Consider the following 115,343-nt stretch of genomic DNA (forward strand, 5'->3'; position numbering starts at 1 on the left):
CATCGAGGTCAGCTCGGCATCACCAGGCAGCCGCGTGCCTTCGGCATAGCGACCGGCGATGATGTCGACGCCGATCGAGCGGGATACCTCCGCATGGTTGGAGTGGGCCCGCCGCGTCGGGATGACGACGATGCGCGAGGTCATGACGTGGCTCCCGCGGGTCTCACGGCAGGCCGGCGCGCGAGCGCGATCATGACCTGCTGCAGAGCGATGAAGGCGAACAGCAGAACACCGGTCGCGATCTTGGTCCACCAGCTCGACAGTGTCCCGTCGAAATTGATGTAGGTCTGGATCAGGCCCTGAATGAGGACGCCGAGGAACGTTCCGACCACCGAGCCCTGCCCGCCCGTGAGCAGCGTGCCGCCGATCACCACCGCCGCGATGGTGTCGAGCTCGACGCCGACGGCCGAGAGCGAATAGCCGGCGCCGGTGTAGAAGGAGAAGACGATGCCGGCGATGCCTGCGAGCAGGCTCGACAGCATGTAGATGCGGATCGTCATTTTGCCGACGGCGACGCCCATCAGGCTCGCCGTGACCCGGCTGCCGCCGAGCGCGTAGACATTGGCGCCGAAGCGGGTGAGCTGCAGCAGCAGCGCACCGCCGATCACGATGACCAGCATGATAATCGCAACCGCCGTCAGTCGCCCGCCACCCGGTAGTCGCAGCGCAAAGTCCGAGACCGTCGAATAGATCGGCGCGGTGATCGGTACCGATTCAGTCGAGAGCAGGAAGCTCGCGCCGCGCGCGAGGAACATGCCGGCCAGCGTGACGATGAACGGCGGCAAGTCGAACAGATGGATGACGGCGCCCATCGCCGCGCCGAAGGCCGCGGACAGCGCCAGGATCGCCACGAAGGCGACCAGCGGCGGCATGCCCCAGCGCTCGATCGCGAGCGCGACGAACACGGTGGTGAAGCCGATCACCGAGCCGACCGACAGGTCGATGCCGCCCGAGATGATCACGAAGGTCATGCCGGTCGCGACGATGCCGAGAAAGGCGTTGTCGGTCAGGAGATTGCAGACCACGCGGGTCGAGGCGATGTTGGGAAATTGCAGCGCGCAAAGCACAAAGCCCGCGACGAGCACGATGGCCGTGATGAGGACGGGCGGCAGGCCTTTCATGCTTTCGTCCCCCGGATACGCGCCACGATGCCGGCCATACCGGTCAGCTTCGGCGATTGCAACAGTAGCACCGCCAGCACCACCACGGCCTTGACCAGGAGGTTGAATTCCGGGGGATAGCCCGACAAGAGAATGCCCGTGTTCATCGTCTGGATGATGAGCGCGCCGAGCACGGCGAGCAAGAGGCTGAAGCGGCCGCCGAACAGCGAGGTTCCGCCGATCACGACGGCCAGGATCGCATCGAGCTCCAGCCAAAGGCCGGCATTGTTGGCATCAGCCCCCATGATGTCGGCCGCGGCGATCACGCCCGCAAGCGCCGCGCAGACGCCGCACCAGACATAGACGGCCAAAATCATGGCGCGGGTGCCGACGCCGGCGAGCTCGCTTGCCCGCGCATTGCCGCCGGTGGCCTCGATCAAGAGCCCGAGCGCCGAGCCGCGCACCACGGCGCCAGTGAGGATCAGCATCCCCAGGGCAATCGCGACCGGCACGGGAACGCCGAGGATGGCGCCGTTGCCGAGCCAGACCAGATCGGGCGAGGTGAAGGTGACGATGCGCCCTTCGGTGATGAGCTGGGCGATGCCGCGGCCGGCGACCATCAGGATCAGCGTCGCGACGATCGGCTGCATGCCGAGGATGCTGACCAGGAAACCGTTCCAGAGGCCGCAGACGAGGCCCGCACCGAGCGCGGCCGCGAGCACCACCGGCAAGCCGTGACTGTCGGCGAGGCTCGCGGCGATCGCGCCCGAGATCGCCATCACGGCGCCAACCGAGAGGTCGATGCCGCGCGTCGCGATCACCAGCACCATGCCGAGCGAGAGCAGCGCCACCGGCGTGCCGCGGTTGAGCACGTCGATCATGCTGCCGAACAGCCGCCCATCCTGCAAGCGCAGGTCAAAGAATTGCGGCGAGACGGCACGATCGACCATCAGGATGACGATCAGCGCGAAGATCTGGGCAAGGCCACGGCGCGGCAGAAGAGCGGTCATGGCCTGCCCTCCTGCGCCATGGCACTGTTGTCGGCGGCGATCGCCGCCAAGATATTGGAGACGTCGATCGCCTCGCCCTGCAATTCCTCGACATGGGCGCGATCGCGCAGCACGACGACGCGATCCGAATAGGTGACGATCTCGTCGAGCTCGGAGGAGATCACGAGCAGCGCCAGCCCATCGTCACAGAGCTCGCGGATCAGGCGGATGATCTCCGCATGCGCCCCAACGTCGATGCCGCGGGTCGGCTCGTCCAGCACGAGGAGCCGCGGCGAGGTCGCAAGCCAGCGCGCCAGCAGCACCTTTTGCTGATTGCCGCCCGACAACAGGCCGACCGGACGTTCCGGATCAGGCGGGCGGATGTCGAGCAGCTTGACGAAACGTGCAGCAATCTCGTCCTGCTCGCGGCGCGACAGCGGCAGATAAAGGCCGCGCTTGGCCTGGAGCGCGAGTACGATGTTCTCGCGCACCGTGAGCTCGGCGACGATGCCTTCCGTCTTGCGCTCCTCCGGGCAATAGCCAAAACCGTGTCGGACTCCGTCACGCGGCGTCTGGAGCCGCACTGGCGCGCCCTCCACTTTCGCCTGGCCCTGATCGGAACGCTCGGCGCCGAAAACCAGCCGCGCGGTTTCGGTTCGTCCCGAGCCCAGAAGGCCGGCGAGACCCACGACCTCGCCATGGCGCAATTCGAGATTGAAGGGCGCGACGTAGCCAGACTTGCCGTAGCCCTCGAAGCTCGCGCAGATCTCGCGCACCTGCTGCTCGCTTGCAGGCGCGCGTGCGCTGGTGGTTTCGGCAAGCTCGCGGCCGAGCATCATCCGGATCAGTTCGAGCCGCGGCAGCGATGCGGTCTCGCGTTCGCCGACCAGGCGGCCGTTGCGCAAGACGGTAATGCGGTCGGAGATTTCGTAGACCTGGTCGAGGAAGTGGCTGACGAAGACGATTCCGATGCCGCGGCCAGCTAGCTGACGCATGATCTTGAAGAGAATCTCGACCTCATGACGGTCGAGGCTCGCGGTCGGCTCGTCGAGAATGAGAACGCGCGCCGACAGGTCGACGGCGCGAGCGATCGCGGTGACGTGCTGGATTGCGACGGAGTAGCTGCCGAGCGGCGCCGCCACGTCGATGTCGAGGCCGAACTCGGCAAGCAACGCCTTTGCCCGCCGGCGCATCTCGCCTTCGCGGACGATGCCGAAGCGCATCGGCTGCCGGTCGAGAAAAAGATTCTGCGCCACCGACAGGTTCGGCAGCAAATTTACTTCCTGGTAGACGGTGGCAATGCCAGCTTCCAGCGCCGCCTTCGACGATCGCGGCGCGACCTGGGCGCCGCCCAGCCGAACGATTCCCGCATCGCGCGGGAATACGCCGGTGACCACCTTGATCAGTGTGGACTTGCCGGCGCCGTTCTCGCCGAGCAGGGCATGGATCTCGCCCGCACGAAGCGTGAAATCGACGTCCTGTAACGCACGCACAGCGCCAAAACTCTTGCTGATCCCACGCACCTCGAGCAGACAAGGGGCAGAATCCGGGCTGGTCTCCATTGCGACGTCACTCCCGCCGGCGTCCGCTTGTGGGGTTGCGGACGTCCGGCCAATTCACCACGCTTAGCAGTTTCGAAGGGGGGTGCGCCACCGGAGCGCATCAGCCGCGGTGGCGCACGGGAGGGCTCAGTAACCAAGACCCTTCTTGCTGTCGTAGACCTTCTGCGGATCGTCGGAGGCGGTGTAGAGCTTCGATTCCGTCTGGATCCACTTCGGCGGAACGGTGCCCTTGTCCTTGAAGGCGGCAATGACGTCGAGCGCGGGCCCTGCCATGTTCGGCGTCAGCTCCACCGTGGCATTGGCTTCGCCTGCGGACATCGCCTTGAAGATGTCGGGAACCGCGTCGATCGAGACGGTCAGGACGTCCTTGCCGGGCTTGAGGCCGGCTTCCTTCATGGCCTGGATCGCGCCGACCATCATGTCGTCATTATGCGCATAGACCGCGCAGATCGACTTGCCGCCGCCTTCCGCCTTGATGAAGCTCTCCATCACTTCCTTGCCCTTGGCGCGGGTGAAGTCGCCGGTCTGGCTCCGCACCACTTTCAGGTTCGGATGCTTGGCGACGACGGAGTCAAAGCCCTTCTTGCGGTTGGTGGCGACGCTGGCGCCGACCGTGCCCTGCAATTCGACGACATTGCAGGCCTTCTCGCCGACCGTCTTGGCGAGCCACTCGCCGGCGACGGCACCTTCGTGCACGCTGTCCGAGGTGACCGCGGTCAGATAGAGGTCCTTGCCGGAGGGATCGATGTCGCGGTCGAGCAGCACGACCGGGATCTTGGCTTCCTTGGCCTCCTTCAGGACCGCGTCCCATCCGGTCGAGACGACCGGCGCAAGGAAGATCGCGTCGACGTTCTGAGCGATGAAGGACCGGATCGCCTTGATCTGGTTCTCCTGCTTCTGCTGGGCGTCGGCGATCTTCAGGTTGACCTGCCGCTTGGCTGCTTCCTGCTTGGAGACCGAGGTCTCAGCGGCGCGCCATCCGGATTCCGATCCGATCTGCGAAAAACCGATCGTGAGCTGGCCGGCATTGGCCGGCAGCGAAAGCAGCAGCGCGGCCGTGGCGCTGGCCGCAAAGAGGGCTTTGAGGGTCATCAGGCGTGTCTCCCAAAAAATGTTTATCTCGGGTGCCAATTGGTATCATGGCACCTGCTAGACCGCCCCTCTGGGCGGCGGGAGGCACCATTTCACGGAAGTTCGGCGCTGTATAGTAATATTATTTGACTATATGACTGATCCCCGGATTTGTCGTCGACACGCGCCACGCACCCCGCGGCCCTACTTTGCATGGGGTTGTTTTCGATAGTTTTGCGGAGGCAAGGCCAGCACCGGCTTTGAACGCGGTCTACGCCGATGCTGGCACCCCAGCGTTACAGCAGCTTCCGTTGCGCCAGGTTCTTCATCAGCGCGCCGATGCCGAAGCTCCAGGGCTCGCACTCGTCGCTCGTGCGCATGCGATTGGTGAGCTTGCCGAGCTCGGGCGCAGCGATCGTGACGATGTCGTCGTGCTTGTGGGTGAAGCCCTGCCCCGGCGCATCGCGATCGTCGACCGGCGCGAACATCGTGCCGAGGAACAGCACGAAGCCGTCCGGATATTGATGCACGCTGCCAATCGTCTGCGCGACGAGATCAGTGGGATCGCGGCTGATCTTGCTGATCGAGGAATGGCCGTTGAGCACAAAACCGTCCTGCCCCTTCACATTGAGGCTGATGTCCAGCTTGCGTGCGTCATCGAGAGAGAACGTGTCGTCGAACAGCCGCAGCAGCGGGCCGATGGCGCAGGAGGCGTTGTTGTCCTTGGCCTTCGACAACAGCAGCGCCGAGCGGCCCTCGAAGTCGCGCAGGTTCACGTCATTGCCGAGCGCTCCGCCGACGATCTTGCCGCGGCTCGAGACGAACAGCACCAGTTCCGGCTCCGGATTGTTCCAGGTCGATTTCGGATGCAGTCCGGCATCCATGCCGGCGCCGACCGACGACAGCACCGGCGCCTTGGTGAAGACCTCCGCATCGGGGCCGATGCCGACTTCGAGATATTGGCTCCATGCGTTCTGCTCGATCAGCACCTGCTTCAGCCGCATAGCCCCCTCCGAGCCGGGCTTGAGCTTCGACAGATCGTCGCCAATCAGCCGCGTCACCTCTTTCCGGATCGCTTCGGCCGAGGCCGGGTTGCCCTTCGCCCGCTCCTCGATCACGCGCTCCAGCATGGAGACGGCAAAGGTCACGCCGGCGGCCTTCAGGGTTTGAAGATCGACCGGCGCGAGCAGCCAGGGTTTTTGCCGGTCGCGCTGGTCGGGCGGCGTGTTCGCCGCAATCGCCTCGAGATCGCCGATCCGCTCACCCTTGGTCTCGCTCACCGCCTTTGCCGGATCGGCCTCCTCGCACAGCGAGCTGATGGTCGGAAACCGCGCGGTGACGTCGAACACGCCATCGCTGCGCACCGCGACCACGGCAGGACCATTGACCTGCGGCAGCCAGACGCGTCCGACCAGCGTGCCGCGCGTCCCGTCCTCCGGCAAAACGTCCTTCGCCGTCAGTGTCATCCTGGCCGTTTCCGACTTCATTGTATCGGTCCTTTTCTCATTCGTTGTCACCCGCGCGTGGCACGACAGACGCGCCGCTCGCCAGCACCAAAAACACCATTTGCGGGCGCTCCGCTACTGGGCAGCGCGCGATTCAATCTCACCGCGCGCCCTCGCCTATTGCACCGCGGAACCATTTGCGACGCAACAATCAAAATGAGACTGCCCGTTAAGCCACGCATGGCTCCGACGCGTGCGCTGCATCCGAGTTCGGTTAGCCTTCATTCAAGAACCGTGAGCCTCGTGCCAACGAGCTACCGGCAAATAATGACGACAAGAATGACGACTAAAGGGAGGAGAGCAATGTTGAAAGGCAGTGTGGGACTCATCGCGCTGAGCAGCCTGTTGCTTTCGGGCGCAGCCATGGCTCAGGAGAAGATCAAGGTCGGCGTCACCGCAACCCTCGAAGGCACCTACACCGTGCTCGGCGAGGACGGCATCCGCGGCCATCAGACCGCGCTCAACGTGCTCGGCAAGAAGGTCGGCGACAAGGAACTCGAATTCATCATCGCCTCGACCGATGCAACGCCCGACTCCGCCGTGCGCGCCGTGCGCAAGCTCATCGAGCAAGACAAGGTGCAGATCCTGCTCTCGCCGCTGTCCGGCGACGAAGGCATCGCCGTGAAGAACTTCGCCAAAACCCATCCCGAGCTGACCTTCATCAACGCGGCCTCGGGCGCCCAGGAAACCACCTTTGTCGATCCCGCGCCGAACTTCTTCCGCTACAACATGGACGGCGCGCAGTGGCAGGTCGGCCTCGGCAAATACGCCTATGAGAACAAGGGCTATCGCAAGATCGCGACGGTCGGCGAGGACTACTCCTTCATCTACACGCAGGTGTTCGGGCTGGTGCTCGAATTCTGCGGCATGGGCGGACAGGTCACCAATCGGCAATGGGTACCGCTCGGCACCAAGGACTTTGCCTCGGTCATTGCCGCACTGCCCGACGATGTCGATGCGATCTATCTGGGCTTGGGCGGCGCCGACGCCGTCAACTTCCTCAACCAGTACCAGCAGGCCGGCGGCAAGGCGCATCTGATGGGCGGCTCGATCATGATCGACCAGACCATCCTGTCCTCCAAGGGCAACGCCAAGAACGCACTGATCGGCACGCTGGCGGCGAGCGGACAGGCTGACACCTGGGAGGATCCCGGCTGGCAGAAGTTCGTGAAGGATTATCAGGACGCCTTCCCGCCGAACAAGCGCTTCCCGAGCCCGTCGCTGCTCGCGACCAACTATTACGGCTCGACCATGGCGCTGATCCTTGGCCTGCGCGCCGTCAACGGCGACCTCTCCAACAACCAGGAGAAGTTCAAGGCAGCGCTCGCCAAGCTCGAGATCGACGCGCCGAACGGCAAGATCAAGCTCGACTCCAACCGCCAGGCAATCGGCACCAACTTCGTGACCGAGGTCGTCGATGACGGCAAGGGCGCGCTGTTCTCGAAGGTCGTGAAAGTGATCCCGAATGTGAACCAGACCCTCGGCTACGATCCGGCGGTGTTCGCCAAGATCGGACTGCCGAGCCGTACAGTACCGGAATGTAAGAAGTACTGACGCAATCACGTTCGCAACTGCGGCGACCGGGGAGCGATTTGCGAGGCGCGGATCTCACCGCCCTTGCAATCTCTCCCCGGTTGTTGAACGCTAACGGCAAAACAACAGAACATCGGGAGGGGATGGCATGAGCCGGGCGCTCGCCGTCTTCCACGGCCGGTTCGGTCGGGCGACGGTCTATCAGTTGAACCGCCCTTTCAACATCCACGCGCATCGCGAGGGTCATCTGATCTTCCATGTCGGCGGCATGCCGGCGTGCATCGACGTTTGCGACGGCCGCTTCCAGCTCAATGAAACTTCCGTTGTCGCCGTCAACCCCTGGGAACCGCACAATTTCCTGCCCTCCGATCTCGACGCCGGCGCGATCTTCTTCGTGCTCTACGTCAACGCCGAGTGGTTCGCGCCCGATGCGCCCGGCGCCGACCGGCTGCGTTTCGGCCGCACCCAATTCAAGCGCACGCCGGCGCTCGATAAGCACATCCGCAGGACCGCGGCGCTGGTGTGCGGCGCGCCCTCGCTCTCGAGCCTCGACTCCGAGCTCAGGCGACTGATCGACATCTGCTACGACGAAAGCTGGCAGCAGGCCGAGATCGCCCGCGATACCCGCGCGGCCGGCGCCGTTACCGATTTTCGCGTGCGCAAATGCATCAAGCTGATGTCCGAAAGTCCGGGCGCCGAGATGGAGCTCGACACCATCGCTCGTGAATCCGGCCTGTCGCGGCCGCATTTCTACCGCCTGTTCCGCACCCAGACCGGCGTGACCCCGCATCTCTATCTCAACACGCTGATCATGGAGCAGGCGCTGGAGGCGCTGGTCGCGAGCGAAGCGCCGATCGCCGATATTGGCTTCGATCTCGGCTTCTCTTCGCAGAGCGGGTTCACCCGCTTCTTCGCTGCCAATGTCGGCATGGCCCCGACCGATTATCGCCGCGCAGCCAAGGTTTTGCGCGCATAAAGCCGCGCGCGAAAAGATACTCTCGATCAAACACCCTCCTCGCCTCCTCGCTAGGATACACGGAACGCGATCCCGAAAGAGGATCGCGAACCCAGGGAGATGCACGTCCATGGCAGGGCTAGCAGCCGGTGACGGTCTGCCTGCCCCCTCTCCCCGCCTGCGGGGAGAGGGTTGGGGCGAGGGGGAGCCTCCGCGAGGTCGGTGGCGGTTGGACCCGTGGTCCCCTCCCCTCACCCCGAATTTGCGCGTTGCGCAAATTCCGACCTCTCCCCGCGAGCGGGGCGAGGTGAAGAGCGAGCGGCCATCATGACCCGCTTTGTCGAACGCCATCCCGCCTGGGCGCTGATCGTCATCATCGCGATTGCGCTCGCGCTATGGCTGATCTTCGCGGTCTGGCCGCCGGGGCTGGAAGAGGCGATCGGCCGCAAGCGGGTGTTCCTCAACGCCGTCTTCAACGGCATCACGCTCGGCGGGCTGTACTTCCTGGTCGCGAGCGGCTTCACGCTGATCTTCGGCCTGATGCGCAACGTCAATCTCGCGCACGGCTCGCTCTATCTGTTCGGCGGCTATGTCGGCTACGCCATCAGCGCCTCGACCGGCTCGTGGATTCTGAGCTTCATCATCGCCTTCATCCTGACAGCGCTGGTCGGCATCCTGCTCCAGGTCATCGTCTTCCGCCGCATGGAGGGCCAGGACCTGCGCCAGACCATGGTGACGATCGGGCTCTCGATCGTGTTTGCCGACCTGATGCTGTGGGCCGCCGGCGGCGACTTCTACCAGATCCCGACCCCGAGCTGGCTGATCGGCCCCATCGAGCTGCCGCTGATCACGGCGCTCAAATCCTCAGGTGAGCCGGTCTATCTGCGCTATCCGCTGGTGCGGCTCGTGATCTTCGCGGCGTCCGTGGTGATCGGGATCGCGATGTGGCTGGCGCTCAACCGCACGCGGATCGGCATGATCATCCGCGCCGGGGTCGATGACCGCGACATCCTCGCCGCGACCGGCGTACGCATCCAGGTCGTGTTCGTACTGGTGTTTGCGCTGGGCGCCGGACTCGCCGGCATTGCCGGCGTCGTCGGCGGCACGTTTCAATCGCTCTCGCCGGGCGAGGACATCCGCTTCCTGCTCGCCTCGCTCGTGGTCGTGATCGTCGGCGGCATGGGCTCAATCCCGGGCGCCGCCCTCGGCGCCCTGATCATCGGCCTCGCCGAGCAGCTCGGCTCGGTCTACATCCCGACCTATGCGATCGTCGTGACCTTCCTGATCATGGTGCTGGTGCTGGCACTCCGGCCGCAAGGCCTGCTCGCGAGGCGCTGACATGTCGCTCACCCACGACGCACGCGTTCCCGTTCGCACCGCCTCCGGCGTGCAGCGGCCCGCGTTGCGTGGCTGGCCGGAGATCGACAATCCCGCCGCCTGGATCGTCGCGATCGTCCTTTTGATCATGCCGCTGATCGCCAACGGCTTCTTCCTGATCGAGATCTTTGCGACCACGCTGATCCTCGGCACCATCGCGCTGAGCCTGATGTTCCTCGCTGGCTATGGCGGCATGGTCAGCCTGATGCAGCTCACCGTGGCGGGCTTTGCCGCCTACATGGTCGCGGTGTTCGGCACCAGCGACAACGCCAATATCAGCCTGGGCTGGCCGTGGTGGCTTGCGGTCCCCATGGCGCTCGCGCTCGCCACCGCGTTCGGCTCGCTCGGCGGCGCGCTCGCGGTGCGGACCGAGGGCATCTACACCATCATGATCACGCTCGCGATCGGCGCGGCGTTCTACTACTTCACCAACCAGAACTGGGCGATCTTCAACGGCCACACCGGCATCAACAACGTCGGCACGCCGCGCTTCTGGGGCGTCAACTGGCGCGCCGATATTCCCTTCTATTACATCGTGCTCGGCGTCGCCGCGCTCTGCTACTTCGCGGTCGAATACATCTCGCGGGCGCCGTTCGGTCTGGCCCTGCAAGGCGTGCGCGACAATCCGCGCCGCATGGCGACGCTCGGCTTCAACGTCAATGCCCATCGCGTCGCGGCTTACGCCTTCGCATCCTTCGTCGCGGCGCTGGCCGGCGTGTTGCAGGTCTGGAACTACCGGCAGATATCTCCCGGCTCGGTCAGCGTCGGCGCCTGCATCGACATTCTCATCATTGCGATCGTCGGCGGCATCACGCGGCCGATCGGCCCTTACATCGGTGCGCTGATCTTCGTGCTGCTGCGCACCTTCGCGCTCGACTTCCTGGTCAAGATCGGGCTCGACGGCAACCGTTTCCGGCTGCTGATCGGGCTGGGCTTCCTCGCCATCGTGTTCTGGTCGTCGGATGGCGTCATCGGCCTGTGGCAGCGCTGGCGCCAGCGACTGAGCTCGCCTCGCTCAAGCGGAGGTCGAGGTCGTGGATAGCGTCGCCCATCGCCTCTCCGCCGTCGGCGCCGGCGCAGCGCTCGAGCTGCGCGGCGTGACGCGGCTGTTCGGCGCGCTCGCCGCGCTGACCGACGTCACCATCACCGTGCGGCCCGGCGAGCGGCGCGCGGTGCTCGGCTCCAATGGCGCCGGCAAGACCACGCTGTTCAACTGCATCACCGGCGACTTCCCGCCCTCCTCCGGCACCATCCGTTTCTTCGGCGAGGACATCACGCACTTCCCACCCTATGAGCGTATCCGCCGCGGCCTGCGCCGGACCTACCAGATCTCCGCCCTGTTCCCCGGCCTCACCGTTCAGGACAACGTCTACCTTGCCTGCCGCGGCGTCTCACGCGGGCGTTTCTCGTTGCTGCGACCGAGCCAGAATGATGCGCTGACGCATGCGGCCGACAATCTCGTGCAGGCCGTGCATCTGACGAATGTCAGGGATCAGCGTGTCGCCGAGCTCGCACATGGCCAGCAGCGCCAGCTCGAGATCGCGCTGGCGCTCGCCGGCGCCCCGCGCTTCGTGCTGTTCGACGAGCCGGCCGCAGGTCTTTCGCCCGCCGAGCGGCAGGAGCTGATCGAGATCCTGACCTCGCTGCCATCGCATATCGGCTACATCATCATCGAGCACGACATGGATGTCGCGCTGCGCGTCGTGGAGAGCGTCACGATGATGCACAACGGGCGCATCTTCAAGGAAGGCCTGCCGCAGGAGATCCAGTCAGACCCCGAGGTCCAGGAGCTTTATCTCGGAGGCGGCCATGAATGAGGTCCGCCGCACCGGCCCCGCGCTCGAGGTCAAAGGCCTCGACGTCTACTACGGCCATTCGCACGCGCTGCAAGGCGTCGACCTGGCACTCGATGCGGGCGTGTTCTCCGTTGTGGGACGCAACGGCATGGGCAAGACCACGCTGTGCAAGGCGATCATGGGGCTTGTGCCCGTGAGCAGCGGCTCGATCCGCATTCGGGGCGAAGACATCACGAGGCGGCCACCGGCGCATATCGCGCGGCTTGGCGTCGGCTATGTGCCGCAGGGACGCCGCCTCTGGAGGTCACTCAGCGTCGACGAGCATTTGCAGCTTGCTGGCGGCATCCGCACTGGTGCCTGGACCGTCGAACGGATCTACGACACGTTTCCGCGGCTCGCCGAGCGCAAGGATCATGGCGGCGGCCAGCTCTCCGGCGGCGAGCAGCAGATGCTCGCGATCTCTCGCGCGCTGCTGACCAATCCACAGCTCCTGATCATGGACGAACCGACCGAAGGCCTTGCGCCCGTCATCGTCGGCCAGGTGGAGGACATGCTGCTGCGGCTCGGCGAGGACGGCGACATGTCCGTGCTCGTGATCGAGCAGAACATCGGCGTTGCCACCGCGATCTCGCGCAACGTCGCGATCATGGTCAACGGCCGGATCAATCGCATCATCGATTCGGTTCGCCTTGCCGCCGACCGCGATTTGCAACAGCGTCTGCTTGGCGTTGGGATTCATGCCGAGCTTACGCCGGACATCGATGTTCCAGCGACCGGTTCTGATGGAAAAGCTGCACCGCAGCCCACGCGTCCGAGCGGTCCGATCCGCATCTACATCTCCAACCCGACCCTGCCGACGCGCTGGTCGCAGCCGGTGCCGATCGCCCGCATCGAGGCCGCAGCGCGCACACTCTCCACTCAGATCGCGCGGCTCGACGAAACCGCGCGGCGCAAGCGCGAGCCGGTCGCGGCGCAAACCTCCGGCCCGCCCGTCGTGCTGGTCGTCGGCACGCTCGACACCAAGGGCACGGAACTGCGCTTCATCCGAGACATCATCGCGGAAAGCGGCCTGCGCACGCGCCTCGTCGACGTCTCCACCAGCGGCAGGCACACGAGCTGCGACGTCTCCGCGCAGGAGATCGCGCTGAACCACGGCCGCGGCGGATTGGCCGTGTTTGGCCCCGACCGCGGTGTCGCCGTGACAGCGATGGCCGATGCATTCGCCAACTGGCTGCGCCGCCAGGGCAACGTCGCCGGCGTCATCTCGGCCGGCGGCTCGGGTGCGGCCTCGCTCGTTGCACCGGGCATGCGGGCCCTCCCCGTCGGCGTGCCGAAGCTGATCATCTCCTCGGTCGCCTCCGGCGACGTCGGCCCCTATGTCGGGCCGGTTGACATCACCATGATGTATTCGGTCACCGACGTGCAGGGCCTCAACTCGATCTCGCGCGCCGTGCTGGCCAACGGCGCCAACGCGCTTGCCGGCATGGTCAAGGCACGTCTCGACCAGCGCGAGGCGAAGGAGCGCGCCGCGAGCGCAAGCCAGCCCGCGATCGGCATCACCATGTTCGGCGTCACCACGCCGGCGGTGCAGAAGATCGCGGCCGACCTGCGCGATGATTTCGAATGCCTTGTCTTCCACGCCACCGGCGTCGGCGGACGCTCGATGGAGAAGCTGGTCGAGTCAGGCCAGCTCGCCGGCGTCATCGATCTCACGACGACGGAAGTCTGCGATCTCCTGATGGGCGGCGTATTTCCGGCGACCGAGGATCGCTTCGGCGCGATCATCCGCAGCCGCGTCCCCTATCTCGGCTCCGTGGGTGCACTCGACATGGTCAATTTCGGCGCGCCCGACACCATCCCGGAGCGCTATCGCGGTCGCAAATTCCACGTCCACAATCCGCAGGTCACATTGATGCGGACCACCGTGGAGGAGAACGAGCGCATGGGGCGGTGGGTCGGCGAGCGGCTCAACCAGATGGACGGGCCGGTGCGCTTCTTCCTCCCTGAGGGGGGCGTCTCCGCGCTCGATGCGCAGGGACGACCGTTCTGGGATCCCGAGGCCGATGCCGCGCTGTTCCGTGCACTCGAGCGCACGGTGCGGCAGACGAGCAATCGCCAGCTCTTCCGCGTCAAGAACAACATCAACGATCCCGAGTTCGCCTCCACGATTGTCAGTGCGTTCAAGACCCTGTTCGGACGCACCGGGGCGCGCCGGAGAATGGCGAGGTGACCGATGGCCAGGTTTGAACGGGCTGCACTGCTGAAGCGATTTCGCGAGATGGCAAAGCGCGGCGAGCCGATCGTCGGCGGCGGGGCCGGCACGGGTCTCTCCGCCAAGTGCGAAGAGGCCGGCGGTGTCGACCTCATCGTCATTTACAATTCCGGCCGCTATCGCATGGCCGGTCGCGGGTCGCTTGCGGGCCTGATGGCCTACGGCGATGCCAACGCCATCGTGCTGGAAATGGCGAGCGAAGTCCTGCCCGTGGTCAGCAAGACACCGGTGCTCGCCGGCGTCAACGGCACCGATCCGTTCCGCGACATGGACGTCTTCCTCGACCAGTTGAAGGCTCTCGGCTTCGCCGGCGTACAGAACTTTCCGACGGTCGGGCTGATCGACGGGATCTTCCGCGCCAATCTGGAGGAGACCGGCATGTCCTACGCGCTGGAAATAGACATGATTGCGAAGGCGCGCGAGAAGGACATGCTGACGACGCCTTACGTCTTCAGCGAGAAGGAAGCCGCCGCGATGGCGATCGCCGGCGCCGACATCATCGTCTGTCACCTCGGGCTCACGACCGGCGGCACGATTGGCGCGCAGACCGCGCCGAAGCTTGCCGATTGCCCGGCGCATATCGACACCTGGGCCTCAGCCGCGCTCAGCGTCAACCCCGACATTCTGGTGCTCGCCCATGGCGGTCCGATCGCGGATCCCGCGGACGCCGATTTCATCATGAGGAACACCCGCTATTGCCACGGCTTCTACGGAGCCTCCTCGATGGAGCGCCTGCCCGTGGAGCGGGCAATGACGGACCAGGTACGCAAATTCAAGGCGATCGGCGCGCGCTAACGCCGAAACGTTCGAGGGAGGGAAAGATGTCGGGGATTCTAGTCGGTGAATTGATCCTCTGGCTGATCGTCGCGATCGTCGTGATCGTGGTTGGCGTCTACATCGTGAACTGGCTGTACCATCGCTCGTCAAAGGAGGTCTCGTTCGTCCGGACCGGCTTCCTCGGCGAACGCGTGGTGATCAACGGCGGCGCTTTCGTGCTGCCTTTCATCCACGACTACACGCCGGTCAACATGAACGTGCTGCCGATGGGCATCATACGTTCCAGGCAGGACGCCGTGATCACCCGTGACCGCATGCGCGTCGACATCGAGGCGGACTTTTACGTCCGCGTGCAGCCGACCCGCGAAGCCGTCTCGATTGCGGCCGCTACCCTCGGCCGCCGCACCATGGAGCCGGAGCAGCTCCACGCCCTGCTGGCCGGCAAGTTCATCTCCGCGATCCGTTCGGTTGCTTCCGAGATGACCATGGAGGAGATGCACGAGCGGCGCGGCGACTACGTCGCACGCGTCAAGACCAATGCAGCCGAAGCCCTCGCCCAGAACGGCCTCGAACTCGAGTCGGTCGCGATCACCGATCTCGACCAGACTGACCTCGAATTCTTCAATCCCTCGAACCGCTTCGACGCCGAAGGCTTGACGAGGCTGATGGAGGACATCGAGGCCAAGCGCAAGCTGCGCAACGACATCGAGCAGGACTCGATGATCAAGATCCGCTCCCGCAACCTGGAGGCCGAGCGGCAGGCGCTCGAGATCGAGCGCGAAAGCGAGACCGCGCGCCTCGAGCAGGAACGCGACATCGAGATGCGCCGCGCGCTTCAGCGCACCGAGGTCGCCCGCGAGCGCGCACTGCGCGAGACCGAGGCCGAGCAGGCGCAGATTTCTGCGCGCGAAGCCATCGAGAAGGCCCGCATTGCCAACGATCAGGCCATTGCCGAGGCCCGTATCGCCTCCGAGCGCGAGACCCGCCAGAAGGAGATCGAGCGGACCCGGACCATCGAAGAGAAGGAGCTGCTCGCCCGCGAGGAGGTCGAGAAGACCCGGATCGCCAACCAGCGCTCGATCGATACGACGCGTATCGCATCCGAACGCGAGGTCCGCCAGCGCGAGATCGAACGGATGCGCACCGTCGAGGAAGCCGAGCTCGCCGCACGCGAAGCGATCGAGAAGGCCCGCATCCAGCAGGATCGGGTGGTGACCGACGCCCGCATCGCCAACGAGGAAGAGACAAGGCGCCGCGAGATCGAGCGTACCCGCGCCGTCGATGAGGCCGAAATCGCGGCACGCGAGGCCACTGAAAAGGCCCGCATCGCCCAGACCATGATCGTCAATGTCGAGCGCATTTCCTCCGACGAACGCACCCGCGCGTTGGAAATCCAGCAGGTGCGTACCATCCAGGAGGCCGAGATCGAGGCTCAGCGCGCGGTCGAAGCCGCCCGCATTGCCCGCGAACGGACGCTCGCGGCAGAGCGTATCGCCGCCGAGCAGAACACGCGGCAATTGGAAATCGATCGCAACCAGACCTTGGATATCGCCGGCGTCACGGCACGCGAAGCGACGGAGGCGGCGCGCATCGCCCAGGAGGAGCGCGTCCGCTCGCTGGAGATCGCCCGCAACCGCGCTGTCGAGGAAGCCGACATCGCCTCCCGCGAGGCGATCGAGGCCGCGCGTATCGCGCAGGAGAAAACGGTTGCCGCCGAGCGCATCCAGGCCGAGCGTGAGACCCGCGCGCTCGAAATCGAGCGGACCGGCATCTTGGAGGCGGCCGAGCTGAAGCGGCGCGACGCCATCGAGCGCCAGCGCATCGGCGTCGACCTTGCACTCGAAGCCGAGCGGATCAACTCCTCCAAGAAGCGCGAGGTGCTCAATATCGAGCAGAAGAAGGCGGTCGAGATCGCGGACGAGGACCGCGTCATCGCGCTATCGACCAAGAAGTCCGAGCGCATCGATGCCGACCGCCAGGTCAGGCAGGCCGAGATCGTCGCGCGCAAGGAGGTCGAAACCACGGACGTCTCGCGCGAACAGGCGCTGGAAGCCGCGCGTATCGAGCGGCGTCGCGCGATCGAGCAGCTCGAGGTCGCGCGCGTGCAATCTTTGCAGGAAGCCGAGATCGCCTCCCGCGAGGAAGTCGAGCGTGCTCGCATCGCCTCCGACCGTGGTCTGGACGAAGCCCGCATCGGCCGCGAGCGCGAGCTGCGCAAGCTCGAAGTCAATCGCGAGAAAGAAGTCGAGACCGTCCTGATGGAGAAGGCAATCGCCATCCATCAGAAGTCTCTGGAAGAGTCCGCCGCGCGCGCCGCCGCCGAGGAAGCGCGCATGCGCGCGACCGAAGCCGCCGAGCGTGTTGTCACAGCCCGCGAGAGCGAGATCGCCAAGCGCCGTAAGACGGTCGAGGTGCTGCTCGCCGAGAAGCAGGCCGAGGAGACGCGCATTGCCGCCGAAGCCGAGCGTGTTCGCGCGGCCGTCGAAGCCGAGGCGCAGCGGATGCTGAACGAGGCCGAGAATGTGCTGACCGATCAGGCGCGCTACTCGTTGTTCCGCAGAAAGCTGCTCGACCGCATCGAGGGCATCGTGCGCGAGAGCGTCAAGCCGATGGAGAAGATCGAGGGCATCCGCATTCTCCAGGTCGACGGCCTCAACGGCGCCGGCCATGGCGGTGGCAATGGTGGCCGCAGCGCCACCGACGAGGTGATCGACTCGGCGCTGCGCTACCGCGTCCAGGCACCGCTGATCGACTCCATCCTGTCCGACATCGGCGTCGAAGGCGGCAGCCTCGCCAAGATGCCGGGCCTGATCCGCGAGGCCCGCGACATGCAGGGCATCAAGGATTCGACACGCAAAGGCGGCGGCGACAAGCCGGCCGCCTCGCCTACGCCTTCCGCCGAGGGCGAACCGCCGGTCGGGCGCGGCCCGCGCAAGAAGAGTTGAGGTCTAGATCATGGCCCGCGTCTACGTCTCAACCGTCGTCAATGCACGCAACGACCGCGTTTGGGCGCGGGTGCGCGACTTCAATGGCATGCCAAACTGGCATCCGGCAATCGCCGAGAGCCGCATCGAGGGCGGCGAGCCCTCCGACAAGATCGGCTGCGTCAGGGATTTCCGCCTGCGCAACGGCGACCGCATCCGCGAGAAGCTACTCGGCCTCTCCGACTACGACATGTTCTGCACTTATTCGATCCTGGAATCCCCCATGGGCGTCGAGAACTATGTCGCGACGCTGCGGCTCACGCCGGTCACCGACGGCGACCAGACCTTCATGGAGTGGACCGCCGAATTCGACTGCGCTCCGGAGCGGGAAAGCGAGCTCGTCAACAATATCGGCGGTGGCGTGTTCCAGGGCGGGTTCGATGCCCTGAAGCGCGTGTTTGGAGGTTGAGCCGTGCCCCACATCGTCAAGAGCACGATCCTGGACGCGCCGACCGACGCGGCATGGGCCGTGCTGCGGGATTTCAATGGCCATGACCACTGGCACCCGGCGGTCGCGACCTCCTCGATCGAGCGCGCGCACCCCTCCGACAAGATCGGCTGCATCAGGCGATTCAAGCTGCAGGACGGCTCGGAGCTGCGCGAGCAGTTGCTGGCGCTCTCAGATCTCGAACAGACTTTTAGTTACTGCCTGCTCGATACTCCCATTCCCATGTTCAACTACGTAGCCCATGTACGCCTGCTGCCGGTCACCGATGGCGACCGCACGTTCTGGCACTGGGAATCGCGCTTCACGACGAAGCCCGAGGACGCAGCCCGCATCACCCACATGGTCGCCGAAGACATTTACCAGGCCGGCTTCGAGGCCATCCGCCGGCATCTGAAGGAGGCCGCGTAATCATGTCTGTGACGGTGAAGACCTTTACGAGCTCCAGCGAAGCGGCCGCGGCCCTGTCGTCGGACCGTAGCGCGCGCTACCTTGGCGGCGGCACGCTCGTGATGCGCGCATTGAACGAAGGCGATATCTCGATCTCGACCGTCGTCCGCGCCAATGATCAGGCATTGTCCCGGATCGACGCATCCGGCCCGCGCATCACGCTCGGCGCGGGCGTGACCTTTGCGAGGATCCTGGCGGAGCGCGATCTCGCCTTCCTGCACGCCCCTGCCCGCTCGATCGGCGGGCCTGCGGTTCGCAACATGGGGACGGTCGGCGGCAATCTGTTCGCACCCAGTCCATACGGCGACTTCACGGTCGCCCTGCTTGCGCTCGATGCCACTGTCGCCGTGCAAGGCGGTTTTGGCGCACGCGATATCCCGATCGAAGAATTCCTGCAATCGCGCGAACGGCAGGCTGGCACGCTGGTGCTGTCCGTGTCATGCACCCGGCCGGCGAGCGCTGACGCATTCCGCTATCGCAAGGTCGCCCGTATCAAGCCCAAGGGCGGTTCCGTCATCACGCTCGCGGCGCATCTGCCGATCAGCGGTGGCCGAATTGCCGGCGCCAGAATCGCGCTCGGCTCGATGGCACCGACGCAGATCCGCGCGCGCGCCGCCGAACGCGCACTGGAGGGCCGTTCGCTCGACGCCCCCTCGATCGCAGCTGCAGCGTCCGCCGCGAGCGAGGGGACATCGCCATCCGACAATGCACTCGGCAGCGCCTGGTATCGCCGCGAGATCGTCGGCGTGCATCTGCGTCGCCTTCTCTCGGGTCAGGAATAGACGTCATGTCCAAGACCCCGCTGCAATTTCGTCACAACGGCCGCGACGTCGCTATCTTCGTCGATGGCGGCACCAATCTGCTGGTCGCGCTGCGCGAGCTGATCGGCGACATGACACCGAAATTCGGTTGCGGCCAGGGCGGTTGCGGCACCTGCAGCGTGCTGGTTGACGGCGAGCTTCATCTCTCCTGCCTGACGCTGGCGGAGACCGTCGCCGGCCGTTCCGTCGAGACGCTCGACAGCTTGAAGCAAGGTCCAAACCTGCATCCGCTGCAACGCGCTTTCGCCGACAATTTCGCGGCCCAGTGCGGCTATTGCACGCCGGGCATGCTGATGGCCGCAAAGGCCCTGCTCGACCGTAATCCGCAGCCGAGCCGCGCCGAGATCGTGGAAGCCATCTCCGGCAACATCTGCCGCTGCACCGGCTACGAGCCGATCATCAACGCGATCCTCGCCGCCTCGGGTGGCCGGGCCAGCGCCTGAGGACATTTGCCATGCTGGAATTGCGCAAGGACATCTTCGCCGACGAGCGCGACGACAATCTCAAGGAGATCGGCAAGGGCACGCAGCGCCAGGACATGCTCGGCCACGTCACGGGCACCTCGACCTATTTCGGCGATCACAAATTGCAGGGCATGCTGCATCTGAAGGTCGTCCGCTCGAGCCATGCCCACGCGCGGCTGCGCCGCATCGATACGAGCGACGCGGAGCGTTCGCAGGGCGTACGCCGGGTCATCCGCGGCGCCGACGTGCCGCGCAATCTCAATACGCTGCTCAGCCTGATCAATTTCGGCAAGGACGACGAGCCGTCGCTTGCGGTCGACAAGGTCCGTTACAACGGCGAGCCAATCGTCGCCATCGTCGCGGATAGCGAGCGCGAGGCCTTCGAGGCCATCGCAAAAGTGCGCATCGACTACGAGCCGCTACCGACCGTGTTCGACGTCGAGGACGCGCTGAAGCCCGGTGCGCCCGTGGTCAACGAGACCTATCCGAAGAACACTTTCACCTATCACGACGTCTATGATCATCAGAAGCTCCGCTTCGGCGATGCGGACGCGGCGCTCGCGACAGCCGATCACGTGCTGGAGCAGCGCTACCAGATGTCGCCGATCGAGCATGCGCCGACCGAGACCAACGGCGCGATCGCGGCGCCCGACACCAACGGCCGCTACGTCGTCTATACCTCGACCCAAGCGCTGTTCTTTTCGGTCGATACCTGCGCGAAGATTTTGGACGTGCCCTCCAACACCTTCCACTTCATCGGCGGCACCGTCGGCGGCGGCTTTGGCGGCAAGGTGGATACGTTGACCGAACCGCTCGCCATCCTCGGCGCGATGCTGACCGGGCGTCCCGTGCGCTACGTGTTCGGGCGCGAGGAGGAGATGCAATATGGCCCGCCGCGCGGCGCCGAGCGCATTTACATCAAGGATGGCGTGATGCGCGACGGCCGTATCGTCGCGCGAAAAATCCGCGCCTATTTCGACAGCGGCGCCTATACGCGGCTCTCCAGCTACGCCGCCGTGAAATGCGCCGCGCACCTTCCGGGCCCATACACTATCCCGAACGTATATGGCGACGTCTACTGCATCTTCACCAACCGCACGCCGGCGACAGCGATGCGCGGCTTCGGCGTCACCGCGATGGACTTTGCCATCGAATGCCAGATGGACAAGCTGGCGCATCTCGTCGGCATGGACCCTATGGAGTTCCGCATCCTCAACGCCTATCGCGACGGCGATATGAAGGCGCATCGACGCGAGGCGAAGAATACGGCGCTGATCGAATGTGTGCAGGTCGCAGCCGAAAAGGCCAAATGGCCGATCCGCGAGGAGTTCAGGCGAGCGTCCTCGCGCAAGGACGGCGGCGGCAGCCGCGCAGCCATTCCGCCGACGCCGACAGAATCACGCGCGCGGCCGGCCGCACCGACGCAGCAGCGCACGACCTATGACCGGCTTCCGCCCACGGTGACCCGCGAGCCGCCGCCGACACCGCCGCCGCCCTCGCCGCGGCCCGCAGCACCCTCGCACGGAGCAACCCGTTTCTCCTCCGTCTTCGGCACCAGGAGGCGCTAGATGACCAGGCATCGCGGACGCGGCATGGCGTCGATCAACTATCCCATCGGGATGAATCTCGGCGGCGATCCGAGCCAGGCCCTGGTTCATTCCAATCCCAGCGGCAAGTTCACGGTCGCGCTGTCCTCGATCGATCTCGGCCAGGGCATGAAATCCGTGACCCGCCAGATTTGTGCGGAGACGCTCGGCGTCCCGGTCGAGGACGTCTATGTCGACACGGCGGACTCCGACACCGGCCCGCATTGCATGGGCTCGTTCGCCTCGCGCGGCACTCATCGCGTCGGCAACGCCGTGATGGCCGCGGCGCGCGAGGCCCGCGGGGTAATGATGGAGGCCGCCGCCGAGGAGCTCGAGGTCAACGCCGCCGATCTCGAGACCGACGGGCGCGGCAATATCCACGTCAAGGGCGCGCCACACCGCTCGATCTCGACCAAGGACGTCGCCATCGCCGCGCAGTTCAAGCAGGGCAAGACCATCTCCGGCCGCGGCATTTTCCTGGTGCCGCTTTCCGACGTGGACCCTGAAACTGGCGAGATGTCGCCGGCAACCTGCTATGCGCATGCCTGCCTCGTCGCCGAGGTCGAGGTCGACGACGAGACCGGCGAGGTCGCCATGGTGCGCATGGATTCGGCCTATGAACTCGGCCGCGCGCTCAACCCGCGGCTTGTCGAGCAGCAGCTTGTCGGCGGCGCCTGGATGGGTGTCAGCCACGCGCTCTACGAGACGCCGGAACCTTATTATCCGGACCCGGTGCACGGGCCGCGGGATTTCGTCGAATATCTGATGCCCGGGCCAGGTGATATTTGCCCACACGACATCGCCGTACTGGAGCGCCCGGCTCCCGACGGCCCGTTCGGCGCCAAGGGTCCCGGCGAGATGTGCGCCAATCCGGTGCTGCCGGCCGTTGCGAACGCGATCTTCAATGCCGTCGGGGTGCGCATCGACGATCTGCCGATCACGCCCGAAAAAGTGCTGCGCGCGATCAAGGCCCAGGGCGGCGCGCGGCCGCAGGCGCGGCGCTGAGGTTTGTCGTGGCGGTTCGCAGCAACATCGTCGGCATCGACAGCCCCGAAGCGCTGGAGAAGGCGCTGCGCGCGGCCTATTACCTCGCCGACGAGGGGCTTGCGACCGCGGCCTATCTCGGGCTCGCGCTCGGCAAGCCGCTGCTGCTCGAGGGCGCGCCGGGTGTCGGCAAGACCGAGGCCGCCAAAGCGATTGCCGCCGTGTTGGGCCGCCGGCTGATCCGCCTGCAATGTTACGAAGGCATCGACGCGTCCGCCGCGCTCTACGAATGGAACTATCCGCGCCAGATGCTGGCGATCCGCCAGGCCGGCGACGAGAGCATCGACATCTATGGCGAGACGTTCTTGATCGAGCGTCCCATGCTCGCCGCGCTGCGCGCACCTGATTCCACCGTGCTGCTGATCGACGAAATCGATCGCGCCGACCAGGAGTTCGAAGCGTTCCTGCTCGAATTCTTGTCCGACTTCCAGATCTCCATTCCCGAGCGCGGCACTGTTCGCGCAGCGGAACGGCCGGTGGTCGCGCTGACCTCCAACCGCACACGCGACTTGCACGAAGCCTTGCGCCGACGCTGCGTCTATCACTGGATCGACTATCCCACCCCGGAACGCGAAGCGCGCATCGTGATGATGCGGGCTTCCAGCGTCGCCGAGGCGACCGCTCGCGCGGTCGTTGCGGCAGTCGGCAAGCTCCGGCGGGAGCCGCTGAGCAAGGCGCCAGGGATCGCCGAGGCCGTGGACTGGGCCGAGGCCGCGACGTTGCTGCAGAAGGGCGGCGCGCGCTGGCCGGACGCCTTCAAGCGCTCGATCGGCGTTGCGCTCAAGGACGAAGAGGACCTGCACTTCATCTCGCCGCGGCTCGACGCTTTGCTGGCGGAGGCTTCGGCATGAGTACGGAACCGCAATTGCCACGCGCCGCGCGCGTCTTCATCTCCTTCGTCGCGCTTCTGCGCGCCAACGGTTTTGCCGTTGCGCCGGAACAGACCACGTCCTTCCTCGCCGCGATCGAACTGCTTGGCCCGCGCAGCCTCGACGACATCCGGCAGGCGGCATTGGCAACCCTGGCCCCGCCGCCCGAGCGGCGCGCCACCTTCGACCGGCTGTTCGATCTGCACTTCCGCGGCAGCGAGGCGATCGAGCGGACCGATGACGGTGAAGATGACGAGACCGTGCGGCTGCAAGAGGAAGGCCGCGGCGACGAGGAGCCGCTGCGGTCTGATGACACCAGCGAGTCGGGCCTGACTGCTACCCGTGCCGAGGCGCTGGTCGAGCGGCGGTTCGCGGTCACCGCAAGCAGCGATGTACTGCGCCGCCTCGCACGCGAGGCGCCAAGGCGCCTGCCGAAGCGGCGCGGCCATCGCCGCATGCGCGCGCGCCGCGGGCCATTTGCCGATTTGCGCCGAACGTTGCGCGACACCGTCCGCAGCGATGGCGAGATCCTGCGGCTTGGACACCTGAAGCGACGGCAGCGCCCTCGCAAATTCCTGCTCCTGATCGACGTCTCGGGCTCAATGAAAGCCCGTACCGAGCAGAACATGAAGCTTGCGCATGCGCTGGTGCAGGCCGCGCCCACTATCGAGGTCTTCACCTTCGGCACGCGCCTCACCCGCGTTACCCGCGCATTGCGCATCAAGCGCCGGGAGCAGGCGCTCAATGCCGCCGCGCATCTCGTCAGCGACTGGGACGGTGGCACGCGAATCGGCGACGCGCTGCAAGCCTTCCTCGCCGTGCCACGCTTCGGCGGCTATGCGCGCGGTGCCGCGGTCGTCATCGTCTCCGACGGCCTGGAGCGCGGCGAGCCCGATGGCTTGCGCGACGCAGTCGCAAAATTGTCGCGGCGCGCCTGGCGGCTGAGCTGGCTGACGCCACTCGCAACGGCTGCCGGTTTCCGTCCGCAAACCGAAGCGTTGGTCGCCATCGAACGCTTCGTCGACGATCTCGTCGACGGCAGTTCGAGCGCGTCGATCGTTGCGCATGTGCTGGCGCTGGGACGAAGGAGAGTGGCGTGACCGGTATTGTCGACGGCCATCACCACATCTGGCGCCAGGCTGATCTGCCATGGCTGACGGGCCCGATGCAGCCGCGCATCTTCGGCCCGTACGAGGCGATCCGGCGCGACTATCCGATCGAAGAATATCTCGACGATCTCAAGGGCACCGGCGTCACCCGCTCCGTCTACGTCCAGACCAACTGGGCCAACGACCGTTTCGAGGATGAGGCCGCCTGGGTGCAGCGGACTGCCGATGAGCACGGCTGGCCGCATGCCATCGTCGCCTATGCCAATTTCGCCGCCGCGGACGTCCGTCCGCAGCTCGACCGCCTGGAGCGCTATCCACTGATGCGCGGCGTGCGCATGCAGCTCCACTGGCACGAAAACCCGCTCTATCGCTTTGCGGCGCGGCCAGATCTCTGCTGCAATCTCATGATCCGCCGCAACATCGCGAGGCTCGCCGATTATGGCTGGAGCTTTGATCTGCAGGTCTTCACACCGCAGATGCCGGATGCAGCGGATCTCGCCGACGCCTGCCCCGACGTCACTTTTATCCTGCAACATGCCGGCATGCCCGAGGATTTGTCTCCCGCGGGCCGCGCCGCCTGGCGCGTCGGCATGGGCCGTCTTGCTGCGTCCCCGAACGTCTACGTCAAGCTTTCAGGGCTCGGCACGTTTATCCACCGCAACGATGCCGCGCATATTGCCACCATTGTCGCCGACACCGTCATGATGTTCGGCGCCGAACGCTGTCTGTTCGGCTCGAACTTCCCGATTGAGAAATTGTGGACCAGCTATCGCGAGCTGGTAGACGCGTTCAGCGCTGCCGCTGCGCCACTGAACGACGCGCAGCGCCAGGCCATTTTCAGGACAACCGCGACGAGCGTCTACCGGCTTGGACCGTAGAGGCAGCAAAGAGAGACAGGGAGGGGAAAGAATGCCGCTGGAGATCAAGATCCTGGACTATGGCGATATCGAGCTGGAATCGAGCTTTCTGGTTCTCGGCCGCGACTGCGGCCGCACCCGGCGCGTCCTCACCCTCGGCTTCCTGATCCTTGGCGGCCCCTATCCGGTCGTCGTCGACACGGGCTACCGCTCCAACCAGATCATGGAAACGCTGGGCATGCGTGGCTTGCAGTATCACGAGCACATGATCGAGAACCAGCTTGCGCGCCACGGCGTGCGCATGGGCGACGTCCGCTTTGTCTGTCACACCCATCTGCACATCGACCACGCCGGCAAGGACGATCTGTTCCCGATGAACACGACGGTCGTCGTCAACCGCCGCGAGCTCGAATATTCGGTCTCCGGCCTGATGCACCCGCAATATCCGGCGCCCGACATCAAGCATCTGATCGACCGTCTGCACACCAAGAGCGCGCTGCGCTTCCTCGACCTCGAGATCACCGGTCCCATCGAGCTGATGCCCGGTGTCTATTGCGACGCTGCGAACGCGCACACCGAAGGCTCGATGAACATCATCGTCCACACTGCTGATGGCATCGCGACCATCTGCGGCGACGTGATCTACGATTTCAACGACCAGATCGTCACGCCCTTCCACGAGATCCACGACTGGGAGCCGCGCACGACCGGCAATCACGGCACGACCAAGCGCGCCGAGAAGGCGGCGATCAAGAAGCTGCTCAGCAATTCGCGGTACCTGCTGCCGGTGCACGACCGGCCCGCCAAGATCGAAGGCGGCAATGTCGTGGGACGGCTGCATGACCAGGTCCCCGGACCGATCGTGCAGTCGTTGCCGCAGCGTAACTGGTTCCCCGCCTGATATTCCCAAGGGAGCGACCGATGACCCACGTCACCTTGCGTTCCGAATTCGAGACCCTGATCGACCCCTATGCGCCGGTCGGCCAGGTCGGCACGGGTTTTGACTTCACGGAAGGGCCGATCTGGCATCCGGTCGATCACTACCTGCTGTTCTCGGACATGCCGGGCGACGTGCGCCGGCGCTGGGATGCGCGGCGCGGTGTCGTCGAGGTCAAGCGCCCCGCGAACAAGTGCAACGGCATGACCTATGATGCCGAGCTGAACCTGATCGTCTGCGAGCACGCGACGTCGTCGCTGATCCGCGAACGGCCCGATGGCCGGCGCGAGGTGCTGGCCTCGCACTTCCAGGGTCAGGAGCTCAACAGCCCCAACGATGTCTGCGTGCATTCCTCGGGCGCGATCTATTTCTCGGATCCCTGGTATGGCCGCATGCCGGTCTACGGCGTCGAACGGCCGCGGCAGCTCGGCTTCCAGGGCGTCTATCGCGTCATGCCCGGCGGCGAGCCGCAGCTCGTGGTCGAGCGCACCCTGTTTGACCAGCCGAACGGGCTTTGCTTCTCGTCGGACGAGAAGCTGCTCTATGTCAACGATACCGTGCAGGCGCTGATCCGGGTGTTCGATGTCAGCACCGACGGATCGCTCGGCAACGCGCGCGTGTTCGCAAGCGGCATCAAGTCGGAGCTCGAACCCGGCGTGCCCGACGGCATGAAGTGCGATCAGCACGGCAATGTCTGGGTCACTGCGCCGGGCGGTGTCTGGGTCTATTCGCCGAGGGGCGAGTTGCTCGGCAAGGTGCGGGTACCGGAGCTCGTCGCCAACCTCGCTTGGGGCGGGCCAGATTTCCGCACGCTCTATCTCACCGCGACGCATTCGGTCTACGCGATCCCGACCAGAACGGGGCCGCGGCACGAACCCTATATGAGCGGCAAGCGCGGCGGTGCGGGCGCGAGCGCCTCCGCAGCCGCGCCGATCCTGACCGACGGCGAATTGCGGCTCGATCCGCAGCGCTGCGCCATGATCATCCAGGACCTGCAGAACGACGTCGTCATGGAAGGCGGCGCCTTTGCCGAGTCCGGCGCCCCCGTGCATGCGCGCCAGCAGAACGTGATCGAAAACGTGCGTAGGCTTGCGGAAGCCGCGCGCTCCCGCGGTGTTGCCATCATCCATGTCTGGTTCGTGGTCGAGCCCGGCGCGCCCGGCGTCACATTGAACGCGCCGTTGTTCGAGGGGCTGGTCGACAGCAAGGCGATGGTGCGCGGGAGCTGGGGCGCTGCGCCCGTGTCCGGCCTCGAGCCGCGGCCCGGCGATTTCGTGGTCGAGAAGATGCGCATGAGCGCGTGGGAAGGCACGAAGCTCGAGACGGTCCTTAAGGCGACGGGGCGCGACATGATCATCAACACCGGCGCTTGGACCAACATGTCCGTCGAGCACACCGCGCGAACCGGTGCGGACAAGGGCTATTTCATGATCGTGCCGGAGGATTGCTGCTCGACCATGAATGCCGACTGGCACAACGCGTCAGTGAACTTCGCCATGCAGAACGTCGCCGTCGTCACCAAGGCCGAGACCGTCATCAGAGCGCTGGGATGAGCGGTGGCAAAGCTCCTGCACCTGTCCTGCTCGCCGCGCGCCGACTCCGAGTCGAGTGCCGGCGCGCGCGTCTTTCTTGACGGGTTTTGTCAGGTGCACCCGGACTGGGACGTCGACGTGATGGACCTCTGGCGAGAGCGCATGCCGGAGTTCGTCGGCCCGATCGTCGAGGCGAAGTATGCGCGCATGAAGGCGCAGGCCTTTAACGACGCACAGCGGGACAGCTTTGCCGAAGCCGAGCGGATGGCGTTACGCTTTTCGCTCGCCGACCGCGTGCTGATCTCGACGCCGATGTGGAATTTCGGCATCCCCTACAAGCTGAAGCAGTGGTTCGACGTGATCATCCAGCCCGGCCTGACCTTTCGCCTCGATCCATCGCAGGGCTATTTTCCGCTGCTCAAGGACCGCCCCACGCTGGTGATCCTGGCTAGCGGCAGCGATTATTCGACCGGGATGAATCGCGGCCGCCTTGACATGGCCACGCCCTATTTGCGCGAGGCGCTGCGCTTCATCGGCGTGAGCGACGTGCGCTTCGTGCCGATCGGCCCCACGGCGGGACCGGCCGAACCGATCCGCGCCGCGCGCGACAGCGCCCACCGCCGCCTCGCTGAGATGGCGAGGCGGTTCTGACGCTTACGAGCCAGCCCGCGCCTTCCGCGCAGCGATCTGCTGGAGCGCCCAGCGCGCGTTCTTGCGCACGTCGGGATCGGGGTCGTTGGCGACAACGGCGAGATACGCCTCGCCCTCGGGATCGGCGATCTCGCCGAGCGCAGCGGCCGCTTCCTTGCGGAGGTTGGCCTGCTCGTGGTTGATGCCATTGCCGATCGGACGCACCGCGCGCTCGATCTTCATCTTGCCGAGGCTGCGGATGGCCTTGAGCCGGACCTGCCAGAACTGGTCTGCAAGCGTCGCAATGAGCTGGTCGGCGGCGAGCGAACCGTTGACGTTGAGCCCCAGCGTTTCGGCAGCCATCTCCCGGACCATCCAGTCGTCGTCCTTTAGCGCGCGGGTGATCGTCTCCGCGGCCGGCTTCATCTGCGAGAAGGCGAGCGCACTCACCGCGGCGCGGCGTACATGGGCGTCGGGATCGTGGATCAGCGCGGTCAGCGCCGGAATCGACTCTTCGAGCTTCAGGAAGCCGATGACGCCGATCGCCTGCACGCGCACGGCCGCGTCGGTATCCTGGAGCGCTTCCAGCGCCGGCTTCAGCGTGTCCTTGCGGCGCAACTCCTTGAGCGCGCGCAGCGCGCCCATGCGGACGAAGGCGTGGGCATGCCTCACCAGCGGCAGGATGACGTCGGCGCAGGCCGGATCCTTGAACTCGGCCATGCCGTCGGCGGCGGCCGACGCCACGATCCGCTCGGGGTCGACGAGCAGCTTGACGAGCGCGCTCGCCGCCTCCGGCCCGTCGAACTCGCCGAGCGCCATCGCGACCTGCTGGCGCACGCCGGCGTCGGGATCGGACACCATGTTGGCGAGATGACCGACCGCGGCGGGATCGCCGGAATGGCCGAGCGCGATGATGGCCACCCGACGTTCCGCGGGGTCCGCGGCCTGAAGCCGTTCGTCGGCGTCGTCGAGGTCGTCGTAGGATTCGAACGGGCTCGACATGCTCACCTCAAGAGATAGGGAATGTTGACGGTCACCGCGCCAGTCGGGCAATCCGCCTCGCAGGGCATGCAGTACCAGCACTCGTCATAAGCCATATAGGCCTTGCCGGTCATATCGCTGATACGGAGCACATCGAGTGGGCAGACATCGACGCAGACCGTGCAGCCCTTGTCGGCGATGCATTTGGCGTCGTCGACCACCACCGGGACTGAGGTCTCATAGGAAGCGAGAGGCATCGTCAAATCTCCTGTTGTGTTGCTCTTCGGCGGCTCAGGCGCTCGCCCGGATGCGCTGCTTGTCGTAGAGGTCCTTCTCGTCGTCGGCGATCGGCACGACATAGGGTTCGACCGCGCGCTTCTCGCTGCTCATCCTGCCGTCCCGCTTGGAAAGCAGCGTGTGGCAGAACCAGTTTTCGTTGTCCTTCTCCGGGAAATCCGTGCGCCAGTGGTAGAGGCCCCAGCGGCTCTCCTCGCGGTACAGCGAGGCGTGAGCCGCCATATCCGCGCAATCCATGATCGACTGCACCTCGAGCGCGCGGAGCAGCTCATGCGCGTTGCGGGCGATCATGCGGTCCTGCATGTCCTGGCGCACCTCGGCGAGGCGGCGCATGCCGAGCTCGTATTTGCGGGTAACCTTTGGCGGCTGGAGATAGTCGTTCACAAGGCGACGCGTCTTGTATTCGATCTGGTTCGGCGGAATGCCGTCCTCGCGCGTGGTCGGCGCCATCACACGCTCGCGCTCCATCGCCACCTCGCTCGCATCGAACTCCGCAAAGTCGTGACTGTCGGCAAACTCCATCGCGTCGATGCCGGCGACCGAGCCGTTGGTGAAGGCACCCAGCATGTAGTTGTGCGGCACGCTCGCCATGTCGCCCGCGGCATAGAGGCCTGGCACGGTGGTGCGCGCATTGTCGTCGACGAACACGCCGGAGGCGCTGTGGCCGGAGCAGAAGCCGATCTCCGAAATGTGCATCTCGATCGACTCGCTGCGGTAGTCGACGCCGCGTCTCTGCTGGAACAGGCCGCGCGTCGGCCGCTCGACCTTGTGCAGCGTCGACTCGATCTCCGAAATGGTGTCGGGATGGAGATGCTTGAGCTGGAGGAACACCGGCCCCTTGCCGGACAAGAGCTCGTTGTAGAACTCCAGCATCATCTGTCCGGACCAGTAGTCGCACTCGATGAAGCGCGAACCTTCGTTGTTGGCGGTGTAGGCGCCGAAAGGACCGGCGACATAGGCGCAGGCCGGGCCGTTATAGTCCTTGATCAGCGGATTGATCTGGAAGCATTCGAGGTTCGCGAGCGCCGCACCGGCGTGATAGGCCATGGCATAGCCGTCGCCGGAATTGGCGGCGTTCTCGTAGGTGCCGAACATATAGCCGGAGGTTGGCAGCCCGAGCCGACCGGCGGCGCCCATGCACAGGATCACCGCCTTGGCCTTGATCACGAGCATCTCGGCGGTGCGCGTGTTGACGCTGATCGCGCCGGCAATGCGGCCGTCGGCGGACTTCAGCAACCGCGTCGCCATGTAGCGGTTGGAGATCAGGATGCGGGCCCGGCGGAGCTGACGGTACAGCGCCTTCTTCACGGTCTCGCCGTTCGGCATCGGCAGCACGTAGGTGCCGATATGATGCACCTTCTTGACGGCATAGTCGCCGTTCTCGTTCTTCAGGAAGCGGATGCCGAAACTGTCGAGCTCCTCGATGATCTTGTAACAATTCTGCGCGTATTTATAGACCGCCTTCTGATCGACGATGCCGTCGTTCGCGATGGTGATCTCCTTGGTGTACTGCTCGGGCGTCGCGTAGCCGGGAATGACGGCGTTGTTCAGCCCGTCCATGCCCATCGAGATTGCGCCGGAGCGCTTGACGTTGGCTTTTTCGAGCAGGACGACGTTGGCCTTCGGATTCCTGAGTTTCGCCTTCAGTGCTGCCATCGGACCGGCCGTGCCGCCGCCGATGACCAGCACATCGCAGGAAACCTCCGAAAGTCCGTCGACGATCTGATCTAGTGCCATCGCTTGCTCCTGGTTCGCCGGCATGTCCGGCGCCTTTGCATCAGAGTTGTTCAGGTGGGGTCCCGGCGATAGCAATTAGTTGTCGCCGGAGAGAGATTTACCCTCACCGCTCCACGAACGCTTTCTCGATCACGAAGTGGCCGGGCTGGCTGTGATTGCCTTCGGCAAAACCGCGATCCCTGAACATCACGTGGAGCTCTTCGAGCATCGCGGGGCTGCCACAGAGCATGATGCGATCGGTCTCGCGGTTGAGGCCGGGCTGGCCGATGTCCTCGAAGAGCTGGTTCGACGCGATGAGGTCGGTGATGCGGCCGCGATTGCGGAAAGGCTCGCGCGTGACGGTCGGGTAATAGATCAGTTTGTCCCTGATCAGGGGACCAAGGAATTCATGGCTACGCAGGCTGTCGACCAGGTGCTCGCCATAGGCGAGTTCGGAAACCTGGCGGCAGCCATGGGCGAGCACGATGGTCTCATAGTTCTCATAGACGTCGGGGTCCTTGATCAGGCTTGCGAACGGTGCGAGGCCCGTGCCGGTGGACAGCAGGAGCAGCCGCTTTCCCGGAATGAGATTACCGGTGATCAGCGTGCCCGTGGGCTTGCGGCCGACCAGGATGATGTCACCCTCCCTGATCTTCTGGAGCCGCGAAGTGAGCGGACCATCTGGCACCTTGATCGAGAAGAACTCGAGATTCTCCTCGTGATTGGCGCTCGCCATGCTGTAGGCGCGCATCAGCGGCCGGCCGTCGACCTCGAGCCCGATCATGGCGAACTGGCCGTTCTGGAAGCGGAAGCCGGGATCGCGTGTCGCGGTGAAGCTGAACAGGGATTCGGTCCAGTGCTTGACCGAGAGGACCGTCTCCTTCTGAAAAGCACTCATCGTTCGTCTCTCCTTGCTTGCCCGATGCCGGGGAAAGTTTCGGAGAGGAGCAGTTCCCGCAACGGCGAACTGCCGTTCCCGGTCGATTAGTTTCACATTTCGCGGGCAATGATCGAGGAGGAGGCAGCCGCGCTGTGCTCGTGATTGTCGCGTCCGCTCAAGTCCGGCAATTAGTTGCTATCGGGACGCTTTCTTTGCCGGCTAGGAGGAGACTGGAGGCTTGCCATGACCATGACTGCACTGGTCGCACCAACGGTGACCGACTACGCAACAAGCGCCGATCTCGCGACACTCGTCGTGCGCACCGCGCACGATGGCGAGATCATGCTCGGCGCCGAGCAGCTCCGCCTCTCCTGCAAATGCGCCCACTGCACCCGCGCCCGCTTCGACGGCCGCTTCCCCCAGGCGTTTCCGGGCATCGCCATCACGGAGATCGGCGACCTCGGCTACGGGTTGAACATCTCGTTCTCGGACGGTCACAACCGCGGGATCTACCCGAAGCCGTATCTGCTGAATTTGGCGGGGCGGTAGACCGAAGCAGACTCGGCATTGGTGCGAGCGCGGGCCCCAAGCTCCTCTGTCATTCCCCGCGAAAGCGGGGAATCCAGTACGCCGCGGCCTCTCCGTAACTCATTGCTGTCTCTGGAATACTGGATCGCCCGCCTTCTGTTTAGTCCGGGGACATGGCTGACACCTGTTCGGACACATCACTGACAGGTTGGCCATTGGTCAAGTCGATTGCTGCGACCTGCCAGCTGGCAAAGAAGATTCCGTAGTGGCCATCGCGATCGAGGGGGCGGATGGCCAGGCGCTCGCGAGCGAAGGCCTGGGGGACTTTCCAGAACCGTCCCTTGAAGGAGATGTAGGGTCTCGTCGATGAGACCCTGCGCACGGTCTCGCTGCTGTCATACTCGACCTGCGGAACGCGCGCGGGCATGGCACGAGAGCTCGGTCGGAAGCGGTCGGCGGGCACATTCATGGCGAGCCCCTCGTGAGGTCGCTCCAGGTTGTAGACCATGCGCCAGGCGTCGAGGGCGCGCTGAACTTCCGGCAGGGTGCGGAAGCGACGCATGGCAAACACCTCGGCATTGAGCGTGCGATGGAAGCGTTCGTTCTTGCCACGGCCCTGCGGGTGGCACGGTCTGGCGTGGACCACCCTGATGCCGAGCTTGAGCAGCCATACCTTCAGCCCGGTCCAGCGAACACCCGACGTGTCGCCCCAGGGGGAACCGTTATCGGTGTAGAAGGCCTCCGGCAGACCATAACGACGGAAGGTGGCTGTCAGATGCTTCTGCACGGTGGGGCGCTGCTCGTTCGCGCATGCCTTCAGGCACATGACATAGCGCGAATGATCGTCAACAATGGTCAGCGGATGACATCGCGTCCCATCGCCGAGCGGCAGGTGACCCTTGAAGTCCATCTGCCACAACTGATTGGGCGCCTCCTTCTCGAAGCGATGTCCGGGGTTGGGTGGCGCATTCTCGCTCGGCTTGATCCGGTCGTTCCGACACAGGATCTGATGCACGGTTGACGGCACCGGCACAGCCTGCCCATCGCGCTTCAGGCAATGGGCGATCTTGCGTGCTCCCCAAGCTGGATGCTTATCGCGCACAGCCACGACCTGCGCCTCCATTGCAGCGTCGCTGCGCTTGGGCATCGCCTTCGGACGACGGGACTGATCCGCCAGTTCCCGATCGCCGGCCTGCCATCGTCTCAGCCACTTGTACCCGACATCAGGACTGATGCCGAACCGCCGGCACAACTCCCGGCGGTTCGCCCCCTCCTGCAAGGCAAGTCGCACGAACTCGCGTCGCTGATCCACTACTGACACCTCGTTCCACGGCATGGACGGACCCCGAATCGACCAATCCAGCCAATGTTGATGTGTCAGCTATGTCTCCGAACACCCGTCAGTGATCTGTCCGGCCTAAACACTTCTCGGGCGATGACAGAGGAGTGGACGGCGCCGGCCTGCCACAAGCGTTCCCCTAAGAGGCCTGTCCCGCGCCCCCGTCTGGCACGGACATTGCTCCTCTTTAGAACGGTTTGAACATCCGGAGGCAATGATGTTGCAGGCGGCGAATGCGGTTCGCGGGACTGTTCCCGCAATGGTCCGGCCTGCCGGAAGCTCCTCGCTGCTGCTCACCGAGAACCAGCAGTGGATCGGTGGACCTCCGCCGCTGATGGACAAGCTGAACCCGCGCGAGCGCGAATTGGTGCTGAAGCAGGGGCGCCGCAAGGTGCTCAACCGCGGCCAGACGCTGTTCAGCCAGGGCGGCAAGCATGACGGCATCTGGCTGATCGAGAGCGGCCGCGTCCGCGTCTTCTACACCTCGCCGCTGGGCCGCGAGATCACGCTCGCCTACTGGCATGTCGGCAATTTCGTCGGCGGCCCCGAAGTGTTCGAAGGCACCGTGCACCAATGGTCAGGTGTTGCATCCAGCAATTGCTGCGTCGTGCACCTTCCCGGAAAGGAGCTGCGAACACTCGCGGCCGAGATCCCCAACCTCGCGATTGGCCTGATCGAAGGGCTGACCTTCAAGGGCAAATGCTATTCGGCGCTAGCGCAGATGCTGGGAACGCGCTCGATTACCCAGCGCCTTGCGCATCTGATGCTCCACCTCGTCGAGCTCTACGGCGTGAAAGACGCTGACGGCACGGTGATCGCCGCAGCGTTCACCCATGCCGACATCGCCCACATGGTCGGCGCGACCCGGCAATGGGTCACGATCAGCCTGAAGCGCATGCAGGAGAAGGGAATCGTTCAGACAAAACGCTCCCAAATCGTGGTCTGCCGTCCCGACATCCTGGAGGAGATGCGCGGCCAGGCGTCCGATTAAGAGCGGTGCACATGCAATTGGCTTTCAACTGCAAAACTGCCCAAGGAGTATGCAACCGGTCTTTCGCGGCAACTAATCGACTGCGGCGGTAGATCCGGATTTGCCCTGCCCGCCCCCTCAACCAATCATGGCAACCACAGCACATCCAACCGAATGAGGATGAGAATGGTCCGCCATCTTCCCACGCTCTCGATCGCGATGTCGGTGACGTCGCTGGCGCTCTTGCTGGCGCAGCCCGCGACGGCGGAGACAGTCACCTTCGGTATCGGCACGCAGGACACCACGACCAACACGGTCACCGCCGGCGTCGTGATCCGGCAGCTTCACCTCCTCGAAAAATATCTGCCAACCGACGGCAAATACGCCAACATCAAGTTCGAGCTGGAATGGCAGAATTTTACGTCCGGTCCGCCCGTCACCAATGCGATGATGGCGAACAAGCTCCAGATCGGCATGATGGGCGACTATCCGCTGATCGTGAACGGCTTCACCTTCGAGAGCAATCCCGAGAGCAAGAGCCGGCTGATCGGCGTTGCCGCCTACAGCCTCTCCGGCTCCGGCAACGGCATCGTCGTCCACAAGGATTCGCCCTACTACGATCTCGCCGATCTCAAGGGCAAGCTTGTCAGCGTGCCCTTCGGCTCAGCCGCGCACGGCATGGTGCTGAAGGCGATGCAGGACCGCGGCTATGCGTCCGACTTCTTCCAGCTCGTGAGCCAAAGCCCCGAGGTCGGCTCGACCAATCTCCAGGAGAAGAAGATCGACGCCCATGCCGACTTCGTTCCGTTCGCCGAGCTGCTGCCGTTCCGCGGCTTCGCGCGCAAGATTTTTGACGGCGTCGAGACCAACCTTCCGACCTTTCACGGCATCGTCGTGCGCACCGACTTCGCCGAAAAATATCCGGAGGTCGTCGTCGCCTACATGAAGGCGATCATCGCAGCCAATCAGTGGCTGCGCGACGATCCCAAGCTGGCGGCCGAGAAGATCCAGGAATGGACCGGCATCAGCAAGGAGGTCGTCTACATCTTCCTAGGTCCCAGCGGCAACATGACCACCGATCCCACGATCAAGCCGGCACTGATCGACGCGGCCACCACCGACGTCAAGGTGCTGCAGAATCTCGGCCGCATGAAGGAGTTCGATCCGAAGAAATGGGTCGACGACAGCTACATCCGCAAGGCCTATGCCGAGATGAAGCTCGATTATGACGCGCAGCTCGCGAGCACCAAGAACTACGAGATCTCCGGCGAGGACAGCTTCTGCAGGAAGCCGATCGTCGATCCGCGCAAGGCCGGCGAGGTCTGGGTCGACGATGCCGGCATCCTGCCCTTCGCCAGCGCGGCCTGCACGCTCGGCGCCTATGCCGACCTCAAGGCCAAGGGCAAGAAGATCAACGTCGCCTACGTCTTCGACACCACCCGCGGCATCAAGCTGTTCGCCGACCAGGCCTTCTATGCGGTCGGCGCCGGCGACGTCGCACCGTTCCTCCTGAAGAAGGACGCGGAAACCTATGCGACCAAGATCAACGGCAAGGTTCTCGGCTTCGATGATGCCGTGAAATCGGCGGTCACCGGGGGCAAGACGTGAGCAGCAGTCCCGCCATCCTGCGCCATCAGGAGGACGCCGTGCCGGCAGCCGCAGCCGTCACAGAGCCCTCGCCTGCGCCTGTCGCAACGCCGACCCCCGCGTCGCCCTCATTCGGCGCCCTGGCAGGTCGCTGGTATCGGCTCAACCAGGACAGGTTGCGTGCGACCGCCATCGGCGTGATCTCGCTCGCCGCCTTCCTGCTCGTCTGGCATTTGCTCACGACCTACCGCGTCGTGTTCTTCGTGCGTTTCACCAACGTGCCCTCACCACTGGCGGTCTATGCGAGCTTCACCAAGGCGATCCACGATCCCAAATTCCTGATGCACATCGTGTTCAGCTGCCGGCGCATATTCTTCGGCTTCTCGCTGGCTGCGATCGTCGGCGTGCCGCTCGGGCTGATCATGGGCCGCTTCAAGCTGGTCCATGAGGTGGTGTTCCCGGTTGCGGAAGTGCTGCGGCCGATCCCGGCGATCGCCTGGGTGCCGATGGCGATCATGCTGTGGCCGACCAACGAGCAGAGCATCGTCTTCATCACCTTCCTTGGATCGTTCTTCCCGATCCTGGTCAACACGCTGCACGGCATGTCGCTGGTCGATCCAGTGCTGGTACGCGCGGCGCAATGCCTGGGGGCGCGCGAGCGCTCGATCTTCCGCGAGGTGTATTTTCCGGCCTCGCTACCGCACATCTTCACCGGCCTCACCATCGGAATGGGGGTTGCCTGGGTGTCGCTGATCGCGGCCGAGATGATCTCCGGGCAATACGGCATCGGTTACTTCACCTGGGAGGCCTATTCGCTGGTCCAATATGCCGACATCGCGCTCGGCATGATCGCCATCGGCGTGCTCGGCCTCGGATCGAGCCTGCTGATCCGCGGCGCCGGACAATTGGTGATGCCATGGAGGGCGAAATGAGCGAGATCGCGACCGCCACCCCGCAGGGACATATCGAGGTCAGGAATTTTTCGCTGAGCTACGAGACCATCGACGGATCGGTCGAGGCCGTCACCAACACGCATATCCATGTCAAACCGGGGGAATTCGTCTCGATCGTCGGGCCATCGGGTTGCGGCAAGTCGACCTTCCTGAATGCGGTGGCTGGGTTTCTCAAACCCACCACCGGCACCATCACGGTCGACGGCGAACGCGTCAGTAGGCCGAGCGCCGAGCGAGGCATGGTGTTCCAGCAATATTCGCTGTTTCCCTGGAAGACGGTGCGGGAGAACGTCGAGTTCGGCCTGAAGATGCGTGGCATGCCCCGCTCGCAGCGCGAGCGCGCGGCGCGCACGCTGCTCGGGCTCGCGGGGCTCGAGGCCTTCGAGAAGCATTATCCGGAAAAGCTCTCCGGCGGCATGAAGCAGCGCGTCGGCATCGTGCGTGCGCTCGCGACGGGGCCGAAGGTGCTGCTGCTGGATGAACCCTTCGGCGCGCTGGACGCGCAGACCCGGGTGATCATGCAGCAGATCCTCACCAACATGTGGCAGCGGCTGAAGATCTCGGTCTTGTTCGTCACCCACGACATCGACGAAGCAATCTTCCTCTCCGATCGGGTCTACTGCATGACCGCGCGGCCCGGCTCGATCAAGGCGGAGATCCCGATTCCGCTGGAGCGGCCGCGACAACAATCCATGATGATGTCCTCGGAGTTCCTGGCGCTGCGCCGCGGGTTGATGTCCCTGATCCGCGAGGAAAGCCTGAAGGCGATGGGCGGCGAGATCAACGACCTCGGTATGCAAGGGCTCAACATCGAGCTGCACGGCCACTCTCTGGCGGACGTGTTGTAAGCGGCGTTCTCGTGAACTGATTTCCCTTCTCACGTTGTCGGGGAAGGTGGCGCGCACAGCATGCCGGATGAGGGGTTGCGTCCGCGAATATCATGAGCGTGTCTCTCGCGGAGAGAGACCCCTCACCCGGCTTCGCTCACGCGAAGCCACCCTCTCCCAGAAGGGAAGAGGTTCAGTGTGCGTTCCTCACTTGAACCAGTGCACCAGTCCGATGCTGATCCCGAGCAGCAGCATCAGCGACAGCGTCACTGCCGCCGTCACGCGTCCCCCGACGTTGGCGAGCACGCGCACGTCGACGCCGAGACCGAGCGCGGCCATGGAGACGACGGTGAGGAAGCTTGTGATCTTCGTCACCGGACCGACTACGGTTGACGGAACGATCTCGAGCGAACGGAGCGTGGCGAGCGCGAGAAAGCCGAGGATGAACCAGGGCACGAGCCGGAAGAAGCCGACGCTGGTCTTCTTCGCTCCGCCCTGCCGGCGCGAAGCAACGAGCGAGAGGCCGACGACGACCGGCCCCAGCATCAACACGCGCATCAGCTTCACGAGCGTTCCGATCTGCGTGCTGACGAGGCCAGCCGGCACGGTCGCCGCGAGCACCTGCGGCACGGCGTAGACGGTCAACCCTGCGAGGATGCCGTATTGCGTCGCCGTCAGTTGCAAAAGCGGGATGAGCAGCGGCAGGCCCAGCACCATCATCACGCCGAGGATCGCGGTGAAGGAGATCGAGGATGCGATCTCGTCATTGTTGGCCCCGATGATCGGCGCCACGGCGGCGATCGCCGAGTTGCCGCAGATGGAATTGCCGCAGGCGATCAGGATCGACAGCCGTGTGGACAGGCCGAGCATGCGGCTTAAGCCAAACGAGACGCAGAGCGCGACCACGACCACGGCGGCGATCGAAGCGAGCAGCGTCACGCCCGAGGCGGCGATCGCGGCAAAGCTGATGGAGGCCCCGAGCAGCATCACCGCGACTTCGAGGAGTTGCTTGGCGCTGAAGGCGACGCCGGCCTGCCAGCGCTCGGACGGCTTCCAGAAGCTGCGTACGGCCATGCCGAGCAGGATCGCCATCACCAGCGCCTCTACATAGGGATGCGCGAAGGCGTGCCGTTCGGTGGCTTCAAGGGCGGCTGAGATGCCGGCAATGCCGATGCAAAGGAGAACGCCCGGAATCAGCGCCACAATGCGGCCGGCAGTGGTCGCCGGTCTTGTGCCGGCTGAAGAGGATGCTTCGTTCTGGGCCACTCAAATCTCCCGAAGGAGAAGATTTTATGCGCGAGAGGGCGCAAGAGGGCAATATATTTTCGATTCCGGCCGGCGGAAGCAAGTAATGTCCTTAAAGGCTATTCTCCTGTGCGCGCAGGCGAGTGCGGCCCAAAGGATGGCCTTCGAGCACATTGCAGACAGAAGGGAGCGGCTGCTCGGATGGCCTAGAAGATCAGGCCCTTGGCCAGGGATGCGACGCGGCTAAAACCGTCGAAAACGCCAGGCTCGAAGAAGGCGGCGCGGGCGAGCACGATGGCCCCGACCAGCGACCAGAACAAACCGGTGCCCGTCCACAGCAGATATTTGGAGGCGCGAGACTGCGGCCGGTCGTCCCTTGCCGGGGCCAGTCGCTCGCCAAAAGGCTCGAAATTTGCGCGTTCCATCGCGAGGCCAATCCACTGAATTCTGAACGGAATGTCGTCGTTTGCGCTTCTCTCGGCAATGGAACTGATTGGCTTTTTTCGCCCCCGCGCGGGAATTTCCTTCCGCGGGAGCAGGCTACAACGATAGCTTTCTTCTTTGGCGGCGTCTGGGCCCAAGCCCCCTGCCCGGTTCGGCAGTAAAGTGCGACGATCGCATTGGTCGCCTTCGCCGGACTTGGGATCATTCATGAACATCGAACTGCCGCGCCAGCACCTCGACCTCGCCTCCGCAATCGCCGAGGGCGACATCCGCTGCCTCCTGATGGTGCTCGTTCACATGACCGGCGACGAGCGCTGGCTCGCCCAGCCCTATTTGCCGAAGCGCGACATCCGTCTCATCCCGGATCCCGAGGCCGGCGTGCCGAGGGACGTGCAGGACGAAATCCGCGCCGCTGTGGTCGGACTCTTTGCCGACGGCCATCCAACACCAGTCATCACCGATCCTGGCGAAGAGCTGCTTCTGAAGATGATGCGTGCCTGCCTTGGCGAGAATGTCGCGCCGGAATATGCGCCGCTGATGCGCGAGGAGATGGGTTTCGCGCCGCGCGAGGCGCGCTGGAGCAGCCGTCCGTCCGACGCGCAATTGGCGGAGCAGCACGTGCTGATCGTCGGCGCCGGCGTCTGCGCCATCGCGCTTGGCGTGGCGCTCGGCCATCTCGGCATTCCCTACACCATCGTCGAAAAGAATGCCGAGCTCGGCGGCACCTGGTGGATCAACCGCTATCCCGGTTGCGGCGTCGACACGCCGAACCACTCCTATTCCTACTCCTTCGGCCCGCGCAACGCGTGGACCCGTTATTTCTGCCAGCGCGAGGAGTTGCTCGATTACCTCAGGAAGGTCGCCGACGAGTTCGGCCTGCGCAAGCATCTGCGGCTGAACACGCAACTGACCTCGTCGCGATGGGACGAGAGCAGGCGCCGCTGGATCTCGACGCTGAGAACGAGCAGCGGCGAAGAGACGTTCGAGTCCACGGCACTCGTCAGCGCGATAGGCCAGCTCAACGATCCCTCCCGCGCCCGGTTCAAAGGCGAGGAGGATTTCAAGGGCCGGATCCTCCATTCGGCGCTGTGGTCGAACGACATCAAGGTCGACGGCAAGCATGTCGCGATCATCGGCACCGGCGCGACCGCGATGCAGCTCGTGCCGGCGATCGCACCCCGCGCTGCTTCCGTCACCGTCTACCAGCGCTCCGCGCAATGGGCGCGACCGGTGAAGGGCTATTCCGATCCAATTACACAGGGCGCGCGCTGGCTGCTCGCGCACCTGCCGTTCTATGTGCAGTGGTACCGCTTCAACATGTTCTGGCGCTATGGCGACGGCCTGTTGCCGTTCCTGCGCAAGGATCCAGCCTGGCCGCATCCGGAGCGTGCGGTCAACAAGGGCAATGACCGGCACCGCCAGGAGTTGACGGACTTCATCCTTTCCGAGCTGAAGGACCGCCCTGACCTGATCGCCAAATGCGTGCCGACCTACCCGCCTTACGGCAAGCGCATCCTGCTCGACAACGACTGGTTCAAGACGCTCACGCGCGGCAATGTCGAGCTGGTCACCGACTCGATCGATCATGTCGATCGCGATGGCATCGTGACATCCGACGGCGAGAACCGCCGGGCCGACATCATCGTGGTCGCGACCGGATTCAAGGTCACCGAGATGGCGGCCCGCCTCGACATCACCGGCCGCGACGGCAGGAATCTCCGCGACGCCTGGGCGGGCGACAATCCGACCGCGTTTCTCGGCCTCACCGTCCCGGGCTTCCCGAACTTCTTCTGCATGCTGGGCCCGAACTCCGGCCCTGCGCATGGCGGCAGCGTGATCTTCCAGTCGGAATGCCAGAGCCGCTACATTTCGGCCTGTCTCGTCGAGATGATGGAAAACAGTGTCGCCGCCATCGACGTCCGCCAGGATGTGCACGACGATTACATCCGGAAGGTCGATGCCGAGCACGAGGCGATGATCTGGACCCATCCGGGCATGACCACCTACTACCGCAATACAAGCGGCCGGGTGTTCTCAGCGATGCCATGGCGCTTCGTGGACTACTGGCGGATGACGCACGATCCGGATCTCGGCGACTACCGCCTGACGAAGGCGTGAACCTGGCGACGCTTGGCTTCGGCCGGCGACTGCGAAGCAGGCGCGGGCCCTGCGCCATCGACCGCGCCGATCCGCGGTGCCTGAGCCTTCGATGTTTGAGGGTTCGGTGCTTGAGTCCTTGGCGTCTGGACGAGAAACGCCGGCGGCTGCGCCGGTCGTTCAGACGCTCGCACGTACGGCTCCCACTTCAGATATTTGGCGCGGCGCTTTTGCGAGATACGATCACGCGTGACATATCCCGCCGCAAACGAGATCGCGGCGACCAGAATGAGGATGAGAACGCCAAGCATTCGGACCGTTCCGTACGAAGATTTCGGATCGTGCCTATCAATGCCAGCAACCTAACCCCGATGTGACCATTTCGAGGAAATTAAGCGACGACGTGAACTGATCCGTGATCCCTGCTTTTCTCGCGTGTAGGAACTTTTGCGCGAGATGTGAAAAGAGCACATTATGAGGCTTACGCCTCTGGAGCGATCGCGCGGAAACGCGCATTGCCTAATGCGCTATCAGCAAGCCCGACGTGACGGCTTCGTCACGCCGCCAGGCTGCTCTCGACCGGCGAGAACGGCAGACCTAGACTCTCCGCTACGGCCTTGTTGGTGATGCGGCCGCGATAGACGTTGAGGCCGTTGCGCAAATGCGCATTCTCGAGCACGGCTGCAAAGCCCTTGCCCGCGAGCATCAGCCCGAACGGCAGCGTGGCATTGTTCAGCGCCTGGCTCGACGTCACCGGAACCGCGCCCGGCATGTTCGCGACACAGTAATGCACGACGCCGTCGACGTCGTAGGTCGGCTCGGCATGGGTCGTCGGACGCGAGGTCTCGAAACAGCCGCCCTGATCGATCGCAACGTCGACCAGCACGGCGCCTGGCCGCATCGGCTTGAGCATCGCGCGCGTAACCAATTTCGGAGCGCTCGCACCGGGTACCAGCACCGCGCCGATCACGACATCAGCGGAAAACACCTCGTCCTCGACGGACTCGATCGTGGAGAAGCGCGTGCGCACGCGCCCAAGGAAGATATCATCCAACTCACGCAGGCGCGGGATGGAACGATCGATCACGGTAACCTCTGCACCAAGACCCGCCGCCATGCGTGCCGCCTGGGTTCCGACGACCCCGCCGCCGAGCACGACGACCCGCGCCGGCTGCACACCGGGCACGCCGCCGAGCAGCACGCCGCGTCCGCCTGCCGAACGCTTGAGCGCGGCGCCGGCCGCCTCGATCGCGAGGCGGCCGGCGACTTCGCTCATCGGCGCGAGCAGAGGGAGCTGGCCGCGCGCGTCAGTGACGGTCTCATAGGCAATGGCAGTGCAGCCGGAGGTGAGCAGCCCCTTGGTCTGCGCGGGGTCGGGCGCGAGATGAAGATAGGTGAAGAGGATCTGGTTCTCGCGAAGCTGCGTCCACTCGCTCTGCTGTGGCTCCTTCACCTTCACGATCATCTCGGACTTGGCAAAGATCTCGCGCGCGCTGCCCGCAATCGAGGCGCCCGCCTTGCGGTAGACTTCGTCGGAGGCGCCGATGCCCTCGCCCGCACCGGTCTCGACCCAGACCTCATGCCCGGCCGCGACATATTCGCGAACGGCGCCCGGGGTCAGCCCGACGCGATATTCCTGCACCTTGATCTCCTTTGGAACACCAACGCGCATAGCGAACTCCTTGCCCTAAAGTCTTGATTCTCCTCTTCATGTTAGCGGCCGCGCCGGTTTGGTTTCGTGCAAATATCGGCTAGTTTCTCCTCGCGGACGCCGGTTTCCGGCGTCGATTGCCCCTTCCACGCGGGAAACGAAACCTTGGCCCTCGACCGAAAAGATCTCGCCATCCTCGCGGAACTCACCACTAATGCGCGAGCCAGTCACACCGAGCTCGCCAACAAGGTCGGCCTGTCGAGTACGGCGCTGGCGCGACGGCAGAAGGCGCTGGAGGATGACGGCTATATCCACGGCTACCAGGCCGCGCTCGATCTCGGGCAATTCGGCCTCACCACGACAGTGCTGGTGCGGATCGCGCTGGAGAGCCAGAGCGACGAGGCGCTGAAGGCCTTCGAGGCCGAGGTGGTGAAATGCCCCTCCGTCGTGCGCTGCTTCCTGATGTCGGGCACCGACGACTACATTTTGATCGTGCTCGCGCGCGACATCCAGGATTTCGAGCGCATCCACCGCACCGAGCTGTCGCGCCTGCCTCGTGTCGCCCGGGTCCAATCGAGCTTCGCCCTACGCGAAGTCGTCAACCGCGCCGTGCCGACCGTGGTCTTCGGCGAGATAAAGCGCTGATTGCGCCATTGCTCCAGTCGCGTCGTCGTACCGCGTCGCGCTCAGCGACTTCCTTCGTGTTCACCACGGATGTCACGATTGGGCTACGGGTACTCTCGTTAGAGATAAACATCTTACGTGAACTGGTTCACAGATGGACGGGTCAGACCGCGATACGCTAACTCAGGTTCTCGGCCGACGTGCGCCAGTGCGGTCAGCATGTTCGAGAATGCGTCTGACATCGACACGCACCGCTCTGTCACACGCATCGTGTTTCACAATGCCGGATCTATGAGCCTGTCTGAATGGGGTTCGATGGCATGCTGTAAGGCCGTGAGCCTGCGGGTGCTTTCCAATAATCCAAGAACGACCAAGCGCTTCACTTTACGCAATTCAGAAGATTGATCGGAGAACAAACTACACGACAAACTAATTGGAGGAACCAATGGTGAAGAGAGCGATAACGCTAGGCGGCGGCGGTCCAGCAGCGGGGCTGCACATCGGGGTTCTGGAAGCTCTTGCCAACGCAGATATCAAGTTTGACGTGTGGGCTTTGTCCTGCATCGGCGCTTGGGTCGGGATCGTCTATAATCAGTTTGATGGAGTTAAGAATACAGATAGGGCGGAAAAGACCTATCAGTTCTTCAAGAACGGCGTGTTCCGAGACGACGAAGGCTACAAGCACTTTCCCATAAACACGGTGTTCGGTCCGGATTGGGAAAGTATCGGCAGGGCAATGACCAGCTTCGTCACAGATCCCAAAACCTATAAGGATTTATGGGACCCACGAGCGATGGCGAGTGCCGTCGGGGAGTCCATGTCGTTCTGGTGCGCTCAACACCCTGAAGCAGACGGCCGGAATAAGTTCGCGATGCCGGACGAAGGCGACATAAACAGATGGATCCTCAATCAGGTGCTGGCACCCAATCCTTTCGTTCGCTACGCCACCTCCATGATGTATCTGTCCCATGTCACCGGCCTCTCCAGGATCAACTATCCAAAAAGCCAGTTCATGAAGAGCATAAATTTCGAGGAGCTGAACAAGCCCGAAAAGCCCCTGATATTTCATAACGCTTGGAATCTTGACGATCACAGGCTCGCGTTGTTTTCCAACCGTCCGATGACCCAGCAGGACAAGGACAAGGAGTACAGGGTTCCGATCAGCGCGTCGAGCTTGTGTGCATGTTCAGCCCTTCCCTTCATCGAGGAAACGGTGAAGATCGATGGCGCTACTTACTGCGAGGGAGCGCTGGTCGACACGGTCAACTTTGAGAGTTTGATCCAGGAGCACCGCAAGCAAGGCGAGGAGCTGGACGAAATATGGGTGAGCCGAATCGTCGATTCGAAGCAAGTCCGCAAACCGAAAGACCTTCACGATGCCCTGGCAAATCTCTGCCAATTGTTCGCGGCGACCGTTGGCGAAGATGACGTCAGGCTCTTCAAATACCACGTGCGGTTCGACGGAAAAAAGGAGGATCGGTGGCAAGGCACCATCGTGGAGATTCACGTACCGGGGCACATCAGTTTCAAATGGAATCACAGCAACCTGGACGCTGGGCGCAAGTTGGGGAAAGCCGCTGCGGAACAAGCGATCGACGCATACAAGGTACATCAAAACGGTACGCCGCCTCCCGGACCGCACTTCATAAACGAGAATCCGGCGAAGGACCACAAGGATGGGTGGCAAGGGGTGCAAAATACCTATCGAGAATGTCAACAGCAATTGGATGCATGACGCCAGATAGAGCGGCTTTGCGACCGACGTGCTGAGCAAGGCCACCACACCCGTAGTCCAAGCAGAATTACCGCAGCCGGTCGAGCAACATCTTTGCTTGCCTTAGATCCTGCGTTTCAAGTCCCTCGCTGAACCCGGCGTAGATGGGGGCGAGCAGGTCAAGCGCCTCCTCGCGCCTGCCCTGATCGATCCACAAGGCGGCAAGGTCTACTGCAACTCGAATTTCGAGGGCCTTGGCGTGTTGGCTTCTTGCAATCGTCAAACCATGATCGAGGATCGATTGCGCCTCGGCGCCGGCCTGCGGAACGCCATGGAGGAGCAACGCGCGCGCCTTCAGTCGGTAGAGCTCGGCCTCAAATATCCGTTCGCTGTTGCGGCTGGTTGTAGCGAGGCCCTGTTCGATCAGCTCCAGCGTAGCTTCGTATTGATGGCTCGACAACAGGGCCGGACTCAGGAGCACGTATAGTGCAGTGATGCCGAGCTGATAGCCCGCGCTGCGATATTCGTTCATCGCAGTCCGGATTTCCGCGAGCGCAGCGGACGACGGATCAAGAAAGCTGGCACTTATCCCCCGGACGGCGCGCGCCAATCCTCGCCATTGCCGGAATCCGTGCTCCTCTGACAAGGCGAGACAGCGTTCGGCATAGCGGTGCGTGGCGAGGAACTCGCCCCGCAGAGCGTGGAGAATGGACGCATAGTAACATGCATAGGCCTGCGAATGCGGATGACTGGTGTCGTCGGCACGCTGAATGGCGGCATTTATACGTGCAACTGCAGTATCGGCGCGGCCCAGCAGCCAGAGCACCCATGACATCAGGGCAAGGTCGGCCACGCCCGCGTCCTGGCCGGCGGCACGCGCCGCCAATCTGTCCTGCTCGCTGCTCGCCTCGAATGCTTCGTAGGCCCGTTCGATCACGTCGTGGGCGCCCGTGAGATGTCCCATGAAAAGGCGAATCATCCCCTGCCCGCGCATCGCGTTGAGCAACGTTGGTCGATCGCCGCGGGCCTCCGCGAGATCGAGCAGTGCCGAGATCATTTCCTCGGCGACCGGCAACTCACCACGAATGACGCTCGCAGTGGTCAACCAAAACATGATTTGTAGTTGCTCGGGGGGATCTCCGAGGCGCTGGCACAGTTCGCGCGCGCGAGCGAAGGTCGCCACCGCATGTGGCGAGGCCGGCCCCTCGGTAGCGATCAGGCACGGTCCCAGCGCGAATTGGAAATCGAGCTCCCGTCTGTCCCTCTGTGCGCTGTCGGCCAAATGGGTCGAGACCTCGATGCCTTTCCGCAAGTGTGCGATGGCTTCGAGGTTGGCGGAGCGCATGGCCGCCTTCTTGCCCGCCTGAAGCCAATATCCTCCTGCCTTTTCGAACAGTCCCGCCTCCGTAAGGTGGAGTGCGAGAGTCTCGGGTTGTGTCTCCACAATTTCCGGGAACCGTTCTTCGAAGACGTCTGCTATGGTGGCATGCAGCGCTGCGCGTCGGCTCTTCAGAAGCCCCGCTTCGGCCGCGTCCCGCACGAGCGCATGCTTGAAGGTATAGACCGCACGAGGTATCTCGCCCCGGCAGAATATCAATTCCGCCCGAACCAACGTGGCAAGCGCCTCCTCAAGCCTTTGTCTTGGCAGCCCGGCAACAGCGCTCAGCAGTTCGTAAGAGAACTCGCGTCCTACGACTGCGCCGATCTGAGCCACGTCCTTCACTGGGGCCAATCGGTCAAGTCTGGCCATCAGCGATGCGTTCAATGTCGTTGGAATCGCCATCGAGGGTAGCGGACGGCTGAGCATGTAGTGGTCGTCCCGCTCCTGCAACAGCCCCGTTTCGAGCACGGCCTTCGTCAGTTCCTCGACGAACAGTGGCACACCGTCGGTACGGGCGAGGATCTGGTCCATGACCTCCTCCGGGAGCGTCTTGCCGGCAGTGATGCGCTCGACCAATGCCGCCCCGTTGCGCCGATTCAGTCGTGTGAGCGAAACCGTCGTCACGTGCGCATGACCAGGCCATGGCGGCGTAAACTCTGGTCTCGCGGTGATGAGCAGCAGCACTCGAAGTCGCGGCACTCTCTCCAGTGTAACCGTAAGCAGCTCCAGCGAGGTCGGGTCCGCCCAATGGGCATCCTCGAAGATGAGGAACACTGGCTGCCGCGCCGCCAATGCCTCGAGCTGAGCCAAGAACGCCGCCAGCGTCATTTCCTTGCGTTTCTGCGGACTCAGTTCGGGCAGGCGATAGCGGTCACTGATCGGCAGCGACAGAAGGTTGGCCAGAGCCGGCACCACGCGGTCTACGTCAGCGCCAGACCGCAAGAGCAGAGCTTCAAGCTTGGCGAACTTTTCCGTCGGAGTCTCGCCTCGCTCGAATCGGGTGGCACGCTCGAGGTTGGCGATTAGTGGATACAGCGCACTGTTGGTGTGGTGCGCCGAGCAGAAATGGCGCACCGTGATGTGTGGTTCCGCCCGGAGTCGCTCTTGAAGCGCCAGCGCGATGTGCGACTTACCAATACCTGGCTCTCCAGTTAGAACCACCACACAGCCTTCGCCTGACGCGGCATGCTGCCAGCGCCGCAACAGCATCTCGATCTCCTCGTTACGCCCAATGAGCGGTGTCAATCGAGTCTTGCGTTGCGCCTCGAAACGGCTTTCCACACCGCTTATCCCGAGCACCTGCCAGGCCGGTATCGGCTCCGCCCAACCCTTGAGCGCGATAGAGCCGAGATCGCCGTATTCGAAGTATCCGGCGGTGAGCTGGTGCGTACTCTCGGAAATCAGCACCATACCGGGCTCGGCGAACTGCTGCAGGCGAGCAGCCAGGTTCGGTGTTTCACCAATGACCGCCTGCTCCTTGGCGGAGCCTTCGCCGGTCAGATCGCCCACGACTACCATGCCGGTGGCGATCCCAACGCGGACCTGTAGCTTGGCGCCGAAATCTATCCGGAGGTTGGCTACGGCATCGACCAGCGCCAACCCCGCGCGTGTCGCCTGCTCGGCATCGTCCTCGTGCGCCTGGGGGTAGCCGAAATAGGCAAGCACGCCATCCCCCATGTACCGCGCGATGATGCCCTCATTCCGCGCGACGATCTCCGCGATGCAGTCGTGATAGGCGCCGATTACCGAGCGTAAGTCCTCTGGATCCAGTCGGGCAGCAAGCGCCGACGAATCCACCAGATCGCAAAACATGACCGTGAGTTGGCGCCGCTCGGCGCTGTCCCGCGGCGCTGGTTTGGCGCTCCTTTGGGCCGATACAAGGACTTCACCCTTAAGTTCTGCAATCGCGCGCAGAATCTTTCGCCGGTGACCAAGCAGGACGCCGAGGTCCTTGAGGTCCTGCTCTGTGAGATCGCTGACGACCGAGAGGTCGATCGCGTGCTCGGCGAAACGCTGGGCGTACTCTCCCAAACCAATCGATGCTAGCCACTCTGCAATACCGGTCATGGCATACCTACGGCCTGTGCGATACGATGCTAATGCGCCAGCAGGACAGGCAAATCCGCGTGCTCCATGACATGGCTGGTGGCACCGCCGAATATCATTTGCCGCAACCTGTTGCGGGTGAAGGCTCCCTTTATCAGGAGATCGCAGCCCTGAGCTCTGGCCGCATCGAGGACCGCCTCGCCGGTGTTGCGATCTCCCAGTTCAACGCTCACCAGTTTGGCGGGAATGTCATTGTACTGCAATTGGCGAACTATCTGGTCCGCGGATGGGCCTGCCACGTCCTGTCCGCCAATCACCCTCAGCAACGTAACCCTTTCGGCCAAACGAAGCAGCGGCATCGCAAATGCGTTTGCACGAGCCTGTTCGGTACTCCCGTTCCAGTGGATCACGATGTTTGTCGCAATGCTTCTCGGCACGTCTGGTGGTGCCAGCAGGACAGGCCTGCCACTCTCGAACAGCGCAGACTCAATGACGCGGCGGTGAGGGCCGGCGGCATCCACGTCGGACCGCGGCATTACGATGATGTCGAAAGCACGTCCATAACTTCCGACAAAATCCTCACCTTCAGGTGCATTATCGAACCAGTCGAAGCATGGCCGGTTCGAGCTTGCGGTCGCCTTCGGAACCTCGTGCTTCAACATGAACGCCTCGAATGAACGACGCAGTTCGGCGATCTCCTCCTCACTCCTCTCATGGTACGAATCCAAGGAGAGGCCGGTAGCCAACTCTGCGACGACATATTGAGGTATGCTGAACCGGAGCGGAAAACCTTCGACATAGGCGCCAGTCCGTTGCGCCAGTCGTACCGCGACCTCGAGCGCGGATGTCATCATCGCCATGTTGTAGATCGGTACTAGAATCGTTTTCATTCTCAACCCCCATGCTGGACACAAATCTCAGATGCGGCGCTGCTCATCTCCCAATGCAGTGACTTCCGAATGCTAGCTGTTGCCGAGGCAGACCGTTGGTGAGGCGCCAGCCATCCAGCACCCGGCGGCTTCTCGACCTCCATTTGGCGCCGCCTCACTTTATGATAGTATTGCCTGACGCGCCATTCGATGTCAGGCTGGCAAATAACGTCGTCTCTCCAACGGCGATCGCCACCTGCGTCCTTTCATCGTTCACTGGCAATCAAGAACGCACCGGGTGGCATCGCGACGGTCTTCTGCATCGTCGCGGAGTCTCAGTTTGACCACTACAAGAAGCGGTTGGCTGCTCGCTGCTCCGCTCTGAGAAGAGGCGCGAAAGCAACCATTGCTGATCGTCCAGTTGGGCCGGACGCAATCATTGTGATCGCTCCTGGCCCCTCGGGCACATCACCGCGTCGGCTGCGAAGACGCTCCAAAGGACGCCCCGTGCCGCCAACCTCATGTCCGCTGGAAAGCCACGCGTCGCCTGCCCCTACAAACAGAGACGTCGGCAGCGGCCTCCCATCAGGGACGACGCTGTCATCGAACTGTCATCGAATATGCCGAGAGCTGTTGGCTTCGCTATTCGGGACCCACCATGGACTATTTCAAGCGCTTCAACTTCCTGTTCGCCGCCCCGGTGTTCGATGCCGACGACCTCGAGGGCATCCGCTTCAACCAGATCATCGAGGAGATCCAGCGCTCCGGCTTCGAGGTCGTGAGGGCCCGCAAGCTCGAGGATGCCGAGATCGCCGTGCAGACAGACGCCGCCATCGGCTGCATGGTGGTCGACTGGGGCAAGAAGGGGCTGGAGGGCAAGACCGCCGCCCTGATCAACCTGATGCGTCGCCGCGGTCTCGACTTCCCGATCATCCTCCTGATCCGCCGCAAGCGCTTCGAGGACCTGCCGGTCGAGGTGCTCGACTTTATCGACGGCTACGTCTTCCTGTCCGAGGAGACCCCGCCCTTCATCGCCAAGAACCTGATCAGCCGGCTCAAGCAATATGCGGAGACGCTGAAGACGCCGTTCTTCGGCGCGCTGGTCGACTATGCCGAGGAAGGCAACCAGCTCTGGACCTGCCCCGGCCACAATGGCGGCATGTTCTATAGCCGCAGCCCGATCGGCCGTGTCTTCGTCGAGCATCTCGGCGAGTCCGTATTTCGCGACGACCTCGACAATTCCGTGCTCGATCTCGGCGATCTCCTCACCCACGAAGGACCGGCGCTGAAAGCGCAGAAGGAAGCCGCCCAAATCTTCGGTGCGGAAAAGACCTATTTCGTGCTCAACGGCACCTCGACCTCCAACAAGGTTGCACTCGGCGCACTCGTCACCGACGGTGACCTCGTGCTGTTCGATCGGAACAACCACAAGGCTGCCCATCACGGCGCGCTGATGATCAATGGCGGCATCCCTGTCTACGTGCCGACCATCCGCAATGCCTGGGGCCTGATCGGCCCGATGCGCTGGGAGGAACTCGACGAGAAGGCCTTGCGCGAGGCGATCCGCAATCATCCGCTGGTCAGCGATCGCGACGCCTGGCGCAGGGAACGGCCGTTCCGCGTCGCCGTCGTCGAACAATGCACCTATGACGGCACGATCCACAGCGCCGAGATGATCTTGAAGCGCATCGGCCACCTCTGCGACTACATCCTGTTCGACGAGGCCTGGGCCGGCTTCATGAAGTTTCATCCGCTCTATGCCGGGCGTTTTGCTATGGGTCTGTCGGGCCTCACGCCAGACGCACCCGGCATCATCGCGACGCAGTCGACCCACAAGCAGCTCGCGAGCTTCTCGCAGGCGTCCCAGATCCACATCAGGGACCGCCATATCCGCGGCCAGAAGCGGCGCGTCGAGCACCGCCGCTTCAACGAAAGCTTTATGCAGCACGCCTCGACTTCGCCGTTCTATCCGCTGTTCGCCTCCCTCGACGTCGGCGCGCAGATGATGAAGGGCCGCTCGGGCGAGGTGCTGTGGGACGACACGATCCGCCTCGGCATCGAACTGCGCAAGAAGATCCGCGCCATGCGCCGCGAGTTCGAGGAGAAAGAGCAGAACGTCGAGCGGCGCTGGTTCTTCGAGCCGTTCGTCCCCGATCGCGTTGCCATTCCGGATGTGAGCCGGCCGGGCGCCGCGCATAACGTCGCCTGGGAGACGCTCTCGACCGACGAGCTTGCCACCAATCCCGCGCTTTGGCAGCTCGGTCCCGACAGCACCTGGCATGGCTTCCCCGGCATGACCGAGGGCTTTGCCATGATCGACCCGAACAAGCTGACGCTGCTGACGCCAGGGTTCGATCGCGCCACCGGCACCTATGCCGAACACGGCATCCCCGCCCCCGTCGTCGCGCAATACTTGCGCGAGAATCGCATCGTTGCCGAGAAGAACGACCTCAACTCCCTGCTCTTCCTGCTGACGCCGGGCGTCGAGGCTAGCAAGGCTGGCACGCTGATCTCGGGGCTCGTCGCGTTCAAGAAGCTGCACGACGACAATACGCTGCTCGCGGACGCCATCCCCGAATTCTATCAACGACGGCAGGCGCGCTATGCCGGCGTGCGGCTGCGCGACCTCTGTGCGGAGATGCACCGCTTCTTCCGCAAGGCCGACGTCAGTGCGCTCCAGGCGCGTCAGTTCCTGCCTGAGCACCTCCCGGAGATCGCGCTGTCGCCGCGCGACGCCGCGCGCTGCCTGATCCGCAACGATGTCGACTATCTGCCGATCGAGGCCATCGCCGGCCGCATCGCGACGACGCCTTTCGTGGTCTATCCTCCCGGTATCGCCACCATCGTGCCCGGCGAGCGGCTCACGGAACGCGCGAAACCCATGATCGATTATCTCAAGATGTTCGAAACCTGCTTCAACACGTTTCCAGGCTTCGACGTCGAAATCCAGGGTGTCTACAAGGAGGTCGACGCCGCCGGCCGTATCGGGCTCTATACCTACGTGGTGGCCGAGTAGCATGAACGAAACCAGTGCAATGCGCACGAACGATGAGCCGGTCCTGGTCCGGCCCTCGCGCGACAGCGACGTCGAGGCGATGCTGGCGATCTACCGCCATCACGTCCGCCACGGCGTGGCGAAGGACGTCGAGGGCACCGGCGCGCCCGAGCCCGACGATCTGCGCGACCGGCGCAAGAATCTGCGGCAGACGCGCCTCCCCCACCTGGTCGCGACCTGGCGCGGCGAGGTGATCGGCTATGCCTATGCCGTGCTGTTTCGCAAGCGCCCGGCCTATCGCTACACCGCCAAGCACTCGATCTACGTCCATCACGACCATCTCGGCCGCGGTGTCGGACGCCTGCTGCTTCAGGAGTTGGTCGACGCTTGCGCCGCGGCCGGCTTCCGCCAGATGATCGGCTATATCGACGCCGACAATGCGCCTTCACTGGCGCTGCACGAAAAATTCGGCTTTGCCCGGGTCGGGTTGTTGTGCGGGGTCGCCTACCGCCATGGCCGCTGGTCCGATACCGTCATGGTGCAGCGATCGCTCGGCGCCGGCGCGACTGCGGCGCCGCCTGCGTCCATCCTCAGCCGCTGAACGCGCCGGACCTCCGCCTCAGGACGGAAAATCGGCCGCCTTCACATGAATACGATCCGCATGCAGGGACCAGTGATGTAACGCCTGGTCCTTGCAGAATTTCAGCTTGGCCTGCTCGGTCGCTTCGCGTTCACAGGAAGCGTCGATTTCCAGGGTTCCCTGGCAGACCTCACTCTGCCGGCCGTACTCACCGAGCACGTCCTTCATGAACCTGACGACATAGCGTGACATGGGACCTCCTGCTGCCCCGGCAGCACTCTAATCCTAATTACCCCGAAAGGGGTAAGGAGATTTTGAGAAGGATCAAACTGAGGCCGCTTCCCGGACCCAATCCCGATCCGTCAGCCGCCGCGCCTTATCGTCGCGTGACCCCAAACGTCTTCCGGAAGCGCTCGGCGTAATGCGGCCGGGCACGCATCTGGACCTCGTCGGCGGCTACACGCCACAAACCCGCAAGGTTGATGACGAGGCAGCAAAGATATCGCGTGCGTTCGTGGACCGGCGGGAATCCGCCTTTCACGGCGTTGGTGACATCCTGCAACCGATCGCGAGCGGCGCGATCAGCGAGAAAGACGTCCTCGGAGATCTCTGCGATCTCGCCAGCGGTCGCGTGCAAGGACGCACCTCACCGTCCGACATCACCTTCTTCGGAACGCGGGCGGCGGCCATCTCGACCTCATGACTTGCGAGGCCGCGTTCCAGCAGCTCGGCGCAAAGCTGGGGTAGAGGCCCTACCCCGGCGTCGCGCCGGTGGAGGCGGACGAGCGAAGGCTGGCAAGACAGGCCGACATCACCCGTCACGTGTCGATGTCGAGGAGCGACTCTGTCGTTTCCGAGTAGGCCTGAATGACCTTCGCATTGGCAATGAAGCTGTATTTTGCGGTCGTCAACTCGACGAATTCCCCGGCGAGATCGACATTCGGCGCTGCGACCAGACCATCATGGTTTGCGAAGGGAGCGCCTGGGTCGGATTGGGCGGTGAAGCTCGGCGACACCGTCGACACGGTCGCAACCGTACCGCCCGGCATCGAGCCGCTCGATTGGGCGACCTGATCGACTCGCAATGGCACATAAGCCGCGGGAAAAGTCGGAGCAATGCCCGAGCTGCCCGCACCGGCCGACGTGCTCGATCCGCCCGACGCGGGTAACGGGCCGGTCGTGTTAACATTGGCGATGTTGCTCGCGGCCACGCTTACGCGCAAACTCGCCGCAGAAAGTCCGGATGTCGCAATCGAAGGTATGCTCATGAACCCTGATCTACAGGACAAGTCATACGCGTTCATTCACGCCATCGGTAAAATCCGCCGCTTTCTGTTCTCATCCTCGTAACCAACGATCGGAGCGCAATCAGACTTCGCGCGCCCTACCCCGGCGTCACGCCAAAAGCCTGCTTGAAGCGCTCGGCGTAGCGCAGCCAGACCTCGGGGTTGATGATGCGGGGCGGCCGCTTGCCGTCGAGCGCATCGAGAACCTGCTCGGCGGCGATGCGTCCCATGTTCTGGCGGGCCTCCCGGGTCACGCCCGCGGTATGCGGGCTCGCCAGCACATTGTCGAGCTGAAGGAGCGGATGCTCCGGCGGCGGCGGCTCCTTGGACCAGACGTCGAGGCCGGCGCCGGCGATGCGCTGGTCGCGCAGGGCCCGGAGCAGCGCACCCTCGTCATGGATGAATCCGCGCGCAGTGGTGACGAAATAGGCGTGCGGCTGCATCAGCGAAAATTCGCGGACGCCGATCATGCCGCGGCTCTCCTTGGTCAGCGGACAGGAGATCGAGACGAAGTCGGACCGGCGCAGAAGTTCGTCGAGCTCGACCTTCTCCCCGCCCCGCGCGGCCATCTCGCCTGCAGAAAGATAGGGATCGTAAGCCAGGACCTTCATGCCCAGCAGGGTGTTGCAGAGCGCGGCGATGCGGCGGCCGACATTGCCGAGCCCGACGATGCCGATTGTCTTGCCCCCGACCTCGTTGCCGATGAGATCGTTGCGGTTGACGTCGCGCTCGCGCCGCAGACGGCGATCCGACTGGATGATGCGCTTCGACAGGGTGAGCATCATCGCGAGCGCGTGTTCAGCCACCGAATGGGCGTTGCCGCCGGACTGGTTGACGACAAGCACGCCCGCCGCCGTGCAGGCCTCGACATCGACCGGATCGAAGCCGGCGCCGTTGGAGGAGACGATCAGCAGGTTCGGCGCGCGTTTCAGCAGCCCGGCCTGGGCATGGAAATGGGGAGCGAGCTCGTCGCGCGCGGCGCCGATCTGATAGACATGCGCGGCCTCCAGAATCGGCGCGTAGAATTCTTCCGGGCTTTCATTCTCGATGCGATCGAGCCGGACGTCACTCCGCGCCTTCAGGACGTCGACATAGATCGGATGTGCGAGATATTTGACGTAGAAGACGCGCTTGGTGTTGACAGGCATCGACAGGCTTCCGGCTCCTGAAAAGGAGGCACGCAGGGCCGGCGCCGCTTTGCGCCCGCTCCGGCCATCCTCCCGCAGTTCTCGTTGTGACTGGTTATGACATGGCGGTGCCGGCCACGGCAGCGCACCGGGCGCAGACCACCGTGGCAGCCCGGACATGTTGACAATCCCACCCAGCGCGTCAAGTTCGAGACCAAGGCGCCTATGAAGCGGCACCACGCATAGACCAAAAAGATGTCGCGGAAGGGAGGACGAGATGACGATCGTGGAGCAGCAGACCCCGCCCCAGATGTCTCCCACCGAACCAAGCTGGCACAGTATCGTGCTGCAAACCCTGAAGCGGAACGAGGTCAGCCTGGTGCCTTACGTGCCCGATCGGGTGCTGACGCCGCTGATCAAGGCCCTGCACGCCGACCCCTTCTTCACGACCTTTGCGACCGCGCGCGAGGAGGAAGCCGTCGGCATCGTCTCCGGCGCCTGGATGGGCGGACGACGGGGCGCCGTACTGATGCAGACCTCGGGCTTTGCGACGCTGGCCAATGTGCTGGCCTCGCTCGCGGTGCCCTATCAGATCCCGCTGATCATGTTCGTGTCCGAGCGCGGCACGCTCGGCGAGTTCAACTACGGCCAGGCGCTGGTCTGCCGCACCATGCGCCCGGTTCTGGACTCGCTCGCGCTCGAGCATCACACCATTACCCGGCTCGACGAGCTCGAGTTCATCGCCGACCGCTCGATCAAGCAGGCCGTCACCACACAGGCGCCGGTCGCGCTGATCCTTAATCCGCTGCTCACCGGCGGCAAGGTTTTTGACAAGTGAGCGCCGCGATGAACAGCAGCACCAGCAACACCAAGGTGATGAACCGCTTCGACGTCACCTCGCGCCTGATCGCAAAGCTCAAGAACGAGGAGGCCGTGATAGGCGGCATCGGCAACACCAATTTCGATCTCTGGGCCGCCGGGCACCGCCCGCAAAACTTCTACATGCTGGGCAGCATGGGACTCGCTTTCCCGATCGCGCTCGGGGTCGCGCTGGCGCAGCCCGACCGCCGCGTCATTGCTCTGGAGGGCGACGGCTCGCTGTTGATGCAGCTCGGCGCCCTGTCGACGATCGCGACCTTGAGGCCGAAGAATCTCACCATGATCGTGATGGACAACGGCATCTACCAGATCACCGGTGCGCAGCCGACGCCGGCCGCAGGCGTGGCCGATGTCGTGGCAATCGCGACCGGTTCGGGTCTCGCCAACAGCGCCTGGGCCGCGGACGAGGAGGATTTCGAGCGGCTGGTCGAGGGTTCGCTGACGGCCACGGAACCGAGCCTCATTGCGGTGCGCATCGACGACAAGCCCGGCGTCGGCACCACGCGCCGCGATCCCGTACAAATCCGCGAGCGCTTCATGCACGGCCTCGGCGTACGGCAGCCACTCTGAATACGTGCAGGCCCCGCGAAACAATCTCCCGCGGGGCCTCAGCTTCTGGTTACGCTGATCAGTCGATGATCCTGATGACCTTGCGGGTCCGCGGCTCGACGATGACGCGGCGATCGTTGACGACCGCATAGTCGTATTCCCTGTAATTCGGCACCGGGTGCAACACCACGGTCGGCGGCAGCGGCTCACCGACCACCACGCGCTCATGCACCACGACGGACGGCTCGGAGCGAGGCACCGCACCGATCACCGCGTTCGGAATTTCGAGGCCGGCGCCAACGGCCGCGCCGACGGTGCCGCCCACCATCGCGCCCACCGGACCACCAATCTCGCCCCCGGCCCGCGCGCCGTTCGCGGCGCCCTCGGCTGTGGTCGACTGGGCAAAGGCTGCGCTGGACGCCAGCAGCGAAGCGGCAGCCAACGAAATCGCAAGACGGGTCTTCATGTCCTCTCTCCAGATTGTTTGTTCGTGCACGATCAACCGCTGGGTCCCGGTGATAGTTCCGGGTTCCCAAGCGGCGGCAACGAGCCTCAATCCGAAGGAGTGTTACTGCGTAACAGTTTTACGCAGTGGCGATCTCGTGACCCGCCATCAACTCGAGTGCACGCACCATCGCCGAATGATCCCACGCCTTGCCACCGTGCGCGGTGCAGGCCGAGAACAATTGCTGCGCCACTGCCGTGCTCGGCAGCGAGAGCCCGAGCGCTCGCGCGCCATCGAGTGCGAGGTTGAGATCCTTTTGGTGCAGCTCGATACGGAAGCCCGGATCGAAATTGCGCTTCACCATGCGCTCGCCATGAACCTCGAGGATCCGCGACGAGGCGAAGCCGCCCATCAGCGCCTGCCGCACCAGCGCAGGATCGGCGCCGGCCTTCGAGGCGAACAGCAGGGCCTCGCTCACCGCCTCGATCGTCAGCGCGACGATGATCTGGTTCGCGACCTTCGTGGTCTGGCCGTCGCCATTGGCGCCGACGCGGGTGACGTTCTTGCCCATCTTGTCGAAGACGCTCTTCATGGTGTTGAAGGCGCGCTCCGGACCGCCGATCATGATGGTGAGGCTCGCCGCCTTGGCGCCGACCTCGCCGCCCGACACCGGCGCGTCGAGATAATCGGCGCCGAGCGCCTCGATCCTTTTGGCAAACTCCTTCGTTGCCAGCGGCGAGATCGAGCTCATGTCGACCACAATCTTGCCCTTGGAGATGCCGCCCGCGACGCCGTCCTTGCCGAACAGCACGGCCTCCACATGCGGCGTATCCGGCACCATGATGATGACGGCATCCGCCTCCTCCGCGACCTCCTTCGCCGATTTGCAGGCGACGCCGCCAGCGGCGATCAGCTCCGGCGCAATCGGTGCGACGTCGTGCAGGAAGAGACGATGGCCCGCCGCAAGGAGATGGCCGGCCATCGGCCGTCCCATGGTGCCAAGTCCGATAAAGCCGATGTCGATCATGGTGTGACTTTCTCTCAGTTGCGTTTGCGAAATTTCATCCGCGCGCTCGGTGCACCTCTCCCGCCTGCGGGAGAGGTCGGCGCGCAGCGCCGGGTGAGGGCTCTTTCCGTGTTGAGATTCCTTCCGCACATCTCAACGAATCTTATCGTGGAGACACCCTCACCCCAGCCCTCTCCCGCAAGCGGGAGAGGGAGCGCATCGTCGCTGTGGCTACGTTCTAGGTCTCGAAAGTTTGCGCCGCGTGCCAGGAAAGGCCTTCCAGCGTCGTGGTGCGCGGCTTGTATTCGCAGCCGATCCAGCCGCGAAAGCCGATCGCGTCGAGATGGCGGAACAGGAAGGGATAGTTGATCTCGCCCGTGCCCGGCTCGTGGCGGCCGGGATTGTCGGCAAGCTGGATATGCGAGATGCGGTCGAGATATTTCTGCATGGTGCGGGCGAGGTCGCCCTCCATGATCTGCATGTGATAGATGTCGTACTGGATGAACAGGTTGCCCGAACGCACCTCGGAGATGAGCTGCACTGCCTGCTCGGTGCCGTTGAGGAAGAAGCCGGGAATGTCGAGAGTGTTGATCGGTTCGATCAGCAGCTCGATATTCTCACGCGCCAACGCCGCGGCAGCGAAACGCAGGTTTCCGACCAGCGTCTCGTTCAACTCGCGCGGATCGGCATCCGCCGGCGCAATGCCGACGAGGCAGTTGAGCCGGTCGCAGTCGAGCGCCTTGGCAAAGTCGATGGCGCGGAACACGCCGTCGCGGAATTCGGCGACGCGATCGGGAAGGATCGCGATGCCGCGTTCGCCGCCCGCCCAATTTCCGGCAGGCAGATTGTGCAGCACCTGGGTTAGTCCGTGAGCCTCGAGCTGCTCGCGCAATAGCGCCTTGTCGAAATCGTAGGGGAAGAGATATTCGACCCCGCTGAAGCCTGCCGCTTTTGCCGCGGCAAAGCGGTCGACAAACGGCATCTCGTTGAAGAGCATGGTGAGATTGGCGGCAAATTTCGGCACGATGCTGTCCTCCCTATTCCGCCGGCTGCAGCACGCCCGGGCGCGTGATCTCGACCTCGTCGAGCGGCAGATCAAGCACTTCCTCGAACTCGACGATATTGTCGATCTCGGTGCCCATCGCGATGTTGGTGACGCGTTCGAGGATGAACTCGACCACCACGGGGACGCGGTGCTTCGCCATCAACTCGCGCGCGGTCGCGAAGGCGGCCTGCGCGTCCTTCGGATCTGTGACGCGGATCGCCTTGCAGCCAAGGCCTTCAGCGACCGCAACGTGGTCGACGCCGTAGACGCCGAGCTCGGGGGCGTTGATGTTCTCGAAGGAGAGCTGGACGTGATAGTCCATATCGAAGCCGCGCTGCGCCTGGCGGATCAGGCCGAGATAGGAATTGTTCACGACGACGTGGATGTAGGGCAAATTGAACTGCGCGCCGACCGCGAGCTCCTCGATCAGGAACTGGAAGTCGTAGTCGCCCGAGAGCGCGACGATGTCGCGATCCGGACATGCTGCCCTCACGCCGAGCGCGGCCGGCAGTGTCCAGCCGAGCGGCCCCGCCTGCCCCGCATTGATCCAGTTGCGCGGCTTGTAGACGCCCAGAAACTGCGCACCGGCGATCTGCGACAGGCCGATGACGGTGACATAGCAGGTGTCGCGGCCAAAAGCCTTGGTCATCTCCTCGTAGACGCGCTGCGGTTTGATCGGCACGTTATCGAAATGGCTCTTGCGCAGCATCGAACGCTTGCGATCGCGGCAGGTCGCGGGCCACGCCTGGCGCTCGCGCAACCTGCCTGTCCGCCGCCACTCCCTGGCGACGGTGACGAACAACTCCAGCGCGGCCTTCGCATCCGAGACGATGCCGAGATCGGGATTGAAGACGCGCCCGATCTGCGTCGGCTCGATGTCGACATGCACGAATTTGCGGCCCTTGGTGTAGGTCTCGATCGAGCCGGTGTGCCGGTTGGCCCAACGATTGCCGATGCCAAGCACGAAGTCGGATTCGAGCATGGTGGCATTGCCGTAGCGATGGCTGGTCTGCAGGCCGACCATGCCGGCCATCAGCACGTGATCGTCGGGGATCGCGCCCCACCCCATCAGCGTCGGGACGACAGGCACGTTCACGGTCTCGGCGAATTCGACGAGCAGGTCGGACGCATCAGCGTTGATGATACCGCCACCCGCCACGATCAGCGGCCGTTCGGCGGCGTTGAGCATCTCCAGTGCCTTCTCAACCTGCTTGCGCGTCGCGATGGGTTTGTAGACCGGCAGCGGTTCATAAGTTTCGTCGTCGAACTCGATCTCGGTGAGCTGCACGTCGAGCGGCATGTCGATCAGCACCGGCCCCGGCCGCCCCGAGCGCATCACGTGAAAGGCCTGGCTGAACACCCGCGGCACCAGCGCGGGCTCGCGCACGGTGACTGCCCATTTGGTCACGGGCTTGGCGATGGATTCGATATCGACCGCCTGAAAGTCCTCCTTGTAGAGCCGCGCGCGTGGCGCCTGCCCAGTGATGCAGAGGATCGGAATGGAATCGGCGATCGCCGAATAGAGCCCGGTGATCATGTCGGTGCCGGCCGGTCCCGACGTGCCGATGCAGACGCCGATATTGCCGGCCTTGGCCCGCGTATAGCCTTCCGCCATGTGTGAGGCGCCCTCGACATGGCGCGCCAGGATGTGGCGGATCGAACCCCGCTTCTTCAGCGCCGAATAAAGCGGATTGATCGCGGCCCCGGGAACGCCGAAGGCGGTCGAGATGCCTTCCTTCTCCAGAATTCGCACGGCTGCATCGACGGCTCGCATCTTCGCCATATCGGACCTCGCTCGGTTGCGTCACTTCGAGCGTGATCATCGATCGCAAGAGGCGCCCTCTCAACGAGATCGATTTTATTTTCCACGATGCGGTAGCCGCAAAAAATCTGCGGCGGTCTCAATCGGTTAGGTCAACAGACGCGTGAAAGCAGCTACTCGAACAAGGGCGCGAGCTCCATCTGCGGCACCAGCACGAGGCCCTTGTCGGTGATGCGAATTTCCGGAATGACCGATAGCGGAATCAAATTGAAGCCCATGTAGGGGATGGTGCAGCCAGCCTCCGTCCATTCTTCCTTCAGGGCCCGCACCTCCTCGGCCACCTCGGGGATCCGCTTGTCCGAGAGCAACCCTGCGATCGGCAGCGGAACCAGCGCCCTCACCTTGCCATCAGCGACTACGCAGACGCCGCCTTGTTGCTGCTTGATGGCTGATATCGCCACCTGCATGTCGGCTTCGTTGGTTCCGGCGACGATGATGTTGTGGCTGTCATGCCCGACGCTGGAGGCCACCGCGCCGCGCTTGAGGCCAAAGTCCTTCAAGAGGCCAAAGGCGACGTTGCCGGCCGATTTACCGTGGCGCTCGACCACCGTCACGAAGCACAGGGCGTGCCGCGCAAACAGCGTCGGCCAATCCTTCGCCGGCTCGATTCTGACCTTCTCGTGGATCAGCGTGATGCCGGGAAGCCCGGTCTTGATCGCATTGACGGTGCAAGCCTTCGCCGGAAGCTCCGGCGTCAGCTTGAGCTGTTCCGGCAGCTTCACGGTCGCGTAAGCCGCCCTTGGATATTGATAGCGCTGCGACAGCGCCTGGTCGAGGAGCTCTGTGATCTTGCCCTTCTCGACGACCAGCTCGCCGCCATACCAGGTGCATTGCGGCTTCAGATTGTCATCCATCAGCACGAGATCGGCGCGGCGGCCGCCGCCGAGGCCGCCGATTTCGCCCTCCATGTTGAAGCGCGTCGCGCCATGCAGCGAGCCCATCGACCAGGCCTGCTCCGGTGACATTCCGGCCTTCACCGCCTCGCGCACCACCCAGTCCAGGCCAAACAGGAAGAGATCGTCGGCGTCGCGGTCATCGGTGCACACCGCCGTGCGCTTGTGGGAGGCCCCGAGCTCGGTGATGGTGCGGATCGCCTGCGGTAGCGAGTGCCAGGGCGTGGTCGGAGGCCCGCCGCGCAGGAAGACCCAGACGCCGGCATCAAGGAGATCGTCGGCAATGTCGCGATCAATTGCTTCGTGGGTATCGGTGACGCCGGATGCCGCATACGCCGCAACGAATTCGCGGCCATAGACATGACCGGACACCGGACGCCCGCGCTTGAGCGCGGCGGCCAGAATCGCATGGCTGCGCTCGTCGCCCATTGTCACCGGCACGAAATCCATCTTCTCGCCGAGCGCCACCGCTTCCGGCCAGCGGTCGAACAGGCCGGCGATCTTGTCGGGGGTGAGATCGCCGCCCGCAGTTTCCAATTCGGCTGATGTTGCCGGCACCGTCGAGGGTACCGTCAGGAAGATCGACAGCGGCGCCTCGCGCGCGTCCTGAAGCATCGCCTCGACACCGGCGACATCCATGACATTGCCGATCTCATGGCTGTCGCAGAAGATCGTGGTGGTGCCATTGAGCAGCGCCGCTTCCGCATAGGCGCAGGCCGTCACCATCGAGGATTCGATGTGGATATGCGGATCGACGAGGCCCGGCGCGACGATGCCGCCGGCAGCGTCATAGACGGCCACGCCGCTCCAGGCCTTCTTGGCCGTGCCCGCCGGCTTCACCGCCGCGATCCGGCCGCCCGTGATCCAGACCTCGCGGTCCGGGTGGACGCGCTCCGAATAGGTCGACAGCACCCGCGCCCCCGTGATGATGAGGTCAGGCGCAACGCGCCCGGAGGCGACGTCGGCAAGGCGGCGGGTCATGCTGTGCAGAGGCGCGACGGCAAAGCGGGTCAGTTTGGTCATCAGGACTCTCGCGGGGCGTGGTTGGCCAAGCGATGGTTGCGCCCTCGGCCAGAAGGGGCAACTCAAATAAAACGGCACCGCTGCTTACGCGTTGGGCACGCTGCCGGCCAACCGTTCAGGCCTTCTCCGCAGCCGCGGGCACAACGCCGCCCAGCGCCGCGGTGAGTTCCGCTGCCACCTCCCGGACCACGCGGCCGATCTCGGGCAGCCGGCCGTCGGTGATACGGCTGGTCATGCCGGAGACAGAGATCGCGGCGAGTGGCTCGGCGAGCGCATTGTAGACCACAGCGGCTACGCATCTGAGGCCAATCTGCGCCTCCTCATCGTCCACCGCAAAACCTTGCTCGCGGATCGTCGCAAGTTCCTTGAAAAGATCGCTCGGCCGCACGATTGACTTCTCCGTCAAGCGGGGCATGCCGTGATGCCGGATGACCGCGCCGACATCCTCGTCCGAATAGGTCGCCAGCACCGCTTTGCCGACGCCTGAGGTCACCATCGCGACGCGGCCGCCGACCTTGGTCAGCGAGCGCATGATCTCGCGGCTCTCCATGCGAGTCAGCACGATGATGAATTCGTCGTCGACGACGGCGAGGTTGGCGGTCTCGCGGGTGAGATCGCGTAGCTTGCGAAGGTAGGGAATGGCCTGCGCCGTGAAATTGCGCCGCCGCGCGAAGCTGGCACCGACGGTAAAACTGCGCACGCCGACGTGCCATTTGGATTCGGCGCGATCGAACTGCACGAAGCGGCGGCTTTCCAGCGTCGCGAGCAGGCGGTGCACGGTCGAGGCCGACAGCCCGGTGCGGACGGCGAGATCGCTCAGGCGATAGCCTTCGTCGTCCTCGGCCAGCGTTTCGATGATCGACAGCGCGCGGTCGACGGATTGCACGCCGCCGTCGCGCGCTTCGTTATCCGCCTCTCCCGGCGGTCTTGGCTCGAGCGATTTGCGCCGGATGACGTTCTTGCTCATCGCGACCTGCCGCCTCTTGGTTCGTCATTCCGGGATGGTCCGAAGGACCAGACCCGGAATCTCGAGATTCCGGGCTCGATGCTTGGCATCGCCCCGGAATGACGCACGTCACTTGCGCTTAGTCAGAATGCCGCTCCGGAAACTTCCGAAGCGGCATCTCTTGTTCCTCAGCTCAGAGCAGCCCTGCTCCGCGCGCCCACTTGTACTTGGCGCCGAGGACCTCGACCGGCAGCTCGGTCGAATAGGCGTAGGCCGGGATGCCGTGCTGGTAGAGATATTCGGCAGCTTCCTCGACCTCGACGTCGCCGGCGAGCGAGGCGACCATGGGCTTCACAAAACCCTTGGCCTCCATCTCCTTCTTCACCTCGACCATGTTGCGGGCGAACACCATCGGCGGGGTGACGATCGTGTGCCAGTAGCCGAGGATCAGCGCGTGGATACGATCGTCGGAGAGGCCGAGCTTCACCGTATTCACGTAGGTGATCGGCGGCTCGCCGCCGGTGATATCCACAGGATTTCCGGCTGCGCCAAACGGCGGGATGAACTTGCGGAAGGCCGCGTCGAGATCCGGCGGCATCGACATCAGCGACAGGCCGTTGTCGACACACGAATCGGACAGCAGCACGCCAGAGCCACCGGCACCGGTGATGATCAGCACGTTCTCGCCCTTCGGCGTCGGCAGCACCGGCACGCCACGGGCGAATTCGAGCAGCTGACGCAGGGAGCGTGCGCGGATCACGCCGGACTGCTTGAACACATCCTCATAGATCCTGTCGTTGCCGGCGAGCGCACCGGTGTGCGAGGACGCCGCCTTCGCGCCGGCCGAGGTGCGGCCGGCCTTGAGCACGACGACCGGCTTCTTCTTGGAGACGCGTTTTGCCGCTTCCGCAAAGGCGCGACCGTCCTTGAGGTCTTCGCAGTGCTGCGCGATCAGGTTGGTGTTCGAATCCTGCTCGAAGAAGGCGAGCAGATCATCCTCGTCGATATCGGACTTGTTGCCGAGGCCGACGATCGCCGACACACCCATCTTCGCCGAACGCGAGAAGCCGATGATGGCCATGCCGATGCCGCCCGACTGCGACGACAGCGCCGCATGGCCCTTCACGTCATAGGCCGTGCAGAAGGTCGCGCAGAGATTGGCAGGCGTATAGTAGAAGCCGTAGATGTTCGGCCCCATCAGGCGGATGTCGTACTTCTTGCCGACCTCGACGATCTCGGCCTGGAGCTCGGGCGCGCCGGCCTCCGCAAAGCCGGAGGGAATCAGTACCGCACCCGGGATCTTCTTCTCGCCGCACTCGGTCAAAGCGCCCGCGACGAACTTCGCGGGGATCGCGAAAACCGCAACATCGACCACGCCCGGCACGTCCTTGACGCTCTTGTAGGCCTTGTAGCCGAGGATCTCGGAGGCCTTGGGATGGATTGGAATGATCTCACCCTTGTAGCCGCCGTTGATGAGGTTTTTCATCACGGAGTTGCCGATCTTGCCGTCCTCGGCCGAGGCGCCGATCACGGCGACAGCCTTCGGCTGCATGATGCGGTTCATTGCCGCGACGATCTCTTCGGTCGGGCGCGGCTTCGGCTTGGGCTTGTAGGCGAAGTCGACGACGATGCGCACGTCGGCGGCAGTCGCGTCCTTCGGCGTCGCAAACACCGGGTTGAGGTCGAGCTCGACGATCTCGGGGAAGTCCGTGACGAGCTGCGAGACCTTGACGATGACGTCGGCAAGGGCGTTGCGGTTCACCGGCTCGCCGCCGCGAACGCCCTTCAAAATCTCATGCGCCTGGATGCCGTCGAGCATCGACAGCGCATCCTCCTTGGTCGCGGGCGCGAGGCGGAAGGTGATGTCCTTCAGGACTTCGACCAGCACGCCGCCGAGGCCGAAGGCGACCAGCTTGCCGAAGGAACCGTCCGTGATCGAGCCGACGATGACCTCAGTGCCGCCGGCCAGCATCTGCTGCACCTGGATGCCTTCGATCTTGGCGTCAGCCTTGTACTTCTTGGCGTTGGAGAGAATGGTCTCGTAGGCCTTCTCGGCATCCTCAGCCGTCTTGAGGCCGACGATGACGCCGCCGGCCTCGGTCTTGTGGAGAATGTCGGGCGAGACGATCTTCATCACGACCGGGAAACCCATGGAGGTCGCCATCTTGCCGGCCTCGCCCGCCGACTTCGCAACCCCTTCCTTCGGCACCGGAATGCCGTAGGCATCGCAGACGAGCTTGCCTTCGGGGGCCGTCAGGCTGGTGCGGTTGTCGGCCTTGACCTGGTCAAGCACCCTACGGACGGCATCTTTGGAATTCGACATGTGGTTTCTCCCTTGACCTCAGATCTTGCTTTGCAAGGCGCGTATTGCGGCCGCCCATGATGCTTGCCATTCGCCGCGCCTTGTTCCATGGGGCGGAACGGAGGGGCCGAAAGCCCGAGTTTACTCCGCCGGCTTGGATCAAAAATGGCTGGCGATGGCATTTGGTATGCCAGAAGCCAACTTGTCAAGGCGGGTCATGAGGCCGAAGGCCGCAAAAAATAGGCAGCTTGACATTCTGGCATGTGGTATGCCAAAAACATTTCGGTAAATATTCCTGTAAAAGACGACTCCCCCTGAGGAGGAGAATCGTCGTGAAGCAAATCAAGGCATCGCCCAACATGGCCGAGGCAGATCTCGCAATCGTCCGTATTGCCCCGGAGAGCAGCTTCAAGAACAAGGCGTATGACGCCTTGAAGGAAGCGATCCTCAAGATGGACATCTATTCGACGCCCGAGCCGGTGATGCTCGACGAGCGCGCGCTGTCCGAACGCCTGGGCGTGAGCCGGACGCCGATCCGCGAAGCGATCGCGATGCTTGAGCAGGACGGCTTCGTGAAGACCGTGCCGCGCCGGGGCATCATGGTGGTGCGCAGGACCAAGAGCGAGATCGTCGACATGATCCGCGCCTGGGCGGCGCTCGAGAGCATGGCGGCGCGCTTGATCACCACCACTGCGCGCAAGAAGGACATTTCGGCGCTGCGCGATTATTTCAAGGACTTCGGAAAGGACCGCCTGCCCGAGGATCACATCGAGGAATATTCGCGCGCCAACATCGCCTTTCACCAGGCGCTGATCTCGCTGTCGGAATCGCCGATCCTCGTCGACCTCACCAACGATCTGCTCTTGCACGTGCGCGGCTACCGGCAACTGACGATCGGACGGAAGGATCGCACCGCGACCTCGCTGCCCGAGCATCTCGGCATCATCGAAGCGCTGGAAGCGCGCGACACCGAGCTCGCCGAAAAGCGCGCCCGCGATCACACCCTCGGCCTTGCCGCTTACGTCGAAGCGCATGGCCAGGAACTCTTTACATAGCAACTTCACCAGAAGGGCGAACCATTCGCCCCCAAAGCCTAAACGGCACCTTGAGACCAGGGAGACAAGGCCCATGCTGAATACCGCGACCAAGTCCGAAGCACCGGGCACCGAGCAGGAATTGACGGATGGTTTTCATCTCGTCATCGACGCGCTCAAGCTGAACGGCATCAACACCATTTATAATGTGCCGGGCATCCCGATCACGGATTTGGGCCGCATGGCGCAGGCCGCCGGCATTCGCGTGATCTCCTTCCGTCACGAGCAGAACGCCGGCTACGCGGCGGGCATCGCAGGTTTCCTCACCAAGAAGCCCGGCGTCTGCCTCACCGTTTCGGCCCCCGGCTTCCTCAACGGCCTTACCGCGCTGGCCCACGCCACCACCAACTGCTACCCGATGATCCTGATCTCGGGCTCCTCCGAGCGCGAGATCGTCGACCTCCAGCAGGGCGACTATGAGGAGATGGATCAGCTCGCGGTCGCAAAGCCGCTGTGTAAAGCGGCCTATCGCGTGCTGCACGCCCAGGACATCGGCATTGGTCTGGCGCGCGCGATCCGCGCCGCGGTCTCGGGTCGTCCCGGCGGCGTCTATCTCGATTTGCCGGCAAAGCTGTTCGGCCAGGTGATGAACGCCGATGCCGGCCAGAAGTCGCTCGTGAAGGTGATCGATGCTGCGCCCGCGCAGATCCCCTCGCCTGCTTCAGTGAAGCGCGCACTTGATGTTTTGAAGAGCGCAAAGCGCCCGCTTATCATCCTCGGCAAGGGCGCGGCCTACGCGCAGGCCGACGAAGAGATCAAGAGCTTCGTCGAGAAGAGCGGTGTGCCCTTCCTGCCGATGAGCATGGCCAAGGGCCTTCTCCCCGACACGCATCCGCAGTGCGCCGGCGCCGCCCGCTCGACCGTGCTGAAAGAGTCCGACGTCGTTCTGCTGATCGGCGCGCGGCTCAACTGGCTGCTCTCGCACGGCAAGGGCAAGAGCTGGGGCGAAGCGCCCAAGAAATTCATCCAGGTCGACATCGAGCCGAAGGAGATGGACTCCAACGTCGAGATCGTCGCGCCCGTCGTCGGCGACATCGGCTCCGTCGTCTCCGCCTTCAACCAGGCGATGGGCGCGGGCTGGACCGCCCCGCCGGCCGAATGGACCAAGGCTGTTTCGACCAAGCGTGAAGAGAACGTCGCCAAGATGGCGCCGAAGCTCATGAACAACAAGTCGCCGATGGACTATCACGGTGCGCTCGGCGTGCTGAAGAACGTCATCAAGGAGCATCCCGACGCGATCCTCGTCAACGAAGGCGCCAACACGCTCGACCTCGCCCGCGGCGTCATCGACATGTACAAGCCGCGCAAGCGTCTCGACGTCGGCACCTGGGGCGTGATGGGCATCGGCATGGGCCAGGCGATTGCGGCTGCGCTCGAGACCGGCAACCCCGTGCTCGCGGTGGAAGGCGACAGCGCCTTCGGCTTCTCCGGCATGGAGGTCGAGACCATCTGTCGCTACAATTTGCCGATCTGCGTCGTCATCTTCAACAATGACGGCATCTATCGCGGCACCGACGTCAACAGCGCCAACTCGGATCCCGCGACCACCGTGTTCGTCAAGGGCGCGCGCTACGACAAGATGATGGAAGCCTTCGGCGGCGTCGGCGTGAACGCCACCTCGCCGGACGAATTGAAGCGCGCCGTCAACGAGGCGATCAAGTCAGGCAAGCCGACGCTGATCAACGCGGTGATCGATCCGGCCGCGGGCTCGGAGAGCGGCCGCATCGGCAATCTCAATCCACAGAGCGTTCTGCAGAAGAAGAAGTAAGTCCTCCCCTTCAACCCATTATCCCTGCGGGTGCAGGGGCAGACAGAGTACGGAGCAAATACGATGACCAAGGCGCTCACGGGCGTTCGCATTCTCGACTTCACCCACGTCCAGTCGGGGCCGACCTGCACGCAATTGCTGGCATGGTTCGGCGCCGACGTGATCAAGGTGGAGCGTCCCGGTGTCGGCGACATCACCCGCGGCCAGCTGCAGGACATCCCGAACGTGGACAGCCTGTATTTCACCATGCTGAACCACAACAAGCGCTCGATCACGCTCGACACCAAGAACCCCAAGGGCAAGGAGGTTCTCACCGAGCTGATCAGGAAGTGCGATGTGCTGGTCGAGAACTTCGGCCCCGGCGTGCTCGACCGCATGGGCTTCCCCTGGGAGAAGATCCAGGCGATCAACCCCAAGATGATCGTCGCCTCGATCAAGGGCTTTGGTCCCGGGCCGTACGAGGACTGCAAGGTCTATGAGAACGTCGCGCAGTGCACCGGCGGCGCCGCCTCCACCACCGGCTTCCGCGATGGCCTGCCGCTTGTCACCGGCGCGCAGATCGGCGACACCGGCACCGGCCTGCACCTCGCAATCGGAATCCTGGCCGCGCTCTACCAGCGCACCGCGACCGGCAAGGGTCAGAAGGTCACCGCCGCGATGCAGGACGGCGTGCTCAACCTCGCCCGCGTCAAGCTGCGCGACCAGCAGCGCCTCGCCCATGGTCCGCTGAAGGAATACAGCCAGTTCGGCGAAGGCATTCCGTTCGGCGATGCCGTGCCGCGCGCCGGTAACGACTCCGGCGGCGGCCAGCCCGGCCGCATCCTGAAGTGCAAGGGCTGGGAGACCGATCCCAACGCCTACATCTACTTCATCACCCAGGCCCAGGTCTGGGAGAAGATCTGCGACGTGATCGGCGAGCCGACCTGGAAGACCGATCCGAACTACGCAAAGCCCCCGGCCCGCCTGCCGCGGCTCAACGAGATTTTCGCCCGCATCGAGCAGTGGACGATGACGAAGACGAAGTTCGAGGCGATGGAGATCCTCAACAAGGACGACATCCCCTGCGGTCCGATCCTGTCGATGAAGGAAATCGCCGAGGACCAGTCGCTGCGCGCGACCGGCACCGTGGTCGAAGTCGACCACCCCACCCGCGGCAAGTACATCTCGGTCGGCAACCCGATCAAGCTGTCGGACTCACCGAGCGACGTGCAGCGCTCCCCGCTGCTCGGCGAGCACACCGACGAGATCCTGCGTTCCGTGCTCGGCTTCTCGGATCACCAGGTCGCCGACATCCACAAGTCCGGCGCGCTCGATCCGCCGCAGAGGCAGGCCGCGGAGTAAGCGGGACTACTTCGACCCGAGACGAAAGGGCCGCCTGTTCAGGCGGCCTTTTTTTTCGTGCCCTCTCTCTCGCTCGCGCGGCTTCCGCCAAAATCTGAAAAACAACCCCATGCAAAGTAGCCGAGGACCACTCGCACGCACGAACAGTACGGATTTTACGAACTCGTTTGACACGTCGGGCAAATCAGTGGCGAAAGTCGAGCATCGCAGAGTCTCCCCCGCCTGACGTCCGCTATCATCCCGACATCCGCGCAAGCGCGGACATCGCTCTGGTCCTGGTTGTGCCGGAAGCCGATCAAGGGATCGCTCCAAGGGTGCGCGCGATTACAGCAATGGCATTCGCGGTTTCGGCAGGACGGAGAGTTGGGTCGAGGTGCGTCCCTTCCGAATTGATAACTGGCCAACCGCGGCCGCGCGCCTCTACCGTTGCGTGGTCGTAGAGCTTAGACGCTTGGATGAACCCGGCGGGAATGTGATCCCATCTGGCAAGGTCGACAGTCTCGTCGAACCAACTGATATTCATCTTCGGCAGACCGCTTTCGAACCGAGCGAACGCGTTGCGATCGCTTTTCAAGATGTCGATGCCAACCAGCGATGCGCGGTGTCCGTCACCGTCGAACCATTTTGACCACACCGGGAGGGATCCATCCGCTCTCGCAAGATTTTGAATGAAAGCGCGCAGAGCTGGCCTAACCGGATATGCCGCGCCTTCTATCGGCGGGATGTCACCATCGACGATGACCACGGCCTTCGTCGGCAACTTGGTCGCCAGATCGGCGGCTAGAGCGCTGGCTGAGCTGTGGCCAATCAACACCAGCCCATTTGCAGGAGCAATTTGATTGACAAGACTGCGGCTCCACGCGCTCCATGCCGGAGGAGAGACATGATGCGCTAGAATATCCGGGACTTGTACGCGCCATCCTGAGTCACGCAGCTTTTCGGCCGTAGGCTCCCAGCTCGAGGCCCGAACCAACGGGCCTGCTATAAGGACGACATCTGTATTCAAGTTTCCCCCGTGACCGAACGTGCATCTATAGCGGACACAAGCAGACATTGCTATGAAGTCTGCAACCAAGCGGCACCGTTTCAGCAGTTCCGGCCGGACAATCCGCCGCCGGCGCTCCCGACATAACCCAGCAACAAAAGTTGAGATGACGTCTCAAATCGGTGACGTCTCGTTCGTCCTCGGGGCATGAATGGGTAACGGACGTCCGCGCCGGACCAACCAATTCACGAAGATAACAATCATGCCCAGCATTGTACACCTGCACCGCGTCCTGACGACCAGCCCCGAGAAAGTCCATCGCGCCTTCCTCTAGTCCACCTCGCGCGTGGCCTCGCCCAGGCGCCGAGCCGAGCGATCGTCGGCGATCCAGTGGCAAACCCGGATGATCGCAGAGTCCACCTGATGTCCGCTATCATCCCGACACCAGCGCAAGCGCGGACCTTGCTTTGATGCGATGTTGCGCCACGTGCCGGCGTGAACGGAGTTCCCCCAGCCACGTCGGCTGAAGGCAGGAGGCGACATTCGGTCAGGCTCTTCTCTACATTTCAGAACTGTTGGCAACGCAAGTTGCGCCGGCCGGCGCCTTGCCGCCAGAGGCGTCATCGCCGCAAAGATCAGCGGCGAGAAGACCGTCGACGACCGGTCCGGGGATCCAATAGTCCCCTGCAAGCGGCCTGACACTTACGCCAGCAATTACGCCGAGCTGCAGGCTCGGATCGAAGTAGCGCATCGTCCGCTCGTTCAGGTCGATGATGCGGCCGGGCGTTAGTGGTCCCACGTCATTTATTTTGACGATTGCTTTTTTACCTACCGCCTCAACGAGGGCATATTTCGGCCTCGCGCCAAATTGGACCCCACCGAATTTCTGACGCAAACTCGTCTTGATGGCAGCCGCCCAGACGGAGGGATCATAGCGCTCGCCGGAGGCTGTGTTCGGACCGCCCTCCCGCCATCCGGGCCGGAACAGATTGTACATGGATGCTGCGCCAATGATCGCATCCCCAGAAGCGGCATTGACGACGGCACTTGAATGAACTGCACCGATTTCACTTCGAGCAACGGTAACAGACATGGCAAGCGCAACTACGGCGCCGCAAATTGCGGCGCTCGAGTGGAACACCATCATAACTCCTCGACTGATTTTTTTCGATTGTTCGGTTCCCGATGCCGCAAAAACACGGTCACGCGAAACGCGGAGGCGTTAAACGAGCTCGTGCCAATTTTTTGCGGATTCGTGCCAATCCTGGCGACGGAACCGTTGTGGGAACCAGGGTGGTTCTCACGCAGTGTTTTGCATCTCTCCGACTAAGACAGAGATTGCGTCAGCAGCATGACTGATTGGAGCTTCTTTGACAGTACGTGAGTAGGAGCAAGCGTTGGGATCAAAAGCGGCTCTGAAAGCGAGCGTGGACCCATGTCCGATGGACGTTTGAAATCCGACCTGACAATGCGCGTCAGCCTGTTCGGCTCGGGCTACTTCCGGACTCATGCATCGCAACAAGGAAGTTCTATTGGATCACCCCGGCGGCGCGAGCGAGCAGCTCAGGAGCTGGCGCAATGCCAAGCGCTTTCGCAGTTTTGAGATTGATGACTAACTCGTATTTCGTCGGCGCCTGCACCGGAAGGTCGGCCGGTCTTTCACCTTTGAGGACACGATCGACGTACCCAGCCGAGCGTCGGACTATGTCGGCAGTATTCGGTCCATAGGAGATCAGTGCCCCTTCCGCAGCGAACTGCCGGAAGCCGTATATCGCAGGAAGTCGCCGTCGTTCCGTCAATGTAATGACCGCCCGGCGGTGATTGTTGATGAATGCGTCCGGTGCGACGATCAGAGCGCCGCCAGGCTCGCGTGCGAGCGCCGTGATGGCTGCCTCGACCTCCGCCTCGTCGTGCACAGGAGATGCGGAGAGCTCGAGGGCGAGCGATGTGCGGGCCGCTTCGAGTTCGCGTAGGAATGCCGGGTAAAAAGGCGTCGTGTCGGGATTGAAGATGAGCGCTACATGTCTGACCCCGGGAGCAATTTCCTTAATCATCTCCATCCATTTCCCAATCAATAGGAAATCGATGAAGGTGAAGCCGGTGATGTTGCCGCCCGGCCGCGACAGGCTGGTCACGAAACCCTGTCCGACCGGATCGTTGACGAGGTTGAATACGATCGGAATGGTGCTGGTCGCCTCTTTCAATGCTGCGGTGATTGGCGTCCCGCTTCCGACGATGACGTCCGGCGCCGAATGCACCAGCTCCGTCGCGTAGGCTCGGATCCGGCCCAGATCTCCGCCGGTATATCGATGCTCAATTCGAATATTGCGATTCTCGATCCACCCGAGCGCCTCGAGCCCCTCCCGAAACGCAATGACGCGGGTCAGCACTTCGCTATCATTCTCGAGGTACGGATGGAGGAACGCAACGCGACGCATGCCCGTCGCCTGCTGCGTGCACGAGGCCAACGGCCAGCCAGCGGCCGCACCTACTAAAAGTGCAATGAACTTGCGTCGTCGCATTCGTCGCCCTTCAGGTCGAGCGACACGGTCTAGCATATGCTTCGAGCTCCAAGTGTAATGTGCGTCACAGCAAATATTCGCACTGATGTCGCAGATGGGTCAAAACGCGAGACACTCAATGCGAGCAACTCTAGTCCGCAATGCTCCAATATTTAGACCTCGACCGCTTTGCTTCACGAAGCGATCTCAATTCCTGGCCTGCTTGGCTCTGTGGCTCACGTCCCCTGAGCCTTGGTGGCTTGCTCACACGCTCTCCTGGACCCGCATGCCGGGGCTGTCCCCGGCGAGGTTCGCGAAGTCGATCTTTGACATCTCGACGATGGCTTTGGTGCGATTCGCAATGTCCAATTTGCGAAGGATCTCCGACACGTGCACCTTGACGGTCGTTTCGCATATACGCAGTTCGTATGCGATCTGCTTGTTCTGCAAGCCGCGGTGGATCAACTCGAGGACCCGCAATTGTTGCGGGGTCAGATCGTGCAGGCGCTTCAGGAACTCCTCGAGCGAATCCTTGGATCGATCTGGCTCCGCATTGTGCCGGTAGCAGTTTGGGAGATAAATCGAACCTCGCAGCACTTCGCCGATCGCGCGTACGAGTTCTTTCTTCGAAGTGGACTTGTGGATGTAACCTGATACGCCGAGAAAGAGCGCGCTTGCCACGATCAGCGAATCCTTGTGGCACGAAATGACGACGATTGGACTCCCCGGGAAGGCTTTACGGAGACGTAGAAGACCGGACAATCCTGTCGTTCCGGGTAAGGACAGGTCGAAAAGCGTAAGCTCAATTCCGCCACAAGACAGCACATCGAGCGCTTCGTCGATCGTTGCCGCCTCTATGATCTCAGCATCGGCTACGGCCTGGCGAATGCTATTGCCCACCGCCTCCCGAAACAGTGGATGATCGTCCACGACGAGAACTCTCATGTGCGTTGATCCTGCAAAGGCAGGACAAAATGCCGGCTGTGTGCAGTTCGGTTTTGATCTAGCTCAATTCGGTGTCGCAACGCCGCCGCGCGCAAAGAGCATCCGAGCCCTGGAGCTGTGCAGCAAGAAGGTCCTGTCGCCCAAGAAAGCGCATCCGGCTTGCGATACATCAAGTCAATCGCAGTTGGGTCGGCTAAGTGCATTCTCGTACCGAGTGGCCCGTGATCTGGCGTGAAATGCGCTGATCGACCCAGGTCTTCTGGGACAGGTCTGGCGCCGCAGGGCCTCGATAAGCTGGTTTTGCAGATTGATGGAGTGAACGGGCGACGAGTCCGACAGGTGAGAATCCTCGGAGAAGCAAATGCCGGCAGATGGAACTGGCCACCACGCAGATCGGGTCCACTCCGCGATCTCGTCGAATGGTGCTGCGAAATCCGCGCTGATTGCTTCATGGCAAAGGTCGGCATGTTTCCATAAGCTTGATCCGGACGAACGAACCCCGCCGAAGAGACTAACCGATTCCGAACTAAGGAAGGTCAGGCAAGAAATCGAGCCGCTCATCCACGTCGCGCAGCCAAGCCTCGACAGGCTCCACACTGCGGTTGGAGGGACAGGTTGCTGTGTGCTGCTTGCAGATCGGAGCGGCGTTCCCGTCGAGCGGCGCGGCGCGCCTGGCGACGACCCAACGTTTCTGGATTGGGGACTATGGCCTGGTGCAGTCTGGAGCGAAGACAGCGAGGGTACGAACGGCATCGGCACCTGTCTCGTCGAGCATCGCGCACTGACGATCCATCGTGACCAACATTTCTATTCGCGCAATGCTCGATTGAGCTGCACGACTGCCCCGCTTTACGACCATGAGGGGCATCTGGTGGGGGCACTCGATGTGTCGTCATGCAGGGCGGATTTCATCGAATGCTACGTCAATCTTCTCGCGGCGGCGGTGATCGACGCCGCAGCGCGGATTGAGGCCGAATGCTTCCGTTTGGACTATTCTCGAGCGCGGATCCAGATCGTTCCGGTCCCCGACAAGATGGGGAAAGCCTTCATCGCCGTGGACGAAGACGATCTTGTCGTGGGGGCTAGCCGCGTGGCCCGCCAGGCGCTTGGCCTCTCCCACGCCTGTCTGCAGAATCCACTGCCCGCAGCGGAGATTCTGGGTATGTCAAAGCGGCTGTCCGAAGACCTTGCGACGGCCGAGCGTCGGGTGCTGCAACGCGCGCTGACGCGGGCGGAGGGCAATGTCAAAGCCGCAGCTGAAGCGCTTGGCGTAAGCCGGGCTACACTTTACCGAAAGCTGCGGCGATCGGGCCTTCGCCCCGCCCGTTGACTCTTTGCCCTCTCGAATGTCTCAGTCTTGAGACATATGGGATGGCAATCCGTTCCAGGGGGCTGGCACGACGATCCAATATCGACAAGCCTCTCCTCAAGCGCCGCATCAAGCGTCGCAGTTTGAGGAGGACGACCATGAACAAGGTGGAGTTTTCACGGACCGCGAAAGTTCCCTTTGAAACGCGCTACGGCAACTTCATTGGCGGCAAATGGGCCGAGCCGCGCTCCGGTAAGTATTTCGAAAACAGGTCGCCGGTGAATGGCCAATTGCTTTGCGAGATCGCCCGCTCAAATGAGCAGGATGTGGAAGCCGCGCTCGATGCCGCCCACGCTGCCAAGGATGCTTGGGGACGGACCAGCGCCGCGGAACGCGCGATCATTCTCAACAAGATCGCCGACCGTATGGAAGAAAATCTCGACCTCCTCGCTTTGGCGGAAACCTGGGACAACGGCAAGCCAATCCGCGAAACGACGGCGGCCGATCTGCCGCTCGCGATCGATCATTTCCGCTACTTCGCCGGTGCCATTCGCGGACAGGAAGGCAGCATTGCCGAGATCGATCATGATACGGTTGCCTACCATTTCCACGAACCGCTTGGGGTCGTCGGCCAGATCATCCCCTGGAACTTCCCGCTTCTGATGGCCTGCTGGAAGCTCGCGCCCGCCATCGCCGCTGGCAACTGCGTGGTGCTCAAGCCTGCCGAGCAGACGCCCGCTTCGATCCTGGTCTGGATCGGATTGGTCGGCGACCTGTTGCCGCCCGGCGTCCTCAACATCGTCAACGGCTTTGGCCTCGAGGCCGGCAAGCCTCTCGCCTCCAGCCCCCGCATCTCCAAGATCGCCTTCACCGGCGAGACCACGACGGGCCGGCTGATCATGCAATACGCCGCCCAGAACCTGATCCCGGTGACACTGGAGCTTGGCGGCAAGTCGCCCAACATCTTCTTCAAGGATGTAACCGCCGAGGACGACGACTTCTTCGACAAGGCGATCGAAGGCTTTGTGATGTTTGCCCTCAACCAGGGCGAGGTTTGCACCTGCCCGAGCCGGGCGCTCATCCATGAAGGAATCTACGACAAGTTCATGGAGCGTGCGCTGAGGCGTGTCGAGGCGATCGTTCAGGGTGACCCGCTCGACCCGGCCACGATGATCGGCGCGCAGGCGTCGAGCGAACAGCTCGAAAAGATCCTTTCCTATATCGACATCGGCCGCCAGGAGGGCGCAACGGTCCTGACGGGCGGCTCGCGCAACGAACTGCCGGGCGATCTGGCCCGCGGCTATTATGTCAAGCCGACCGTGTTCAAGGGCCACAACAAGATGCGGATCTTCCAGGAGGAGATTTTCGGACCGGTGGTGTCGGTGACGACCTTCAAGGACGACGAGGAGGCATTGTCGATCGCCAACGACACGCTCTATGGCCTCGGCGCCGGCATCTGGAGTCGTGATGCGAACCGGCTCTATCGCTTCGGTCGCGCGATTCAGGCCGGGCGCGTCTGGACCAACTGCTATCACGCCTACCCCGCACATGCGGCATTCGGCGGCTACAAGCAGTCCGGTATCGGTCGCGAAACCCACAAGATGATGCTGGATCACTATCAGCAGACGAAGAACATGCTGGTGAGTTACAGCCCCAAGAAGCTGGGCTTCTTCTGAGTTCTCCCAGACTTGCCGGCGCGGTCGTAGTCGTCCGCGTCGGTCATTTTTTCAGCCTCAGGGAGTGGTCTTTGGAGGACAAGGTTTCCGCAACGCCCGCAGCGCTCCAGCTGCTCGATGAAATCGTCAGGGAGCACGGCCCTGTCCTGTTTCATCAGTCGGGAGGTTGCTGCGATGGATCCTCGCCGATGTGTTATCCCCGGAACGAATTCATCATCGGGGACACCGACGTTTTGCTCGGACATATCGGTGGGGCACCTGTCTATATCAGCGCCCCGCAGTTCGAGGCGTGGAAGCATACCGACCTCATCATCGACGTCGTTCCCGGTCGGGGCGGAATGTTCTCCCTCGATAACGGCCGCGAGAAGCGGTTTCTGACGCGTTCGCGCGTGTGTTCGGCGAGCCGTAGTGCGGCACCATCATCATCGTGAGCCTGAGTGGCGCCCCTTCGGGGCGGAGTGGAGAGATTGCATGAGCGCATTACCGAGCCCGGAAGAACTAAGCTACGGAGTACCGGAAATTTGGGCGAAGCGGGCTCATGTGGACGCGGCAAAGTACCGTGAGATGTACGCCGTCTCGATTTCTGCTCCGGATCAATTCTGGGGATATCACGGGAGTCGGATCAACTGGATCACCCCCTTCACGAAGGTGAAGAATACCAGCTTCGATCCCGGCAAGGTCTCCATCAAGTGGTTCGAGGACGGTACCACCAACGTATCGATGAATTGCATCGACCGGCACCTTGCCGCGCGCGCCGACCAGATCGCGATCATCTGGGAGGGGGACGACCCGAACGAGTCGAAGCTCATCACGTACAAGGAGCTGCACGAACACGTCTGCCGTCTCGCCAATGTACTGAAGCGCAACGGCGTGGCGAAAGGCGATACGGTCACGATATACCTGCCCATGATTCCGGAAGCTGCCTTCGCCATGCTGGCCTGTGCCCGGATCGGCGCGATTCATTCCATCGTGTTTGGAGGTTTCTCGCCGGATGCGCTTGCCGGACGGATTGAAGGATGCCGCTCGAAAATCGTCATAACGGCAGACGAAGGTCTGCGCGGCGGACGAAAAGTTCCATTGAAGGCCAACGCCGATGCGGCGGTCGCGAAGTCGTCCAACATCGTTCAGACGATGATTGTGGTCAAACGTACCGGCAGCAAGGTCGATTGGGTCGATGGCCGTGATGTCTGGTATGAAGATGAGATGGCAAAGGCGTCGGCCGCATGCGAGCCGGCCGAAATGAACGCCGAGGATCCCCTGTTCATCCTCTACACGTCGGGATCCACCGGTGCGCCCAAAGGGGTGGTCCACACGACGGGCGGATATCTCGTCTACGCATCGATGACGCATCAATACGTGTTCGACTACCACGACGGCGACGTCTACTGGTGCACGGCGGATGTCGGTTGGGTCACGGGCCACAGCTACATCGTCTACGGCCCGCTGGCCAATGGCGCGACTACCCTGATGTTCGAGGGCGTCCCCAACTACCCGTCGACGTCGCGGTTTTGGGAGGTCATCGACAAATACAAGGTCAACATCTTCTATACCGCGCCGACAGCCATCCGCTCCCTGATGGCGGCTGGTGAAGAACCGGTCAAACGGACCAGCCGCGCCTCGCTGCGCCTGCTCGGATCCGTCGGTGAGCCGATCAATCCTGAAGCGTGGGAGTGGTATCACCGCGTGGTGGGCGAGCAGCGTTGCCCGATCGTCGACACCTGGTGGCAGACCGAGACTGGCGGCATCATGATTACGCCGCTTCCCGGCGCAACCGCCCTGAAGCCCGGTTCGGCCGCGTCGCCGTTCTTTGGAATCGGACCGGAAGTCGTGGATGCCGCTGGCACGGTGCTGGAGGGGGCCTGCGAAGGAAACCTCGTCATTGCCGATTCATGGCCCGGCCAGATGCGTACCGTTTACGGCGATCACGAACGCTTCATGCAGACCTACTTCTCGACCTATCCGGGCAAGTATTTCACCGGAGATGGATGCCGGCGCGACAGCGATGGCTACTACTGGATCACCGGCCGGGTCGACGACGTCATCAACGTCTCAGGCCATCGCATGGGGACAGCCGAAGTGGAAAGCGCGTTGGTTGCTCACAAGGATGTCTCCGAAGCTGCCGTGGTCGGCTTTCCCCACGCCATCAAGGGACAGGGTATCTATGCCTACGTGACCCTGATGGCTGACAGCGAGCCCTCGCCGACGCTGCGCCAGGAACTGATCGCCTGGGTTCGCAAGGAAATCGGCCCGATCGCCGCCCCCGACATCATCCAGTTCGCGCCGGGGCTGCCAAAGACGCGCTCCGGAAAGATCATGCGGCGAATCCTGCGCAAGATCGCGGAGAACGAGTTTGGTGCGCTTGGCGATACGTCGACGCTGGCCGATCCCTCGGTGGTCCAGGATCTGATCAAGAATCGCTAGAACCAATTAACGCAGAGGAGCTTGGCCGATGAGACTGGTTCTGTTGGGCGCACCGGGCGCGGGTAAGGGCACGCAGGCCTCAAGAATCGCGAAACGCTTCGGTGTTCCGCAGTTGTCGACCGGGGACATGCTGCGTGAAGCGGCAACCGCGGGGACTTCGCTTGGCTTGCGCGCCCGGCACATCATGGACCGTGGGGAGCTTGTGCCGGATGAGGTCGTCATTGCGGTCGTTGCGGATCGAATTGACCACGCGGACGCCGCGAACGGGTTCGTGCTCGACGGCTTTCCCCGGACCGTGCCACAGGCCGAGGCCCTCGATCGGGAACTGGCGGCCAGAGGAATCGGACTCGACGCAGTTCTTGAACTCGAGGTCAACGAGGACGTGCTCCTCGTGCGCATCAAGGGTCGTGCCGCGGAAGCGGCAAGTCAAGGCCAGTCCGCGCGCAGCGACGATAATCCGGAGACCTTCAGGACGCGGCTGAAGGCATATCGTGCTCAAACCGCTCCCGTTGCCGAATACTATCGGTCGCGGGGACTCCTCGCAGCCGTCGACGGCTTGCAGCCGATTGACGCCGTGACCGAAGAATTGACGAAGGCCCTATCAGCGTTCACCTGATTTGGAGATAGTCAGATCCCACCGCAACAAGAAACCCGGTGCGGGATAGTGTCCGATTATCGGCAACAAGGGGTATTCATGCTTGGACCATGGCTCACGATCACATTGCTCGCGCTGGAATCGAGCGAGGTCATTGGCCTACGTGTCTCAAAGCTTGCTAATGGCGGTACCGACGCGCAGCATGAGGCTTATCTCATGGTTGGCGAAAAGATTGACGCTGTCGTTGATGTTGGCGTCAGGCTTTTGTGCGGAGCGACTGCCGTCAACGTGATCAATCGGTTTCGGGAGAAGGTGGCGGCAAATGCCAGGCGTCTTTCAAATGAGCGTCTGGCTGCGTCCGGTCACGGGCATGACGTAGCAGGGAGCGGCCTCTTGGCGTCGCGCTGAAGGTTGGCCTGGACCGAATGATCAGCCACTGCGATTATCTCACCGCGAGAAGGATCATGGAAAACAGCTTTACGGGTCCTCGCGAGATAGCTCAGTTGAATATTGAGCACTACAGCAGGCTCTTGCAGACCCCACTGGACGAAAGAACGCGCGGGACCGTCGAGCGGCTCCTTGCGGAGGAAAAATCCAAGCTGGCGAACCTCCCCAAGGCAAAGGCAACAGATCGATAAAGACGCTTGCCGCACGCGTTCCAGTAACCAAGCGAAAGCACCTGTTGGGCCAATCCAGACGTCGCCGGGAGGGCATCTCACCCGGATTGGCCGAATTTTGATCTGGATCATGGAGCCCGGTCCGTCAGCAGGACAATCTAGTCCCGCCCTCACTCGTAAGGGGGGCTGTCTCAACGGGAACTCCAGGGATCATTGCTGTGAGCAAGCTCGCAAGGATTGAACGCGATCCGAATTACCAGGAGCTCGTGCGCCGACGTTCGTCGCTGGGCTGGACGCTGTCGCTGATCATGCTTGTCATCTACTTCGGCTTTATTTTGCTGGTAGCCTACGCTCCCAAGTTTCTGGGCACCCCACTTGGCAGCGGCGTGACGACGATCGGCATTCCAATCGGATTGTCCGTCATCGTGCTCGCTTTCGTGCTGACGGGCATCTACGTGCGGCAGGCGAATTCCAGCTACGACGTACTCATTCGCAAGATCGTCGAGGAGAATCCCTCATGAAAAAGTTCTCCTGGTTGCTTGTGCTCCTGCTCGCGAGCATGCCCACGCTCGCACTTGCCGCAGGCGCCGTCGAGGGTGGCTCCAAGCAGGCGATCAACTGGTCGGCGATCGGTATGTTCGTCGGGTTCGTCGGCTTGACGCTCGTCATCACCTATTGGGCCGCAAAGCGGACCGCGTCGGCTGCAGACTTCTACTCGGCCGGCGGCGGAATCACCGGCTTCCAGAACGGGCTTGCGATCGCCGGCGACTACATGTCGGCGGCTTCGTTCCTCGGCATTTCCGGCCTCGTCTACACATCCGGCTACGACGGCTTGATCTACTCCGTCGGATGGCTCGTGGGTTGGCCGATCGTCACGTTTCTGATCGCCGAGCAGCTGCGCAATCTCGGGAAGTTCACCTTTGCCGACGTCACGTCGTTTCGGCTCGGGCAGACCGAAATCCGTATCCTGGCGGCCTGCGGCTCGCTGGTGACCGTTGCGTTCTACCTGATCGCGCAGATGGTCGGGGCAGGCAAGCTGATCCAGCTGCTGTTCGGCCTCGACTACTGGATCGCGGTCGTCCTGGTCGGCGGCCTGATGATGATCTACGTGACGTTCGGTGGAATGAAGGCAACGACCTGGGTGCAGATCATCAAGGCCGTGCTGCTGCTCTCGGGCGCAACGTTCATGGCCGGAGCCGTCCTCTACAAGTTCGGGTTCAGTCCGGAAGCCCTGTTCACCAAGGCAACCGAAGTGCATCCCAAGAAGCTCGCGATCATGGAGCCCGGCAGCCTCATTTCCAACCCGCTGTCGGCGATCTCGCTCGGCCTCGCGCTGATGTTCGGAACGGCCGGTCTGCCGCATATCCTGATGCGCTTCTTCACGGTGAAGGACGCCCAGGCTGCGCGCAAATCGGTGTTCTATGCCACGGGCTTTATCGGCTACTTCTACATCCTGACCTTCATCATCGGCTTTGGCGCGATCACGCTGGTTTCGACCGATGCGATGTTCCTGGACGGGGCCATTCTTGAACGGACCAAGAGCGGTATCGCGGCGATCAAGGGCGGCTCCAACATGGCCGCGATCCATCTCGCAAACGCCGTCGGCGGCAACCTGTTCCTTGGGTTCATTTCGGCCGTCGCCTTTGCCACCATCCTGGCGGTGGTGTCGGGATTAGCCCTGGCCGGTGCATCGTCCATCAGCCACGATCTCTACGGCATGGTCATCAAGGGCGGGAATGCCAACGAGCAGGATGAGATCCGCGTCTCGAAGATCGCAACACTGGTCCTCGGCGTGCTGGCGATCTTCCTCGGCATCGTGTTCGAGAACCAGAATGTCGCCTTCATGGTCGGCCTTGCCTTCGCCATCGCGGCTTCCTGCAACTTCCCCGTGCTGGTGATGTCGATCTTCTGGAGAGGCCTGACGACGCGGGGCGCGCTGATCGGCGGTTTCCTCGGTCTCATCAGTGCGGTCGTCGGCGTCGTGCTGTCGCCGGCCGTCTGGGAGGTAACGCTGGGTTTCGCCAAGGGATCGGCGCCGATCAAACTGGACAATCCGGCGCTGTTCTCGATGGCTATCGCCTTTGCCGGCATCTGGCTGTTCTCCACGCTGGACCGCAGCAAGCGTGCCGCTCTCGACCGCGACGGCTTTGATGCACAATATGTTCGGTCCCAGACCGGCATCGGAGCCGCCACCGCCACGACGCACTGAACGAGGTTCCCGGGCGGGCTCTTCGGCATCGGCCGGGTCACTGGACCGGCCGATGCCACGTTTCGAGGGTCAATCGCCGGGGCCTGGATCGTCCGTGTCTTCGGAAGGCCGAAATGCCCAAGGCATTCGACATCAACAATCCACCATTCGATCGCCTGACGCCGAACGAGGCCGAGACGCTGCGAGCGGCGCTCGACGTCGCGTACTTCCGTCCGGGCGAGGCAATCATCCGTAGGGACGCCCCCGCAGATGCCCTCTATGTCGTCATCAAAGGCACAGTCGAGGAGCGCGGTGAAGCCGATCTGCTCGCGCTGCTTGGTCCAAAGGACACCTTCGATAGCCGCGCACTCGTTCACGACCAGAACGGACACAAGTTTCTCGCCCGCGATGAAACGCTTTGCTATGTGATCCCCCGGAAAGTCGCCCTCAACCTGATCAGGGCCAATCCGCGATTTGCGGCATTCTTCTACCGCGAAATCTCTCAAAAGCTGGATGAGCTCGCCAACGACGAGGAAGCCAGACGTTACGGCTCGCTGATGCATGCCAAGGTTGGCGAGCTCTTCCTGCACCCTCCCTCGTTTATGGCTGCGACCGACACGATTGAAGCCGCCGGTCACCTGATGCGCGAGATCAACAGCAACGCGCTGTTCGTTCGCAATGGCGAGCGGATCGGCATTATCACGGGCATGAACCTGTCCAAAGCGGTGGTGTTGCGGCGTCTGCCGATCCAGACTCCGGTGGGCGAGCTCGCGAATTTCGACATCGTGTCGATCCGCCCCGACGATTTCGTCTCCTCGGCTCTCCTGCTCATGACGAAGCATAACAAGCGGCGGCTCGCCGTGCACGACGGTGAACGGTTTGTCGGCATTCTCGAGGAAATCGATCTCCTGGGCTTCCTGGCAGGCAGTGCTCAGGTCGTTGCCGGCCGCATCGATCGAGGCGCCAGCCTGCAGGATCTCGCGAGTGCTGCACGCGAGACCGAGGCGCAAACGCGGGTTCTGCGGCGGCAAGGCGTCAAGGTCGAGGTCATCGCGGAGATCGTCTCCGACCTCAACCGGCGCCTGCTGTCCAGACTGTTCGAGATGGTCGCGCCGGCAGAGCTGCGGACCAGCGGTTGCCTGATCGTGATGGGTAGCGAGGGCCGCGGCGAGCAGACCATGCGCACTGACCAGGACAACGGTCTCATCCTCGATGGTCCGGTTGAGAGCAACTCCCTGGAGTCTTTCCGGAACGAGTTCTCCGGCGCGCTAGGACGTTTCGGGTTTCCGCCCTGCCCCGGCAACATCATGGTGAGCAATCCGGCATGGTCGAAGCCGCTCACCGATTACCTGGCAGATTTCCGTCGCTGGATCGCGCTCCCCGACGAGGCCGCGCACATGAATGTGGCCATCGTCTACGATGCACAGGCGATCGCCGGCAACGCGTCATTGCTGGACAGGGCCAAGGCGACGCTGATCGAGCTGATCCGGGGTGAACAAGCGTTCCTGGCCCACTTTGCGCGCGCAATTGACGCCTTCGAAACGCCAATCGGCCTCTTCAACAACCTGATCACATCCGAGGGTAGCGGAGACGCACTCGACCTCAAGAAAGGCGGAATCTTTCCTATCGTGCACGGCGTTCGCAGCCTGGCGCTCGAACAGGGCCTGCGCGAGACGTCCACCGACAAGCGAATCTCCCGACTATGTGATCTGGGAGTGTTGCGAGCGGATTTTGGACGCGACCTGAAACAGGCCTTCCGGTTCCTGCTGATGCTCCGGCTCGACGGCCAACTGGCCGCATCCGGCGGCGCGTCGGGCACTCTGGTGAGACCCGCGCATTTGTCCAGCATGGAACGTCATCTGCTGCGCGATGCGCTCCAGGTCGTGAAGCAGTTTCGAGAAATTGTCCGTCATCGTTTCAAGCTGGGCATGTTCTAAAGATGTTGCCACGTGCGATCAAACGATTGCTCCATCAGGCGACCCTGAGCGATCAGTCGTATCGATTCATGTTCGATCGGGCTCCGGACGATGACTTTGTCGTCATAGATTGCGAGACCACGGGTCTCAACGTGCGGACGGACGACATCGTCACCATTGCGGCCATCAGGATCCGTGGCAATCGGATTCTGACCAGCGAGCATTTCGAAGCCGTCGTCCACCCGGACAGCGAGATGGGGGCCGAAGCAATCAAGATCCACCGATTGCGTCACTCCGATGTCGAGGCCGCGCCGATCGTCTGGAAAGTACTGCCGAGTTTTCTCCGGTTCATCGGGCCGCGCCCGCTCATCGGCTACTACGTCGACTTCGACATCGCCATGCTGGACAAATACATCCTTCCGCTGGTCGGGATCGAACTGCCGAACGAGCGGATTGAAATTTCACGACTTTACTACGAGCGCAAATACGGTGATGCGCCGCCCAACACCTCGATCGATCTCTCGTTCGCCGCGATCCTCCGCGACCTCAAAATTCCTCCGCTTGCACAGCACGATGCTTTTGACGACGCCTTGATGACCGCAATGATGTTCCTGCAGCTACGCGACCTCGCCGAGCGCGGCATACGGATCGAACGCCAACGCACCAGCCCCGTTTTCAATCCGATCGGAGCATAACCTGGGCCAAGCCTTCAGCTCGATCCGCGAAAGCGGACGGTTGCCGCTGCGCATCAGCATCTGTGATGCTCACGTGCACAGAAAGCTGCCGTAGCTGCCTGTGTGAAACACGAGCGGGACGTCGCACCGTTACCAAACAGGACCCCGGCCGTGTTTCGTCATGGTTTTTTGGGGCTGGTCGGCGCAACGCTGGGACGCGCGCGGCTCTGGCGCCTATCGCCGGGTTTCTTGACCGAGGCGGCAATCAATCCTTCTCGGATAGCCTGCTTCCGAGCCAGCTTGCGAGCACGACGAACGGCTTCGGACTTTTCGCGCGCCGCTTTTTCCGAGGGCTTCTCATAGAAGCTCGCCCGCTTCATTTCTCTGAACACGCCTTCGCGCTGCATCTTCCTTTTTAGAATTCGAAGTGCTTGTTCGATATTGTTGTCGCGAACGAAGACTTGCATTTCGTCATAGCTCCTTGTCGCTGCGTCCTCTGGGGGAAGGCGCAGCCCAGTCGCCTCGGCAATTTCTGCTGGAGATCAATCGTCAGTGGACGCGTCAGACCCTCAGGTTTTCTGCGCTGCTTTTGCCACGCCTGGGGTCGACCTTGACTTCGTAGGAGACCTTTTGGCCTTCTGCCAGGCCAGAAAGGCCCGCGCGTTGGACCGCGCTGATGTGAACGAAAATATCGTTGCCGCCATCATCCGGAGCGATAAATCCAAACCCCTTTTGACCATTAAACCACTTCACCGTACCCGTCGCCATATTATCACTTCCTTGTTCTTTGCTGGTGGATCTGCTCACTGTCCGAGGCAGGACCGCGACTTTTGCTCACCCTGCCACAGCCCAACGCCATGAGCGCCAACCAGACTCGCGGCTTCAACGATGGCCGAGCCGACTTCACTTCAGGAGATGTTATGGCGCGAGATGACTTTTGCCGTCGGTGCTTAAATGTACGCCTCGATCATCGCTGCGCTCTCTGTGAGAGCGCCTTCCGCTTTAGGGGGTCTTTCGCTTGCTCCAACGCCAAAGGTCTTAGTGAGGATTCGCCGCCGTTCGTCCGTGATGATCGGCAAGCCGACCCGATCCGCACCAACGGTCCCACAACGGGCGGCCGCTACGGGACCGTTGGAGCGATGCCTATCGGGTTGCCGATATGCCCTCCCATAAAAGGCGACAGAACCGAGGCTTGCAATTGTCCCTAAAGACAATTGCCCGCCAGAGACGGCCGTCCCAGTTGCTTCGGGCACGCAAGGTCAGAATGATTCGCGCCGGGGTGGGGAAAATCCAATAAGGGACCCAATGATTTCGCGGCCCCGGATCACAAAACAGCCGTCGATGCACGTCCCGACCACGCGTTTTGCGACGAATATCTCGAGCTCGTTCCGGTCGAACGCCGGAGTGGCACTCGATGCATGGCGAGGGTCGATCATTTCTGGTAAGTACATAAACGCCGGAACACTCAGGCATCTTCTTCGATGATCAGCAGCGGCGCGTCGGGCCTCCCATGATCACCTCGATGAAAACTGAATTCTTTTTCGGGTTCCTGATCGGCTTCGTGACCGGCGTGCTGCTCTGCGTCGGGGTCATGTTTCTGATAGAACCCCACCATTTCCCCTGAAAGGCGCATACCGGCAAACAGGATGTGCATCAGCGCACAAGCTGACGAAGATCGCGGCGTGCGACCGCCTGCGAAAGCGGGGGAAATATTCGACGAGCAAGGGAGCCTCCAAATGTACGCCAATATTCTCTTGAGCACGGATGGATCGGATGTCGCGAAAAAAGGCATTGAGCATGGGATTGGTTTGGCAAAGGCCTTGAACGCCAAAGTGACAGTCATCACCGTAACGGAACCGCTCCCGGTCGACTATGGCGGCGGACACGCCGGAGGGTGGATTCCCTCACAGGAAGAGTTTGATCGCTTTGACGCAGCCTGCATGCGGGCAAAGTGCTCGATGAAGCTCGAGCTATGGCGGAGCGGATCGGGATATCCGTAGAACTCCTGCATGTTCCGAATGCGCACCCAGCTACTACGATTATCGAAACAGCAAAGTCTGGAGGCTGCGACCTAATCGTCATGGGCTCTCATGGGCGTCGCGGCCTCAGGAAGCTATTCCTGGGGAGCCAAACATCGGAGGTCCTGGCCGACGGAAGCGTGCCGGTGCTGGTCGTGCACTAAAGCGCGATGAGATTGGGATGAACCGTCATCGCGCCTTCCCGGAAAGCCGCTTCGCGCTTGTCCGGATCATGCTTTGGCGGACACTGCGCGCTGGGTTCACGCGGGACGCCTGAGCGCAGGTGTCCTTCGGATTTGGGGCGCGGCCGGGCAGCGCCTGTCATCGGTAGCCCGCGACCGCTTTCGAACCCAAAACGGATGAAGCTTGCGGCGAGTTAATCTGCCTTACCAAGAAGATATTTGCAGCGGCGCGTGTTCTGCGGTTGTTGCACCGTGGTGTTTCCATCGAAGCGTAGCCTCCTCGCCGCACGAGGGGGTCTTTTGTGGAGGAGATGCTCGGCCCGGAAGTCTCCCCGACCCTCCGGGCCGTTTTCTACTGCGCCTAGGATTTAGATCCATTCGCGCAAGGTCCATTCAGCACATCGTTAGCCTTGCCGCCCCCGTCCGCTCCTCTTCCGACAACAGACGTCGCAGCGTTCTGAGCGTGGTCAGCTAAGGCCAGAAACGGACGTCAACCGTTTCCGTCGAACCCAAAGATGCGCTTCCAGTCGTTCTTCATGCTGATAACGATCCAGCTCTTCTTCTTCGCTTCCTCATAGAGGTCTTGACTGAACGCGCCCACTTTGGTCTCGGGAAGTCCCTGTGCTGGTCCGTACGCGTACTCGCGTTGCGCGTCGTCGTGCATGACCAGCATCATCAGCCGCGCACCGTCGCCAACGCCCGTGTATTCAAGCATCTCCCGGTCGCCGTCCGAGTTTCCAAACGACGCTCGAGGCCGCCTGCCGATCATCAAATGGATGCCTTCGGGCTTCCCAGCCTTGTCGTCGTTCAGAAGCAACGTGGGCTCCTTGGTTAGGAACGGCGTGCCGTCCTTCTGGTATCCGAACTTCGTGCCAGCAGCCGTACCCACCACCTGCTCGGGCGGAATGCCGTAGACACGCTCGCTGTAAACACGCACAAAGTCCTGACCGCCGCCGGTCACGATGTAGGTCTTGAAGCCGTTACTGCGCAGATACTGCATCACTTCCAGCATCGGTTGGTAGATGAGGTCGGTGTAGGGTCGCTTCCAGCGTCCGTCCTTTGCGCTCGTCACCCATTTCTTTACGTCCACGTCGAAGTCGTCCACTGACATGCCGGTCAGCGTGGCGAAGAGGACTTTTTCGAGATCATGTAGCGAGAGCTTGGCGATTGCCTCGCGATTTCCCGACAGGACCGTCTTGAATGGCTCAACGTCTTTGAGCTTCGGGTCTTGTTCGACCAAGGCTGGCACCCTGTCCAAGCAGTAGACAACCTGCGAGTAGACCGGGTGCTCAACCCATAACGTGCCATCCTGGTCAAAGGTGGCGATACGCCCCTCGGGCGGCACGAATTTGGAACTGGCTTGATCGGTCGTGGAACGGACGAAATCAAGGATCGCTTTCTTGGCCGGCCCTTCGTTCCAAGAACCCAACGGTTCGTCCTGTGTCGGCCGCATTTGTGCGGATGCAGAAAGGGAGAGACCGGACAGGGCCGGAACCATCGCAAATCCTGAAAGCAGCACGCGGCGATTGATGCCAGACAACGACTTGTTGGGCTTCATCTTGGACCTCCTGCGACTTGCCCGAAATAATCGAAGCGCCGCCCCCGCCGCGCCAAGAGACAGAATGACGCGATTGCGAATTGATCTAAATCAATGAATGTCGGCCTCGGGTCTTGGCAGACCTCGACCAACTTGCGGCCGCATGTCTGCTTACGACCGAAGCCGACGCGGATTGATGAACTCGAGTCTTGGGAAGCCGCGTGACCGCGGGCCGATGCTCAGGCGCCCGCTCTCGACTTGAGTCCGCCACTAGCGGCCCAGCGGTCCGGGTCGGGACTGTGCCCGATCAGGGCGAGGCCGTAGGCGATCGACTCGAACTGATCTCCCGACATCAGCCGTTCGTTGCCGAACCGCTCGGCGAACAACCGCCGGACGGCGGGCACGAAGGATGTCCCGCCGGTCAAGAACACCTTTTCCACCTCGCGCACCGTGATGCCGGCCTCGCCCAGCACCTTGTCGATGGTCGCGCTGAGCCGGGCGATATCGTCGGCAATCCAGGCTTCGAAGTTTTTCCGTGTGATGGTCGAGCCAATGTCGACCCCGCCGTGATTGAAGCGAAAATCGACCTGATCCTGGGCCGACAGCGCGACCTTGGCGTCGGACACCGCGCGGTACAGCGAAAAGCCGAGGTCGAGATCGACGATGGTGATGAAATCCTCGAGCAGAGCCGGCTTGAGCGCGGTGCGCGCAAGCTCCCGGAGCTGGCGCAGATCGCCGTTGCTCTTCATCATCGCGAGTTGATGCCAGCGCGCGAGGTTGGTGTAGTGGCCGCTGGGGATCGGCAGCACCTTGTCGAACGAGCGGAAGCTGGAGCCCTTGCCCAGCCGCGGCGAGACGACGTGGTCGACGATGCGGTAGTCGAACGTATCGCCCGCGATGCCGATGCCGGCGTGGCCGAGCGGCTCCGCCCGCAAGCTGCCCCCCGTTCGCGAGAAACGCATCACGGAGAAATCGCTCGTGCCGCCGCCGAAATCCGCAACCAATACGGTGGCATCGCGCTCCAGCCGACGGGCGAAGGAGAACGCCGCTCCCACAGGCTCGTAGACATAGCGCGCGTGGCCGGCGCCCAGGCGTTCGAACGCGGCCCGATAGCGCTGCATCGCCAGCGCTTCGTCGGGATTGCCCCCGGCAAAGCGCACAGGGCGGCCGACCGTGATGCTTGCCACCTCGAAGCCGAATTTGTCTCCGCCATGGCGCGCCAGCGTTCGCAGGAACGCCGCGAGAATATCCTCGAACTTGTAGCGCTGCCGGAACACCTGGGTGGAATTGAAGCTGCTGCTGGCAGCGAAGGTCTTGAACGACTGGAGAAAGCGGTAGATGTGGCGTCCTTCGAGAAACTGCTCGATCGCCCACGGGCCGCCTTCAGCCTGGGCTCCGCTTCCCGGCCGGTCCTCCCAGAAGCACAGGGCCGACACAAAGACGCTGTGGCGTTGTCCGCCATGATCGAAGCGGATGGCCTCGACCCGGCGATCGTCCGCCGCGAGCGCGACGACCGTGTTGCTGGTCCCAAAATCGATGCCGATCGAGACGGCGGGCGAGGCGCTCGACATGAACCACTCTGACAGATGATTGGAAAAGGGGGCAGACCATTAGCGGCTTTGAATCGCCCTGCCAAGACCCCGATCCACTGAAATGCCGTCATCCGTCGGCCAAGACCAAGACTGCGCCATGGCGCGGCGAAATCACGTAGAGCTGGTCGGGAAAGACCATCGCGGTGGTGTGCGCCCCCTTCCCGGTCGTGGTCCGTAATCGCGCACCCGTCTTCGGATCGATCGTCTCGATCACACCGGGCTCGCCGATTGCCACATGGACACGGCCGGTCGCCGGGTTGAAGAAGGTCACGTCGGGCGGGCCTGCGATAGGCCAGGCGTTGGTCACCTTTCCAGACGTGATGTCGACCTCCACCAGCTCGCCGTCATCGCAGGCGGCGTAAAGCCGGCGGCTGATGTGATCGATATCGAGACCGTGTGCACCGCCTGATGGCAATGGGCAATGCACGACGTCGCCGAGATCGGGTAGCCGGGCCGTCAGGATCATCGAGGGCTCGCGGATGCAGAGAAACACCCGCTCGGCCGCGTCGTCGGTGACGCACCAGCGCGGCCGGCCGGGCAGATCGATCGCGCGCTGCGTCACCTCATTCAGATCGATGCATTGCAGCGTCGGTCCCCGCTGCGCATCGCCGATGCAGGCGGCGATGCCGATCCCCTTACGCCCAATGATCGCTGCGCCGTTCGGCCGCGGCCCCGACGGGAAGACGCCCTTGATCTCGTAGGTCGCAGCGTCCAGCCAGGAGATCGTGGCTGCGCCGCGGTTGGTGGTCAGGATCTCGCCGTCATCGGCGACCGCACCTGCCACCCCCGGAAAGCCCGGAAGCGTTGCGATGTGCGTGTGCGCGTCGTGATCGATCACCTCGATGCAATCGCGCCCGGTGTGGGCGATGAAGACGCGGCGGGTTCTGGGATCGAAGGCGGCGTGATCGAAGTCGCTGTTCAATCCGCCGGGGATGGCGATGACGCCAAGGGTTTTCAGCGGCACGGTGTCCTCACGAGTTAGCGAAAGGCAAACGGCAGCACCGAGACGATCAGCGACAATCCCGCGAACAGCAGCAGCGCCAGCACCGTCTTGCGGAAGGTATCGTCGTCGATCTTTCCAAACAGCCTGAAGCCCGACCAAAGGCCTGCGACCATGAACGGCACGCCCAGCGCATAGAGCACAAGCGTATCCCTGGTAACGGTCCCGGCTGCGGCCTGAGACAGCGAGATCACCACGAAGGCCACGAACAGCACCGGCTGAAACACGGCACGCTGCACCTCCTTGGGCCAGCCGCGCCACTGGCAGGAGATCGTCGAGATGATACCGCCGAGCCCGGTCAGGCCGCCGAGCAGCCCGTTGGAGATGCCGATCGCGATGTCCGCCCCGGTGCCGATCTTCATCGGCGCGAACACCGGCCGCGTGAGGCCATAAATCGAATAGAGCATCAGCAGGACGCCGACGCCGGACCGCAGGTGGGCCGGGTTGAGATAGGCGAGGATGCTGACGCCGATCGGTATGCCGATCACGGTGCCGAGCGTTAGCGGCCAGGCTTTCCTGAGGTCGAGCACATGCCGCAGCTTGAAGATGCCGTAGCCTTGCGTGAGCAGGCCATAGCCCGCGATCAGCGTGGCGGTCTGCATCGGCGTGATGATGTGCAGCCAGACGCCGGATACGACGAGGCCCATGGCGAAGCCGGAGAAGCCACTGACGAAGCCGCCGACGAGCGCGGCAAGCGCAAACAGCGCGAAGACAAGTCCATCCATAAGTCGCCTCCCAACGCTGCTTCGAAATCTCTTGATCCAGACCATTCGGAGCCGCGCCGACAGCGTGACGCATCAATATTTCGGCCGGTGCGAATTGGCCCATTCGCGGGCATGATCAATGGGAGCTCGAGGTGGTAGAATTGCCCGCAACTTCCTCGTTGTGGGCAGGCTTTCCATTCGCTCGCGCCACCGGCAAAAGGCGGGGAATTGCGGATACATCTTGCGGCCCTCCTCGGTCAGGCTAAACGCGAAGGTACTTGGCAGGATGAAGAAATCCGCAAGCGTGATCTCGGCACCGATCAGATAGTCCCGCCCATGCGATAGCTCGCGCTCCAGGACGGCAAGCCCAAGCTCGACTTTTGGCAGCGCATGCGCCACGACCTTTTCATCGGATGCGATGCCAAGCTCGGGAAAGACGAGCCGTTCATGCGTCACATGATAGATCATGTATGGGTAGTAGTAGGAGTTGACCGCGCTGATCCACTGGTTCATGCGGGCACGGTCACCGACGTCCTGCGGCGTCAGGCGTGGCCCGGAAAACGCCTCGTCTACATAGGAGGCAATCGCACTGGTCTCGTAGATCGTAAGACCGCCGTGCTGCAGGATCGGTACACGGTTGAACGGATGCAACGCCAGATGCTCCGGCTTGCCCATCACCGCTTCAAGGTCATGAAAGGAATACGGCACGTCCTTGTGCGTCAGCACAAGCCTAACGATGTTGACGTAAGTGCTTCGCGGGAAGCCATATACAATCGGATCGGGCATTGTAGTCTCACTCGATGGGCGGTTGATCGGACGTCACCACCAGAAGGGCTTGTCGGCCTCTTGCAGTGCTTGCTCGCGAGTCATGCCGATGTCCGAGAGCCGATGGGGATCATCAGCGAGATCGCGGAGCGCCTTGCGCTGTCTGTGTCGCGCCCGCATAAGGCAAATTCGACGCCAGGCCAGGCCGGCGCCGGTGCCCCACTTTTTCTGATGAAGTAACGAACCATGGCGATCCACACGAATGGTCGAGGTTGACATCGACAAGCTCCAAAACTCATGAAATGTTGATCTGGAGCCTTTCAATAATTCCGCCGGCAGGCTGACGGCAAACCATCCTTTCTCGTCCCTGCCCTAGCTTAGCTTATGAAGTTAGTCGCACGATGCGCCCGCGCCTGCCGCCCCTCAACAACCTGAAAGCGTTCGAAGCCGCCGCACGGCACGAAAGCTTCACGCGCGCTGCCGAGGAACTCTGTGTTACGCAGGGTGCGGTAAGCCAGCAGGTCAAGGCGCTCGAACAGGGGCTCGGGCTCAAGCTGTTCAATCGTGAACGCCAGCGTCTGGTCATCACGGAAGCGGGGCGCGACTATCTCACGGTCGTGCGCGACGCCCTGGACCGGATTGCAGTTGGCACCGAGCGACTTCTCCAACGTCAGAACGCCGGTGTTCTGACCGTCAGCACCTCGCCCGACTTCGCCGCCAAATGGCTCGTGCATCGTCTCGGTCATTTTGCCGAAGCGCACTCCGGCATCGATCTCCGCGTCTCGGCAACGCTGCATCATGTGGACTTCGCGCGCGAGGACGTCGACCTTGCCGTCCGGCACGGCGACGGCAACTGGCCGGGGTTCGATACCGTCCAGTTGAGCGGCGAGCGGCTTTTTGCAGTTTGCAGCCCGAAGCTGCTCTTGGGACGCCGCAGACTCAGAGAGCCCACGGACATCCTGAAGTTTGCTCTGATCCATCTGGACAGCCGGGCGGATTGGACGCATTGGCTGCGGGAAGCCGGAGTCGATGAGAGCGCGGTCACACATGGACCGCTTCTCAACCGAGCGAGCATGGTCATTGATGCCGCCATCAATGGGCAGGGCATTGCGCTTGCGCGAACGACCTTGGCCGCATGGGATCTGATCAACGGCCGGTTGATACGCCCCTTTCCGAATTCGCTTCCATTGTCGAAGACGTATTGGATTGTGTGCCCCAAAGCGACGTCGAACGTGCCGAAGATCGTGACGTTCCGAAACTGGCTTTTGGCGGAAGCGGCAGAGGATGCACGCCGCCTTAAATCGGCGCTTCGGCGATAAGGGGCGATAGGCCAACGCTGGAGCGGACCAAGCAAGCGGTCGCCGCCCGATGGCAAGGTCGGGTGCAAGGCGCTTCGGGCATTCCCGGAAACCTTCGTCGCTTTTGCACATTGCTGCCTCCCGACAAATCGACCTCACGGCATCGGCTTGAACACCCATATGGCTGCCGACCCGGCGAAGCCCGCACGGACGGCGACAAACAGACGGTCCATCTCCGGCACAAACAGTGAAGTTCGCGCACCTGTCGCGGTCGGTATGCGCGCGGTCCCCCGATAGGTCGCGCCGTCGATTTCAAACACGTCGACATAACCCGTGCCGCAGCTCACATAGACGCGTTCACGCTTTGCATCGATGAAGAGATCGTCGACATCGCCGCAGGTTTCGGCCTTGGCGACGGGCTTGCCGTCTGTCGAGGAGAGGACAGCAAGCTCGGCCGGACTGCGGAACACCAGAAGGACGCGGTTTCGGTTGTAATCGACGGTCATCGCGAAATTCCCGCCTTTGTCCATCGGCCAATTGGCGAGCTGTTTCCCCGAATGGCTGTCCATCACCGCGACGGCGTGGGCGTCAGGCAGGTTTACGAAGATGCGACCGGTCTCCGGCTCGATCTGGAAGCTTTCGGGGTGCGCTTTCAACGGCACATCCCGGACCTTCTTGCGGCTCGAAGCATCGACGATCGCCAATGCGCCATCGCCGTAGCCGACGATGACCCGTTGGGCAGCGGCATCGATGCGAACATTGTCAGCATCGCTTCCAAGCTCGATTTGCCCCTTCGCCTTGTAGTCGTTGCCATCGAACAGCTTCACCGAGCCATCTCGGGCATTGGCGACGAACAGGGTATCGGTCGTTGGCTCATAGCCAACGCCTTGCGGCTCATTCAACCCGGATATCGTGCGCATCACGCTGCGACTTGCGAGATCGACGACGCCGACGCTGTCGTTGCCGAGCTCGGCTATGAACAACCGCTGTCGCTTCAGGTCGACTGCCAAGTGATCTATCCGTCCACGCACCTTGCCCAACAGAATCTTGGCCTCGAGTTGCAGGGGGCCGTTCTCTTCCGCTTGAGCGGACGTCGCAGCGCCGCCCAGCACGACGCCGGCCAACGCCACGACCAATTTCCTGAACCAATGGGACATCGTCGCCCCCGTTGCGTTCGAGTAGTGCACCCTCACTCAGCCTCATCGCAGGATCGGATAGGAGATCAAGCCGACGACTGCGGTTGCCGCGATCAGCAGCGGATTGCCGGCGAGACATTTTCGTCAGCGGCCGCCACCCGGATATTGCGGGTCGAGTCCCCTTTGTTCGTTCACGCGTTCCTCCTCAGGTTTCCCTCGCGTATTGTTCGTACAGCTTGGCGGCGTTGTCCCAGCGAATGGCCTCCATGTAGACGTCGACATAGCGGGCGGCCGCAGCGCCGAAGTCCATGTGATAGGCGTGCTCATACATGTCGAGCACCAGCACCGGGCGACCTCCGGCAAGCGTTGTCGTATGGTCGGCGGCCCATTGATTGATGAGCCGCCTGTCGCGCGGTGAATAGGAAAGTATCACCCAACCCGAACCACCGCCTTCCGCCTTGCCCATCGCCGCGAATTCCGTCCGCCAGCGCTCCACGCTGCCGAAGTCGCGCGCAATCGCGTCGGCGAGCGCGCCGCTCGGCCCGCCCGCACCGCCGAGGCCGTCGAAGTAGACCTCGTGCAGGATCATCGAGTTCGACGCGATCAGCTCTTCGCGCTTCAGGCCGTTGATGACGAAGTTCGGCGCCTTGGCGAAGTCGAGCTCGGCAAGCTGCGCGCCGATCGCGTTGAGCCGCTTCACCGCGCCGACGTAGTTGTTCTCGTAGTGGCTCACGAGTATTTTTTCGGAGATGCCGCTGATCGACTTTGGATCGAACGGTATCGGTTTGGCCTGGTAAGACATCGCCTGACTCCTTTGCGCTATCGCGTCCCGTCACCGGTCTTGCGACCATTGCCTCAGCTCTTCGTGCTTGCGGTCTTGTCGAGCGCGGCGCGCAGGCCCCTGGCGAGCTTGACCGCGTCGTCGTTGGCCCAGAAATGCATGAAGAACAGCCGCGGCTGCTCGTCGAGCATGTGGCTGTGCAGCGCGGTCACCTCGATGCCGTTCGACTTGAGCGCCGCAATCACCGCGTTCACCTCCTCGCCTGTCAGCACGAAATCGCCGGTGATGGCAGCCTTGCCGCCGCCGGTCGGCTGGAAGTTGATGCCGGTCGCAACTCCCAGCGGTCCGACGGGATTGAGCGGCATGCCGCCTTCGCTGATGGGATCGCGACGCGGCACGGTGAACGCGTAGACGCCACCGTTGGCCTGTCCCTTGACGCCGATGATCTGATCGAGCTGCCCCGTGTCGAGATCGACCGCGGGCGGCGGACTCGACGGCGCGGCGACGGTGAGCGGCGTCTTGCTCTCGGCGAGCGCGTCATGGATGGACGTGGCAAGTCTAACGGGATCGCCATGTCCGGCGACATGCATGTAGAACGTCATAGGATTGGCGCGCAGCAGATGATTGTGCACGGCTGATATCTCGAGCCCACTCGCGATCATCTTAGACATCACCGGATTGATCTCGGATTCGAGCAGCACCAGATCACCCATGATCATCGCGCCGCCATGCGCGGGCTTGAACGCGATCCAGCCACCGAGCGCAAGCGCCGGCTTGATGGCCACGCCGTCGAGCGTCACGGCAAGATCGCTGCGCGGAAAGCCGTAACGATGCACGTCGCCGGCCACTGCCGGCTTTCGTCCCAGCGTGTCATCGACCCTTTGCCAGTCGATGTCCTGGGCGCGCGCGGGCAAAAGTCCGCTGATCGCCATCAACAGCAGTGCCGCACAAGAGATGATGGATTTGCGCATGATTGTTCTCCTGGTTGTGTCCTGCCCCAGGGCAACAGGCGCCGCTCCGCGGAGGCAGCGCGCCTCAACGTGCGCCGGCGCGCTCGTGGTGCCGGCAAGTCGAGATCGTTTGTCTGGTGAAATCCGGATGGGAGCTGACATGCGGCGTCCTTGCGAAGTCAGGACGCGATTCTTGGGCATGTCGCCTCACGGGGAGATCGCACATCCCCGTCAGGCGAATAAAGACCCTATCGCCCCACGGCGTCAACCTGGGTGGAGCCGATCGGGCTTGGGGACGGCTACAGCAACGAAAACGGCCCCGTTTTGCTCCATTTTCGCAGCTTTATGCCCGAAACAGCTGCTTTAGGGGATTTCTATGCTGCAATGCAGGATGCCGAATGCTGCTATGCAAACAAACCGATTGCCGTTGGCATCTGGTATACATAGATTGCCTTTCAAGGATGAGACAGCAATACTGACCGTCTTGAGAAAGGGAACTTCCGATGTCCAAGTCCGCCGCCGTCGCGCTCCAGCCCTCCAGCTCCCTGATCAGCCGCCTCGTGGCCGCGATCGACCGCCTGCTGATGGCAAGCGCCGAGATCTCCATCCGCAACGGCGACCAGCCGCGCTTCGGCCTCTGAGACCTTCAGCGCGTCGAATTGTCGCGCCGAGTTTAAATCTCCCGAATTGCGACTTTCGATGAATGGCCCCTCTGCGCGGGGCCATTTCTATTTGCGCATACGGCTCGTTGCGCGACCTCCACACAAGCAGGTTGCGGCATAAGCGCACGGTGAGCCGTCGGGCGCTTGAAGCTTGGCATAATGAATACAAGAATGCCTCTACAGCGCTCGCAAAAAAGAGAAGCGCATCTGGAGGATTCATGACGGACATGGTGCACGCAACAACGGCCCCAACGGCCGCGCGCGTCAGCGACACCTTTCGCTGGGCTCAACTCGCGATCGGCGTCGCCGCGATGGTGATGATCGCGAACTATCAATATGGCTGGACGTTCTTCGTCCCCGACATCCAGAAAACATTCGGCTGGGATCGCGCCTCGATCCAGTGGGCGTTTACGTTGTTCGTGCTGTTCGAGACCTGGCTCGTGCCGGTCGAGGGATGGTTCGTCGACAAATACGGTCCGCGCATCGTCGTCCTCGTCGGCGGCGTGCTCTGCGCGATCGGCTGGATGATCAACGCCAAGGCCACCACGCTGAACGGTTACTATCTCGGCATGATCATCGCGGGCATCGGCGCCGGCGCCGTCTACGGCACCTGCGTCGGCAACGCGCTGAAATGGTTTCCGGATAAGCGCGGTCTTGCCGCCGGCCTCACGGCGGCCGGCTTCGGCGCCGGCTCCGCGCTCACGGTCGCGCCGATCCAGGCGATGATCAAGGACTCGGGATTCCAGTCCACCTTCCTCTATTTCGGCCTCGGCCAAGGCATCATCATCTGCATCCTCGCCTTCTTCCTGCTCGCGCCGAAGCCGGGCCAGGTGCCGAACGTGGTGCAGAATGCCGCGCTCGTGCAGAGCCGGCGCAACTATCAGCCAACGGAAGTGCTGCGCCAGCCGATCTTCTGGCTGATGTACTTCATGTTCATGATCGTCGGCGCCGGCGGCTTGATGGTGACGGCGAATCTCAAGCCGATCGCGGTCGACTGGAAGGTCGACGCCATTCCGGTCACGCTCATGGGCATGACCATGACGGCGGTGACGTTCGCAGCGACCATCGACCGCGTGCTCAACGGCCTGACGCGTCCGTTCTTCGGCTGGATCTCCGACATGATCGGCCGCGAGAACACGATGTTCATCGCCTTCGGCATGGAAGGCATCGGCATCTGGATGCTCTACCTCTGGGGCCACGATCCCGTCTGGTTCGTGTTGCTGTCGGGCTTCGTGTTCTTCGCCTGGGGTGAGATCTACTCGCTGTTCCCCTCGACCTGCACCGACACGTTCGGCGCTAAGTTCGCGACCACCAATGCGGGCCTGCTCTACACTGCGAAGGGCACGGCCGCGCTCCTTGTTCCCTTGGCCAACTATGTGCAGCAGACCTCGGGCCATTGGGACAACGTGTTCATCATCGCGGCCGGCGCCAACATCCTTGCCTCGTTGCTTGCGATCCTGGTGCTGAAACCCTGGCGCAAGACGGTCGTCGCGCAGGCGTCCGCCTAAGCCCTCACCCTTCCAATCTCGCGCACTGCGCCCGGCCCCTTTGGGGGCCGGGCGTTTCGTTTTTAGAGAATAGTTCCAACTTCACATAATCCGAAGGAACCAGCGCATTTTGCTGCGACGCACCGCAAGATAGGACTTGCATTCTGGGATATGGTATACCAAGCTCCGCGCCGCGCTTGCGACCATACGCCACAAGATTTGCGACACTCCGTCGTCTTGCCGACGCCGGGTAACAACAGGCAGCGCGTTGGGAGGTTGTTGATGATTTCCAGCACGGACGGCGCCGTCACGGCCGCGCCTCTTCGAAGTGGTTTCCGTTGGCTCCAGCTCGTGATGGGCATCGTCTGCATGGCGATGATCGCCAACCTGCAATATGGCTGGACGCTGTTCGTCGATCCGATCGATGCCAAGCATCACTGGGGCCGCGCCGCGATCCAGCTCGCCTTCACGATCTTCGTGGTGACCGAAACCTGGCTCGTGCCGATCGAGGCCTGGTTCGTCGACAAATACGGCCCGCGCATCGTGATCATGTTCGGCGGCGTGATGATCGCCCTGTCCTGGGTGCTCAACTCCTACGCTGACTCGCTCACCTTTCTCTACGCCGCCGCAGTCGTCGGCGGCATGGGCGCGGGCGCGGTGTACGGCACCTGCGTCGGCAACGCGTTGAAATGGTTCCCCGACCGTCGCGGCCTTGCCGCCGGCGCGACCGCCGCAGGCTTCGGTGCGGGCGCGGCGATCACCGTGGTGCCCATCGCCAGCATGATCGCCTCCAGCGGCTACCAGACCGCGTTCTTCACCTTCGGCATCGGCCAGGGCGTGATCGTCTTCGTGCTCGCCTTCTTCATCCAGCCGCCGTCGATCTTCGTGCCGCCGAGGAAGAAGAAGCTCAACCTGCCGCAGACCAAGATCGACTTCACCCCGCCGCAGGTGCTGCGCAGCCCAATTTTCTGGGTGATGTATGTGGTCTTCGTGATGGTTGCCTCCGGCGGCCTGATGACCGCTGCCCAGATCGCGCCGATCGCACACGACTTCAACATCGCCAACACGCCGGTCACGCTCGCCGGCTTCCAGATGGCGGCGCTGACCTTCGCGATCTCGCTCGACCGCATCTTCGACGGTTTCGGCCGTCCGTTCTTCGGCTGGGTCTCCGACAATATCGGCCGCGAGCACACCATGTTCATCGCCTTCGGCACGGCCGCCTTGATGCTGCTGACGCTATCGGCCTATGGCCACGTGCCGATCGTGTTCGTGCTTGCGACGGCGGTGTACTTCGGCGTGTTCGGCGAGATCTACTCGCTGTTCCCCGCAACCTGCGGCGACACCTTCGGTTCGAAGTTCGCAACCACCAACAACGGCATGCTCTACACTGCGAAGGGCACCGCCTCGTTGCTGGTGCCGCTCGCAAGCGTGATCTCGGCGACCTATGGCTGGAAGGCGGTATTCGTCGTTGCAGTCGCGCTGAACGCGACGGCGGCGCTGATGGCGGTGTTCGTGATCAAGCCGCTGCGGCGCTCCTTCATCCTCGGCAAGGAAGCCGCGACGATCGAGGCTGCAACGGGCAACGCAAAGACCGAGACGGCGTAGCGAGAGCAAACGCTTTCGCATCGGCCAAAAGGGGCGCAGTATTGCGCCCCTTTCTTTTTGCTGGTTGGCGCATGCGAAACGTCAGCATTGCTGCCGCAAGATTTTTCGGATGCGCCAAATCCAGCGCTTGACGATTGGCATAATGTATACCAGACTATTTCCAGATCGTTCACCCAGGGAGGTTGCAATGCTGGTCGGAGACATTCTGCGCAAGAAGACGTCGCGCGTCGTGACCGTGCGTATGAACGAAACGGTGGGTATTGCCGCGAAGCTGATGCGCGCCAACAACATCAGCGCGCTCGTGGTCAAGGACGTCGTCCGCTCCGAGGGCAACACCGCCGTCGGCATGTTCACCGAGCGCGACGTGGTGCGCGCCGTCGCCGAGCACGGCGCGGCCAGCGTCAACGTCAAGGTCTCGCAGCTCATCTCGGTGCAGCAGCTCGTCTCCTGCACCTCCTCCGACACAATCGAGCACGTGCGGCATCTGATGAACCGGCACCACATCCGGCACCTGCCCGTGATCGACGACTACAGCCTCGTCTCCGTCATCAGCATGCGCGACATCGCCGCCGCCGTCGACGCGATCACCGACAGCACGCCGCACGCGGCCTGACAGGCCGAACTACTTCCCCTGCGACTTCTGGCCCCGGCTCGGACCATCCGAGCCGGCCAGGACCCTTCGTGCCCAAATTCCCGATTCAGCTCCCCCTCTGCGAGGATTTCATGAAGATCTGCATCTACGGCGCCGGCGCGATCGGCGGATATCTTGGAGTGCAGCTTAAGCGCGCGGGCGCCGACGTCAGCCTCGTTGCGCGCGGCCCTCACCTCGTCGCCATGCGCGAGCGCGGCTTGAGGCTGCTCATGGATGGCGAGGAGCACGTGGTGCATCCGCGCTGCACCGACAACGCGGCCGAGCTCGGCGTGCAGGACTACGTGATCGTCACGCTGAAGGCGCATTCGATCACCGGCGTGATCGAGAAGATGCAGCCGCTGCTGGGGCCGCGTACCCGCATCGTCACCGCGGTGAACGGCATCCCCTATTGGTACTTCTACAAGCACGGCGGAAGTTACGAGAACTCCACGCTCGAGAGCATCGATGCCGGCGGCCGGCAGTGGCGGGAGCTGGGCGCCGAGCGTGCCATCGGCTGCATCGTCTATCCCGCCACCGAGATCGAGGCGCCCGGCGTGATCCGCCATGTCTACGGCAACAATTTCCCGCTCGGCGAACCCTCGGGCGAGATCACGCCCGACGTGCAGCGCCTGGCCGACCTCTTCGTCGCCGCCGGCATGAAGGCGCCGGTGCTCGACCGCATCCGTGACGAGATCTGGCTGAAACTCTGGGGCAATGTCTGCTTCAACCCGATCAGCGCGCTGACCCATGCAACGCTCGACGTGATCTGCACCGATCCTGCGACGCGTGCGCTGTCGCGTGCGGTGATGCTGGAGACGCAGGCGATCGCCGAGACTTTCGGCGTCAAGTTCCGCGTCGACGTCGAGCGCCGCATCGAGGGCGCCCGCAAGGTCGGCGCGCACAAGACCTCGATGCTCCAGGATCTCGAGCGCGGCCGCCCGATGGAGATCGATCCGCTCGTCACTGTGGTCCAGGAGATGGGCCGCATGACCGGCATCGCTACGCCCGCGCTCGATTCCGTGCTCGCCATGGTCACCCAGCGCGCCCGGATCGCCGGCCTCTACGACGGCGTCACGACGCCTGCCCAAACCAAGGCGGTGGCGTGATGAGCGCGGCCGGCCCGACGAAATGGCTCCGCTTCCGACACGCCGGCGCGACGGGATTCGGAACGCTCACGCCAAGCGGCATCGCGGTACATGACGGCGAGATTTTCGGCCGCAACACGCCGAACGGCCGAGTGCTGGCGCTCGACGAAGTGGAGCTGCTCGCGCCGTGCGCGCCGAGCAAGATCGTCGCGCTCTGGAACAACTTTCACGCGCTCGCCGCAAAGCTCAATCAGCCCGAGCCGCCGGAGCCGCTGTATCTGTTGAAGGCAACCACCAGCATCACAACGCCGGGCGCCGTGATCCGCCGCCCCTCCTCCTATGACGGCAAGACCACGTATGAAGGCGAGCTCGGCATCGTCATCGGCAAGAGCTGCAGCCGCGTTTCGAAAGCCGAGGCCGACGCCTTCATCTTTGGCTACACCTGTGTCAACGACATCACCGCCAACGACATCCTCACCCGCGATCCTACCTTCGCGCAATGGGCCCGCGCCAAGGGCATCGACGACTACGGCCCGTTCGGCCCGGTGATCGTAACCGGTCTCGATCCCGCAAAGCTCGTCGTCCGAACCATCCTCAACGGCGTGGAGCGGCAGAACTATCCGATCTCCGACATGATCTTCAGCGCGCAGGAACTGGTCAGCAAGATCTCGCATGACATGACCCTGCTTCCGGGCGACCTCATTGCGGTGGGCACCTCCGTCGGAGTCGGCGTGATGAAGGAGCCCGTCAACACCGTGACCGTCGCGATCGACGGCATCGGCGAGCTGACCAACGAGTTTCGTCTGTAGCCGAACCGTCGTAACCCGGATGAGCGAAGCGACATCCGGGAGGCGCGCCTCCGCGGGATGGCTTGCTTGAGTTCTCGCAAAACCCATCCTGCGCTCATCACGCGCGTGTGAGGTCTCACGCACAGCAAACATATTTCTCCAACGCGCCGCGCGTTCGCCGCACTGTGGACGCATTCCGACGCGCATCTTCGAGGTGCTTGGGGAGCGCGGCGGGCTACGGCCGTGCTTTGTCTGATCTCAAAGGGGAACTACCAGTGAAGAAAATCGTGATTGCAATGGGCGCAACGCTTGCCCTGGCGACGGCCGCGAGCGCCGCGGATCTGCCGCACCGGCAGCCCGTCCCCGTCTATCCGCAGGGACCGGCTCCGATCGGCAAGATGCCGATCGGCAAATCGCCGATTGGAAAAGCTCCGATCGGCAAGGCGCCCGGCCCCATCGTGTCGCGCTACTGAAGCCTCACGCATCTCCAAAGCTGCTTTTGTCGACGGCTGAAAGGCGAAGCGTGGCAATCACACGTCAGAGATCGGGATTGCGCATCCTAGCGGGATGCGCAGTCCTTTCGCTCGTTTGCACAATCCAGTCGGCTTCTGCCCACGAGGCACGCAAGCGCATCGCTGACGCGAATGCGCTTGCGCCCCGTAACGCGCCTGCCCGGTCCAAGGCCGGTCAGGCGAAGGGCCCCTATTACGTGGACTTCAGAGCAAGGACCGCGGCAAGCTGGGGACATGCCTTCGTCTGGTACGGCAAGACCAGCGAGCGCGCCGTCGAAGTCGCAGGCCTGACGCCCGCGGGCGACACGCTCACCTATATGCTCGGCCACGTCATTCCGGTCCCGTCCGAGACGGGGGCGAGCTATGGCGACCTCGATCCGGAATATCTGACGGCAAGCTACCGCGTCTATCTGAACGAGGCCGACGCCAAGCGGGTGTTCGCCTATATCAGGAAATTGCAGGACAGTTCGCCGGTCTGGAACGCCGAGACCATGAACTGCACGGGCTTCATCGGCAACATCGCGGAGTTCATGGGACTGAAGGTCCCCATGCGCTGGCAACGCCCCGAGGAGTACGTCAGCAAACTGAAGGAAATGAACGCCGGCCGCCAGATGGTCCAGCTCGCGCCGGAGCAGTAGCGCGCGTTCATACCCACTGGGCAGGACCTCCTGCCCTTCCACGAGCCTCCTCGTCATTCCGGGACGCGCCAAGCGCAAGCCAGGAATCCATATCCGCGAGCGTTAGTTGGGTCACGAGCCGGCAAGGCGGCCGTGCATCATTCCGGGCTCGGCGCTTCGCGCCGCCCCGGAATGACGTACTTTCGGGTCTTGCGGCTCGAACCCGGGCGCCTGACAGAGCGACAAAATAGCCGCCGCTCACCGCAAGCACGTCGACGCACCAATCATGTCTTTCATCCTCGGCCTCCTATCCGGTCTCCTCGGCGCACTCGCCGGCTGGTCCGGCCTTGCCGCGCTGGTAGTGGCGCTGTCCGGGCCTGACCGCGACGGGGGCATCGCCATGGGGGCGTTCTTCAACATCGGCCCTTTCGGCGGCCTCGTCGGCTTCGGTATCGGCGTCTGGCTGTTCACGAGATTCGGCATCGTTCGCGAGAACGCGCCGCCGGATGACATGCCGGGCGCGGTGAGCCGGACGCACATCTCCTACCCCTTTGCCGTGACTGTCGTGCTGATCGTCGCGGGCCTCGCCTATTGGGGCTGGTACGAGCTGATCCGCTCGCCCTACCTTACGCACGGCTTCATGACGCTCGAGCTGCAATTCCGCCTGCCGCCCGGCAAGGCCTTGCCGCCTGACAAGACCGACGTGCAGATCTATGTCGACGAAAGCCACGGCTTCGCGCCCGTCACCTTGAGCGAAGGCTGGCACGGTCACGATGGCGACCGCCAGGTCATCCTCGCGACCGCCGCGCTGTCGTACAAGACGAGCCGGCGCGAGGTCATCCTGACTCTTCCCGACACGCCCACCGAGACCTGGCGGATCGATCTCTCCCGCGATCCCGATCCCACGCCGGGCTATTCGCCCTGGCGCCCCGGGATCGGCGGGTCGCCCGCGAAGATCGAGATGAATTTCCGCCTGACTGCCGATCGCTAGAAAATCGCGTCGCGCGCAAGACTGGCTGGGCTGCTGCCCCTAAGCTTCGGGACGGCTCTCCTCATAAACCTCTTGCTCGCTGTCCTCGGCGTCGGGAAACACGAAAGTCAGAACCCGAGTCGCGGCTTGTCCGGTCACGCGTCTGATCAATTCTCGGCGTTCGCCATAGAGCAACTTCAGGGGATCGGGAATGTCGGCGCCGGGTGGTCGCTCCCACACCTCGTTCGAAAACCCGAGCATCTCGGTGCAGTAAACGCTCATCGACACTTCCGAAAGCAGGTATTCGCGTTCGTAGTCTCGCTCCCGTTCCGGCGACGCGCCGAGACCATAGCGTCCGGCTCTCTGCTCGACGAATGCCTGAATCGTGTCCGCGAGCATCCGGTCCCCCAGCACTGCTTGTTGCAGGCGCTGCGCGAAGTCCGAGTATTGCGCCGTTTCCGCGATCTCGTCCCAGCAGACGATGGCACCGCGCGCCCGTGCACCCGATCGGAAGGATGTCCGCTGGATCAGCTTCAGGATCTGGCTGGCTTCCTGCTTCGCCTTGTGCACTGCCGACGGAATGGTCCAGTATCGGCCGGTCATTAGACGATCCAGGACAAGCAGGCGATCGGCGACCACCATCAGGTGATCATGATGCCTGAGGTCATACTTGTCGAAGAGCGTCATGAGCCCGGCGGTCGTACGGTACCTTGTGTGCGGGTAGAGACACACCGGAATGAAATATCGGGCCTCACTGGGCATTCGATTGCATCCTTCAACTGGTCGCGCCGCTGGTCGCATCGGCCGGCTTTGCCTGCCAGGCGGAAGGCTGTATCCCTCGCGAAGGGTCCGGGGCGGGAGACGGTCTCGTCGTATCGACGCTCGCTCGCATGTTGAGCTGAGCGACGAAGTCGGGGGTGCCGGAGAAGCGCTCCGCATAGGCTTCGTAGATGAGTGAATCTCCGAAGGCTGACATCAAGCCGAAGCCCCCGGCTTTTCCGCAGGCATCGCCTTCACCATCCCATCTCACGGCAGTGCCTTCGGGAAATTGCTGCCAGTGTCCCTGGCAGCGCACCGCCGAACTCTTCAGCCCTCCTCCGTTCGGCGACAGCAGACATGCCGTGCCATCGCGATGGAGATACATCGAGAACAGACGCCCCTGTCGGCTCGAAGCTTCGATGAACTGTCCCGCAAAGGACCGTCCTCTGTCCGTGTACAGCTCCGAAATCTGCACGATGATGCACAACACAAACGCAACGAGGCCGATCTGCATCGCAACGAACAGACTCATATAGATGCTCGCAATCCCCACCTGGCGAACGGCCGGCTGGGCGAGGCTGCTCGTGAAAAATCCGGCCGCCATCATGACGAGCGCGCCGACTACGGCACGACCGAGAATCCTTGTCCACGACGGCCGCGCGTCCTGAACTGGGCTGTCGCCGAGCCACAACGCGACGCCAGCAATGACGATTGCAAGCGGCGCCCAGGGCAATGTTTGAGTGACGGCCTCGACCAGCCCCTTGCTGATGTCGCGGGCCTCCACTTTGAGCACCTGTCCGCCGACGAGCAGGGCAATGAGAACGAGCGCAATATAGCCGAGGGCGCCGCCGAGAAGGATGGGCTTCGCGTAACGCAGGATGGGACGCTCTCGATCGAAATTGTTGATGTCGAACCACTCCCGTCGACCGATGTGGACGCCGCGAATGAGCAGCGCTCCCAGGATCGCGAAGAAATAGAAGGCATCCGTCGACCAGGACCAGAAGAACTGCCCAGGCAACTCGGTCGGCACCTTCAACGCTTCGATCGTCTGCTCGTCCTTCAAAACGAAGTTCTCAAAGAGCTGCGTCGTCCAGACCGCGAACACGGACAGAATCGAGAGCGCTGCGAGCGACAACCAAACGAGCGCCTCGATGCGGCGTTCGCGGGGCGGATCCGGCCTGACCGCAAACCCGAGCTTGCTGATGATGTCGAGGCTCTCCGCGTCGTTCCTGACGCTGGACCGGACGCCGCAAGCCACGAAGGTATAAAGCCGATCTCGCAGGTTCCGGACTTCGCGGATCGCCGCCGGGTCGGGAACTGCGTCAGGATTGGAATTGGCGCGCAACCGCTCGGTCAAGTACTTGCGCACGGGCAGAGCGAGCGCAATGTGCCTGTCGTTGATGCTGTCGAGCTCCTCTTTGTAGTAGTCGTAGAAGAGCGGATCGATGTTGGTGCTCGCCTGGTTATTCTCGGACAATGCGCTCAGCACACACCCGGTGTTGTACCAGACGTGCAGGAAATCGTCCTCGAAGATCAGCTTGCTCAGGTTTGCCGGCTCTTGACCGCTCTTTCCGATCTGCACGCCGAGCTTGCGGGTCTGCAGGGCGACTGCAGCGGCGCTGCAGTGGAACGGGAAGCCGCGAAGTTGGGCGACGGTTCGACGGATCGATTCAGGTATGCGAGCGACCGAATGAAGAAGCCCTCGGATGCGGCGTTCTCCTTCGTTCAGCCGCGGAATGGTCTGGAATGCTATCAGCATCAGCGCAACACCGAGCGGAAGGGTCGTATCGCTGGGCTTTGGAGCTTTTTGGCTGAGCTCCTCGGGAAGCAGGGCGTAGAAGATCTCCGGTACGGCCGACAGGATGAAGAAGACGATGAGGATCGCGAAGACATAGCCGAGCTTGGCGCGCAGGTAGCGCCTTCGCGAGGTCGAGAATTTCGGTTTGTAGCGCACGAAATATTCGGACGTGCCTTCATAGCTCGGCTCGTCGAACCGCGACCAGAAATACACCCCGATGATCATCGCACCGAAGCCTAGCGCCGCAAGCCAATGCGCATTGTGCGCGATCCATATCCAGCCAAGCATGGCGGCGCCTCCCGTCTTCGCGAGTGGAGCGATCCGCGGCAGCGCGCGCATCGCTGCAGGCAGTGTGTCGAGCCGACTTCCGAGTTCCCGCGAAGGTAGCATTTTGGATAGTTCACATTTGTGAATTGGATCACAGGGCGGCCGCAGTTCGCACGGGTCACTGTGTCGCACTCACGCCAATATTACATTTTACCGAATTTTTGATTTTATAAGTGCAGCGTTTCGCGATCGTCTGGCGTTCGCCAGGACGATACCGGAGAGCGCATCTGGCGCCGCCCGCCGGAATTATCCGCCGCGCGGAACATCGCCCGTCGCTCGCATGATCGCCCTGCCCTGGCCGCACTTCCCGCGAATAGACTTTTGCCGGACCGGGCGGCATCCTGCCGCCGAACACGATCGATAAGAGGCCGCACGGCCAATCGCGCGCGCCCGAGGAAACAGAGGGACTCATGCTGAAGACACGTTTCACCGAGCTGGTCGGCGTCGAGCATCCGATCGTCCAGGGCGGCATGCAGTGGGTCGGGCACGCCGAGCTCGTGGCGGCGGTGGCGAACGCCGGCGCGCTCGGCTTCATCACGGCGCTGACCCAGCCGACGCCCGAGGACCTCACCAAGGAGATTGCGCGCTGCCGCGAACTCACCGACAGGCCATTCGGCGTCAACCTCACGATCCTGCCCGCGATCAAGCCGCCGCCCTATGCCGAATATCGCGCCGCCATCATCGAGGCCGGCATCAAGGTGGTCGAGACCGCCGGCAACAAGCCGCAGGAGCATGTCGATGAGTTCAGGAAGCACGGCGTCAAGGTCGTGCACAAATGCACCAGCGTCCGCCACGCCCTGTCCGCCGAGCGCATGGGCGTCGACGCCATCTCGATCGACGGTTTTGAGTGCGCCGGCCATCCCGGCGAGGACGACACGCCGGGCCTGATCCTGATCCCGGCCGCCGCCAACAAGGTCAGGATCCCGATGATCGCCTCGGGTGGCTTCGCCGACGCTCGGGGCCTCGTGGCCGCGCTGGCGCTCGGGGCCGACGGCATCAACATGGGTACCCGCTTCATGGCGACCAGGGAGAGCCCGATCCACCAGCTCATCAAGGAGAAGATCGTCGCCAATGACGAGCGCGAGACCGAGCTGATCTTCCGCACCATGCGCAACACCTCGCGCGTCGCCAGGAACGCGATTTCCACCAAGGTCGTTGCCATGGAGAAGGAAGGCGCCCGGTTCGAGGACATCCGCGAGCTGGTGGCGGGCGCCCGCGGCAAGATGGTCTATGCGACCGGCAATTCGGACGAAGGCATCTGGTCGGCCGGCCAGGTGCAGGGCCTGATCCAGGACATCCCGAGCTGCGCCGAGCTCATCTCCCGCATCGTGCGCGAGGCGGAGGCCATCATCAGGAACCGGCTCGAAGGCATGATCGTTCAACCGGTGGCACAAGCTGCGGAATGATCGCCAGCGCGCGCTTAGCGTTGCGATTCACGTTTAGGATGAACCAGAGGTGACGCATGAAGGCCTACGTCTATGGCCCTGAGGGAGCTGCGATTTCCGACGTCGCTCAACCAACGCCTAAGGGCACGCAGGTGCTGGTCCGCGTCCGCGCCTGCGCGCTCAACCGCGCCGACACCGGCATGCGCAAGGGCCATGCCCATGGCGCGGCCGGCGGGGTCGGCACCGTACTTGGCATGGAATGGGCCGGTGAAGTCGCGGCCCTCGGGCCCGACGCGAAGGGCGTGAAGGTCGGCGACCGCATCATGGGCTCGGGCGCCGCGGCGTTTGCGGAGTACACGCTCGCCGATCACGGCCGCCTGTTCCGCGCCCCCTCGAACATGAACTTCCAGGAAGCCGCCACCCTGCCCGTCGCGCTCGCGACCATGCACAACGCCGTCGTCACCGTCGGCGGAATTCAGCCGGGCCAATCCGTTCTGATCCAGGGCGCAAGCTCCGGCGTCGGCCTGATGGCGATGCAGATTGCCAAGCTCAAGGGCGCAAGGCTCGTGATCGGTTCGTCGACGGATGCCCATCGCCGCAGCCGGCTTACCGATTACTGCGCCGATCTAGCGATCGACTCCTCCAACCCCGGCTGGGTCGACCAGGTGCTGAAGGCCACCGGCGGCGAAGGTGTCGACCTCATCGTCGACCAGGTCTCGGGCAAGGTCGCGAGCCAGAACCTTGCCGCAACCAAGGTGAAGGGCCGCATCGTCAATGTCGGCCGGCTCGGCGGCACCCATGGCGACTTCAATTTCGACCTGCATGCGGCGCGTCGCATCAACTATATCGGCGTCACCTTCCGCACCCGCACGATCGAGGAAATCCGCGATATCTTTGAGGAGGTTCGCAAGGACATCTGGAGTGCGGTGGAAGCGCGCAAGCTGCAGCTGCCGATCGACAAGGTGTTTGCCTTCGACGACATCGACGCGGCCTTCGCGCACATGGAGGCCAACAGGCATCTCGGCAAGATCGTCGTCACGCTGTGAGGGCGTCACCGTCATTCCGGGGCGCCCGAAGGGCGAACTATGGTGCGCAATTGCGCACCTGAGAATCTCGAGATTCCGGGTTCGATGCTTCGCATCGCCCCGGAATGACAGAGCGGGCCCCGCTCTTGCAACTCACTTGCGACTGCACCTGTGGATCGTCGCTTGATGTTCGCGGACCGCCTGCTAAATCCCCGGCCATGAATTCTCACACCAGCAAAACCTCGGTCGCCGCGATCTCCATCTTCGCCAGCGGCGGCATGGCGGCCGCCAAATTCGTGGTCGGGATCGCGATTGGCTCGCTGGCGCTGATCTCTGAGGCGCTGCATTCCTCGATCGACCTGGTCGCAACCATCATCACCTGGGCGGTGGTGCGGGTGTCCGACAAGCCGGCCGATGACGAGCACCATTACGGCCACGGCAAGCTCGAGAGCATCTCCGCGCTCGGCGTCACTGCCCTGCTCTACGTGCTGGCCGGCGGCATCCTGGTCGAGGCCTATAGCCGCCTGCGCGAGGGCACGGCGCCGCCGACCATCTCGGCCGTGCCCTTCGTCGTGCTGGTGATCGACATCGTCGTCAATCTCTGGCGGGCGCGAGCGCTGCATCGCGCCGCGCGGGAGACGCGGAGCCAGGCACTCGCGGCCGACGCACTGCATTTTGCCTCCGACGTGATGGGCTCGTTCGCCGTCATCGCCGGCCTCATCCTCGCCGGCCTCGGCTTCTGGTGGGGCGACGCCGCGGCGGCGGCCGCCGTCGCCGTGATGATCGCGGCTCTCGGCCTGCGCATGGCAGGCTCCACGGTGCAGACGCTGGTCGACCGCGCGCCGGAGGGCGCGCTGGAGAAGGCCACTGCCGTAATCAAAAGCGTGCCCGGCGTGCTCGATGTCGAGCGCCTGCGCGTACGCATGGTCGGGGCGACCTATTTCATCGACACCATCGCAAAGGTGCCGCGGACCTATCCGATCGACCGCGTCGAGGACATCAAGCGCAACGCGCAAGCCGCCGTCGGCAAGGCGTTCGGCGACGCCGACCTTACATTCACCGCCGTCCCCGTCGCGCGCGACAACGAGACCGTGCGCGACCGCATCATGGTGATCGCGCGCAATTCGGGCCTTGCCATCCATCACGTCACCGTGCACGACCTCGGCGCCAAGCTGATCGTCGGCATCGATCTCGAGGTCGACGCCGAGATGCCGCTGGTTGCGGCCCACGACGTCGCCAACACACTGGAGCGCAACATCCAGGAGGAATTCGGCGAGGATGTGGAGGTCGACGTCCACATCGAGCCGCTCCAGCCGGAGCTGCCGTTCGGCGTCGACGCGCCGGCGGAACGGGTGCAGGCCATTGCAGCCGCGCTCACCGGCTTTGCCGCTGATAGCGATATCCACGACATTCATAATGTGCGCGTGCGCAACACCGATGCCGGCGAGATCGTCAACTTCCACTGCCGCGCCACGCCGTCGATGAGCGTGATCAAGGTGCACGAGCATGTCGACGAGATCGAGCGCGCGCTGCGACGCGCCTTCCCGAGCGTGAAGCGCGTGATCAGTCACGCCGAGCCGCCGCGCGCCTGAACCAGCACGCGAAGAGTCACACGTTCCCGTTTCGGACTCACCACGCAGGTCATATTGCGGCCGCCGGCGGCGCAAACTCTCCATTGGATAAGAATTATTTCGCGTTAACGATTCGTTGACTCTCGACAGTCAACGAAAACTGGATTCAAATCGCTGTGATTCGGAAGCGAGCGGGGGCTTCATTCCGAATTGTGGTGCAGCAATATCTCCTGGGGGCCGAAGGCATGCCGCGCGCAGACGCCGCGAGCGCGTGCGTCCAATCCGATTCGATCAAGGGATTGGCGCAATCGATCGCGAAACCGGCCTACCACCGGCTCCTGATCGCCGAGCCGGCGCTCCGGCGCGCTGTGCCTACTCTCATCATCGCCTTCCTCATCACCATCTGTCTCGGCGCC

General features: G+C 63.1%; 106 protein-coding genes and 1 pseudogene (2 of these 107 running past the window's edge). 62 read left to right on the forward strand and 45 right to left on the reverse strand.

Annotated elements, in window-relative coordinates; all coding sequences use genetic code 11:
- The 6 genes from NLN62_RS47220 to NLN62_RS47245 form a co-directional block, all read right to left on the reverse strand.
- A protein-coding gene (locus NLN62_RS47220) for a FadR/GntR family transcriptional regulator (RefSeq protein ID WP_254113224.1) crosses the window boundary here: on the reverse strand, positions 1–144 show its 5' portion. The gene continues 633 nt to the left of window position 1, outside the view; the window shows 144 of its 777 coding nt (coding positions 1–144); its start codon is at positions 142–144; its stop codon lies beyond the left edge, outside the window.
- Positions 141–1,121, reverse strand: coding sequence for a galactofuranose ABC transporter, permease protein YjfF (yjfF, locus tag NLN62_RS47225; RefSeq protein WP_254113225.1), 981 nt, complete (start codon positions 1,119–1,121; stop codon positions 141–143). Before yjfF ends, NLN62_RS47220 begins: the two co-directional genes overlap by 4 nt.
- Positions 1,118–2,110 carry an ABC transporter permease gene (locus NLN62_RS47230; RefSeq protein WP_027521161.1) on the reverse strand — a complete coding sequence of 331 codons (993 nt, stop codon included), beginning with the start codon at positions 2,108–2,110 and terminating at the stop codon, positions 1,118–1,120. The genes yjfF and NLN62_RS47230 overlap by 4 nt, the downstream gene beginning before the upstream one ends.
- On the reverse strand, positions 2,107–3,651 hold the full coding sequence (locus NLN62_RS47235; protein WP_254113226.1) for a sugar ABC transporter ATP-binding protein: 1,545 nt from the start codon (positions 3,649–3,651) through the stop codon (positions 2,107–2,109). The genes NLN62_RS47230 and NLN62_RS47235 overlap by 4 nt, the downstream gene beginning before the upstream one ends.
- A gap of 126 nt (positions 3,652–3,777) precedes the next feature.
- Positions 3,778–4,743, reverse strand: a complete 966-nt coding sequence (gene ytfQ / locus NLN62_RS47240) for a galactofuranose ABC transporter, galactofuranose-binding protein YtfQ (RefSeq protein ID WP_027521163.1) — start codon at positions 4,741–4,743, stop codon at positions 3,778–3,780.
- 275 nt (positions 4,744–5,018) lie between these two features.
- Positions 5,019–6,209 carry a fumarylacetoacetate hydrolase family protein gene (locus NLN62_RS47245; protein WP_371260472.1) on the reverse strand — a complete coding sequence of 397 codons (1,191 nt, stop codon included), beginning with the start codon at positions 6,207–6,209 and terminating at the stop codon, positions 5,019–5,021.
- Positions 6,210–6,530: 321 nt separating this feature from the next.
- On the opposite strand from NLN62_RS47245, the gene NLN62_RS47250 reads away from it, so the two are divergent.
- The 20 genes from NLN62_RS47250 (at position 6,531) to NLN62_RS47345 (ending at position 28,686) form a co-directional block, all read left to right on the forward strand.
- Entirely contained in the window at positions 6,531–7,781 is a 1,251-nt protein-coding gene (locus tag NLN62_RS47250; RefSeq protein WP_254113227.1) for an ABC transporter substrate-binding protein, read from the forward strand.
- A gap of 127 nt (positions 7,782–7,908) precedes the next feature.
- Positions 7,909–8,736, forward strand: coding sequence for an AraC family transcriptional regulator (locus NLN62_RS47255; RefSeq protein ID WP_027521166.1), 828 nt, complete (start codon positions 7,909–7,911; stop codon positions 8,734–8,736).
- A 306-nt stretch (positions 8,737–9,042) separates the two neighbouring features.
- Positions 9,043–10,053, forward strand: coding sequence for a branched-chain amino acid ABC transporter permease (locus NLN62_RS47260; RefSeq protein ID WP_027521167.1), 1,011 nt, complete (start codon positions 9,043–9,045; stop codon positions 10,051–10,053).
- A gap of 1 nt (position 10,054) precedes the next feature.
- The gene (locus NLN62_RS47265) at positions 10,055–11,134 is read left to right on the forward strand and encodes a branched-chain amino acid ABC transporter permease (protein WP_254113228.1); all 1,080 of its coding nucleotides are present in this window, start codon (positions 10,055–10,057) and stop codon (positions 11,132–11,134) included.
- Positions 11,127–11,909 (forward strand): ABC transporter ATP-binding protein, encoded by a 783-nt coding sequence (locus tag NLN62_RS47270; protein ID WP_254113229.1) that lies wholly within the window; start codon positions 11,127–11,129, stop codon positions 11,907–11,909. Before NLN62_RS47265 ends, NLN62_RS47270 begins: the two co-directional genes overlap by 8 nt.
- Positions 11,902–14,118, forward strand: coding sequence for an ABC transporter permease (locus tag NLN62_RS47275; protein WP_254113230.1), 2,217 nt, complete (start codon positions 11,902–11,904; stop codon positions 14,116–14,118). Before NLN62_RS47270 ends, NLN62_RS47275 begins: the two co-directional genes overlap by 8 nt.
- A gap of 3 nt (positions 14,119–14,121) precedes the next feature.
- Positions 14,122–14,955 carry a phosphoenolpyruvate hydrolase family protein gene (locus NLN62_RS47280; protein WP_027521171.1) on the forward strand — a complete coding sequence of 278 codons (834 nt, stop codon included), beginning with the start codon at positions 14,122–14,124 and terminating at the stop codon, positions 14,953–14,955.
- A 26-nt stretch (positions 14,956–14,981) separates the two neighbouring features.
- Positions 14,982–17,882, forward strand: a complete 2,901-nt coding sequence (locus NLN62_RS47285) for a flotillin family protein (RefSeq protein WP_027521172.1) — start codon at positions 14,982–14,984, stop codon at positions 17,880–17,882.
- Positions 17,883–17,892: 10 nt separating this feature from the next.
- Positions 17,893–18,330, forward strand: a complete 438-nt coding sequence (locus NLN62_RS47290) for an SRPBCC family protein (RefSeq protein WP_027521173.1) — start codon at positions 17,893–17,895, stop codon at positions 18,328–18,330.
- 3 nt (positions 18,331–18,333) lie between these two features.
- Positions 18,334–18,777, forward strand: a complete 444-nt coding sequence (locus NLN62_RS47295; protein WP_254113231.1) for an SRPBCC family protein — start codon at positions 18,334–18,336, stop codon at positions 18,775–18,777.
- Positions 18,778–18,779: 2 nt separating this feature from the next.
- A complete protein-coding gene (locus tag NLN62_RS47300; RefSeq protein WP_027521175.1) occupies positions 18,780–19,598 on the forward strand; it encodes a xanthine dehydrogenase family protein subunit M in 819 nt (272 codons plus the stop codon).
- A gap of 5 nt (positions 19,599–19,603) precedes the next feature.
- Positions 19,604–20,080, forward strand: coding sequence for a (2Fe-2S)-binding protein (locus tag NLN62_RS47305; RefSeq protein WP_027521176.1), 477 nt, complete (start codon positions 19,604–19,606; stop codon positions 20,078–20,080).
- Between the two features lie 11 nt (positions 20,081–20,091).
- Entirely contained in the window at positions 20,092–21,669 is a 1,578-nt protein-coding gene (locus tag NLN62_RS47310; protein ID WP_254113232.1) for a xanthine dehydrogenase family protein molybdopterin-binding subunit, read from the forward strand.
- A complete protein-coding gene (locus NLN62_RS47315) occupies positions 21,670–22,692 on the forward strand; it encodes a xanthine dehydrogenase family protein molybdopterin-binding subunit (RefSeq protein ID WP_027521178.1) in 1,023 nt (340 codons plus the stop codon). It begins immediately after the preceding gene.
- A gap of 8 nt (positions 22,693–22,700) precedes the next feature.
- Entirely contained in the window at positions 22,701–23,582 is an 882-nt protein-coding gene (locus tag NLN62_RS47320) for a MoxR family ATPase (protein ID WP_254113233.1), read from the forward strand.
- Entirely contained in the window at positions 23,579–24,700 is a 1,122-nt protein-coding gene (locus NLN62_RS47325; protein ID WP_254113234.1) for a VWA domain-containing protein, read from the forward strand. The genes NLN62_RS47320 and NLN62_RS47325 overlap by 4 nt, the downstream gene beginning before the upstream one ends.
- Positions 24,697–25,587 (forward strand): amidohydrolase, encoded by an 891-nt coding sequence (locus NLN62_RS47330; protein ID WP_027521181.1) that lies wholly within the window; start codon positions 24,697–24,699, stop codon positions 25,585–25,587. Before NLN62_RS47325 ends, NLN62_RS47330 begins: the two co-directional genes overlap by 4 nt.
- A gap of 31 nt (positions 25,588–25,618) precedes the next feature.
- The gene (locus NLN62_RS47335; RefSeq protein WP_254113235.1) at positions 25,619–26,467 is read left to right on the forward strand and encodes an MBL fold metallo-hydrolase; all 849 of its coding nucleotides are present in this window, start codon (positions 25,619–25,621) and stop codon (positions 26,465–26,467) included.
- Between the two features lie 20 nt (positions 26,468–26,487).
- Entirely contained in the window at positions 26,488–28,056 is a 1,569-nt protein-coding gene (locus NLN62_RS47340) for an isochorismatase family protein (protein WP_027521183.1), read from the forward strand.
- Between the two features lie 3 nt (positions 28,057–28,059).
- Complete coding sequence (locus tag NLN62_RS47345) at positions 28,060–28,686, forward strand: FMN-dependent NADH-azoreductase (RefSeq protein WP_027521184.1); 627 nt, start codon at positions 28,060–28,062, stop codon at positions 28,684–28,686.
- 3 nt (positions 28,687–28,689) lie between these two features.
- Here NLN62_RS47345 and NLN62_RS47350 read toward each other — a convergent pair whose 3' ends face one another.
- The 4 genes from NLN62_RS47350 to NLN62_RS47365 form a co-directional block, all read right to left on the reverse strand.
- Positions 28,690–29,667, reverse strand: a complete 978-nt coding sequence (locus NLN62_RS47350; protein WP_027521185.1) for a HEAT repeat domain-containing protein — start codon at positions 29,665–29,667, stop codon at positions 28,690–28,692.
- A gap of 2 nt (positions 29,668–29,669) precedes the next feature.
- Positions 29,670–29,903 carry a ferredoxin family protein gene (locus NLN62_RS47355; protein WP_254113236.1) on the reverse strand — a complete coding sequence of 78 codons (234 nt, stop codon included), beginning with the start codon at positions 29,901–29,903 and terminating at the stop codon, positions 29,670–29,672.
- A gap of 34 nt (positions 29,904–29,937) precedes the next feature.
- A complete protein-coding gene (locus NLN62_RS47360) occupies positions 29,938–31,680 on the reverse strand; it encodes a fumarate reductase/succinate dehydrogenase flavoprotein subunit (RefSeq protein WP_027521187.1) in 1,743 nt (580 codons plus the stop codon).
- A gap of 103 nt (positions 31,681–31,783) precedes the next feature.
- Entirely contained in the window at positions 31,784–32,557 is a 774-nt protein-coding gene (locus NLN62_RS47365; protein WP_254113237.1) for a ferredoxin--NADP reductase, read from the reverse strand.
- 225 nt (positions 32,558–32,782) lie between these two features.
- Here NLN62_RS47365 and NLN62_RS47370 point away from each other — a divergent pair, with 225 nt between their 5' ends.
- On the forward strand, positions 32,783–33,088 hold the full coding sequence (locus tag NLN62_RS47370; RefSeq protein WP_254113238.1) for a gamma-butyrobetaine hydroxylase-like domain-containing protein: 306 nt from the start codon (positions 32,783–32,785) through the stop codon (positions 33,086–33,088).
- 139 nt (positions 33,089–33,227) lie between these two features.
- On the opposite strand, the gene NLN62_RS47375 is transcribed toward NLN62_RS47370, so the two are convergent.
- Entirely contained in the window at positions 33,228–34,403 is a 1,176-nt protein-coding gene (locus tag NLN62_RS47375) for an IS481 family transposase (RefSeq protein ID WP_254109737.1), read from the reverse strand.
- A 217-nt stretch (positions 34,404–34,620) separates the two neighbouring features.
- On the opposite strand from NLN62_RS47375, the gene NLN62_RS47380 reads away from it, so the two are divergent.
- The 4 genes from NLN62_RS47380 (at position 34,621) to NLN62_RS47395 (ending at position 38,764) form a co-directional block, all read left to right on the forward strand.
- Positions 34,621–35,397: a Crp/Fnr family transcriptional regulator gene (locus NLN62_RS47380; protein WP_254113239.1), complete on the forward strand. Its 777-nt coding sequence runs from the start codon at positions 34,621–34,623 to the stop codon at positions 35,395–35,397.
- 165 nt (positions 35,398–35,562) lie between these two features.
- The gene (locus NLN62_RS47385) at positions 35,563–36,984 is read left to right on the forward strand and encodes an ABC transporter substrate-binding protein (protein ID WP_254113240.1); all 1,422 of its coding nucleotides are present in this window, start codon (positions 35,563–35,565) and stop codon (positions 36,982–36,984) included.
- A 38-nt stretch (positions 36,985–37,022) separates the two neighbouring features.
- Positions 37,023–37,895: an ABC transporter permease gene (locus NLN62_RS47390; RefSeq protein WP_051389612.1), complete on the forward strand. Its 873-nt coding sequence runs from the start codon at positions 37,023–37,025 to the stop codon at positions 37,893–37,895.
- Positions 37,892–38,764, forward strand: a complete 873-nt coding sequence (locus NLN62_RS47395) for an ABC transporter ATP-binding protein (RefSeq protein ID WP_027521193.1) — start codon at positions 37,892–37,894, stop codon at positions 38,762–38,764. The genes NLN62_RS47390 and NLN62_RS47395 overlap by 4 nt, the downstream gene beginning before the upstream one ends.
- 186 nt (positions 38,765–38,950) lie before the next feature.
- Here NLN62_RS47395 and NLN62_RS47400 read toward each other — a convergent pair whose 3' ends face one another.
- Together NLN62_RS47400 and NLN62_RS47405 are read right to left on the reverse strand one after the other, a co-directional pair.
- Positions 38,951–40,009, reverse strand: coding sequence for a YeiH family protein (locus NLN62_RS47400; RefSeq protein ID WP_027521194.1), 1,059 nt, complete (start codon positions 40,007–40,009; stop codon positions 38,951–38,953).
- 185 nt (positions 40,010–40,194) lie between these two features.
- On the reverse strand, positions 40,195–40,641 hold the full coding sequence (locus NLN62_RS47405) for a hypothetical protein (RefSeq protein ID WP_254113241.1): 447 nt from the start codon (positions 40,639–40,641) through the stop codon (positions 40,195–40,197).
- On the opposite strand from NLN62_RS47405, the gene NLN62_RS47410 reads away from it, so the two are divergent.
- Positions 40,640–42,550, forward strand: a complete 1,911-nt coding sequence (locus NLN62_RS47410; protein WP_254113242.1) for an NAD(P)/FAD-dependent oxidoreductase — start codon at positions 40,640–40,642, stop codon at positions 42,548–42,550. The two genes, NLN62_RS47405 and NLN62_RS47410, sit on opposite strands and share 2 nt — an antisense overlap.
- Here NLN62_RS47410 and NLN62_RS47415 read toward each other — a convergent pair.
- Positions 42,529–42,840: a hypothetical protein gene (locus NLN62_RS47415; RefSeq protein WP_254113243.1), complete on the reverse strand. Its 312-nt coding sequence runs from the start codon at positions 42,838–42,840 to the stop codon at positions 42,529–42,531. The genes NLN62_RS47410 and NLN62_RS47415 overlap by 22 nt on opposite strands.
- 245 nt (positions 42,841–43,085) lie before the next feature.
- Positions 43,086–44,201 (reverse strand): alanine dehydrogenase, encoded by a 1,116-nt coding sequence (gene ald, locus NLN62_RS47420; RefSeq protein WP_254113244.1) that lies wholly within the window; start codon positions 44,199–44,201, stop codon positions 43,086–43,088.
- Positions 44,202–44,345: 144 nt separating this feature from the next.
- Between ald and NLN62_RS47425 the strand changes: the two genes are divergently transcribed.
- Together NLN62_RS47425 and NLN62_RS47430 are read left to right on the forward strand one after the other, a co-directional pair.
- Positions 44,346–44,825 (forward strand): Lrp/AsnC family transcriptional regulator, encoded by a 480-nt coding sequence (locus NLN62_RS47425; protein WP_027521198.1) that lies wholly within the window; start codon positions 44,346–44,348, stop codon positions 44,823–44,825.
- 424 nt (positions 44,826–45,249) lie between these two features.
- Positions 45,250–46,539, forward strand: a complete 1,290-nt coding sequence (locus NLN62_RS47430; RefSeq protein ID WP_035661138.1) for a patatin-like phospholipase family protein — start codon at positions 45,250–45,252, stop codon at positions 46,537–46,539.
- A 67-nt stretch (positions 46,540–46,606) separates the two neighbouring features.
- Here NLN62_RS47430 and NLN62_RS47435 read toward each other — a convergent pair whose 3' ends face one another.
- Positions 46,607–49,966 carry an AAA family ATPase gene (locus NLN62_RS47435; protein WP_254113245.1) on the reverse strand — a complete coding sequence of 1,120 codons (3,360 nt, stop codon included), beginning with the start codon at positions 49,964–49,966 and terminating at the stop codon, positions 46,607–46,609.
- Positions 49,967–49,995: 29 nt separating this feature from the next.
- A complete protein-coding gene (locus NLN62_RS47440) occupies positions 49,996–50,835 on the reverse strand; it encodes a universal stress protein (RefSeq protein ID WP_254113246.1) in 840 nt (279 codons plus the stop codon).
- A gap of 637 nt (positions 50,836–51,472) precedes the next feature.
- On the opposite strand from NLN62_RS47440, the gene NLN62_RS47445 reads away from it, so the two are divergent.
- Complete coding sequence (locus NLN62_RS47445) at positions 51,473–53,830, forward strand: Orn/Lys/Arg decarboxylase N-terminal domain-containing protein (RefSeq protein WP_254113247.1); 2,358 nt, start codon at positions 51,473–51,475, stop codon at positions 53,828–53,830.
- 1 nt (position 53,831) lies between these two features.
- The gene (locus NLN62_RS47450; RefSeq protein WP_027521203.1) at positions 53,832–54,410 is read left to right on the forward strand and encodes a GNAT family N-acetyltransferase; all 579 of its coding nucleotides are present in this window, start codon (positions 53,832–53,834) and stop codon (positions 54,408–54,410) included.
- Positions 54,411–54,428: 18 nt separating this feature from the next.
- On the opposite strand, the gene NLN62_RS47455 is transcribed toward NLN62_RS47450, so the two are convergent.
- Entirely contained in the window at positions 54,429–54,641 is a 213-nt protein-coding gene (locus NLN62_RS47455; protein WP_027521204.1) for a hypothetical protein, read from the reverse strand.
- 169 nt (positions 54,642–54,810) lie between these two features.
- On the opposite strand from NLN62_RS47455, the gene NLN62_RS47460 reads away from it, so the two are divergent.
- Complete coding sequence (locus tag NLN62_RS47460; protein WP_027521205.1) at positions 54,811–55,092, forward strand: hypothetical protein; 282 nt, start codon at positions 54,811–54,813, stop codon at positions 55,090–55,092.
- A 115-nt stretch (positions 55,093–55,207) separates the two neighbouring features.
- Here the strand turns inward: NLN62_RS47460 and NLN62_RS47465 are convergent, their stop codons facing one another.
- Positions 55,208–55,612: a flagellar basal body rod protein FlgC gene (locus NLN62_RS47465; RefSeq protein ID WP_245287950.1), complete on the reverse strand. Its 405-nt coding sequence runs from the start codon at positions 55,610–55,612 to the stop codon at positions 55,208–55,210.
- Between NLN62_RS47465 and NLN62_RS47470 the strand changes: the two genes are divergently transcribed.
- Positions 55,506–55,739 carry a hypothetical protein gene (locus NLN62_RS47470; RefSeq protein WP_245287953.1) on the forward strand — a complete coding sequence of 78 codons (234 nt, stop codon included), beginning with the start codon at positions 55,506–55,508 and terminating at the stop codon, positions 55,737–55,739. The two genes, NLN62_RS47465 and NLN62_RS47470, sit on opposite strands and share 107 nt — an antisense overlap.
- 34 nt (positions 55,740–55,773) lie before the next feature.
- Here the strand turns inward: NLN62_RS47470 and NLN62_RS47475 are convergent, their stop codons facing one another.
- Complete coding sequence (locus NLN62_RS47475) at positions 55,774–56,823, reverse strand: hydroxyacid dehydrogenase (RefSeq protein ID WP_254113248.1); 1,050 nt, start codon at positions 56,821–56,823, stop codon at positions 55,774–55,776.
- Positions 56,824–57,079: 256 nt separating this feature from the next.
- Here NLN62_RS47475 and NLN62_RS47480 point away from each other — a divergent pair, with 256 nt between their 5' ends.
- Both NLN62_RS47480 and NLN62_RS47485 read left to right on the forward strand, forming a co-directional pair.
- The gene (locus NLN62_RS47480; RefSeq protein ID WP_027521208.1) at positions 57,080–57,640 is read left to right on the forward strand and encodes a thiamine pyrophosphate-binding protein; all 561 of its coding nucleotides are present in this window, start codon (positions 57,080–57,082) and stop codon (positions 57,638–57,640) included.
- Between the two features lie 8 nt (positions 57,641–57,648).
- A complete protein-coding gene (locus NLN62_RS47485; protein WP_254113249.1) occupies positions 57,649–58,251 on the forward strand; it encodes a thiamine pyrophosphate-dependent enzyme in 603 nt (200 codons plus the stop codon).
- A gap of 58 nt (positions 58,252–58,309) precedes the next feature.
- On the opposite strand, the gene NLN62_RS47490 is transcribed toward NLN62_RS47485, so the two are convergent.
- The 7 genes from NLN62_RS47490 to NLN62_RS47520 form a co-directional block, all read right to left on the reverse strand.
- Positions 58,310–58,696, reverse strand: a complete 387-nt coding sequence (locus NLN62_RS47490; RefSeq protein WP_254113250.1) for a DUF1236 domain-containing protein — start codon at positions 58,694–58,696, stop codon at positions 58,310–58,312.
- Between the two features lie 118 nt (positions 58,697–58,814).
- Entirely contained in the window at positions 58,815–59,702 is an 888-nt protein-coding gene (locus NLN62_RS47495; protein WP_254113251.1) for a 2-hydroxy-3-oxopropionate reductase, read from the reverse strand.
- Positions 59,703–59,919: 217 nt separating this feature from the next.
- Complete coding sequence (hyi, locus tag NLN62_RS47500; protein WP_027521212.1) at positions 59,920–60,705, reverse strand: hydroxypyruvate isomerase; 786 nt, start codon at positions 60,703–60,705, stop codon at positions 59,920–59,922.
- 13 nt (positions 60,706–60,718) lie between these two features.
- Positions 60,719–62,509: a glyoxylate carboligase gene (gene gcl / locus NLN62_RS47505; protein ID WP_254113252.1), complete on the reverse strand. Its 1,791-nt coding sequence runs from the start codon at positions 62,507–62,509 to the stop codon at positions 60,719–60,721.
- 152 nt (positions 62,510–62,661) lie between these two features.
- On the reverse strand, positions 62,662–64,464 hold the full coding sequence (locus NLN62_RS47510; RefSeq protein WP_254113253.1) for an adenine deaminase: 1,803 nt from the start codon (positions 64,462–64,464) through the stop codon (positions 62,662–62,664).
- A gap of 115 nt (positions 64,465–64,579) precedes the next feature.
- Positions 64,580–65,431, reverse strand: coding sequence for an IclR family transcriptional regulator (locus tag NLN62_RS47515; protein WP_027521215.1), 852 nt, complete (start codon positions 65,429–65,431; stop codon positions 64,580–64,582).
- 172 nt (positions 65,432–65,603) lie between these two features.
- The gene (locus NLN62_RS47520; protein WP_254113254.1) at positions 65,604–67,733 is read right to left on the reverse strand and encodes an acetate--CoA ligase family protein; all 2,130 of its coding nucleotides are present in this window, start codon (positions 67,731–67,733) and stop codon (positions 65,604–65,606) included.
- 338 nt (positions 67,734–68,071) lie between these two features.
- Here NLN62_RS47520 and NLN62_RS47525 point away from each other — a divergent pair, with 338 nt between their 5' ends.
- The 3 genes from NLN62_RS47525 (at position 68,072) to frc (ending at position 71,915) form a co-directional block, all read left to right on the forward strand.
- A complete protein-coding gene (locus NLN62_RS47525) occupies positions 68,072–68,767 on the forward strand; it encodes a GntR family transcriptional regulator (RefSeq protein WP_051389613.1) in 696 nt (231 codons plus the stop codon).
- A 73-nt stretch (positions 68,768–68,840) separates the two neighbouring features.
- On the forward strand, positions 68,841–70,574 hold the full coding sequence (gene oxc, locus NLN62_RS47530) for an oxalyl-CoA decarboxylase (protein ID WP_254113255.1): 1,734 nt from the start codon (positions 68,841–68,843) through the stop codon (positions 70,572–70,574).
- A 63-nt stretch (positions 70,575–70,637) separates the two neighbouring features.
- Positions 70,638–71,915: a formyl-CoA transferase gene (gene frc / locus NLN62_RS47535; RefSeq protein WP_027521219.1), complete on the forward strand. Its 1,278-nt coding sequence runs from the start codon at positions 70,638–70,640 to the stop codon at positions 71,913–71,915.
- A 295-nt stretch (positions 71,916–72,210) separates the two neighbouring features.
- Here frc and NLN62_RS47540 read toward each other — a convergent pair whose 3' ends face one another.
- The 4 genes from NLN62_RS47540 to NLN62_RS47555 form a co-directional block, all read right to left on the reverse strand.
- Complete coding sequence (locus NLN62_RS47540) at positions 72,211–72,921, reverse strand: alpha/beta fold hydrolase (protein WP_051389614.1); 711 nt, start codon at positions 72,919–72,921, stop codon at positions 72,211–72,213.
- A gap of 538 nt (positions 72,922–73,459) precedes the next feature.
- Positions 73,460–74,047: a septal ring lytic transglycosylase RlpA family protein gene (locus tag NLN62_RS47545; RefSeq protein WP_254113256.1), complete on the reverse strand. Its 588-nt coding sequence runs from the start codon at positions 74,045–74,047 to the stop codon at positions 73,460–73,462.
- A 382-nt stretch (positions 74,048–74,429) separates the two neighbouring features.
- A complete protein-coding gene (locus NLN62_RS47550; RefSeq protein ID WP_254113257.1) occupies positions 74,430–75,290 on the reverse strand; it encodes an ABC transporter substrate-binding protein in 861 nt (286 codons plus the stop codon).
- 375 nt (positions 75,291–75,665) lie between these two features.
- A complete protein-coding gene (locus NLN62_RS47555) occupies positions 75,666–76,346 on the reverse strand; it encodes a response regulator transcription factor (RefSeq protein ID WP_027521221.1) in 681 nt (226 codons plus the stop codon).
- 361 nt (positions 76,347–76,707) lie between these two features.
- On the opposite strand from NLN62_RS47555, the gene NLN62_RS47560 reads away from it, so the two are divergent.
- The 10 genes from NLN62_RS47560 (at position 76,708) to NLN62_RS47605 (ending at position 87,763) form a co-directional block, all read left to right on the forward strand.
- The gene (locus NLN62_RS47560; protein ID WP_254113258.1) at positions 76,708–77,676 is read left to right on the forward strand and encodes a GAF domain-containing protein; all 969 of its coding nucleotides are present in this window, start codon (positions 76,708–76,710) and stop codon (positions 77,674–77,676) included.
- A 137-nt stretch (positions 77,677–77,813) separates the two neighbouring features.
- On the forward strand, positions 77,814–79,331 hold the full coding sequence (gene adh / locus NLN62_RS47565; protein ID WP_027521223.1) for an aldehyde dehydrogenase: 1,518 nt from the start codon (positions 77,814–77,816) through the stop codon (positions 79,329–79,331).
- Between the two features lie 71 nt (positions 79,332–79,402).
- A complete protein-coding gene (locus NLN62_RS47570; protein ID WP_027521224.1) occupies positions 79,403–79,762 on the forward strand; it encodes a DUF779 domain-containing protein in 360 nt (119 codons plus the stop codon).
- A gap of 40 nt (positions 79,763–79,802) precedes the next feature.
- The gene (gene acs, locus NLN62_RS47575) at positions 79,803–81,752 is read left to right on the forward strand and encodes an acetate--CoA ligase (protein ID WP_035661143.1); all 1,950 of its coding nucleotides are present in this window, start codon (positions 79,803–79,805) and stop codon (positions 81,750–81,752) included.
- A gap of 28 nt (positions 81,753–81,780) precedes the next feature.
- Positions 81,781–82,368 (forward strand): adenylate kinase, encoded by a 588-nt coding sequence (locus tag NLN62_RS47580; RefSeq protein WP_027521226.1) that lies wholly within the window; start codon positions 81,781–81,783, stop codon positions 82,366–82,368.
- Positions 82,369–82,416: 48 nt separating this feature from the next.
- Positions 82,417–82,755, forward strand: a complete 339-nt coding sequence (locus NLN62_RS47585; RefSeq protein WP_198031692.1) for a hypothetical protein — start codon at positions 82,417–82,419, stop codon at positions 82,753–82,755.
- A gap of 427 nt (positions 82,756–83,182) precedes the next feature.
- A complete protein-coding gene (locus NLN62_RS47590; protein ID WP_027521228.1) occupies positions 83,183–83,485 on the forward strand; it encodes a DUF485 domain-containing protein in 303 nt (100 codons plus the stop codon).
- Positions 83,482–85,173, forward strand: coding sequence for a cation acetate symporter (locus NLN62_RS47595; RefSeq protein ID WP_254113259.1), 1,692 nt, complete (start codon positions 83,482–83,484; stop codon positions 85,171–85,173). Before NLN62_RS47590 ends, NLN62_RS47595 begins: the two co-directional genes overlap by 4 nt.
- Positions 85,174–85,286: 113 nt before the next feature.
- Complete coding sequence (locus NLN62_RS47600; RefSeq protein ID WP_254113260.1) at positions 85,287–87,089, forward strand: putative nucleotidyltransferase substrate binding domain-containing protein; 1,803 nt, start codon at positions 85,287–85,289, stop codon at positions 87,087–87,089.
- Positions 87,090–87,091: 2 nt separating this feature from the next.
- Positions 87,092–87,763, forward strand: a complete 672-nt coding sequence (locus tag NLN62_RS47605) for a 3'-5' exonuclease (protein WP_027521231.1) — start codon at positions 87,092–87,094, stop codon at positions 87,761–87,763.
- A 158-nt stretch (positions 87,764–87,921) separates the two neighbouring features.
- Here the strand turns inward: NLN62_RS47605 and rpsU are convergent, their stop codons facing one another.
- From rpsU to NLN62_RS47620, 3 genes are all read right to left on the reverse strand, one after another.
- The gene (rpsU, locus tag NLN62_RS47610; RefSeq protein WP_254113261.1) at positions 87,922–88,209 is read right to left on the reverse strand and encodes a 30S ribosomal protein S21; all 288 of its coding nucleotides are present in this window, start codon (positions 88,207–88,209) and stop codon (positions 87,922–87,924) included.
- Between the two features lie 94 nt (positions 88,210–88,303).
- A complete protein-coding gene (locus NLN62_RS47615; RefSeq protein ID WP_027521232.1) occupies positions 88,304–88,510 on the reverse strand; it encodes a cold-shock protein in 207 nt (68 codons plus the stop codon).
- 697 nt (positions 88,511–89,207) lie between these two features.
- Positions 89,208–89,396, reverse strand: coding sequence for a hypothetical protein (locus tag NLN62_RS47620; protein WP_156944081.1), 189 nt, complete (start codon positions 89,394–89,396; stop codon positions 89,208–89,210).
- 82 nt (positions 89,397–89,478) lie between these two features.
- Here NLN62_RS47620 and NLN62_RS47625 point away from each other — a divergent pair.
- Positions 89,479–89,924: pseudogene (locus NLN62_RS47625) on the forward strand (universal stress protein).
- Positions 89,925–90,432: 508 nt separating this feature from the next.
- On the opposite strand, the gene NLN62_RS47630 reads toward NLN62_RS47625, so the two are convergent.
- The 6 genes from NLN62_RS47630 to NLN62_RS47655 all read right to left on the reverse strand — a co-directional run bounded on the left by NLN62_RS47630 (position 90,433) and on the right by NLN62_RS47655 (position 95,819).
- Complete coding sequence (locus NLN62_RS47630) at positions 90,433–91,500, reverse strand: HAD family phosphatase (protein WP_254113262.1); 1,068 nt, start codon at positions 91,498–91,500, stop codon at positions 90,433–90,435.
- Positions 91,501–91,718: 218 nt separating this feature from the next.
- Positions 91,719–93,050 (reverse strand): Hsp70 family protein, encoded by a 1,332-nt coding sequence (locus NLN62_RS47635; protein WP_254113263.1) that lies wholly within the window; start codon positions 93,048–93,050, stop codon positions 91,719–91,721.
- Positions 93,051–93,138: 88 nt separating this feature from the next.
- The gene (locus NLN62_RS47640) at positions 93,139–94,035 is read right to left on the reverse strand and encodes a YncE family protein (protein WP_254113264.1); all 897 of its coding nucleotides are present in this window, start codon (positions 94,033–94,035) and stop codon (positions 93,139–93,141) included.
- Between the two features lie 14 nt (positions 94,036–94,049).
- Positions 94,050–94,796, reverse strand: a complete 747-nt coding sequence (locus NLN62_RS47645; RefSeq protein ID WP_254113265.1) for a sulfite exporter TauE/SafE family protein — start codon at positions 94,794–94,796, stop codon at positions 94,050–94,052.
- 72 nt (positions 94,797–94,868) lie between these two features.
- A complete protein-coding gene (locus NLN62_RS47650; RefSeq protein ID WP_254113266.1) occupies positions 94,869–95,561 on the reverse strand; it encodes a glutathione S-transferase family protein in 693 nt (230 codons plus the stop codon).
- 33 nt (positions 95,562–95,594) lie between these two features.
- Positions 95,595–95,819: a DUF1127 domain-containing protein gene (locus NLN62_RS47655; protein WP_198031693.1), complete on the reverse strand. Its 225-nt coding sequence runs from the start codon at positions 95,817–95,819 to the stop codon at positions 95,595–95,597.
- Between the two features lie 122 nt (positions 95,820–95,941).
- Between NLN62_RS47655 and NLN62_RS47660 the strand changes: the two genes are divergently transcribed.
- Entirely contained in the window at positions 95,942–96,859 is a 918-nt protein-coding gene (locus NLN62_RS47660) for a transcriptional regulator GcvA (protein ID WP_254113267.1), read from the forward strand.
- Positions 96,860–96,993: 134 nt separating this feature from the next.
- Here NLN62_RS47660 and NLN62_RS47665 read toward each other — a convergent pair whose 3' ends face one another.
- The 3 genes from NLN62_RS47665 to NLN62_RS47675 all read right to left on the reverse strand — a co-directional run bounded on the left by NLN62_RS47665 (position 96,994) and on the right by NLN62_RS47675 (position 99,726).
- On the reverse strand, positions 96,994–97,968 hold the full coding sequence (locus tag NLN62_RS47665) for a YncE family protein (RefSeq protein ID WP_254113268.1): 975 nt from the start codon (positions 97,966–97,968) through the stop codon (positions 96,994–96,996).
- 211 nt (positions 97,969–98,179) lie between these two features.
- A complete protein-coding gene (locus NLN62_RS47670) occupies positions 98,180–98,776 on the reverse strand; it encodes a superoxide dismutase (RefSeq protein ID WP_027521241.1) in 597 nt (198 codons plus the stop codon).
- A gap of 53 nt (positions 98,777–98,829) precedes the next feature.
- Complete coding sequence (locus tag NLN62_RS47675) at positions 98,830–99,726, reverse strand: DUF1259 domain-containing protein (protein ID WP_371933091.1); 897 nt, start codon at positions 99,724–99,726, stop codon at positions 98,830–98,832.
- A gap of 482 nt (positions 99,727–100,208) precedes the next feature.
- On the opposite strand from NLN62_RS47675, the gene NLN62_RS47680 reads away from it, so the two are divergent.
- From NLN62_RS47680 to NLN62_RS47720, 9 genes are all read left to right on the forward strand, one after another.
- A complete protein-coding gene (locus tag NLN62_RS47680) occupies positions 100,209–100,346 on the forward strand; it encodes a hypothetical protein (protein WP_198031694.1) in 138 nt (45 codons plus the stop codon).
- 239 nt (positions 100,347–100,585) lie between these two features.
- Positions 100,586–101,875 carry an oxalate/formate MFS antiporter gene (gene oxlT, locus NLN62_RS47685; protein WP_027521243.1) on the forward strand — a complete coding sequence of 430 codons (1,290 nt, stop codon included), beginning with the start codon at positions 100,586–100,588 and terminating at the stop codon, positions 101,873–101,875.
- 261 nt (positions 101,876–102,136) lie between these two features.
- Positions 102,137–103,459 (forward strand): oxalate/formate MFS antiporter, encoded by a 1,323-nt coding sequence (oxlT, locus tag NLN62_RS47690; RefSeq protein WP_027521244.1) that lies wholly within the window; start codon positions 102,137–102,139, stop codon positions 103,457–103,459.
- A 187-nt stretch (positions 103,460–103,646) separates the two neighbouring features.
- Positions 103,647–104,072: a CBS domain-containing protein gene (locus tag NLN62_RS47695; protein WP_027521245.1), complete on the forward strand. Its 426-nt coding sequence runs from the start codon at positions 103,647–103,649 to the stop codon at positions 104,070–104,072.
- A gap of 110 nt (positions 104,073–104,182) precedes the next feature.
- A complete protein-coding gene (locus NLN62_RS47700) occupies positions 104,183–105,196 on the forward strand; it encodes a 2-dehydropantoate 2-reductase (protein ID WP_027521246.1) in 1,014 nt (337 codons plus the stop codon).
- The gene (locus NLN62_RS47705; RefSeq protein WP_027521247.1) at positions 105,196–105,984 is read left to right on the forward strand and encodes a fumarylacetoacetate hydrolase family protein; all 789 of its coding nucleotides are present in this window, start codon (positions 105,196–105,198) and stop codon (positions 105,982–105,984) included. Before NLN62_RS47700 ends, NLN62_RS47705 begins: the two co-directional genes overlap by 1 nt.
- Before the next feature lie 254 nt (positions 105,985–106,238).
- Positions 106,239–106,436: a hypothetical protein gene (locus tag NLN62_RS47710; RefSeq protein ID WP_027521248.1), complete on the forward strand. Its 198-nt coding sequence runs from the start codon at positions 106,239–106,241 to the stop codon at positions 106,434–106,436.
- A 50-nt stretch (positions 106,437–106,486) separates the two neighbouring features.
- Positions 106,487–107,113 (forward strand): hypothetical protein, encoded by a 627-nt coding sequence (locus NLN62_RS47715; protein WP_035661152.1) that lies wholly within the window; start codon positions 106,487–106,489, stop codon positions 107,111–107,113.
- Between the two features lie 265 nt (positions 107,114–107,378).
- Positions 107,379–108,083 (forward strand): hypothetical protein, encoded by a 705-nt coding sequence (locus NLN62_RS47720; RefSeq protein ID WP_027521250.1) that lies wholly within the window; start codon positions 107,379–107,381, stop codon positions 108,081–108,083.
- 39 nt (positions 108,084–108,122) lie between these two features.
- Here the strand turns inward: NLN62_RS47720 and NLN62_RS47725 are convergent, their stop codons facing one another.
- Both NLN62_RS47725 and NLN62_RS47730 read right to left on the reverse strand, forming a co-directional pair.
- A complete protein-coding gene (locus tag NLN62_RS47725) occupies positions 108,123–108,824 on the reverse strand; it encodes a hypothetical protein (protein WP_254113269.1) in 702 nt (233 codons plus the stop codon).
- 13 nt (positions 108,825–108,837) lie between these two features.
- The gene (locus tag NLN62_RS47730) at positions 108,838–110,907 is read right to left on the reverse strand and encodes a hypothetical protein (protein WP_156944083.1); all 2,070 of its coding nucleotides are present in this window, start codon (positions 110,905–110,907) and stop codon (positions 108,838–108,840) included.
- 449 nt (positions 110,908–111,356) lie between these two features.
- On the opposite strand from NLN62_RS47730, the gene NLN62_RS47735 reads away from it, so the two are divergent.
- The 4 genes from NLN62_RS47735 to NLN62_RS47750 all read left to right on the forward strand — a co-directional run.
- Positions 111,357–112,352, forward strand: coding sequence for a nitronate monooxygenase family protein (locus NLN62_RS47735; protein WP_254113270.1), 996 nt, complete (start codon positions 111,357–111,359; stop codon positions 112,350–112,352).
- A 56-nt stretch (positions 112,353–112,408) separates the two neighbouring features.
- The gene (locus NLN62_RS47740; protein WP_254113271.1) at positions 112,409–113,377 is read left to right on the forward strand and encodes a zinc-binding dehydrogenase; all 969 of its coding nucleotides are present in this window, start codon (positions 112,409–112,411) and stop codon (positions 113,375–113,377) included.
- A 197-nt stretch (positions 113,378–113,574) separates the two neighbouring features.
- Complete coding sequence (locus NLN62_RS47745) at positions 113,575–114,948, forward strand: cation-efflux pump (protein ID WP_027521255.1); 1,374 nt, start codon at positions 113,575–113,577, stop codon at positions 114,946–114,948.
- A 224-nt stretch (positions 114,949–115,172) separates the two neighbouring features.
- Positions 115,173–115,343, forward strand: partial view of a PAS domain-containing sensor histidine kinase gene (locus NLN62_RS47750; RefSeq protein WP_027521256.1) — the start only. Its footprint extends 2,160 nt past the window's final position; 171 of the gene's 2,331 nt are visible here — the first part of the coding sequence; the start codon lies at positions 115,173–115,175; the stop codon falls past the right edge of the window.

It is taken from the genome of Bradyrhizobium sp. CCGUVB23 (assembly GCF_024199885.1).
Taxonomy (GTDB): Bacteria; Pseudomonadota; Alphaproteobacteria; order Rhizobiales; family Xanthobacteraceae; genus Bradyrhizobium.

Bases quoted from the DNA above. Each gene is read 5' to 3' on its own strand.
- yjfF (WP_254113225.1), bottom strand. From the start codon at position 1,121: ATGAAAGGCCTGCCGCCCGTCCTCATCACGGCCATCGTGCTCGTCGCG.
- NLN62_RS47230 (WP_027521161.1), bottom strand. From the start codon at position 2,110: ATGACCGCTCTTCTGCCGCGCCGTGGCCTTGCCCAGATCTTCGCGCTG.
- NLN62_RS47235 (WP_254113226.1), bottom strand. From the start codon at position 3,651: ATGGAGACCAGCCCGGATTCTGCCCCTTGTCTGCTCGAGGTGCGTGGG.
- ytfQ (WP_027521163.1), bottom strand. From the start codon at position 4,743: ATGACCCTCAAAGCCCTCTTTGCGGCCAGCGCCACGGCCGCGCTGCTG.
- NLN62_RS47245 (WP_371260472.1), bottom strand. From the start codon at position 6,209: ATGAAGTCGGAAACGGCCAGGATGACACTGACGGCGAAGGACGTTTTG.
- NLN62_RS47250 (WP_254113227.1), top strand. From the start codon at position 6,531: ATGTTGAAAGGCAGTGTGGGACTCATCGCGCTGAGCAGCCTGTTGCTT.
- NLN62_RS47255 (WP_027521166.1), top strand. From the start codon at position 7,909: ATGAGCCGGGCGCTCGCCGTCTTCCACGGCCGGTTCGGTCGGGCGACG.
- NLN62_RS47260 (WP_027521167.1), top strand. From the start codon at position 9,043: ATGACCCGCTTTGTCGAACGCCATCCCGCCTGGGCGCTGATCGTCATC.
- NLN62_RS47265 (WP_254113228.1), top strand. From the start codon at position 10,055: ATGTCGCTCACCCACGACGCACGCGTTCCCGTTCGCACCGCCTCCGGC.
- NLN62_RS47275 (WP_254113230.1), top strand. From the start codon at position 11,902: ATGAATGAGGTCCGCCGCACCGGCCCCGCGCTCGAGGTCAAAGGCCTC.
- NLN62_RS47280 (WP_027521171.1), top strand. From the start codon at position 14,122: ATGGCCAGGTTTGAACGGGCTGCACTGCTGAAGCGATTTCGCGAGATG.
- NLN62_RS47285 (WP_027521172.1), top strand. From the start codon at position 14,982: ATGTCGGGGATTCTAGTCGGTGAATTGATCCTCTGGCTGATCGTCGCG.
- NLN62_RS47290 (WP_027521173.1), top strand. From the start codon at position 17,893: ATGGCCCGCGTCTACGTCTCAACCGTCGTCAATGCACGCAACGACCGC.
- NLN62_RS47300 (WP_027521175.1), top strand. From the start codon at position 18,780: ATGTCTGTGACGGTGAAGACCTTTACGAGCTCCAGCGAAGCGGCCGCG.
- NLN62_RS47305 (WP_027521176.1), top strand. From the start codon at position 19,604: ATGTCCAAGACCCCGCTGCAATTTCGTCACAACGGCCGCGACGTCGCT.
- NLN62_RS47310 (WP_254113232.1), top strand. From the start codon at position 20,092: ATGCTGGAATTGCGCAAGGACATCTTCGCCGACGAGCGCGACGACAAT.
- NLN62_RS47315 (WP_027521178.1), top strand. From the start codon at position 21,670: ATGACCAGGCATCGCGGACGCGGCATGGCGTCGATCAACTATCCCATC.
- NLN62_RS47325 (WP_254113234.1), top strand. From the start codon at position 23,579: ATGAGTACGGAACCGCAATTGCCACGCGCCGCGCGCGTCTTCATCTCC.
- NLN62_RS47335 (WP_254113235.1), top strand. From the start codon at position 25,619: ATGCCGCTGGAGATCAAGATCCTGGACTATGGCGATATCGAGCTGGAA.
- NLN62_RS47340 (WP_027521183.1), top strand. From the start codon at position 26,488: ATGACCCACGTCACCTTGCGTTCCGAATTCGAGACCCTGATCGACCCC.
- NLN62_RS47350 (WP_027521185.1), bottom strand. From the start codon at position 29,667: ATGTCGAGCCCGTTCGAATCCTACGACGACCTCGACGACGCCGACGAA.
- NLN62_RS47355 (WP_254113236.1), bottom strand. From the start codon at position 29,903: ATGCCTCTCGCTTCCTATGAGACCTCAGTCCCGGTGGTGGTCGACGAC.
- NLN62_RS47360 (WP_027521187.1), bottom strand. From the start codon at position 31,680: ATGGCACTAGATCAGATCGTCGACGGACTTTCGGAGGTTTCCTGCGAT.
- NLN62_RS47365 (WP_254113237.1), bottom strand. From the start codon at position 32,557: ATGAGTGCTTTTCAGAAGGAGACGGTCCTCTCGGTCAAGCACTGGACC.
- NLN62_RS47370 (WP_254113238.1), top strand. From the start codon at position 32,783: ATGACCATGACTGCACTGGTCGCACCAACGGTGACCGACTACGCAACA.
- NLN62_RS47375 (WP_254109737.1), bottom strand. From the start codon at position 34,403: ATGCCGTGGAACGAGGTGTCAGTAGTGGATCAGCGACGCGAGTTCGTG.
- NLN62_RS47380 (WP_254113239.1), top strand. From the start codon at position 34,621: ATGATGTTGCAGGCGGCGAATGCGGTTCGCGGGACTGTTCCCGCAATG.
- NLN62_RS47385 (WP_254113240.1), top strand. From the start codon at position 35,563: ATGGTCCGCCATCTTCCCACGCTCTCGATCGCGATGTCGGTGACGTCG.
- NLN62_RS47395 (WP_027521193.1), top strand. From the start codon at position 37,892: ATGAGCGAGATCGCGACCGCCACCCCGCAGGGACATATCGAGGTCAGG.
- NLN62_RS47410 (WP_254113242.1), top strand. From the start codon at position 40,640: ATGAACATCGAACTGCCGCGCCAGCACCTCGACCTCGCCTCCGCAATC.
- NLN62_RS47405 (WP_254113241.1), bottom strand. From the start codon at position 40,641: ATGAATGATCCCAAGTCCGGCGAAGGCGACCAATGCGATCGTCGCACT.
- NLN62_RS47415 (WP_254113243.1), bottom strand. From the start codon at position 42,840: ATGCTTGGCGTTCTCATCCTCATTCTGGTCGCCGCGATCTCGTTTGCG.
- ald (WP_254113244.1), bottom strand. From the start codon at position 44,201: ATGCGCGTTGGTGTTCCAAAGGAGATCAAGGTGCAGGAATATCGCGTC.
- NLN62_RS47430 (WP_035661138.1), top strand. From the start codon at position 45,250: ATGGTGAAGAGAGCGATAACGCTAGGCGGCGGCGGTCCAGCAGCGGGG.
- NLN62_RS47435 (WP_254113245.1), bottom strand. From the start codon at position 49,966: ATGACCGGTATTGCAGAGTGGCTAGCATCGATTGGTTTGGGAGAGTAC.
- NLN62_RS47440 (WP_254113246.1), bottom strand. From the start codon at position 50,835: ATGAAAACGATTCTAGTACCGATCTACAACATGGCGATGATGACATCC.
- NLN62_RS47445 (WP_254113247.1), top strand. From the start codon at position 51,473: ATGGACTATTTCAAGCGCTTCAACTTCCTGTTCGCCGCCCCGGTGTTC.
- NLN62_RS47450 (WP_027521203.1), top strand. From the start codon at position 53,832: ATGAACGAAACCAGTGCAATGCGCACGAACGATGAGCCGGTCCTGGTC.
- NLN62_RS47455 (WP_027521204.1), bottom strand. From the start codon at position 54,641: ATGTCACGCTATGTCGTCAGGTTCATGAAGGACGTGCTCGGTGAGTAC.
- NLN62_RS47460 (WP_027521205.1), top strand. From the start codon at position 54,811: ATGCGGCCGGGCACGCATCTGGACCTCGTCGGCGGCTACACGCCACAA.
- NLN62_RS47470 (WP_245287953.1), top strand. From the start codon at position 55,506: ATGCCCGAGCTGCCCGCACCGGCCGACGTGCTCGATCCGCCCGACGCG.
- NLN62_RS47475 (WP_254113248.1), bottom strand. From the start codon at position 56,823: ATGCCTGTCAACACCAAGCGCGTCTTCTACGTCAAATATCTCGCACAT.
- NLN62_RS47480 (WP_027521208.1), top strand. From the start codon at position 57,080: ATGACGATCGTGGAGCAGCAGACCCCGCCCCAGATGTCTCCCACCGAA.
- NLN62_RS47485 (WP_254113249.1), top strand. From the start codon at position 57,649: ATGAACAGCAGCACCAGCAACACCAAGGTGATGAACCGCTTCGACGTC.
- NLN62_RS47490 (WP_254113250.1), bottom strand. From the start codon at position 58,696: ATGAAGACCCGTCTTGCGATTTCGTTGGCTGCCGCTTCGCTGCTGGCG.
- NLN62_RS47495 (WP_254113251.1), bottom strand. From the start codon at position 59,702: ATGATCGACATCGGCTTTATCGGACTTGGCACCATGGGACGGCCGATG.
- gcl (WP_254113252.1), bottom strand. From the start codon at position 62,509: ATGGCGAAGATGCGAGCCGTCGATGCAGCCGTGCGAATTCTGGAGAAG.
- NLN62_RS47510 (WP_254113253.1), bottom strand. From the start codon at position 64,464: ATGACCAAACTGACCCGCTTTGCCGTCGCGCCTCTGCACAGCATGACC.
- NLN62_RS47515 (WP_027521215.1), bottom strand. From the start codon at position 65,431: ATGAGCAAGAACGTCATCCGGCGCAAATCGCTCGAGCCAAGACCGCCG.
- NLN62_RS47520 (WP_254113254.1), bottom strand. From the start codon at position 67,733: ATGTCGAATTCCAAAGATGCCGTCCGTAGGGTGCTTGACCAGGTCAAG.
- NLN62_RS47525 (WP_051389613.1), top strand. From the start codon at position 68,072: ATGGCCGAGGCAGATCTCGCAATCGTCCGTATTGCCCCGGAGAGCAGC.
- oxc (WP_254113255.1), top strand. From the start codon at position 68,841: ATGCTGAATACCGCGACCAAGTCCGAAGCACCGGGCACCGAGCAGGAA.
- frc (WP_027521219.1), top strand. From the start codon at position 70,638: ATGACCAAGGCGCTCACGGGCGTTCGCATTCTCGACTTCACCCACGTC.
- NLN62_RS47545 (WP_254113256.1), bottom strand. From the start codon at position 74,047: ATGATGGTGTTCCACTCGAGCGCCGCAATTTGCGGCGCCGTAGTTGCG.
- NLN62_RS47555 (WP_027521221.1), bottom strand. From the start codon at position 76,346: ATGAGAGTTCTCGTCGTGGACGATCATCCACTGTTTCGGGAGGCGGTG.
- NLN62_RS47560 (WP_254113258.1), top strand. From the start codon at position 76,708: ATGCCGGCAGATGGAACTGGCCACCACGCAGATCGGGTCCACTCCGCG.
- adh (WP_027521223.1), top strand. From the start codon at position 77,814: ATGAACAAGGTGGAGTTTTCACGGACCGCGAAAGTTCCCTTTGAAACG.
- acs (WP_035661143.1), top strand. From the start codon at position 79,803: ATGAGCGCATTACCGAGCCCGGAAGAACTAAGCTACGGAGTACCGGAA.
- NLN62_RS47580 (WP_027521226.1), top strand. From the start codon at position 81,781: ATGAGACTGGTTCTGTTGGGCGCACCGGGCGCGGGTAAGGGCACGCAG.
- NLN62_RS47595 (WP_254113259.1), top strand. From the start codon at position 83,482: ATGAAAAAGTTCTCCTGGTTGCTTGTGCTCCTGCTCGCGAGCATGCCC.
- NLN62_RS47600 (WP_254113260.1), top strand. From the start codon at position 85,287: ATGCCCAAGGCATTCGACATCAACAATCCACCATTCGATCGCCTGACG.
- NLN62_RS47605 (WP_027521231.1), top strand. From the start codon at position 87,092: ATGTTGCCACGTGCGATCAAACGATTGCTCCATCAGGCGACCCTGAGC.
- rpsU (WP_254113261.1), bottom strand. From the start codon at position 88,209: ATGCAAGTCTTCGTTCGCGACAACAATATCGAACAAGCACTTCGAATT.
- NLN62_RS47615 (WP_027521232.1), bottom strand. From the start codon at position 88,510: ATGGCGACGGGTACGGTGAAGTGGTTTAATGGTCAAAAGGGGTTTGGA.
- NLN62_RS47620 (WP_156944081.1), bottom strand. From the start codon at position 89,396: ATGCACATCCTGTTTGCCGGTATGCGCCTTTCAGGGGAAATGGTGGGG.
- NLN62_RS47630 (WP_254113262.1), bottom strand. From the start codon at position 91,500: ATGAAGCCCAACAAGTCGTTGTCTGGCATCAATCGCCGCGTGCTGCTT.
- NLN62_RS47635 (WP_254113263.1), bottom strand. From the start codon at position 93,050: ATGTCGAGCGCCTCGCCCGCCGTCTCGATCGGCATCGATTTTGGGACC.
- NLN62_RS47645 (WP_254113265.1), bottom strand. From the start codon at position 94,796: ATGGATGGACTTGTCTTCGCGCTGTTTGCGCTTGCCGCGCTCGTCGGC.
- NLN62_RS47650 (WP_254113266.1), bottom strand. From the start codon at position 95,561: ATGCCCGATCCGATTGTATATGGCTTCCCGCGAAGCACTTACGTCAAC.
- NLN62_RS47655 (WP_198031693.1), bottom strand. From the start codon at position 95,819: ATGTCAACCTCGACCATTCGTGTGGATCGCCATGGTTCGTTACTTCAT.
- NLN62_RS47660 (WP_254113267.1), top strand. From the start codon at position 95,942: ATGCGCCCGCGCCTGCCGCCCCTCAACAACCTGAAAGCGTTCGAAGCC.
- NLN62_RS47670 (WP_027521241.1), bottom strand. From the start codon at position 98,776: ATGTCTTACCAGGCCAAACCGATACCGTTCGATCCAAAGTCGATCAGC.
- NLN62_RS47675 (WP_371933091.1), bottom strand. From the start codon at position 99,726: ATGCGCAAATCCATCATCTCTTGTGCGGCACTGCTGTTGATGGCGATC.
- NLN62_RS47680 (WP_198031694.1), top strand. From the start codon at position 100,209: ATGTCCAAGTCCGCCGCCGTCGCGCTCCAGCCCTCCAGCTCCCTGATC.
- oxlT (WP_027521243.1), top strand. From the start codon at position 100,586: ATGACGGACATGGTGCACGCAACAACGGCCCCAACGGCCGCGCGCGTC.
- oxlT (WP_027521244.1), top strand. From the start codon at position 102,137: ATGATTTCCAGCACGGACGGCGCCGTCACGGCCGCGCCTCTTCGAAGT.
- NLN62_RS47695 (WP_027521245.1), top strand. From the start codon at position 103,647: ATGCTGGTCGGAGACATTCTGCGCAAGAAGACGTCGCGCGTCGTGACC.
- NLN62_RS47700 (WP_027521246.1), top strand. From the start codon at position 104,183: ATGAAGATCTGCATCTACGGCGCCGGCGCGATCGGCGGATATCTTGGA.
- NLN62_RS47705 (WP_027521247.1), top strand. From the start codon at position 105,196: ATGAGCGCGGCCGGCCCGACGAAATGGCTCCGCTTCCGACACGCCGGC.
- NLN62_RS47720 (WP_027521250.1), top strand. From the start codon at position 107,379: ATGTCTTTCATCCTCGGCCTCCTATCCGGTCTCCTCGGCGCACTCGCC.
- NLN62_RS47725 (WP_254113269.1), bottom strand. From the start codon at position 108,824: ATGCCCAGTGAGGCCCGATATTTCATTCCGGTGTGTCTCTACCCGCAC.
- NLN62_RS47730 (WP_156944083.1), bottom strand. From the start codon at position 110,907: ATGCTTGGCTGGATATGGATCGCGCACAATGCGCATTGGCTTGCGGCG.
- NLN62_RS47735 (WP_254113270.1), top strand. From the start codon at position 111,357: ATGCTGAAGACACGTTTCACCGAGCTGGTCGGCGTCGAGCATCCGATC.
- NLN62_RS47740 (WP_254113271.1), top strand. From the start codon at position 112,409: ATGAAGGCCTACGTCTATGGCCCTGAGGGAGCTGCGATTTCCGACGTC.
- NLN62_RS47745 (WP_027521255.1), top strand. From the start codon at position 113,575: ATGAATTCTCACACCAGCAAAACCTCGGTCGCCGCGATCTCCATCTTC.